At 66.8% G+C, this 115,343-nt stretch carries 98 protein-coding genes, 1 tRNA gene and 1 pseudogene (2 of these 100 only partly in view); 44 read left to right on the top strand and 56 right to left on the bottom strand.

Features of this window, described 5'->3' with window-relative positions; all coding sequences use genetic code 11:
• From rpe to UAJ10_RS28965, 8 genes and pseudogenes are all read right to left on the bottom strand, one after another.
• Positions 1 to 318, bottom strand: partial view of a ribulose-phosphate 3-epimerase gene (rpe, locus tag UAJ10_RS29000; protein WP_322918852.1) — the 5' end (the start) only. 333 nt of this gene lie to the left of the window's left edge; 318 of the gene's 651 nt are visible here — the first part of the coding sequence; its start codon is at positions 316 to 318; its stop codon lies off the left edge, out of view.
• Complete coding sequence (gene cbbX / locus UAJ10_RS28995; protein WP_322918851.1) at positions 315 to 1,274, bottom strand: CbbX protein; 960 nt, start codon at positions 1,272 to 1,274, stop codon at positions 315 to 317. Before cbbX ends, rpe begins: the two co-directional genes overlap by 4 nt.
• Positions 1,274 to 1,693, bottom strand: a complete 420-nt coding sequence (locus tag UAJ10_RS28990) for a ribulose bisphosphate carboxylase small subunit (RefSeq protein WP_145608921.1) — start codon at positions 1,691 to 1,693, stop codon at positions 1,274 to 1,276. Before UAJ10_RS28990 ends, cbbX begins: the two co-directional genes overlap by 1 nt.
• 17 nt (positions 1,694 to 1,710) lie before the next feature.
• Positions 1,711 to 3,168, bottom strand: coding sequence for a form I ribulose bisphosphate carboxylase large subunit (locus UAJ10_RS28985; protein ID WP_322918850.1), 1,458 nt, complete (start codon positions 3,166 to 3,168; stop codon positions 1,711 to 1,713).
• 126 nt (positions 3,169 to 3,294) lie between these two features.
• Complete coding sequence (fba, locus tag UAJ10_RS28980) at positions 3,295 to 4,380, bottom strand: class II fructose-bisphosphate aldolase (protein WP_322918849.1); 1,086 nt, start codon at positions 4,378 to 4,380, stop codon at positions 3,295 to 3,297.
• Between the two features lie 122 nt (positions 4,381 to 4,502).
• Positions 4,503 to 6,521, bottom strand: a complete 2,019-nt coding sequence (gene tkt / locus UAJ10_RS28975) for a transketolase (RefSeq protein ID WP_416235414.1) — start codon at positions 6,519 to 6,521, stop codon at positions 4,503 to 4,505.
• Positions 6,522 to 6,532: 11 nt separating this feature from the next.
• A pseudogene (locus UAJ10_RS28970) lies at positions 6,533 to 7,407 on the bottom strand (phosphoribulokinase).
• Positions 7,408 to 7,424: 17 nt separating this feature from the next.
• Positions 7,425 to 8,570 (bottom strand): class 1 fructose-bisphosphatase, encoded by a 1,146-nt coding sequence (locus UAJ10_RS28965; protein ID WP_322918848.1) that lies wholly within the window; start codon positions 8,568 to 8,570, stop codon positions 7,425 to 7,427.
• A gap of 140 nt (positions 8,571 to 8,710) precedes the next feature.
• Here UAJ10_RS28965 and UAJ10_RS28960 point away from each other — a divergent pair, with 140 nt between their 5' ends.
• The 5 genes from UAJ10_RS28960 (at position 8,711) to UAJ10_RS28940 (ending at position 12,090) form a co-directional block, all read left to right on the top strand.
• The gene (locus UAJ10_RS28960) at positions 8,711 to 9,631 is read left to right on the top strand and encodes a LysR family transcriptional regulator (protein WP_322918847.1); all 921 of its coding nucleotides are present in this window, start codon (positions 8,711 to 8,713) and stop codon (positions 9,629 to 9,631) included.
• Between the two features lie 79 nt (positions 9,632 to 9,710).
• A complete protein-coding gene (locus UAJ10_RS28955) occupies positions 9,711 to 10,217 on the top strand; it encodes a hypothetical protein (RefSeq protein WP_322918846.1) in 507 nt (168 codons plus the stop codon).
• A gap of 109 nt (positions 10,218 to 10,326) precedes the next feature.
• Positions 10,327 to 10,803 (top strand): hypothetical protein, encoded by a 477-nt coding sequence (locus tag UAJ10_RS28950; protein WP_322918845.1) that lies wholly within the window; start codon positions 10,327 to 10,329, stop codon positions 10,801 to 10,803.
• A gap of 99 nt (positions 10,804 to 10,902) precedes the next feature.
• Positions 10,903 to 11,130 (top strand): hypothetical protein, encoded by a 228-nt coding sequence (locus UAJ10_RS28945; protein WP_145753155.1) that lies wholly within the window; start codon positions 10,903 to 10,905, stop codon positions 11,128 to 11,130.
• A gap of 39 nt (positions 11,131 to 11,169) precedes the next feature.
• Entirely contained in the window at positions 11,170 to 12,090 is a 921-nt protein-coding gene (locus UAJ10_RS28940; protein WP_322918844.1) for an aldo/keto reductase, read from the top strand.
• Positions 12,091 to 12,378: 288 nt separating this feature from the next.
• Here the strand turns inward: UAJ10_RS28940 and UAJ10_RS28935 are convergent, their stop codons facing one another.
• The 5 genes from UAJ10_RS28935 to UAJ10_RS28915 form a co-directional block, all read right to left on the bottom strand.
• Positions 12,379 to 13,926: a TniQ family protein gene (locus UAJ10_RS28935; RefSeq protein WP_322918843.1), complete on the bottom strand. Its 1,548-nt coding sequence runs from the start codon at positions 13,924 to 13,926 to the stop codon at positions 12,379 to 12,381.
• Between the two features lie 11 nt (positions 13,927 to 13,937).
• Complete coding sequence (locus tag UAJ10_RS28930; RefSeq protein WP_322918842.1) at positions 13,938 to 14,975, bottom strand: ATP-binding protein; 1,038 nt, start codon at positions 14,973 to 14,975, stop codon at positions 13,938 to 13,940.
• Positions 14,976 to 14,987: 12 nt separating this feature from the next.
• Entirely contained in the window at positions 14,988 to 17,138 is a 2,151-nt protein-coding gene (locus UAJ10_RS28925; protein WP_322918841.1) for a Mu transposase C-terminal domain-containing protein, read from the bottom strand.
• Complete coding sequence (locus UAJ10_RS28920; protein WP_322918840.1) at positions 17,131 to 17,712, bottom strand: TnsA endonuclease N-terminal domain-containing protein; 582 nt, start codon at positions 17,710 to 17,712, stop codon at positions 17,131 to 17,133. Before UAJ10_RS28920 ends, UAJ10_RS28925 begins: the two co-directional genes overlap by 8 nt.
• Positions 17,713 to 19,256: 1,544 nt before the next feature.
• Entirely contained in the window at positions 19,257 to 19,820 is a 564-nt protein-coding gene (locus UAJ10_RS28915) for a hypothetical protein (RefSeq protein WP_322918839.1), read from the bottom strand.
• Positions 19,821 to 20,050: 230 nt separating this feature from the next.
• Here UAJ10_RS28915 and UAJ10_RS29990 point away from each other — a divergent pair, with 230 nt between their 5' ends.
• Positions 20,051 to 20,431: a helix-turn-helix domain-containing protein gene (locus tag UAJ10_RS29990; protein WP_416235413.1), complete on the top strand. Its 381-nt coding sequence runs from the start codon at positions 20,051 to 20,053 to the stop codon at positions 20,429 to 20,431.
• Between the two features lie 202 nt (positions 20,432 to 20,633).
• Here UAJ10_RS29990 and UAJ10_RS28910 read toward each other — a convergent pair whose 3' ends face one another.
• Genes UAJ10_RS28910 through UAJ10_RS28900 form a run of 4 tightly spaced genes read right to left on the bottom strand, consistent with a single transcriptional unit; the run spans position 20,634 to position 24,227 of the window.
• A complete protein-coding gene (locus tag UAJ10_RS28910) occupies positions 20,634 to 21,506 on the bottom strand; it encodes a hypothetical protein (RefSeq protein ID WP_322918838.1) in 873 nt (290 codons plus the stop codon).
• A 44-nt stretch (positions 21,507 to 21,550) separates the two neighbouring features.
• Positions 21,551 to 21,895, bottom strand: coding sequence for a ubiquitination-like system serine protease family protein (locus UAJ10_RS29985; RefSeq protein ID WP_416235422.1), 345 nt, complete (start codon positions 21,893 to 21,895; stop codon positions 21,551 to 21,553).
• Positions 21,896 to 21,900: 5 nt separating this feature from the next.
• Entirely contained in the window at positions 21,901 to 23,316 is a 1,416-nt protein-coding gene (locus tag UAJ10_RS28905; protein ID WP_322918836.1) for a ThiF family adenylyltransferase, read from the bottom strand.
• Positions 23,313 to 24,227, bottom strand: coding sequence for a multiubiquitin domain-containing protein (locus UAJ10_RS28900; RefSeq protein ID WP_322918835.1), 915 nt, complete (start codon positions 24,225 to 24,227; stop codon positions 23,313 to 23,315). Before UAJ10_RS28900 ends, UAJ10_RS28905 begins: the two co-directional genes overlap by 4 nt.
• Before the next feature lie 116 nt (positions 24,228 to 24,343).
• On the opposite strand from UAJ10_RS28900, the gene UAJ10_RS28895 reads away from it, so the two are divergent.
• The 3 genes from UAJ10_RS28895 (at position 24,344) to UAJ10_RS28885 (ending at position 29,348) form a co-directional block, all read left to right on the top strand.
• Entirely contained in the window at positions 24,344 to 24,697 is a 354-nt protein-coding gene (locus UAJ10_RS28895) for a helix-turn-helix domain-containing protein (RefSeq protein WP_322918834.1), read from the top strand.
• A gap of 3 nt (positions 24,698 to 24,700) precedes the next feature.
• Positions 24,701 to 25,276, top strand: coding sequence for an ImmA/IrrE family metallo-endopeptidase (locus UAJ10_RS28890; protein ID WP_322918833.1), 576 nt, complete (start codon positions 24,701 to 24,703; stop codon positions 25,274 to 25,276).
• Between the two features lie 490 nt (positions 25,277 to 25,766).
• Positions 25,767 to 29,348, top strand: a complete 3,582-nt coding sequence (locus UAJ10_RS28885) for an AAA domain-containing protein (RefSeq protein WP_322918832.1) — start codon at positions 25,767 to 25,769, stop codon at positions 29,346 to 29,348.
• Positions 29,349 to 29,470: 122 nt separating this feature from the next.
• Here the strand turns inward: UAJ10_RS28885 and UAJ10_RS28880 are convergent, their stop codons facing one another.
• Positions 29,471 to 29,770, bottom strand: coding sequence for a plasmid mobilization protein (locus tag UAJ10_RS28880; RefSeq protein WP_322918831.1), 300 nt, complete (start codon positions 29,768 to 29,770; stop codon positions 29,471 to 29,473).
• A gap of 242 nt (positions 29,771 to 30,012) precedes the next feature.
• On the opposite strand from UAJ10_RS28880, the gene UAJ10_RS28875 reads away from it, so the two are divergent.
• The 3 genes from UAJ10_RS28875 (at position 30,013) to UAJ10_RS28865 (ending at position 31,189) form a co-directional block, all read left to right on the top strand.
• On the top strand, positions 30,013 to 30,288 hold the full coding sequence (locus UAJ10_RS28875; protein ID WP_322918830.1) for a hypothetical protein: 276 nt from the start codon (positions 30,013 to 30,015) through the stop codon (positions 30,286 to 30,288).
• Between the two features lie 351 nt (positions 30,289 to 30,639).
• On the top strand, positions 30,640 to 30,855 hold the full coding sequence (locus tag UAJ10_RS28870) for an AbrB/MazE/SpoVT family DNA-binding domain-containing protein (RefSeq protein ID WP_322918829.1): 216 nt from the start codon (positions 30,640 to 30,642) through the stop codon (positions 30,853 to 30,855).
• Positions 30,842 to 31,189, top strand: a complete 348-nt coding sequence (locus tag UAJ10_RS28865) for a type II toxin-antitoxin system PemK/MazF family toxin (protein ID WP_322918828.1) — start codon at positions 30,842 to 30,844, stop codon at positions 31,187 to 31,189. The genes UAJ10_RS28870 and UAJ10_RS28865 overlap by 14 nt, the downstream gene beginning before the upstream one ends.
• 819 nt (positions 31,190 to 32,008) lie before the next feature.
• Here UAJ10_RS28865 and tcmP read toward each other — a convergent pair.
• Both tcmP and UAJ10_RS28855 read right to left on the bottom strand, forming a co-directional pair.
• Positions 32,009 to 33,172 carry a three-Cys-motif partner protein TcmP gene (gene tcmP, locus UAJ10_RS28860; protein ID WP_322918827.1) on the bottom strand — a complete coding sequence of 388 codons (1,164 nt, stop codon included), beginning with the start codon at positions 33,170 to 33,172 and terminating at the stop codon, positions 32,009 to 32,011.
• Entirely contained in the window at positions 33,172 to 33,912 is a 741-nt protein-coding gene (locus UAJ10_RS28855; RefSeq protein WP_322918826.1) for a DUF5131 family protein, read from the bottom strand. The genes tcmP and UAJ10_RS28855 overlap by 1 nt, the downstream gene beginning before the upstream one ends.
• Positions 33,913 to 34,142: 230 nt before the next feature.
• On the opposite strand from UAJ10_RS28855, the gene UAJ10_RS28850 reads away from it, so the two are divergent.
• On the top strand, positions 34,143 to 35,366 hold the full coding sequence (locus UAJ10_RS28850; protein WP_322918825.1) for a three-Cys-motif partner protein TcmP: 1,224 nt from the start codon (positions 34,143 to 34,145) through the stop codon (positions 35,364 to 35,366).
• A gap of 76 nt (positions 35,367 to 35,442) precedes the next feature.
• Here UAJ10_RS28850 and UAJ10_RS28845 read toward each other — a convergent pair whose 3' ends face one another.
• The 4 genes from UAJ10_RS28845 to UAJ10_RS28830 form a co-directional block, all read right to left on the bottom strand.
• Positions 35,443 to 37,785: a hypothetical protein gene (locus UAJ10_RS28845; RefSeq protein WP_322918824.1), complete on the bottom strand. Its 2,343-nt coding sequence runs from the start codon at positions 37,783 to 37,785 to the stop codon at positions 35,443 to 35,445.
• 92 nt (positions 37,786 to 37,877) lie between these two features.
• Entirely contained in the window at positions 37,878 to 38,522 is a 645-nt protein-coding gene (locus tag UAJ10_RS28840) for a sacsin N-terminal ATP-binding-like domain-containing protein (RefSeq protein WP_322918823.1), read from the bottom strand.
• A 1-nt stretch (position 38,523) separates the two neighbouring features.
• Entirely contained in the window at positions 38,524 to 41,733 is a 3,210-nt protein-coding gene (locus tag UAJ10_RS28835; RefSeq protein ID WP_322918822.1) for a helicase-related protein, read from the bottom strand.
• A complete protein-coding gene (locus tag UAJ10_RS28830) occupies positions 41,730 to 42,263 on the bottom strand; it encodes an RNA polymerase sigma factor (protein ID WP_322918821.1) in 534 nt (177 codons plus the stop codon). The genes UAJ10_RS28835 and UAJ10_RS28830 overlap by 4 nt, the downstream gene beginning before the upstream one ends.
• Before the next feature lie 237 nt (positions 42,264 to 42,500).
• Here UAJ10_RS28830 and UAJ10_RS28825 point away from each other — a divergent pair.
• Positions 42,501 to 43,452, top strand: a protein-coding gene (locus UAJ10_RS28825) for an IS630 family transposase (protein WP_322918820.1) whose coding sequence is annotated in 2 segments (ribosomal slippage) — positions 42,501 to 42,841 and positions 42,840 to 43,452 — 954 coding nt in all. Because the reading frame shifts where the segments join, the coding sequence is not laid out codon by codon here.
• A 218-nt stretch (positions 43,453 to 43,670) separates the two neighbouring features.
• On the opposite strand, the gene UAJ10_RS28820 is transcribed toward UAJ10_RS28825, so the two are convergent.
• A complete protein-coding gene (locus tag UAJ10_RS28820) occupies positions 43,671 to 47,435 on the bottom strand; it encodes a vitamin B12-dependent ribonucleotide reductase (protein WP_322918819.1) in 3,765 nt (1,254 codons plus the stop codon).
• A gap of 610 nt (positions 47,436 to 48,045) precedes the next feature.
• On the opposite strand from UAJ10_RS28820, the gene UAJ10_RS28815 reads away from it, so the two are divergent.
• From UAJ10_RS28815 to UAJ10_RS28800, 4 genes are all read left to right on the top strand, one after another.
• Complete coding sequence (locus UAJ10_RS28815) at positions 48,046 to 49,062, top strand: putative bifunctional lysylphosphatidylglycerol flippase/synthetase (protein WP_322918817.1); 1,017 nt, start codon at positions 48,046 to 48,048, stop codon at positions 49,060 to 49,062.
• Between the two features lie 144 nt (positions 49,063 to 49,206).
• On the top strand, positions 49,207 to 49,596 hold the full coding sequence (locus tag UAJ10_RS28810; RefSeq protein ID WP_004272057.1) for an NADH:ubiquinone oxidoreductase subunit NDUFA12: 390 nt from the start codon (positions 49,207 to 49,209) through the stop codon (positions 49,594 to 49,596).
• A gap of 211 nt (positions 49,597 to 49,807) precedes the next feature.
• Positions 49,808 to 50,398 carry an outer membrane lipid asymmetry maintenance protein MlaD gene (gene mlaD / locus UAJ10_RS28805; protein WP_322918816.1) on the top strand — a complete coding sequence of 197 codons (591 nt, stop codon included), beginning with the start codon at positions 49,808 to 49,810 and terminating at the stop codon, positions 50,396 to 50,398.
• Positions 50,395 to 51,075 (top strand): DUF2155 domain-containing protein, encoded by a 681-nt coding sequence (locus UAJ10_RS28800; RefSeq protein ID WP_322918815.1) that lies wholly within the window; start codon positions 50,395 to 50,397, stop codon positions 51,073 to 51,075. Before mlaD ends, UAJ10_RS28800 begins: the two co-directional genes overlap by 4 nt.
• Here the strand turns inward: UAJ10_RS28800 and aat are convergent.
• The 6 genes from aat to UAJ10_RS28770 form a co-directional block, all read right to left on the bottom strand.
• Complete coding sequence (gene aat / locus UAJ10_RS28795; protein ID WP_322919073.1) at positions 51,009 to 51,662, bottom strand: leucyl/phenylalanyl-tRNA--protein transferase; 654 nt, start codon at positions 51,660 to 51,662, stop codon at positions 51,009 to 51,011. The genes UAJ10_RS28800 and aat overlap by 67 nt on opposite strands.
• Positions 51,659 to 54,292, bottom strand: a complete 2,634-nt coding sequence (locus UAJ10_RS28790; RefSeq protein ID WP_322918814.1) for a DUF2339 domain-containing protein — start codon at positions 54,290 to 54,292, stop codon at positions 51,659 to 51,661. The genes aat and UAJ10_RS28790 overlap by 4 nt, the downstream gene beginning before the upstream one ends.
• A 139-nt stretch (positions 54,293 to 54,431) precedes the next feature.
• Complete coding sequence (gene accC, locus UAJ10_RS28785; protein ID WP_322919072.1) at positions 54,432 to 55,781, bottom strand: acetyl-CoA carboxylase biotin carboxylase subunit; 1,350 nt, start codon at positions 55,779 to 55,781, stop codon at positions 54,432 to 54,434.
• Positions 55,782 to 55,800: 19 nt separating this feature from the next.
• Positions 55,801 to 56,256, bottom strand: a complete 456-nt coding sequence (gene accB, locus UAJ10_RS28780) for an acetyl-CoA carboxylase biotin carboxyl carrier protein (protein ID WP_322918813.1) — start codon at positions 56,254 to 56,256, stop codon at positions 55,801 to 55,803.
• A 120-nt stretch (positions 56,257 to 56,376) separates the two neighbouring features.
• A complete protein-coding gene (gene aroQ / locus UAJ10_RS28775; RefSeq protein WP_322918812.1) occupies positions 56,377 to 56,835 on the bottom strand; it encodes a type II 3-dehydroquinate dehydratase in 459 nt (152 codons plus the stop codon).
• Positions 56,836 to 57,063: 228 nt separating this feature from the next.
• Positions 57,064 to 57,846, bottom strand: a complete 783-nt coding sequence (locus tag UAJ10_RS28770) for a DsbA family protein (protein WP_322918811.1) — start codon at positions 57,844 to 57,846, stop codon at positions 57,064 to 57,066.
• A gap of 271 nt (positions 57,847 to 58,117) precedes the next feature.
• Here UAJ10_RS28770 and UAJ10_RS28765 point away from each other — a divergent pair, with 271 nt between their 5' ends.
• Positions 58,118 to 59,122, top strand: a complete 1,005-nt coding sequence (locus UAJ10_RS28765) for a DUF3369 domain-containing protein (RefSeq protein WP_322918810.1) — start codon at positions 58,118 to 58,120, stop codon at positions 59,120 to 59,122.
• Positions 59,123 to 59,196: 74 nt separating this feature from the next.
• Here the strand turns inward: UAJ10_RS28765 and UAJ10_RS28760 are convergent, their stop codons facing one another.
• Positions 59,197 to 60,810, bottom strand: a complete 1,614-nt coding sequence (locus tag UAJ10_RS28760; protein WP_322918809.1) for a M48 family metalloprotease — start codon at positions 60,808 to 60,810, stop codon at positions 59,197 to 59,199.
• A 94-nt stretch (positions 60,811 to 60,904) separates the two neighbouring features.
• Between UAJ10_RS28760 and UAJ10_RS28755 the strand changes: the two genes are divergently transcribed.
• Entirely contained in the window at positions 60,905 to 62,077 is a 1,173-nt protein-coding gene (locus UAJ10_RS28755; RefSeq protein ID WP_322918808.1) for a pyridoxal phosphate-dependent aminotransferase, read from the top strand.
• A gap of 143 nt (positions 62,078 to 62,220) precedes the next feature.
• Here the strand turns inward: UAJ10_RS28755 and UAJ10_RS28750 are convergent, their stop codons facing one another.
• Positions 62,221 to 62,532, bottom strand: a complete 312-nt coding sequence (locus UAJ10_RS28750) for a hypothetical protein (protein WP_322918807.1) — start codon at positions 62,530 to 62,532, stop codon at positions 62,221 to 62,223.
• Between the two features lie 291 nt (positions 62,533 to 62,823).
• Between UAJ10_RS28750 and UAJ10_RS28745 the strand changes: the two genes are divergently transcribed.
• Together UAJ10_RS28745 and ltrA are read left to right on the top strand one after the other, a co-directional pair.
• Positions 62,824 to 62,900 (top strand) — tRNA-Pro (locus UAJ10_RS28745).
• Between the two features lie 441 nt (positions 62,901 to 63,341).
• Complete coding sequence (gene ltrA, locus UAJ10_RS28740; RefSeq protein WP_322919071.1) at positions 63,342 to 64,703, top strand: group II intron reverse transcriptase/maturase; 1,362 nt, start codon at positions 63,342 to 63,344, stop codon at positions 64,701 to 64,703.
• 336 nt (positions 64,704 to 65,039) lie between these two features.
• Here the strand turns inward: ltrA and UAJ10_RS28735 are convergent, their stop codons facing one another.
• On the bottom strand, positions 65,040 to 65,267 hold the full coding sequence (locus UAJ10_RS28735) for a hypothetical protein (RefSeq protein ID WP_322918806.1): 228 nt from the start codon (positions 65,265 to 65,267) through the stop codon (positions 65,040 to 65,042).
• A gap of 173 nt (positions 65,268 to 65,440) precedes the next feature.
• Positions 65,441 to 66,463, bottom strand: coding sequence for a polyprenyl synthetase family protein (locus UAJ10_RS28730; RefSeq protein WP_322918805.1), 1,023 nt, complete (start codon positions 66,461 to 66,463; stop codon positions 65,441 to 65,443).
• 194 nt (positions 66,464 to 66,657) lie between these two features.
• Between UAJ10_RS28730 and UAJ10_RS28725 the strand changes: the two genes are divergently transcribed.
• Genes UAJ10_RS28725 through rfbC form a run of 4 tightly spaced genes read left to right on the top strand, consistent with a single transcriptional unit; the run spans position 66,658 to position 68,297 of the window.
• Complete coding sequence (locus tag UAJ10_RS28725) at positions 66,658 to 66,879, top strand: putative signal transducing protein (RefSeq protein ID WP_322918804.1); 222 nt, start codon at positions 66,658 to 66,660, stop codon at positions 66,877 to 66,879.
• A complete protein-coding gene (locus tag UAJ10_RS28720; RefSeq protein WP_322918803.1) occupies positions 66,876 to 67,436 on the top strand; it encodes a methyltransferase in 561 nt (186 codons plus the stop codon). The genes UAJ10_RS28725 and UAJ10_RS28720 overlap by 4 nt, the downstream gene beginning before the upstream one ends.
• On the top strand, positions 67,394 to 67,684 hold the full coding sequence (locus UAJ10_RS28715) for a hypothetical protein (protein ID WP_322918802.1): 291 nt from the start codon (positions 67,394 to 67,396) through the stop codon (positions 67,682 to 67,684). The genes UAJ10_RS28720 and UAJ10_RS28715 overlap by 43 nt, the downstream gene beginning before the upstream one ends.
• 58 nt (positions 67,685 to 67,742) lie before the next feature.
• Complete coding sequence (gene rfbC / locus UAJ10_RS28710) at positions 67,743 to 68,297, top strand: dTDP-4-dehydrorhamnose 3,5-epimerase (protein ID WP_322918801.1); 555 nt, start codon at positions 67,743 to 67,745, stop codon at positions 68,295 to 68,297.
• A 34-nt stretch (positions 68,298 to 68,331) separates the two neighbouring features.
• Here the strand turns inward: rfbC and UAJ10_RS28705 are convergent, their stop codons facing one another.
• The 12 genes from UAJ10_RS28705 to UAJ10_RS28650 all read right to left on the bottom strand — a co-directional run bounded on the left by UAJ10_RS28705 (position 68,332) and on the right by UAJ10_RS28650 (position 82,548).
• Positions 68,332 to 69,432: a glycosyltransferase gene (locus UAJ10_RS28705; protein ID WP_322918800.1), complete on the bottom strand. Its 1,101-nt coding sequence runs from the start codon at positions 69,430 to 69,432 to the stop codon at positions 68,332 to 68,334.
• A gap of 24 nt (positions 69,433 to 69,456) precedes the next feature.
• A complete protein-coding gene (locus UAJ10_RS28700; protein ID WP_322918799.1) occupies positions 69,457 to 70,998 on the bottom strand; it encodes a tetratricopeptide repeat protein in 1,542 nt (513 codons plus the stop codon).
• A gap of 138 nt (positions 70,999 to 71,136) precedes the next feature.
• Positions 71,137 to 72,084, bottom strand: coding sequence for a hypothetical protein (locus tag UAJ10_RS28695; RefSeq protein WP_322918798.1), 948 nt, complete (start codon positions 72,082 to 72,084; stop codon positions 71,137 to 71,139).
• Positions 72,081 to 73,703 carry a tetratricopeptide repeat protein gene (locus tag UAJ10_RS28690; protein ID WP_322918797.1) on the bottom strand — a complete coding sequence of 541 codons (1,623 nt, stop codon included), beginning with the start codon at positions 73,701 to 73,703 and terminating at the stop codon, positions 72,081 to 72,083. Before UAJ10_RS28690 ends, UAJ10_RS28695 begins: the two co-directional genes overlap by 4 nt.
• 6 nt (positions 73,704 to 73,709) lie before the next feature.
• Positions 73,710 to 73,901, bottom strand: a complete 192-nt coding sequence (locus UAJ10_RS28685; protein WP_322918796.1) for a hypothetical protein — start codon at positions 73,899 to 73,901, stop codon at positions 73,710 to 73,712.
• A gap of 111 nt (positions 73,902 to 74,012) precedes the next feature.
• Entirely contained in the window at positions 74,013 to 74,336 is a 324-nt protein-coding gene (locus UAJ10_RS28680) for a hypothetical protein (protein ID WP_322918795.1), read from the bottom strand.
• 17 nt (positions 74,337 to 74,353) lie between these two features.
• Positions 74,354 to 75,994 (bottom strand): sigma-54 dependent transcriptional regulator, encoded by a 1,641-nt coding sequence (locus tag UAJ10_RS28675; protein WP_322918794.1) that lies wholly within the window; start codon positions 75,992 to 75,994, stop codon positions 74,354 to 74,356.
• A 196-nt stretch (positions 75,995 to 76,190) separates the two neighbouring features.
• On the bottom strand, positions 76,191 to 77,123 hold the full coding sequence (locus UAJ10_RS28670) for a peptidylprolyl isomerase (protein ID WP_322918793.1): 933 nt from the start codon (positions 77,121 to 77,123) through the stop codon (positions 76,191 to 76,193).
• Between the two features lie 108 nt (positions 77,124 to 77,231).
• Positions 77,232 to 77,732, bottom strand: a complete 501-nt coding sequence (locus UAJ10_RS28665; RefSeq protein ID WP_322918792.1) for a spore coat protein U domain-containing protein — start codon at positions 77,730 to 77,732, stop codon at positions 77,232 to 77,234.
• 121 nt (positions 77,733 to 77,853) lie between these two features.
• Positions 77,854 to 78,825, bottom strand: coding sequence for a spore coat protein U domain-containing protein (locus UAJ10_RS28660; RefSeq protein ID WP_322918791.1), 972 nt, complete (start codon positions 78,823 to 78,825; stop codon positions 77,854 to 77,856).
• A 170-nt stretch (positions 78,826 to 78,995) separates the two neighbouring features.
• Positions 78,996 to 81,746, bottom strand: a complete 2,751-nt coding sequence (locus tag UAJ10_RS28655; RefSeq protein WP_322918790.1) for a fimbria/pilus outer membrane usher protein — start codon at positions 81,744 to 81,746, stop codon at positions 78,996 to 78,998.
• 34 nt (positions 81,747 to 81,780) lie between these two features.
• Positions 81,781 to 82,548, bottom strand: a complete 768-nt coding sequence (locus UAJ10_RS28650) for a fimbrial biogenesis chaperone (RefSeq protein ID WP_322918789.1) — start codon at positions 82,546 to 82,548, stop codon at positions 81,781 to 81,783.
• Between the two features lie 270 nt (positions 82,549 to 82,818).
• Here UAJ10_RS28650 and UAJ10_RS28645 point away from each other — a divergent pair, with 270 nt between their 5' ends.
• On the top strand, positions 82,819 to 83,247 hold the full coding sequence (locus UAJ10_RS28645; protein WP_322918788.1) for a hypothetical protein: 429 nt from the start codon (positions 82,819 to 82,821) through the stop codon (positions 83,245 to 83,247).
• 118 nt (positions 83,248 to 83,365) lie between these two features.
• On the top strand, positions 83,366 to 84,262 hold the full coding sequence (locus UAJ10_RS28640; protein ID WP_322918787.1) for a bifunctional helix-turn-helix transcriptional regulator/GNAT family N-acetyltransferase: 897 nt from the start codon (positions 83,366 to 83,368) through the stop codon (positions 84,260 to 84,262).
• 24 nt (positions 84,263 to 84,286) lie between these two features.
• Here UAJ10_RS28640 and UAJ10_RS28635 read toward each other — a convergent pair whose 3' ends face one another.
• On the bottom strand, positions 84,287 to 84,949 hold the full coding sequence (locus UAJ10_RS28635; RefSeq protein WP_322918786.1) for a DsbA family oxidoreductase: 663 nt from the start codon (positions 84,947 to 84,949) through the stop codon (positions 84,287 to 84,289).
• A gap of 86 nt (positions 84,950 to 85,035) precedes the next feature.
• Positions 85,036 to 86,058 (bottom strand): flagellar motor switch protein FliG, encoded by a 1,023-nt coding sequence (gene fliG / locus UAJ10_RS28630; RefSeq protein ID WP_004271656.1) that lies wholly within the window; start codon positions 86,056 to 86,058, stop codon positions 85,036 to 85,038.
• 222 nt (positions 86,059 to 86,280) lie between these two features.
• Here fliG and UAJ10_RS28625 point away from each other — a divergent pair, with 222 nt between their 5' ends.
• Positions 86,281 to 86,808 (top strand): DUF6491 family protein, encoded by a 528-nt coding sequence (locus UAJ10_RS28625; RefSeq protein ID WP_322918785.1) that lies wholly within the window; start codon positions 86,281 to 86,283, stop codon positions 86,806 to 86,808.
• Positions 86,809 to 86,883: 75 nt separating this feature from the next.
• Here UAJ10_RS28625 and UAJ10_RS28620 read toward each other — a convergent pair whose 3' ends face one another.
• From UAJ10_RS28620 to UAJ10_RS28605, 4 genes are all read right to left on the bottom strand, one after another.
• On the bottom strand, positions 86,884 to 87,246 hold the full coding sequence (locus UAJ10_RS28620) for a hypothetical protein (protein ID WP_322918784.1): 363 nt from the start codon (positions 87,244 to 87,246) through the stop codon (positions 86,884 to 86,886).
• 169 nt (positions 87,247 to 87,415) lie between these two features.
• The gene (locus UAJ10_RS28615; protein WP_322918783.1) at positions 87,416 to 89,716 is read right to left on the bottom strand and encodes a hybrid sensor histidine kinase/response regulator; all 2,301 of its coding nucleotides are present in this window, start codon (positions 89,714 to 89,716) and stop codon (positions 87,416 to 87,418) included.
• Positions 89,717 to 89,812: 96 nt separating this feature from the next.
• Positions 89,813 to 90,517: a 2OG-Fe(II) oxygenase gene (locus UAJ10_RS28610; protein ID WP_322918782.1), complete on the bottom strand. Its 705-nt coding sequence runs from the start codon at positions 90,515 to 90,517 to the stop codon at positions 89,813 to 89,815.
• A complete protein-coding gene (locus UAJ10_RS28605; RefSeq protein WP_322918781.1) occupies positions 90,517 to 91,203 on the bottom strand; it encodes a 2OG-Fe(II) oxygenase in 687 nt (228 codons plus the stop codon). The genes UAJ10_RS28610 and UAJ10_RS28605 overlap by 1 nt, the downstream gene beginning before the upstream one ends.
• A gap of 260 nt (positions 91,204 to 91,463) precedes the next feature.
• On the opposite strand from UAJ10_RS28605, the gene UAJ10_RS28600 reads away from it, so the two are divergent.
• The 10 genes from UAJ10_RS28600 to UAJ10_RS28555 all read left to right on the top strand — a co-directional run bounded on the left by UAJ10_RS28600 (position 91,464) and on the right by UAJ10_RS28555 (position 107,221).
• Positions 91,464 to 93,155, top strand: coding sequence for a methyl-accepting chemotaxis protein (locus UAJ10_RS28600; RefSeq protein WP_322918780.1), 1,692 nt, complete (start codon positions 91,464 to 91,466; stop codon positions 93,153 to 93,155).
• Between the two features lie 231 nt (positions 93,156 to 93,386).
• Entirely contained in the window at positions 93,387 to 93,545 is a 159-nt protein-coding gene (locus tag UAJ10_RS28595) for a hypothetical protein (RefSeq protein WP_322918779.1), read from the top strand.
• A complete protein-coding gene (locus UAJ10_RS28590) occupies positions 93,545 to 94,921 on the top strand; it encodes an efflux RND transporter periplasmic adaptor subunit (protein ID WP_322918778.1) in 1,377 nt (458 codons plus the stop codon). Before UAJ10_RS28595 ends, UAJ10_RS28590 begins: the two co-directional genes overlap by 1 nt.
• A 53-nt stretch (positions 94,922 to 94,974) precedes the next feature.
• A complete protein-coding gene (locus UAJ10_RS28585) occupies positions 94,975 to 95,655 on the top strand; it encodes an ABC transporter ATP-binding protein (RefSeq protein ID WP_322918777.1) in 681 nt (226 codons plus the stop codon).
• Positions 95,656 to 95,725: 70 nt separating this feature from the next.
• The gene (locus UAJ10_RS28580) at positions 95,726 to 98,191 is read left to right on the top strand and encodes an ABC transporter permease (RefSeq protein ID WP_322918775.1); all 2,466 of its coding nucleotides are present in this window, start codon (positions 95,726 to 95,728) and stop codon (positions 98,189 to 98,191) included.
• A gap of 157 nt (positions 98,192 to 98,348) precedes the next feature.
• The gene (locus tag UAJ10_RS28575) at positions 98,349 to 100,820 is read left to right on the top strand and encodes an ABC transporter permease (protein WP_322918774.1); all 2,472 of its coding nucleotides are present in this window, start codon (positions 98,349 to 98,351) and stop codon (positions 100,818 to 100,820) included.
• 48 nt (positions 100,821 to 100,868) lie between these two features.
• The gene (locus tag UAJ10_RS28570) at positions 100,869 to 103,316 is read left to right on the top strand and encodes an ABC transporter permease (protein ID WP_322918773.1); all 2,448 of its coding nucleotides are present in this window, start codon (positions 100,869 to 100,871) and stop codon (positions 103,314 to 103,316) included.
• Positions 103,317 to 103,372: 56 nt separating this feature from the next.
• Positions 103,373 to 105,826, top strand: coding sequence for an ABC transporter permease (locus tag UAJ10_RS28565; protein WP_322918772.1), 2,454 nt, complete (start codon positions 103,373 to 103,375; stop codon positions 105,824 to 105,826).
• Between the two features lie 123 nt (positions 105,827 to 105,949).
• Positions 105,950 to 106,933, top strand: a complete 984-nt coding sequence (locus tag UAJ10_RS28560) for a threonine ammonia-lyase (RefSeq protein ID WP_322918771.1) — start codon at positions 105,950 to 105,952, stop codon at positions 106,931 to 106,933.
• An 84-nt stretch (positions 106,934 to 107,017) separates the two neighbouring features.
• On the top strand, positions 107,018 to 107,221 hold the full coding sequence (locus UAJ10_RS28555; RefSeq protein ID WP_322918770.1) for a hypothetical protein: 204 nt from the start codon (positions 107,018 to 107,020) through the stop codon (positions 107,219 to 107,221).
• Here the strand turns inward: UAJ10_RS28555 and UAJ10_RS28550 are convergent.
• Positions 107,203 to 107,520 (bottom strand): hypothetical protein, encoded by a 318-nt coding sequence (locus tag UAJ10_RS28550; protein WP_322918769.1) that lies wholly within the window; start codon positions 107,518 to 107,520, stop codon positions 107,203 to 107,205. The two genes, UAJ10_RS28555 and UAJ10_RS28550, sit on opposite strands and share 19 nt — an antisense overlap.
• A gap of 793 nt (positions 107,521 to 108,313) precedes the next feature.
• On the opposite strand from UAJ10_RS28550, the gene UAJ10_RS28545 reads away from it, so the two are divergent.
• The 4 genes from UAJ10_RS28545 (at position 108,314) to UAJ10_RS28530 (ending at position 112,173) form a co-directional block, all read left to right on the top strand.
• Positions 108,314 to 109,333: an ABC transporter substrate-binding protein gene (locus UAJ10_RS28545; RefSeq protein WP_322918768.1), complete on the top strand. Its 1,020-nt coding sequence runs from the start codon at positions 108,314 to 108,316 to the stop codon at positions 109,331 to 109,333.
• A 10-nt stretch (positions 109,334 to 109,343) separates the two neighbouring features.
• Positions 109,344 to 110,183 (top strand): ABC transporter permease, encoded by an 840-nt coding sequence (locus tag UAJ10_RS28540; RefSeq protein WP_416235412.1) that lies wholly within the window; start codon positions 109,344 to 109,346, stop codon positions 110,181 to 110,183.
• A gap of 1 nt (position 110,184) precedes the next feature.
• A complete protein-coding gene (locus UAJ10_RS28535; RefSeq protein ID WP_416235411.1) occupies positions 110,185 to 110,970 on the top strand; it encodes an ABC transporter ATP-binding protein in 786 nt (261 codons plus the stop codon).
• Positions 110,971 to 111,078: 108 nt separating this feature from the next.
• Positions 111,079 to 112,173, top strand: a complete 1,095-nt coding sequence (locus UAJ10_RS28530) for an L-dopachrome tautomerase-related protein (RefSeq protein ID WP_322918767.1) — start codon at positions 111,079 to 111,081, stop codon at positions 112,171 to 112,173.
• Positions 112,174 to 112,232: 59 nt separating this feature from the next.
• Here UAJ10_RS28530 and UAJ10_RS28525 read toward each other — a convergent pair whose 3' ends face one another.
• Positions 112,233 to 114,020: an acyl-CoA dehydrogenase gene (locus UAJ10_RS28525; RefSeq protein ID WP_322918766.1), complete on the bottom strand. Its 1,788-nt coding sequence runs from the start codon at positions 114,018 to 114,020 to the stop codon at positions 112,233 to 112,235.
• A gap of 317 nt (positions 114,021 to 114,337) precedes the next feature.
• On the opposite strand from UAJ10_RS28525, the gene UAJ10_RS28520 reads away from it, so the two are divergent.
• Positions 114,338 to 115,255, top strand: coding sequence for a transglycosylase SLT domain-containing protein (locus UAJ10_RS28520; RefSeq protein ID WP_322918765.1), 918 nt, complete (start codon positions 114,338 to 114,340; stop codon positions 115,253 to 115,255).
• Here the strand turns inward: UAJ10_RS28520 and UAJ10_RS28515 are convergent.
• A protein-coding gene (locus tag UAJ10_RS28515; RefSeq protein ID WP_322918764.1) for a sensor histidine kinase crosses the window boundary here: on the bottom strand, positions 115,252 to 115,343 show its 3' end. The gene runs 1,012 nt beyond the window's last position; only the last 92 of its 1,104 coding nucleotides appear in the window; its start codon lies off the right edge, out of view — the gene reads right to left on this strand; it ends in the stop codon at positions 115,252 to 115,254. The two genes, UAJ10_RS28520 and UAJ10_RS28515, sit on opposite strands and share 4 nt — an antisense overlap.

Genomic DNA, 115,343 nt, shown 5'->3' with positions numbered 1-115,343 from the left:
GCGGATGCGTTCCAGCGTGCGGTCCAGGTGGGTGGTGGCCTCCGCCTGCACGGTGATGATGTCGGCGCCGGCGGCGGCGAAGGCCTCCAGGTAGGGATCGACCGGGCTGATCATCAGGTGCACGTCGAAGGTGCGACTGGTATGGGGGCGCAGGGCCTTCACCACGGCGGGGCCGATGGTCAGGTTGGGCACGAAATGGCCGTCCATGACGTCGACGTGGATGTAGTCCGCCCCCGCCGCCGTGATGGCCCGGACCTCGCTTCCCAAGTTGGCGAAGTCGGCCGACAGGATGCTGGGGGCGATCAGGGGCTGGCTCATGACGCGGCCTCCCTTCCAACCACTTGGCTACCCGCCTGGCCGTCCGGGCTGCCGGCGAACACGCGGCTGGCCAGGATGTCCTCCGCCTCGATCACCGTCAGGTCGTCCACCGACAGGGGGCCGTCATTGCGCTGGAACAGGCGGCTGGCCTGGCGCAGGCGGGCACGGTCCAGGGCGTTGCGGATGGACCGGCCGTTGGCGAAATGCGGCTGGTCCCGGCGCAGGGCGATGTATTGGGCGAACACCGCCCGGGCCCGGGGACTGAGGCGGTAGTTCATGGTCTCCAGCTGTCGCTCCCCGATTTCCAGCAACTCCTCCTCGCCATAGTCGGGGAAGTCGATGTGGTGGGCCACGCGCGAGCGGAAGCCGGGGTTGGCCTGGAAGAAGCGCTCCATGCGGTCGGCGTAGCCGGCCAGGATGACCACCAGGTCGTCGCGCTGGTTCTCCATGACCTGCAGCAGGATCTCGATGGCCTCCTGCCCATAGTCGCGCTCATTCTCCGGCCGGTAGAGATAATAGGCCTCATCGATGAACAGCACGCCGCCGGCGGCGCGCTTCAGCACCTCCTTGGTCTTGGGCGCGGTGTGGCCGATATACTGGCCCACCAGGTCGTCGCGGGTGACGGTCACCAAATGCCCGCGCCGGACATAGCCCAGGCGGTGCAGGATGGCCGCCATCTTCAGCGCCAGGGTGGTCTTGCCCGTGCCGGGGTTGCCGGTGAAGCTCATGTGCAGGGTGGGGGCGCCCACCGCCAGGCCGAAGCGCTGGCGCGCCCTGTCCACCAGCAGCAGGGCCGCGATCTCGCGCAGCCGCCCCTTGATGGGCGCCAGGCCCACCATCTCCCGGTCCAGCTGGTCGAAGATTTCCGGCAGGCCGGAGGCTTCGAAGTCGGCCTTCAGGTCGACGGCCTCCGGTGGGACGGCTTTCAGGGCCGTGGCCATTGGGGGCGCGGCCATCACGAGTACCGCTCCCCTTCCGGCAGCTGGGCGGCATAGGCGCGGGTGCTGTAGAGGATGCGCCGGCCGTCGCTTTCCTGACGTTCCAGGGCGAAGCCGGGCTCGTTGGCCGGCCGGTTGACGATGAAGGACAGCCGCACGCTCTCCCATCCATGACTGGCGTCGAAGCCGGAGATGCGGATGTAGCGGTCGCCGTAGATCTTGCGGCAGGACGCCAGTTCGCCCATGACGCCCGCGGCGTCGCGGATGTCGAACATGGGCAGGCCCCACATGTCCCAATAGGTGTTGCGGGGGTGCGGGTCGTCGGTGAACTCGATATTCACCGCCCAGCCCTGATCGATGCAGTACTGCACCTGGGCCGTGATCTGCTCGTCCGTCAGGTCGGGCAGGAAGGAGAAGGTTCCTTGGGTGAGGCGCATGATGAGGTCTCCTTCCTTTAACCGGCGACGCTGGCGGTGGGCACGAAGTCGGGTGAGTCGGTCGAGGTGTAGTTGAAGGTCACGTCCTTCCAGACGTCCAAGGCCTGGCGCAGGGGCGTGCAGTGGCGGCTGGCGGCGGCCAGGATGTCCGGCCCCTCGGCCAATATGTCGCGGCCCTCGTTGCGGGCCAGCACCATGGCCTCCAGCGCCACCCGGTTGGCGGTGGCGCCGGCCTGGATGCCCATGGGGTGGCCGATGGTGCCGCCGCCGAACTGCAGCACCACGTCGTCACCGAACAAATCCAACAGTTGGTGCATCTGCCCGGCATGGATGCCGCCCGAGGCCACCGGCATGGTCTTGCGCAGCGAGGCGAAGGACTGGTCGAAGAAGATGCCGTTCTCCAGCCGCTGGGGCAGGAAGTCCTCGCGGCAGACGTCGTAATAGCCCTTGGTGGTGGCGGGGTCGCCCTCCAGCTTGCCCACCACGGTGCCGGCGTGGATGTGGTCCACCCCGGCCAGGCGCATCCATTTGGCGATGACGCGGAAGGACACGCCGTGGCTCTTCTGCCGGGTGTAGGTGGAATGCCCGGCGCGGTGCAGGTGCAGCACCATGTCGTTGCGCCGCGCCCATTTGGACATGGACTGGATGGCGGTGTAGCCGATGACCAGGTCGATCATGACGATGCATGAACCGATGGACTTGGCGAACTCCGCCCGCTCGTACATGTCCTCCATGGTGGCGGCGGTCACGTTGAGGTAGGTGCCCTTGACCTCGCCCGTCACCGCCTGGGCGCGGTTCACCGCCTCCATGCAATAGAGGAAGCGGTCGCGCCAGTGCATGAAGGGCTGGGAGTTGATGTTCTCGTCATCCTTGGTGAAGTCCAGGCCGCCCTTCAGCGCCTCATAGACCACGCGGCCGTAGTTGCGGCCCGACAGGCCCAGCTTGGGCTTCACCGTGGCGCCCAGCAGGGGCCGGCCGAACTTGTCCAGCCGTTCCCGTTCCACAACGATGCCGGTGGGCGGCCCGTCGAAGGTCTTCACATAGGCCACCGGCAGCCGCATGTCCTCCAGCCGCAGGGCCTTCAGCGGCTTGAAGCCGAAGACGTTGCCGATGATGGACGCCGTCAGGTTGGCGATCGATCCGGGTTCGAAAAGATCGATGTCATAGGCGATGTAGGCGAACCAGCTGTCGGGCGACCCGGGCACCGGTTCCACGCGGTGGGCCTTGGCCCGGTACTTGTCGCAGGCGGTCAGCCGGTCGGTCCACACCACCGTCCAGGTGGCGGTGGAGGACTCGCCCGCCACGGCGGCGGCGGCCTCGATGGGGTCCACCCCGTCCTGCGGCGTGATGCGGAAGACGGCGATGACGTCCGTGTCCTTGGGCACGTAGTCCGGCTGCCAGTAGCCCATGTCCTGATACTTCATGACCCCGGCGGCATAGCGGTCGCGGCGGTCCCTTTTATCGATCGCGTTCATGGTTGCTCTCCTCAAGCGCCGGCGGCGCATCCGCGCCTTGGCTATCCTCGATTTCCAGTCCGCTGACGCTCCCCAGAAATCTCCGGCGGCCCCGGCCGGGGCCTGGATTTTGGGTGTTGCGGGTTGCTATTCGGCCGCGACGGGCGCGCGGCCCAACTGAGGGTCCAGGGATCCTGTGGCGTAGCGCTTGGCCATGGCGGCCATGGGCAGGGGCGTGATGCGGCTGGCGTTGCCGGCGGCGCCGAACTGCTCGAACCGGTCGCGGCACAGCGCCTTCATGGCGTCCATGGCCGGCTTCAGGAACTTGCGCGGGTCGAATTCCGCCGGGTGCTCGGTCGCCGTCTTGCGGAACTGCACCGCCATGGCCAGGCGGCAGTCGGTGTCGATGTTGATCTTGCGCACGCCGAAGCGGATGCCGCGCACGATCTCCTCCACCGGCACGCCCCAGGTGCGGGGCATGCGGCCGCCATAGGCGTTGAACAAATCCTGCAGTTCCTGCGGAACGGAGGAGCTGCCGTGCATCACCAGGTGGGTGTTGGGCAGCCGCGCGTGGATGGCCTCCACCACATCCATGGCCAGGATGTCGCCGTCGGGCTGGCGCGAGAATTTATAGGCGCCGTGCGAGGTGCCCATGGCGATGGCCAGCGCGTCCACGCGGGTGGCGGCGACGAAGTCCAGCGCCTGGTCGGGGTCGGTGCACAGCTGGTCCAGCGACAGCACGCCCTCGGCGCCGTGGCCGTCCTCCGCCTCGCCCTGGCCGGTCTCCAGGCTGCCCAGCACGCCCAGCTCCCCCTCGACCGAGGCGCCCACCCAGTGCGCGGCCTCCGCCACGCGGCGGGTGATGTCGACGTTGTACGCGTAGGACGCCGGCGTCTTGGCGTCGGCCAGCAGCGACCCGTCCATCATGACGGAGGTGAAGCCGTGCTGCAGGGCGGTCAGGCAGGTGGCCTCGCTGTTGCCGTGGTCCTGGTGCAGGCACAGCGGGATGGTGGGGTAGAGGGCTTCCAGCGCGTCGATCATATGGGCCAGCATCAGGTCGCCGGCGTACGACCGGGCGCCCCGGCTGGCCTGCAGGATGACGGGTGCGTCCACCTGCGCCGCCGCCTCCATGACGGCAAGGCCCTGTTCCATGTTGTTGATATTGAAGGCCGGGACGCCGTAGTCGCGTTCCGCCGCGTGGTCCAACAGCTGTCGCAGGGTGATGCGGGGCATAAGTGTTCTCCCTTTAGTGTTCCTCAGGCGCCGGCGGGGCATCCGCCCCTTGGCTGTCCTCGCATTTCGGTCCGCTGACGCTGCCCGGAATGCTCCGGCGGACGCGGTCGCGTCCTAGGGTTTCATGGTGCGGCGACGCGGGCGCGGACGGCGGCCATGATGGCGTCGACGGTGATGCCGAAATGGCGGTAGAGGTCGGGCGCGGGGGCGGAGGCGCCGAAGCCCGCCATCCCGATGAAGGCGCCCTGGTCACCCAGCCAGCGGTCCCAGCCGAAGCGCACCGCCGCCTCCACCCCGATGCGGGGGGCGTTGCCCAGGACGATGGCGCGGTTAGCCGGCGGCTGGCGCTCGAACAGCTCCCAGCAGGGCATGGACACGACGGCGGCGGCGATGCCCTCGTCGGCCAGGCGCTCCGCCGCCTCCACCGCCAGGGCCACCTCCGACCCGGTGGCCAGCAGGGTGGCGTCGCGCGGGCCTGGCGTCTCGCGCAGGATATAGGCGCCGGCGGCGCTGCGGTTCCAGGAGGCGTCACGGCGCAGGGTGGGCAGGTCCTGGCGCGACAGGCACAGGGCCGACGGCGTGCCCCGGCTGTTCAGCGCCAATTCCCAGCATTCCGCCGTCTCCACCGCGTCCGCTGGGCGGAAGACATTCAGGTTGGGCGTGGCGCGCAGCGTGGCCAGGTGCTCCACCGGCTGGTGGGTGGGGCCGTCCTCGCCCAGGCCGATGCTGTCATGGGTCAGCACATGGATGACCCGCACGCCCATCAGCGCCGACAGGCGGATGGCGCCCCGGGCGTAGTCGGAAAACACCAGGAAGGTGCCGCCATAGGGAATGATGCCGCCGTGCAGGGCCAGGCCGTTCATGACGGCGGCCATGGCATGTTCCCGGATGCCATAGTGGATGTAGCGTCCGGCGTAGGCGCCGGCGTCCATCACGTCCATCCCCTTGGTCTGGGTCAGGTTGGAATGGGTGAGGTCGGCCGATCCGCCCACGGTTAGGTCGGTGACGGCGTTCACCACGCCCAACACCAGTTGCGAGGCCTTGCGCGTGGCCATCTTGGGTGCCGTCTCCACCAACTCCTGACGATAGGCGGCCAGGGCGTCGGTCAGGGCCGATCCCGGCTCCGCCGCCATGACGCGCCAGAAGTCGGCGCGGGCGGGATGGGCGGCCAGCCGCCGTTCCCAGGCCTCGCGTGCCTGACCGCCCGCCTGGCCCACGGCGCGCCAGGCGTCGCGGATGTCATCCGGCACGGCGAAGGGCGGGCTGTCCCAGCCCAGGGCCCGGGCGGCGGCTTGCGCCTCCTCCGCGCCCAGGGGCGCGCCGTGCACGCCGCAGGTGCCGGCCTTGGTGGGGGCGCCATAGCCGATGACGCTGCGGCAGGCGATCAGGGTGGGGCGGTCGCTGGTCCGCGCCCGGTTCAGGGCCGCCTCGATGGCCTCATGGTCGTAGGCGTCCACCCGCTCCACCGCCCAACCCGAGGCTTTGAGGCGCGCCAACTGGTCGGTGCCGGTGGACAGCCGCGTGGGGCCGTCGATGGAAATGCCGTTGTCGTCCCACAGAACCACCAGGCGGGACAGGGCCAGATGGCCAGCCAGGTCGATGGCCTCCTGGCTGATGCCTTCCATCAAGCAGCCGTCGCCGGCGATGACATAGGTGCGGTGGTCGACCAGGGCGTCGCCTAAGCGGGCGTTCAGATGCCGCTCCGCCAGCGCCATGCCCACGGCGGTGGTGATGCCCTGGCCCAGCGGGCCGGTGGTGGTCTCGATGCCCGCTGCGTGGCCGTATTCCGGATGGCCCGCGGCCTTGGATCCCAGCTGGCGGAAGCGTTTCAGCTCCTCCACGGGCATGTCGGCATAGCCCAGCAGATGGTGCAGGGCGTATTGCAGCATGCTGCCGTGGCCGGCCGACAGGACGAAGCGGTCGCGGTCCGGCCAGTCGGGCCGCGTCGGGTCCAGGCGCATCACCCGGGTGAACAGCACGGTGGCGACATCGGCCATGCCCATGGGCATGCCGGGGTGGCCGGACTTCGCCGCCTCCACCCCCGCCACCGCCAGCATGCGCACGGCGTTGGCCATGCCGGCCAGGTCAGGGGTGTCAGGCTCGGCGCTTTCAACCTGACGCAGGGATAGGGTGGGGGTCATGCCTGCCTCCTTCAGCCGGCGCGGCGCTTGCGTTCGACCAACTGCAGGATCAGCGGCGTCAGGATCAGCTGCATGGCCAGGTCGAGCTTGCCGCCCGGGATGACGATGGAATTGGCGCGCGACATGAAGCTGCCGGCGATCATGGACAGCAGGTAGGGGAAGTCGATGCCGCGCGGGTTGCGGAAGCGGATGACGACGATGGATTCGTCCGGGGTCGGTATCCACCGCGCGATGAAGGGGTTGGAGGTGTCGACCGTGGGCACCCGCTGGAAATTGATGTCCGTCTGGGTGAACTGCGGGCAGATGTAGCGGACATAGTCCGGCATGCGCCGCAGGATGGTGGTCATGACGTCGTCGGTGCTGTAGCCGCGGCTGGTGCGGTCACGGTGGATCTTCTGGATCCATTCCAGGTTGATCACCGGCACCACGCCGATCTTCAGGTCCGCGTGGCCGGCGATGTCATAGCCGTCGGCCACCACCGCGCCGTGCAGGCCCTCATAGAACAGCAGGTCGCTGGGGCCGGGCAGATCCTCCCAGGGGGTGAAGGTGCCGGGGGGCAGCCATAGTGGTCCGCCTCGCCGGAGTCGTGGACGTAGTGGCGGGTGCGGCCCGTGCCGTCGTCGCCATAACGGCGGAACAGCTCCTGCAACTCGCCCAGCAGGTTGGCGTGCGGACCGAAATGGCTGAAATGGTGATCGCCGTCCTTGTCCGCCTGGGCGATGGCCTGCTTCATCTGGGCGCGGTCATAACGGTGATAGGCGTCGCCGTCGATGCAAACGGCGTTCACCCCCTCACGCCGGAAGACGTGCTCAAAAATCTGCCGGACCGAGGTGGTGCCGGCCCCGGACGAGCCGGTGACGGAAATGATGGGATGGCGGATGGACATGGGGCTGGGTCCTTCCGTCAGGCGCGCAGCAGGCCGCGCTGCCCGAACAGGGGCGCGCGATCGGCCAGGAGGGGCGGGGCGGCATGGTGGTTCGCCACCCGCTCCACCTCGGCGCGTGACCCGAAGACCAGGGCCGTGCGCTCATGCAGATGGCCGGGCGTCAGGTCCAGGATGCGGGTTTGCCCGTCGGTGGCGGCCCCGCCGGCCTGCTCGATGATCAGGGCGATGGGGTTGGCCTCATAGACCAGACGCAGGCGGCCGGTGCGATAGCCGGGGCGCTCGTCCGTGGGGTAGAGATAGACCCCGCCCCGGCGCAGGATGCGGAAGGCGTCGGCCACCAGGGACGCGATCCAGCGCATGTTGTAGTTCTTGGCCCGGGGCCCGTCGCAGCCGGCCAGGCAATCGTCGATATAGCCCCGGATGCTGGGCGCCCAGTGCCGCTGGTTCGACGCGTTGATGGCGAATTCCTTCGTCTCCGCCGCCACCGCGACGGGGCCGGCCATGCGGACGAATTCCGCCGGGGGCGTGGGCGGCGGCGGGGCGGCCCAGCCGTTGCCCGCCTGCACCGCCACCACGGGCGCCACCGGCCGCTTGTCCAGGAAGAAGATTTCGGTGCCGGCGCCCAGGGTCAGGACCAGGGCGGTTTGCGGTCCGTAGACCAGGAAGCCCGCCGCCAGCTGGCGGTGACCGGGCTGCAGCAGGGCCGCCGCCGGGTCGGCCGCGTCCTCCACGCCCAGGATGGAAAAGATGGTGCCGACCGAGACGTTGGTTTCGATGTTGCTGGACCCGTCCAGCGGGTCGATGGCCACCGCCAGCGTACCCGCGGGGTTCAGCAGGACGGGGGCATCCGACTCCTCCGACCCCACCACCGCCACCGGGGCGCCGGCCAGGCGGTCGATGACGATGTCGTGGGCGCGCAGGTCCAGTTCCTTCTGGGTGTCGCCGTTGCTTTCGCCGCGCACCGCCGCCATCTCGCCCGCCAGGGGGCCCATGGCCACCAGGTCGGCGATGGCCAGGCCGGCGTCGGCCAGGGCCAGGATGGTGCGGACCACGTCCGCCCGCCGATGGGCCGCGCCGTTGCGGGCCATACCGTTAGGAGCCGCACCGTTGAGGGATGCGCTCCAGTCGACCAAATGCCGTGCCAGTGTCGTGGCGTCCGCCATGATGTCCTCCCGCTGTGGGCCGGGTTCTCTCGTGCCCCCGTATCGTTCTTGAGGGGAAGTGTGCGGACGATTGCGCCGTTAGAAAATTCGAATAAACTTAGCGTCTCATTCAATTTTCCTGAAATAGGGGCTCGGGGGACATGCGCAACGTGACGCTGAAGCAGCTGCGCGCCCTGGCGGCGGTGGCGGAAGCCGGTTCGGTGACGGCGGCGGCCAAGCGCCTGCACGTGACCCCGCCGGCCGTCACCATGCAGGTGCAGGCGCTGGAGGATCTGCTGGGCGTGCCGCTGCTGGATCGGCTGGGCGAGCGCTTCAAGCCCACCGACGCGGGGCGCGAGGTCATCGAGACGGTGACCCGTATCGAGGCGGAGCTGCACAACTGCGCCGCCGCCATGGAGGCGCTGCGCAACCTTTCGGGCGGCCGCGTGGCGGTGGGGGTGGTCAGCACCGCCAAATACTTCGCGCCCTACGCCCTGGGCGCCTTCCGCGCCGAATACCCGCAGATCGAACTGTCGCTGATGGTGGGCAACCGCGAGGACATCATTGCGGCGCTGAAGGCCGACAGCATCGACATCGCCATCATGGGCCGCCCGCCCCGGGATCTGCAGGTGGACATGCATGCCATCGGCGACCATCCGCACATCATGATCGCCCCGCCGCACCACCCGCTGGTGGGTCGCCGCCACCTGAAGCTGGCGGAATTCGCGCATGAGACCTTCCTGGTGCGCGAGGTCGGGTCCGGCACCCGCATGCTGATGGAATGGTTCTTCGCCCAGGCCGACCTGCACCCCCCCATCAGCATGGAGGTGGGCAGCAATGAGACGGTGAAGCAGGCGGTGATGGCCGGCCTGGGCCTGTCCTTCATCTCCGCTCACACCATCGCCGCCGAACTGGAAAGCGGCCGGCTGGCGCCCCTGGATGTGGAAGGCCTGCCCATCGTGCGTCAATGGTTCTTGGCCAAGCGATCGGACAAGCGCCTGGCGCCGGCGGCGGCGGCCGTTAAAGCATTTCTGGTGGAGCGGGGCCGGGAGTTCCTGCCCAACGTGAAGCCCATCGCGTGATGGATACTCTTTCGGTCCGCTTGCGCGGGACGGGGAACACGTCCAGATCTGGACGGGGGCGGGCAGGAGCCGCCCAGCCATGCCGATCCGCCGCCTTCCCATCCTCGTCCTGTGCCTGTCCACCCTGTGCCTGTCGACCCCGTACCTTCTGGCCGCCCGTCCGGCGGCGGCGGGGGCGCCGGCCGAGGGCGTGCCGGCCTGCAACTACCAGCCGTTCGAGCCCGGCCCCGGCCGGTTGCGCATGGGCTGGGTCACCCTGGACCTGGGCCCCAGCGACAATCCCAAAACGCCGGAAACCTGGCGCGGCCCCATCATCCTGAGCCGGCCGGACCGCAGCTATTGCATCACCGACCTTCACACCGGCGTGCTGCAGCGGCCGTTCTTCACCGATGGCCAGAGCTTCGTGATGACGACCTATGCGGCCGAACAGCAGACGGTGTTCTTCATCGACGCCGCCTCCTGCCGCGTGCTGTGGAAAAGCCCGGCCTTCTCCGGCGACGTCGCCTTGACGGCGACGGTTCTGCACACCGGCCGCAAGGCCTGGAAACTGGGCCCGCACTGCCTGCCGGAGGCTGACGTCCCCTAATCCCGTTAATGGCACCCTCTAACGGGGTAAGCCGGCGGAACGGGGTGGCAGGGGCCGGTCGAAGGCGGATCTTATTGGGCAGACAGGCTATTCCAAGGATCGCCCGCCCATGATCAAGCCCGCCAAAACCCTGGTTCCCTTGGTCGCCCTGCTGGCCGCCCCCGTTTCCGTCGCCGCTCAGGCCGCCCCCCAGCGCCACTTGCCCGTGGTCTGCCCCTATCAGCCGGTGGAGCCCGCGTCGGGCAAGGTCCGCGCCGATGTCCTGACCCTGGACCTGGGTCCCGCCACCGGCGGGGAGGCGAAGTCGTGGAAGGGGCCGCTGACCATCAGCCAGCAGGACGGCACCACCTGCACCGCCGACGCCGCCGTGGCCCCCATCGAGGGCACGCTGTACAGCGACGGCCAGCACCTGCTGGTGACCACCTCGGCCGGCGGCAGCCGCAAGGTGGTCGTGCTCAGCACCACCAGCTGCCAGCCCTTGTGGAAAAGCGGCAGCTTCACCGGCGCCGTCTACCTGAAGGACGGCCAGCTTTACACCGGCAAGACCGCCAACAAGCTGAACCCGGATTGCCTGCCGCTGCCGTGACGGCGCCGGGGCGCTTCCTTTTCGTGAAATGCCGCTGGCGGCGCGCGCTCCCTTTGGGCGATGATCCCGCGACAATCCGTGAGGGAGCGCGCACCGCCGATGATCGACCAGAACGGCCAGCCCGTCCGCAAGGCGGCGCTGAAGACCTACCTCGACACCTATAACGCCGGCGTGCGCGGCTCCAAGGAGTTCGGCGCCCTGCCCCGGGCGCTGGTGATCATTTGCGATGGCCTGACGCCGGGCAAGACGACCTATGTGAAGTGCGTGGACGGCCAGGTGCAGCTATCCCGCCGCAAGGACGGCTCGGTGGTGGGCGGCGGGCTTTAGGCGGGTGCCGACTCCAGAACAAGTAAAAGGGATTTGATCATGTTGGGACGTCGTACCGTGCTCGCGGGCGGTGCCGCCGCCGCGACCGCGCTGGCCTTCGGTGGCGCCCGCCGGGCCCTGGCCGCCGCGGCGCCGGCCATTCCTACCGTGTCCATAGGGCCCAACGTGTCCATAGGGAACGGCGTGGCCATGCCGGCCCTGGGTTTCGGCACCTATGGTCTGCGCGGCGACGTTTGCCGCAAAAGCGTGGCCGACGCCATCGCCGCCGGTTATCGCCTGATCGACACCGCCAAGGTCTACGTCAATGAGGAAGAGGTGGGCGCCGGCATCCGGGATAGCGGCATCGATCGCAAGGCCCTGTTCGTGACCTCCAAGATCTGGGTGGACGACGCCGGCTATGAGTCCGGCAAGCGCGCCTTCCAGACCACCCTGGACAAGCTGGGCCTGGATTACCTCGACCTTTATCTCATCCACCGGCCACGCGGCGACCTCGCGGGCGCCTGGCGGGCGATGGAGGAACTGCATCGCGCGGGCAGGATCAGGGCCATCGGCGTCAGCAATTTCGATGACGCTCAACTGGCCAGCCTGGCGACCCACGCCACGGTGAAGCCCGCCATCAACCAGGTGGAAACCCACCCCTTCTTCCAGGAGATGGCGGCGCTGGGCGCCCTGACGGGGGCCGGCATCGTCATGGAGGCCTGGGCCCCCTTCGCCGAGGGCCGCAACGGCCTGTTCACCAACCCAACCCTGCAGGCCATCGGTCGCGCGCACGGCAAGACCGCCGCCCAGGTCACCTTGCGCTGGCACCATCAGCGCGGCGTGATCGCCATCCCCCGCTCCTCCAACCCCGCCCACCGGCGCGAGAACCTGGCCATCTTCGACTTCCAACTGAGCGCTGACGAGATGGAGCGGATCGCCAAGCTGGACCTGAACCGGTCGCAGTTTCCGGAATGGACGTGAGGAGCCTGAAATGATTCAAGGGCCCGCCCCAGCACGTCTGGGGCGGGCCCTTGAGTTTTAGGCCTGGCATATCCCGGGCGGTGGTTATGAAGCGACAGATAGATTGCCGCACACCATCAAGCAACCCATTGATAAATAAACGGCATATTTGGTCACCGGCAAGAGGTTTGGCCGATTCGGCAGCAAAGTCTGTCCCGCTCTGGCGCGTGTGCAAAAAAAGGCCCGCCGAATGGCGGGCGGGGAAACCGGTATGAGAGGGAAGGGCAGATTAAGGAGCCGTCATTGCTCCTATCCGGTCGGTCCGGAAAAAGACTCAGCCAAGGAGAAGGTGGCGTCTCTAAGCCTGTCTCGTACCTCGGCCGGATCGACTAGGATGGAAAAATAGCCTTGGAGATCGGGGTCGCGACTTACGTGGATTAGCCGCCGCCTCAGCAGCAGATCCACGACGGCTGCCGCGCTTGTACGTGCAGCTTTGGCTGCTTTTGGAATATTTACCGAGCGACTGGGAGGGATGGCAGTCGAAATAGCGTCGATCGTCAATCGCCTGAGGAAGTCATCGAGGTGCCGTTTGAGAAACAGAGGTCTTATGGCGACGCTGCCTTCCTCCGTAGCGTAGGGGACGAGAGTGTCCGCCCGGATCAAGACCGCCATCTGTGACCGAGACGTTTTCAAGTAGGCCCGGGCCGCTTTTTGCGACATCAACTCACCAATCTCCTCAAGGAAATCGGAAACGGAGTTGTCGGCGGGAAATGTTACTCGGTGATCGCTTAGCTCTGCGCTCTCCCGTCCAATGATACCTCTCGTAATCAGCAGCTTTCGCAACCGCTTGGGGTGCTGCTTGGTTTCCTTGGCCAGCGTATGAATGGACCAGATGCGCCGTCTGCCGACGGGGGTGCCAAAAACCCTATTTTTGACTCCAAAAGGTATCGTACGAAGGAGAAATGCGCTGATCACCTCCCGGGCCAAATGATAGGCCGGGTCGGTATCATTCTCAGCCAGCCACTCATACATTGGGCCAAGAAGGGACTTCGGGCCGGCATCGTGCCTGCTGGACCAGAACGCTTTGACTGGTCCTTCCAGAAAACGCTCAAAGCCCGCAGGGCCATCCTTGAGGATATCCCAACCCGCACTGCCAGCTCGTTGGAGTTGGTCGTCTGTCAGCAGCCCGCGCCGAGTTGCCAGCCCGTATAGCTTTGTACAGCCTACCACCTCGGTTAACCTGGCTGCGGCGTAAAGCGGAAAATGATCCAACCAGTCCCTTTGTTTGTTGTGACGTCCGGAAAGGCGGGCGAGGAGATATCGTTCCAGTTGAGAGGGCGATCGTAGAACCGCATGGGTAGACGGAGTGTCGAGTTCCCGCAGCGCCTCCCCTATGGCCTGTGAAAAATCACCCCGGTTAGTCCGCGGGCTCAACTGGCTGAAGCTGACCAGAGCGCGACCGTGCTCAGTGCATGTTCGGATTGTTGTTAGATGCCACTCCGGCCGCTGGTACGGAGCCGCCGCTCCCAGATGAGGCCAAGCTGCGAGATCGCTGCTCACGCAATCTGGGCAGAACCGGATGCCCGATCGGAAAAGCTCCGTTCGAGTGATGATCTCCTGGCCGATCTCCACAATTCTAAGGTTGGGGCGCCGGAACGTGTGGCAGGCCAGCTTTTCGGCATCCACGCCGCCCAACCGGGCTATCTCGGCGATTGCGGTCGGGTCTCCCTTTAGGATGAGGGAATACTTCAACCCCATGTCCTCGCAGAATTCCCATGCGTTGATGCAGCCGTTCCGCCTAGCGAGGCGGGAGGCGAAACTTGTGGCGGGTTCCCGGTCGCCCAGCGGTACGGTCAAGCGGAGGCGACTCATCTCGCGCCTCGCTTCCGCCGTCGGATGCTCTCGCTAGCTTGGATTTCGGCAATGGGGGACTGCCGGTTGTCTCTCGGGTCAATGAGGTCCCATTCGGCCGCCAGGAAAATGTTCTGTTCAGGTGAACAGCCGCGCTGTCGCATGAATTCGCGGGCGAAATCCTCTATCCCTACGCTGCTTCCCGGCCCGGCACGGTCGAAAGCAGCCATTATGGCCTGCCGAACCAAGGCGATGATGGTTCCGAATTCGCCCTCTCCCGCCCGGCAGAGCCGATGCAGGAACTCGTCGGTCTGGAGACCATCCATACCAACGCCAGCATGAACCCGAATGATATCGGTCAGCAGCGTTCGAAGCATCTCCGCGTGCTTGGGGAAGGATAACGGGTCGAAGCGTAGGGTTCGGCTCCGCCGCTCCACCTGCCGATCCCGGCCGACGAACGCCGACACAGTTGGCAAGCCGGAAAGGATCAAGCTCACCGGCCAGTCGCGCTGTTGCATTACGCTCTTCAGGACATCGCACAGCCGCGTCAGTTCGCTATCACCGCCTCGCCCCATCGCGTGGTGCATCTCGTCAATCCAAATGAATCGGGTCCCTGTGAGAGCAAGGTGTTGGCGAACCTTTTCCCACAGAATGTGCTCGGGCATCTCTTTGGCGAGCGGATAGCCCAGGCCCCGCAGCGTGGCCCTACCCAGTTGTTTCAATGTGGATGGCGAGGGGGCGGTCACCGCCAGCAGAGTGCCTGAGTCAGCAAGGCCAGGCAGGCGCGCCAGGGCTCGTTCAATGGACCAGGTTTTGCCGGCTCCAGGTTGGCCAACCACCGCCAGCATCCGACCTTCAGGATGCCCTCCCTCGATGGACACGAGAGTGGTATCGACCAACCCTTGCAGTTCGGCCAGAAGCGCATCGTCACGCCGGGTGTGGATGTATTCTTCGGATATTCGGCCCCAAAGCTGAGACCGTAAGGTGCGCCGCTCGTCCATACCGGTGACGAGCGGCGCGAGGGAGCCATGCTCCCTGGTCGCGCCGCTGCTCATATAGATGAACCTCTAGGCAAAAAAGTCGTCAGCGACGTCACTGGCGTTCAGCGGAACCGTCGGATGTTCTTCGCTGTACCCATCTTCGGCTGGGGTGACGGGCGGTTCCTCCAGGAAATCTTCGTCGGCCACGCCCTCGCTGCCATCGCCGAAGCTGAAGGTCCGGAACAGGGTTTGATCGAGACGTTCGAAATCGTCCGTGCCCAGGATCGGTGAACCCAACTCCGCCCGTGCCATCGCCATGTCCGCTGTACCCCTGATTTCGGCTAAAGCCTGCCGGACCACTGGGATTGAGAGTTTGGCCGTGTCGGCGTGTTGGCGCTGTAGGTCCTTGGCCGCCGCAATCCATTCCCAGTAGGACACCCCCGCGAGGTCAAGGCCATCGACGGCCGGTGGCACTGATAGCCACCCTTCCTTGGTTTTGACGGAGACTGAGCTAAGGTCGAAGCGATCGACCCGGACGATCACCGGTTTCTGGCCAACCACGCGGCGGAGTTGCTGCAACTGCTGGCTCTGATAGTGAATCCCGAAGACTCTGATGCCGCGGTTCTGAATTCGCCGCTCGCAGGGGATGCCAAATATATGGCGTTGCCGGTGCCGGTCTGGGGGTGGAAGGACGCCATATTTGCTGGTCAGTCGTAGCCAGGCATTCCGTGGCGTTTCTCCGAATAGGCCGCCATGCGGAAGATTGTGGTACGCATCGACCACCCAGCAAATGAGGGTTCGGTTGAGTTCCTCGAGATCGATACAGGCGTTCCCCTCGGAGTCGTACTCGCCCCTCCTGACGATATTTTCAAAGGTCTGGCCCGGAAAGTGACTAGTGAAGCCTGTCTGCAGTGTTCGGAAAGATCGCTCGATGCGTGCCCTCATCTCCGCCAGCCCAGATGGCGGATAGAAGGCTGTGGCTCCGAGATCGGAAATTGCAGCTTGGGTCCAAATCGCGATGTTGGCCGCCCCTGAGTCCATGGCGATCGTTTCCATCGTGCCGGCCATATCCCAGGGTGTCCGAGCGCCCGCAGCTTGAGATAGCTCCGTCTTGTCGCTGACAGCCATTTCCAGCGTGGCAATAGCGGTGGCGGAGGAAGGGCTCTCAGAAAAGAGGCGTAGTCCGAGGAAACATCGGGTGGCGGTGTCGATCACCGCCCCTAACCATGTTCTACTGCGCACCACCATCGATTTTTGCTCGGGTGTTAATGTCGCCCAGATGCCGGCCTTGGTGAGTAGTGTCATGAGTGAAACGTTCCACTCGTCCATCTCCACGCGCTCCAAGGGTCGGAGGATGTGGAGACCATTTCGCACAATTCCGAACCGTTTCTTGGCCGCTTTCCAGCCCTCGCGGGCCACGCACAAGTGGAAAGGGTCGGTGACTTTGTTGATGAGGCGCTCGAATGTCCGCCGGCTCAGGCTTTCGATTACCGGCTCACCTTGTGAACGCCGCGCATCGTTGATGTCGGTGAGCGCCGTTTCATAGGCCAGGAAAAGCATGCACTTGGTAGGCCGGCGGCTATCCGCATATTGTGCGGCAAATCTTTCGGCGATCTCTGTCGCATCAACGCTCTTGCGATCGATGCTGCCACTGCGCTGATAGGCTGTGCGCAGGGACATAGGGTCATACCCGGAGGCTGCATAGACCTTAAGCCAACGGCGCAGCGTTCTGGGAGAGGGCGGTGTTCGGCTTTCCTCACCGCTTGAACCGCATCGCCTTTTCTTTCCGCCTTTCCGTTCCAGGGCGTCCGCCACCAAGTCGGCCGTGATCTGACGAATGCTTCTACCCATGCATACGTCGGATCTCGAGATGCTTTGGTCACGCGCCTCCAGGGTGAGGAAGCGATCGCAATAGCTCTGTCGCCACAGGACGATTGCCTGCTCCTTGTCATCCAGCTCCGAAAGCAGAGTCGAATTGGTCCACGTGCGCAGGCTCGCCCGTGTGGTGCTGAACCAATTTGGATCGACCCTGATTTGCTCTGTCCTGAAAAGCGTTTGGATTTCCGCGTGAGAGAAGCCCTCGGATACGTCGGGGGCTGCGAGCCGTTTGAACACGTGCCCTTGATCGTCAGTCGAGAATGGGACGTACTCGATTCCGCCGATCGTGATTCGGTCCTGCTTCCGGAAACGATAACGCACCGTCTCGTAAGCATCAGCGTTGGTGGGAGAGTCAGGCATTGGCTGCTTCCTGAATACGCTTCGTCGGGTGGTGTCGCACCAGAGCGGTATCGCTGAAGCGAACCAGGCGAACGAGTTCCACCGTGCCTTCATCAATGAGGTGAACCAGCGCATCCCATCCCCGGGCGCCGAGTCCGGAGAATCTGACCAAGTCGCCCATAGAGATGCTGCCCCGAATGCCACTTACCGTGTGCCGCATCCGGTGAACGTCGGCGGCGTTTCGGCTGCGGCGGGCACGCAAGAGCCACGACGCGTTAAACGCCCGATCACGGGTCAGATGCTGTTCCGTCCTGACGATGAAGCGATCAGCAAGAGCGCCCTTGGACTGCTGTTCTATGAGCGCCACGGTTTTTTGGATGCCGCTGCTTTCGATCTTCGCGGCGGGCTTTACGGCGATGGCGACCCTCTGGCCATCGGTGAGCGTGGCCAGGAAGTCGAACGTGTGGCGATGGTGGGTGCCGTCGGGTCGAACGTAGGTGACCGATGGGGGCTGGTCCTGGACATGCTTCACCCGTGGGTCGGTCAGGAGGATCTTCGCGCACTCTAGTTCCAGGGCGCTCTCGCAGACGATCACCCTATGGCTGGTTTGGTCGACTATGGCCGCACGGGAGATACCCCGTGATCGCGCCGGAGGGAGCCGGCTTGCTGTGCTCGGCGCCGGTGGCGACCAAAGGCTGCAAAGATCGCCAGCGGCTTGGTCCGGAACCAAATAGCTGGGGGATACAGGTAGTGGCTCAGTTGATGTCGGGGCTCCTCGCCGGCGGGCATGGAGGTGCTGGGCGATGATGCGTTCAGACATAAGTCCGCTCCTTCCGGGCGCTATTGCGGCCTGGATTGACTGAAGTTGGGCGTGAGAAGGCGTTCGCTGCGACTGGGTCGAGCGGTATCCAATCTCTTATGAGTGCAAAATTATGGAGTTGTCAGCCTTGCGGCGTTGTTGGAGCGCTACCTTGTGCTGGCAGAACCCCTGACTTCAAAAGAAAAGCGTGCCGGCTTGATGCCCGCATTAGTCAGGCAGAGTAAATGGCGGGTCGCGACATGCCGGCCGGCCATCATATCAAGCAAAAATCTGACCATGAGAAAGCGTCCGCTCCTTTTATGTTAAGGGAGCGACGGACAGAGACACGGCAATAAATCGCCATCGCACAAAACACTGGATCTTTGCCCAGTATTGCGTTAGCTTGACTTTGCGTGTGGTTCTGAGATGCCCGCCGCGACGAAACGTAGGGGAGTCAGCCCTGACGTCTCACAGAGTGCCTCGCCGCTTGCGGCGGGGCACTTGCATTTTGGGCTTTAGCCTATGAAGTCATGTTCATTGTCTATCTGATTGGATTTTACGATGTGAGCCGTAAACGGCTCACGGTCGAGTGACGACTCGCTTTGGCAATATATATGGTATGGCGAAAGCCTGTCCACGCATAATCTGGATAAATGCCGGAGCAAACTACCAATTTGTAAGTAGAAAATCCTATCTCTGTGTAATTCTCAAACCGATTTTTGTGGCTTAGATTGTTCTCTCGCTCGGGTGTGTTGTGTGCGACAGTTATTGTATTGAAATATAGTGAGTTTCTGGCCATCCCAGCCTGGATCTCAAACTTCGCTCCGAAAACAGCCCGGGCATTGGGGTAAAGGTAAGGCACTGATAATAAACAGAAAAATATCATCCGATGGATATCGATCGTTAGGCCTCAGTCTCGCCGCAGAGCATTTTTTTAGAGGAGGAAGTTCAAAGCGATATCCACCCTCCCGGCGGATTCGAGTGCTCAGGAGCATTCGCCTCAATCCGATTATTATCGATGCCACGGGAGCCGGAAAATATGTGGCCTTTATCCTAGAATAGCGCCGCAAAGGTTCCTGCCGCTGTCGCGCGCCCCCCGCCGCCGGGTCCCAGTCGCCCAATCGGGGGGCAGGTAGCTCTCACTGTCCTGTTGCCCCGGCGTTGCCCAGCCAACCTCAATGGCGTAGCTGCCCTGATTGAGACTGGACGCCTCGAAATCAAGAAAGGCGATCATGACCGGCGCCATTGGCTGAGAGGTTCACCGCAATCCCAAAATCCCTGGCCCTGTCCGCCCCACGGCGCCGGCCGGCAAGACAGAACCTTGCGAGGTGTCGAGGGTGTTATGCCTGCCTGTGATGCGGAACAATGGTGGCTTCGACGCCGCCGATGCAGTTGGCCAGCCTATGGGCCACCTGCGCCACGTCGGCCCGCGGAATGCGCAGCACACGGACTGGGCTCGTGCCGCTGCTCCGGACGATCGAGACTTCTCCGTCCGATGGGGCACCGGACCCGACGAACGAGGTGTAGGTGACCTGTTTGATATCAGCGAATCCGAACGTGTCGCCCCCCAGGTGAACGCGCTGGCCAGGCTCATCCACCATGAGAATGCCGCCGCCGGCGCACATGAACGATCGATAGATCCAGGTGGGGGTGAACTGACCCGTCGCGACCAGTTGGTGGGCGACCTTGTAGAATTGGGTGCCGAACATCGCGCGGAGACCGCACCAGAGCGATGCCGCCGCCATGAACAGCCCACCGAGGAAGAGGAGGCCGCCGAAGCCTCCAAGCGAAGGTCCGGCCAGCATGGCGAGGATCGACCCGCCCAACATCCAACCGCAGGTCGTGAGCGGGTTGCTGCCCAAGGTGGTCAGCCGGTCTTCAGGGGGAGGAGAGGTGAAGGACATGCCCGGCTCCAACGGAGAGGCCCCGGGGTGCTCCCGGTGCGCTTAGAGGTTCTTCGCCCGGCGTCGGAGGATACCGGCACGCGGTGTCCCAGAGACCGCCAGGCAGCTAAGGACAGCCACATCAATAACTGCTGCGTTCTCCGGGCGGCCCCCAGCGGGCGGCGTGATTTCACGGCAGTTTGCCGATTCAGTTATCAACGTGGCTGTCCTAAGTGCAAAATAGACACAACATGCATATTCTGACAACCGGCCGCACCGATAGAAGGCATATTGTGTCTATGTACATCATGCATTTTCAAGGGAGTAGGCTACGCCCTGTCCAGGCCCAGGGGGAGTTTGGCTTGGCGAACAAGGACCGTTTTGACCCGGACTACGCAGCTGTCGTTAAAGCGCTGGTCGCTGAGCGGAAGCGCCGGGGACTCACCCAGGTTGACGTCGCCGACCGCATGGGCACAACGCAATCGCTGATCTCCCGATACGAGCGCCTGGATGTCCTCTTGGATGTCCTGGATTTCGTTCGATATTGCGTCGCCCTACGGTGTGAGCCGGGGGCGTTCCTGAGTCAGTTCAACTGGTTAAAGTCCGTCGGGGGTGGGCCTCCGCGCCAGTAACTCAGAAGTGTCCACGAACGGGATAATGGACACGATAGTTGGCAAGTGCCGACGTCGGACGTGGAGTGAGGCGCTGAAGCGGGAGATCGTGACGGCGTCAATCGTCGGTGATCCCCAGCCGCACACTGGCCGGCAGCTCAACCTCGCAAGCGATGGGACCGAGGCCAATTCTGGCGCTATCCGATCTGCGCGCGACTTCCGGTTATGCTGTGGTATTTTGGAGCTCTTGCTGGAGATCGGCGGTAATGGCAAAGCCAAACCGATCAATGATCCGGGCCACGACGGGGGCGGTCTCCTGCGTATAGCGGACGCACCAAATTTGATCGTCCGGATCGTAGGTCCGGTCAGTAGCCTGGATCAGGCGCTTCAATTCGCTGATAAACGCCTTCACAGGACCGTCAGTATCGAAGACGACGCACATCGTTGGCTGTCGAGCAAATTCAGATATGGAGACTTCAGCCAGGAACGCAGCGCGAGCATGCTGTAGAAGCGCGTCGAGTTCAGCGTCCAGGGGGCAGTCGATTTCCCGGTCCCAAATATAATCGTGCTCCCGCAAGATGGCCAAGATGACGGGTCTCGTGGTTCCGTTGTAGGGGATCTCCCAACGGCTGCGCTTCTTATTGTAGAAGGGATTCGAGACGCGGCGCTCTCCATGCGCCAGGCTCCGCAGCTTCAGCTTAATGGCATCACTGAGCTTTTGGTCGTATTCACTGACGTTAATAAGGACGTTGGAGCGTTCAGTTGACAACGACGCATACCTAAATGGCCGTGCCGTGACGACCGGGGAAACCTTCAGGTCGATAGCACGGGAGTCCCGGAATAGGCGTTCGAGATTCAGCAGCTTTGCCTGGTCGCGTGTATAGTAGCGTGACAATTGGACTGCATACCGTCTCACGAACTCACGGCCTTTCGCGATCTCTACGTCACCCCACGCTATGCCGGCCTGGTTCATCGCGTCGAGGCGGTGACCCTCCATAGTGTCACTTTTGTTGAAACCTTTTCGATCTCGTCTGCGCGCCCCATCGCAAAGGCCCGCCAATACGCTGACGAGGTCCTCGACCGTGAAGCGACCCATTTGAGGCTCCGACTAGGTTGTTTGTAGAATTGAAATAAACGGTTCTAGGCCCGACACCACTCTATCCGGCCGCGCCGGACCCAGAAGTGCGACCGGCAGCCATCAAGGCGATTTATGGATGGGGACAGAGTCGGGCGTCCCAACCAGTCGACGCTCACAGACCACCGAGGCCTCCGGTTTTCCGCAAGGGACAACAACACCCGTTCGCCGCAGCCGCACGGGCACCGGAAGCAGGCCCATTTCTGTAAGGCGCCGTTGGTGACTACGAGCAACCGTCCGTCCACAAACTCTGCTGGACCGGGATGTTGCGGCACCGTGGCCGCGACGAGGGCCGGGCGTTCGATAAAGCCGAGTGCGACCAGGAAAAGCCGAATAAAGTCCACGATCATCGCCATCACCCCACCCTGTCGAGGAAGGGTTCGACATCGCCGCGACCCCAGTAAGTCTTGGAGATGCAAACCGGGCAGTGCTCATTCACCTTTGCCCCCGGCCGTCTGTCTTCGCAAAGGTGGAACTTGCGGACGCGGTTGGCGGTAGCGCCGTTCGGCCCGCGGAAGCCCTGCATGCGGTGAACAAGCTCATTAACCGCCATCAGGGCGACCTCGGTGGTGAAGGTGACCACGGCGGGTGCAGGATTGCCCTCTCCGGCCACGTAAGCCTCGCGCTTCTGGCGTTCGTACTCTGCCGGATTCATACGGCGAAGGGCTTCTGCCCGGGCAACGGAAGGGTCAATGACGCTCCGGCACAGCAGGCACGTATGACCGGGCAGTAAGACCGTTACCCTCCCGTCCAGAGCAAGGATACGGGGCGGTTCCTCCTTCCCCACCTCAATTGCCAGTCCCATGTCGATGACGGGTACCAGATAGAAGTAGGCAAAGCGGTTTAGGAGGGTGCGACCGTCGTGATCGTCGGTGCATCCGAAGACAACGTCGCAGGACTTGAGCGCATCACGGCAGGATGGATCGCCAATCCATGCCTTGAACGGAAGCGCCCGGATACCGAGTCCAAGGGCCGCAATCTCCCGGGCAACCACCTCTACCTTGGCCCTCATAGCGTCCGCGTCCGACTGCCGCGCACCATGCAGGCGGTTGAGATTGGTGCGTTCGACGATATCATCGTCGAACAGGGCAATTTGGCCGACGCCAAGCCGTGCTAGCAACATGGCCGTGGCGCTCCCTGTGCCGCCGCAGCCGACAATGCCGACACGCAACTGAGAGAGGTCCTGGCCGAGCGCTGCTCCAAAGGCGAGCACCTGACGCTGGAATACCTCGGATACGCTTCCATAGCCGCGGTCAGGATAGAGTAGGGAAACTCGATTGCCGACGGTACGGATCATCCGGAAAGGTTCCCATGCCGTGCGATCCAGCCACACCCTCCCGGCCATTCCGCCCCGGCCATCGGTAACGATACTGATCAGGGCAGTGTCGTCGCCGTTCCGGTTCCGTGCGAGTTGCCACAGGTCGGCCTCGTTAGCGTCATCTTGCTCGGAGAACTGAGCCTTACCGCCGGGGTGGGAATGGATGACGGCGAGGACGAGACCCTCCTGCTGGGCGCGTCGGAGGGCACGCACGAAGGACGCCGTGCTCCAGGTGATGTGCACCCTCGACGTCGAGACGACTTCTTCATCCGAGATGCGGATGATCTCATGGGACAGGAACTTTCGGTGGGCACGGCGATCCCACGGATCGGTTGTAATGGCGACTTCCCCGCACAACAGGTAGGCCGCCCGCTCGACGCCGTCGGGCGAGTCGAGAAGGGCGGTCAGTTCTTCGTGGTGGCTCTCCTGCAAAATGAAGCTGAAGGTGGTCACGCTGCCACCTCCAGGGCGCACTCGACCCGCTTCAGCATCGTCCAGATGCCGTCAATGCCGGGGCGCCATTCGTAATTGTGCCGGGACCAGCGCTGCCAGTCCTGGCCGAGGAAGATGTGCGACACGTCCGCCCTCGTCGGGTACCGGTTAACACCGACCAATCGGACCCAGGGGAGCAGATAGAACATGTCGGGCGCGAGATCGGGATAGCCGGGAGGGAGCATGACCAGCACGTCGGCCTTGTCAGCGTCGAAGCGGTCCTGCGGCATCCGCATGTCCCGGAAGATCACGCCCCGCTCGCTGCCCTGCGTCACCTCCTCAAAGACATATTTCTTCGATTCGAGGTACTTGCGGTCAGCGAGTGGGAGGAAGGTCGGGCCACTGCCTTCCGTCGTAGTCTTCTTGCCCGTGAAGAAGCGCTCGACGCCCGCCGTAGTGAGATCCGCTTCGTCCTCGTCGCCGACCAGGCGATCCTCGGCATCGTGCAATTCCTGCCAGACGTCGAAGGTCGTCGGGTCAACGCCCGCGAGTTCCTTCAACTTCTGTCCCGTGATGAAGGGCGCACCCCACTCGAAGCGGCGGCCATCCAGCATGAAGAAGAAGGCGCGGTCGGTCCTGAAGGTGTGGAAGCGTTCGAGGCCGGGCGCCCGTAGGTCCACTTGCTCATCGAGCCGGATCTCCTTCAGCATACCGTTGGCGAGCCGCTGCAGGAGGAGGAACTCCTCGGGCGGAAACTTGGCCGCCAGTTCGAGGAGCTGGCGCCCGGTGACGAGCGGATCGTCGATCACGAATCGCTCGTCGTCGATGCGGACCTTATAGTGCTTCACAGACGGTTTGTGCCGGGTCCGGTCACCTTTGGCCCAGATCTCAACGTCAATTTCATCGATGGTAGTCGAATCGGCATAGGCCATGGGCTTATCCTCTGATTGCTAGTCAGGCTGCCAATTGCTAGAGTGCAATTGCATCTGCCTCGATGTTGCAGATGTGACGCTCAATTGCAAGATAGAAATTTCAACGGGGGACAACCGTGGCGAAGGGACAGTTTGATGCAGACGCGTTCTATGCAGCGCTCGACGGTCAACGACAGTCGCGCCGGATCACATGGAAGAAGGTGGCCGAGGAATCAGGGGTGAGCGCATCCACGCTGACGCGCATGGCGCAGGGGAAGCGACCGGACGTTGACAGCCTTGCAGCGCTCACGGCCTGGTCTGGGCTGAAGGCGGACGACTTCGTCAGAGCGGAAGGCGTGGGCCGGGTACCTGCAGATACATTAGCTCAGATCACGACCTACCTGCGCGCCGACCCCAATCTGAGTCCAGAAGGCGTGGAGGCGTTTGAAGCATTGGTCAAAACGGCATATGAAAGGTTGCGGAAGGAGTAATAAATGTCCTTAAGACGTGGATTCAAGGCCGAGGCCAACGACTATGCCGTCGAGTTTCGCAAGGAACTTCGCCTTGATGCGCATGAGCCGCTGTGTCCCAGGAAGCTGGCGAAGCATCTAGAGATTCCGGTTTCCCGCCTGTCAGAATTCGCGTCCGATATACCGGAGCATTATTCCTATTTCACAGGCGTCGAGGGACGGAGTTTTTCGGCGGTTACCGTCTTTTTCGGAAGGATGCGGTTGATCATCCACAACGACTCGCATGCCCTTCCTCGCCAAGCGGCCAATATCGCCCATGAGCTCGCGCATGGAATATTGCACCATCCCCCGTCGCCGCCTCTCAACGAACATGGTTGCCGACACTTTGACCAAGGAATTGAGGAAGAGGCGAATTGGCTGGGCCCGGCATTGCTGGTGTCGGAGGAAGCAGCTATCCACGTCGCCAGGACCGGGCTGTCGGCTGAAGAAGCCGCGAAAGTCTACGGTGTAAGTGAAGAGCTGATGCGTATGAGGCTAAACGTCACTGGCGCATATAAACGAGTCCTACGCATCCAGAACTACTACGCCCGGCGCAAATAGAATACGATGAAATAGAGAAGTTAATATTCTGATTTTTTTCTGTATTATGGGAAATGGAGCTGGTATTGGTATTTCTCAGTATCAAGACTCCGGAATGGCCCTAATGTGGATCTGTGTACTTGAGGGTTCTAGCCAGACTATGTGGTGCGTCCTATAAGTGAATTTCCTGCCGGATCTGCAATTACATTGATTTTCTTTACCGATGGCCGACGATATTGTCCTGCTTTATATAAATTCAGACCTCGGATCCTTGCGCCGTGTCAGCGCTGTCTTCCAGAGAAACTCAGTGACGGTTACCTCCCGATGCTGTTGGTCGGGTGGTAGGCGATTATTGGCACTTTGTGCCACCCGTCACGGACCGAAATGGACGCGCAGCGGGCGAGTTTTTTTGCAAAACGCCAGCGGGAGGTTGCAATAGCCGACGCCTCAAAATAAGAAATACCTGATTATATTGCCTATCGGGTGATCTATGCCTTTGGACCAGGACGCCATGCCGACCGCCGATACCCTCTCGGTGTCGATTCTTCGCTATTGGCGTCAGTGCCTCAAGGAAGGCCTTCTCCGGTCCCCGGATATGGCGGGGGCGCAATCGATCGACGCCGAGGCCGTCACCCAGGGTCAATTGCCATCGGCCGTTGTCGAGGCGCTCTACAACCTACTGCGTGATGCGCGGGCTCCGTCGACCACAGGGCCAGGACGAAAGCGGTCAACTAAGGGCGATGCCCCCAACGCTGCGCTGGAAGATGGCGAGCGCTATCCCATTCCCGTCATCGTGGCGCCGTACAGCATTTCCCCTGTTAGTGGGCGATCCCGCGAAGCCGATGGCGATGGCCTTCCCCTGTACTGGGTTCCCGCCACGCTAAATCCGGATGGACGCCTGGTTGCCGACGCCGCGCACCTACCCTTCATCCCCCGTCCCCTCTTGGACCCACCCGTGGGTGATCGAGCGGGCGCTTGGCCGCCGCCCGTGGCCGTCTATGACGAGTACGACGCCATAATTCGTGACCAGGTGGTCAACCGGGAGGACAGCTGGTCCGCTCGGCTGACTTACGCCGAGGAAATGTTCACTGATGTGGCCGGCGAATCCGCCAGCCATTGGATGCCCGATGGCTGGCAGCGGGAGCGCCCTCTGGTGCTGGCCTGGGATCGCAACACGGCTTTCATCAAGCAATTGCTACCCTTATACGATGCCTGGCTTAAGACCGATCCGCCACCGGGCGCGCTGGCTCGCATCGTCGCGGGACATCCGAACCCGGCGCCCCTCCCGGTTCCGGCTGACACCCCAAGGCTGGGACATAGCGGCGGGCGACCGCTGAACGCCAAGCAGCGTGATACCGTCGCCGCGGCCGCCCTGTTGCAGGAGGGCCAGGTCCTTGCGGTTAACGGCCCGCCAGGCACGGGCAAGACTAGCCTGCTGAAGAGCTTGATTGCCGACACTGTCGTCCGCGCCGCCGTATCGGGTGCGGAACCCCCGCGCATCGCCATCACCTCCACCAACAACCAGGCGGTGCTGAATGCTGCAACGGACATCGGTAAATCCGGCCCGGCCTCCTCTACGGAAGGGCGGCGATGGCTGCCGCAGATCGATGAGTGGGTGGCATACGTCCCGTCTGAGAACGCCAAGTCGAAAGCCAAGGACACCCTGATCCTCGACGATCTGCGTGTCCGGATGTTTGCCAAGCCTTATCAGGAGGAGGCACGCACCTACTTCCTGGCTCGGTTCGCTGACTGGCGCCGCGAGTCTAATGACCATTCCGCGGCGCCCGGGCCGGAGCAGGATGAGGTCGAGACGGCCTGTGCCCTGCTGATCAAGGCGCTGAAGGAGGTGGTCAGCACGATTGAACAACAAACTCGCCGCAAGGAAGCGGTGGACCGATGGCTGGCCGCCCGGCCGGAGCATGCGCAGCGCGTGGCCGCGCTCATGACTGACGAAACGGCGGCCATGGCCGAGTTGGCACAGCTTACCACCCAGAGACAAGCAGACGTGGCGCGCCTGCAGGAGGTCATGCGGGAACACGATAACGCCATCAACACGCTGCGTTATCGGGCGAGCCTACATCCTTGGTGGATGAAGCTGTTTTCCTTCGTGCCGAGTATTGACGCCGCGCGTGCCGGTCTGCTCCGCCAGAGCGCCATCTCCCTGGCCATCCTGCCGCCGGAAACGTCGGCGCTGCCGACCCAGATGTCTGTCTTCATCAAGGTCGATGCCCATTTTCAGACTCGGCGCCAGGGCACGCTCCCCGCTGATGCCGAGGCGGTGGTCAAGGCCCGTATTGACGCCCTGCGTCTGGAGCGATCCGGACTGGAACGCGGCTACGCGGAAGACCAGCAGTTGGCCGAAGACCTGGGGATCTGGGTGGGCGTGCCGGCCGACGGCGCCGGGTTTGAGACGGCTTTCCAGTCTCGGATGGATACTGTGCTGCGGTCGCGTGCCTTCGACCTGGCCCTTCGTCTGCGCGAGGGGCAGTTCCTACAACGGGCCCAGGAGTGGGACGAGGCCTGGACTGGGGATAGGGGGTATAAAGGCCGCGCCACCCGCCCGCTGTTCCTGACGGCCTGCGCCTATGTCATCCCCTGCATCGTCGGCACCGTCTACAAGGTGGCGCAGCATAATTGCTACTACGGGGGCGATCGCGACGGCACCCAGCCCCTGACCCTGCCCATCGATCTACTGATCTATGATGAGGCCGGCCAAGTTGCGCCCGACCTGGGGTTGGGCCTGCTGGGTCTCGCCCGCCGGGCCGTGGCCGTTGGCGACGTGCATCAGCTGCAGCCAGTGGAAAGCTTCTCCGAGGCGTCGGACAGCCAGTTGATGGACGCTGCCGGTATCACGGACGCACAGCAGATCTCCTGCCGGCGCCAAGGCCTGAACCATGCCGGCGGCTCCGTCATGGCGGCCGTGCAGGCGGCGACGGCCTTTGGCGATATCGATACCCAGGTGCCCGGCATCCTGCTGCGGGAACATTTCCGGTGCGTGCCCAAGATCATCGGTTACTGTAACGATTTGGTCTACAAGCGTCTTGTGTGCATGAAGCCTGAGGAGGCCGATCCGTGGATCGCGCCGATGTCTTGGGCCCACGTCAGGGGCCAAGCGCGGCGGATGGGCAAGTCGTGGACCAATCCGGTGGAGGCGGAAGCCATCGCCGATTGGCTGGCCCGGCACTGGAGCACCTTGGAAGCTCGCTATGGCGGCGCCCCTGAAGAACGCGTGGCCGTTCTCACGCCCTTCGGTTCACAGAGCCGGGTGCTGCGTCAGGCGTTGGAGAAACACCTCGGGGCCGACGCCGCAGCTGTGACCGTGGGAACGGTACACACCCTGCAGGGGATGGAGCGCCATCTCGTCGTATTCTCGCCGACGGTTACCCTGGCGTCCTCCAATGGAAACCGGCCTTTCTTCGACCGGGGTGTCCATATGCTCAACGTGGCGGTCAGCCGTGCCAAGAACGCCTTCGCCGTCATTGGTGACATGGCCCTGTTCGACGCCACTGCCGGCCACGCCCCCAGTTCCGTCCTCGCTCGTCATTTGTATCGGGACCCTGAGAACGAGCTGACCGACGTGCGCCCAGCCCTGGCCTATACGAGCCCCGCCGGCGAAACAGAACGGGTCGACGGAATCGAGCAGCACCGTGCCCTTCTGGTCGAAGCTTTCCGGGCCGCACAGGAACGACTGCTGGTCTCCTCGCCCTTCCTGACCCAGGCGGCCATCACAGCCGACCAAGTGCTCGATCTCGTCAAATCGGCGACCAACGGGGGTGTTGAGGTAACGATCTACACCGGCCTGCCGACCTCCCAGGAAACTAGCGGGGCCATAGACACTGCACCCTTGCGTACCGCTCTGGCTGAGGCCGGCGCGACTGTCATGGTCACGACCAAGGTGCACGCCAAGACCCTGGCTGCTGACGACGCTTTGCTGGTCGAGGGCTCGTTCAATTGGCTGTCCGCCAGCCGCAACCCGAACTATAGCCGCAAGGAAACTTCACTGGCGCTGCGCGGCGCCCTGGTCCGCCGCCACACTGAGACGCTTTGGGAAGAGTTTGAGGCGTTGAAGGCCAAGCAATGGTCTCCTGCTTGAACCCCGCTTATTCGATCAAGGCCATTCTTCATAGGTGATTAAGGCGCCCTTAGCCCGCCCGCCTGCGGATCCAAGCGCTGACCTGAAGGGCTAGCGGCCAGGGCGGCGAAACAATCAGTCGGTCATGCAGGGCCCGCGTGCGACGTTTCGGCGAGGTCGAGGCGGCGCAGCGTGGCATCCAGGGCGGCCGTGGCGGTGTCGAGAGCTGCCTCCATACCGGTGATGAGCAGATCGACCTGGGCGAGGGTCTGGGGATCGGCGCTGGGCGCATCAGCGAGGGCGCAGAGGCGCAGGTAGGCGCTGATGGAGAGGCCGGCGGCATCCGCCTTGGCGGTGATGGCGGCATATTCCTCAGCGCTGACGCGCACCGGGATTGCCCGAGTCCGGGAGCGAAGCGCGGCGTCCTTGGCGCGGCGGGGCATGGGAGGCCTCCTTAGCATGATCACTCCATACTGACATATGTTGCGATTTTTTCCGCCTACGAAGGTGAGGAGCGCCGCTGGGGATGCCAGTTCCCTCGTGCCGGATGACGATCCGGAACTCTGCCAAGGGATTGCGTCACCCAGTTTCTGGATCGTGAGGACCGGTGGGGAAAGCGCCTCAACCTCTTCGTCCGACGTCCCCCCCGAAAGGCGACGTCGCGTATCAGCAACTCTGGCAGGTAGTGGATATCGCCGTCCACGATGCTTTTGACCGGCACCTTGAATACCTGATGGCTGCTGGTCGTCACGCGGCCGTGACCAGCGTGACGAAGCGCGTCGTCGTCGGTGTCCTCGCGCACCTCGTTCAGGGCAAGCTGCTGGCCAACAACCTACGCGGCGAGGATGCCACGCGAACGGTAATGATGGCGGCCGTTGATATGCTGCTGGAGGTCATGGAACCGGCAGAGTTTGTAGAGGCGCTGAAACGTGCATTCCCAGCTGATATTGCGACCGGGTGACCTCGGCGACGATCGTTATCCGATATTTACAAGCAATATAGTGTAGAAACGGGCGATGGTACCGCCAGTTGTGGGGTCTATAAAGGAGCCGATGAGCTTTCCATCCCGCCTTCGCAATCGCGTGCGACCGTTGACGGTCATGCTGCGCGTCCTGGCTATTGTCGGTCGGCGGGTCCACCTGGTGTGTGACATCTGTGGGTATGACGGAGGGTGGGTCGACAACTTGATCTCGGCAGGACGTCGGCGGCAGCCCTGTCCGACTTGCGGCCGCGGGACCACAAGGTGAAGCCTTGATGAAGGCAAGGAAAGTCCTTACTTTGGCAGAAAGGAAAATCCTTACCGGGAACGACCATGATTACCAGCAAGTTGACCAGCAAGGCACAGACAACAATTCCCCAGGCAGTTCGAGCGGCATTGCATCTGAAAGAGGGTGACGAGATCGTCTATGTGATCGACGGAGACCGGGTTGTATTGACCCGCGCCGCGAAGGATCAGCTGGATGATCCTTTTGCCACCTTTAGTGAATGGGCCAGTGAGGCCGATCGGCGGGCCTATGCCGGACTTTGAAGCCTGGGACGTCATCAAGGTTCCCTTCCCTTATACCGATCGGCCGGTGCGGGAGCGCCGACCGGCAGTGGTGGTCGCCGCCAACGGCATCCAGCAGGAGCATGGGTTGCTGTGGGTACTGATGATCACAAGCGCCGCGAACCGTGGATGGCCAGGCGACGTGGCTGTGTCTGATCTGGTTCATGCCGGCCTTCCGGCTGAATCTGTGGTGCGCACGGCTAAGATCGCCACGATTGAGGCCAAGGAAGCCGAACGAATCGGCAGTTTGCCTGCACCGGATCGCGCCGAGGTGGCACGCCACCTTAAGCTGGAACTGGCATGCGCAACGAACTGACACATCTGAAGATGTGCCCTGTTAATCCGGACTGCCAAGTGAAGGCCTGTTACCTCGTAGTCAAGCCGGGGCTGCCGGTCCCACCCAGATCCAGTAGACGGTGGGAGTGCATCGAGGCCCACGATGCTGAGTCTTACCCCGCCGTTGGACGGTTCCTTTGCGTGCAGCCTCAGCGAGAATGCCGTGGACCTTTCGGAGGATCCGGCCCCTACGCTCGGGCGTAAGGTTCGATGCGCCCCGCTCCCGCAGAACATCTCCAGGATTTCAACCGTGGTGAGCCGGCGGCGGCTTTCCTGAAGCACCCGAAGTACATCGGCCCCCGGCCTCGCCGGGCGTCAGAATCTCGTGGCCCGGAACAAAGGTCCGGCGGGGGTATAACGCGGCACGATCGGTGCCCGGAGCGATGACTTGGAGAGCGCGCTTAACCGACTCAATTTTCGCCTCCTTTTGGCGGACAATCAGGATTGTAGCTTCGAGGTCGCGTAGCAGCTTCTGGTGGAGGGCGGCTAGAACGTCGACTTGAGGCGTGCGAGTCTCGGCGCCATCAGCCGGTGGGGGATATTCAGAAAGAGCGACTGTCGCCCCATCGACCATGGCCAAAGAAATCCCTCCACAGCGCTCCGGTTTGTACAGGTGGGCCCACAGGTACCTCCCACGCCTGACGCTGCGTCGGCTTGTGGGGAGCCCGCCGCGCCAAGCGTGGGTCCCTCCCGTGGACTACCTGGGCAAACCTACGTCAGGGAGTCAGAAAAAGTTGGGTGCATCTGCGCCACCATACCGGGAAACTGCGTCATTAGATGCGGGGCCATTTTTAGGTCGTCAGCGCGTAACGCGATAGTTGTCGTCAGGCACCTGCTTCCTGGGGGCCCAGTCCAAGAAGCGGATGACGCCCTCGTCCTTCAGTTCAGCTGCAATCCTTCCAAGCCGCGTCCGACGAACTCCGTATTCCGCGAGCACTTTCGGCCAGATATTTTTATATAAGATGTAGTTGGGTTGAGTTGGCACCGCCTCGATCAACGCCCGCCGTGCGGATGCTTCCTGTTCCGCGACCCATTGCGCAGTGGGCTCGTTGCTGGGGACCACGCCGGCGAGCAAGTCACGCATGCCATCGGCCGCTTCGCGTTTCCTAACTGCCAGTTCCTCCCGCATCCTGTCTTGGGCTACGAGCGCTTTATGCTGAGCGTCCCGGAATACTTCTACGCCTTTTGCGCTGCGGGTTCCGTAAATCAAGGAATAGAAGGTGCGGTTTTTCGCCGGAAATAGGACAGGAGTTTCCATTACATAGGGATATCTCCCTAGACGTTTGATGACGTCGACGATCGAAGAAACCAATATATGTTTCCTGTCTGTGGGGCCATTTTCGTTGTCTTCCTGAATAGCATCAAGACGCTGCCGCCACGCCGTTCCAGGGAGCAGTGCATTTAACCCCGTCTGAATTGCTGGCTTCTTCAACCGTGAAAATCGGTTGATGAAGTCGAACATAAAATTGAGGACGACCTCGCAATTGGGTCGGCTCATTAACGGGGCCACCCTTTGCATGTCAATCGACCAGCCCTTCGGATCCATCAGGATGAACGTGAAGGCTTCTGCGGGAATTACACGGATGATCTCCGGCACAAGGTCGACAAAATCACCGTTGAATGTGCAGATGTGAATATCTGGATAAAGACCAATGACTTTCTGCAGTCTCGCGTAGGCAATCGGGTCTCTCTCAACCAGGATTGCCGTCATTCTCACATCGTGGTTACGGATGCGCTTCCACTCATCCTTTGCTCGTTTAAGTGCTTCGAGCGCAATTCCGAATGACGTGTCACCAAACTCCTCGTCCTGATTCTGCCACGGGCCGGAAAATCCATCGACGTAGACGAAATCCTGCCAGGCGCTCGCTACCTTGAAGACGAGGCCTTCAACGTAGTCGGCGAGGAAATGATGTTTTACATACGCCGGCCCTCGATCCTCATAACCGGTGAGGTCAGGGCGCATCACGCAGCCCTCGAAGCGACCCTCGCGGGCAACTCATTCCATTCCCGACCATCGAGATCGCGGCCGCCCGTCTTAGGACGAATGCCGCCCCACTGTTTGAAAAAGAACGCCACGCCTTGCAGGGCGCATAGGTCACGGACCTGCCTCGCCCAATCAATATGCATGGGCCGCGCGCCCGGCCCGCTTTCACCGCCGGCGATCACCCAATGAATACCCGACAGGTCGACCTCGCCGATTGGTCCGATCAAAGGCTCGGCTGATAAGAACCGTACCGCCGCGGGCGCCTGGCGGAGATGCTCAATGCGCGCTTTGGAACGCCCATCCTCCACTGACACGCCGAGCCAAATGTGGGCGGGTGGCACCTTGTCACGGTAGCGACGCTTGAGGTAGTCGCGCATTAACGAACTGCGTTTCGTCAGCACCTGGAACACATGCCAGTTGGCCTGCTCCATCGTATCGAACACCTGGTCGATAAACTCGCGGGGCACCTCTTTATGGAAGAGGTCGCTCATTGAGTTCACGAAGATCATTCGGGGGCGCCGCCAAGCCAGTGGCTGGCCAATTCTTTCCGGTCGTAGCTTTAAATCAAAGCCGCTCTCAAATGGATGGCCTGGCACGCCCCTGAAACGCTCAGAGAAGCGCTCCGCGTAGCAATTATCGCACCCGGCTGTAATCTTGGTGCAGCCAGTTACCGGATTCCAAGTCGCATCGGTCCACTCGATTGCACTGCCATCGGCCATAACGCACCCCTGAGACCATAAGAGATCTGCCTTGCGGCAGTTCCTTCTGCAATTAACCACGCCACCTGAGGTCGAAAGACGAGATATCGACAAACGTTTATCGCTAGACATCATGCCCGGCGATTCATCATAAATGCAACTTCGACGATAGGGCGTCGGTGGGATTTATGACTATAGCAGAAAACCTTGGATACGACTGGAGGCTCGGGGGCAAGCTCCCTGAGCTAGGCTTGCATAGCGCAGCCAAGCATCAGATTTTCGACAACTACATCGAAGCTTACATCCGGACGCTCACCCGCAGCCTTCGCCAACGCGAACTGAGGCTGACGATCGTCGATGGCTTCTGCGGCGGCGGCCGATACACGTTTGATGGCGCGGAGGTCGACGGCTCGCCGCTGCGCATGCTGGCGTCTGTCGAGCGTATCGAGACAGAAATCGCTGGTCAGCGCTTGCATGGCTTTGACGTGAAGGCTGACTTTGTTTTCGTGGACGCCAACGATCGTCACATCGAGTTCCTACGTGAGGTGTTACGCGACCGCGGTCACTACAGCCGCATCGGCCATGATATCCACATTGTGCCGGCGAAGTTTGAGGATGCTGCTGGCACTATAATTGATCGCATCCGTGGCAAGGGGACGGCCCATCGGTCCCTATTCTTCCTTGATCAGTATGGCTGGAGCTCGGTCACGTTCGCCACCATCCGCCGGATCATGGGCTCGCTTAAGCATCCAGAGGTGGTGCTCACCTTCATGGTCGATCATCTGGTCAACCTGCTCAATGAGCGGATGATAGACACGGCGGGCTTGGCCGCCATCGACCTCGAGCGGGAAGATGTCCGGGATATGCTGCAGATGAGGCAGATGCGGGGTTGGAAGCGCTTAATCCAGAATACGCTCTACGAGCACATCCAGCGCAATACCGGCGCCGACTACTACACTCCGTTCTTCATTCACCCCGACAGTGGCTCAAACCGCGACTATTGGCTTTTGCATCTCTCCAAGCACCACCAGGCCCGTGAGGAGATGGGAAAGATCCACTGGATGATGGAGAACACGTTCGAGCACTTTGGGCGCGCAGGCTTCAACGCACTGGGCTTCTCGCCCGGTCAGGATGTACGGACCGAGATGTTCGAGTTCGCCTTTAATGACAACGCGTGGACCCGTTCCGAAAAGGCGGTCATTGACCAACTCGCCCGCATGGTGCACGAGCGGCACCTTGCTGGGCTACCGCCACTCACGAAGCAGCGGCTTTTCGCGGCACACTGTAACGAGAGCCCGGTCATCGCGGACATCGTCGATGTTTGCCTTGTGAAACTCCGCGAAGCTAAGGATATCGTTATTCGTGCCCCGGGTGGTGCATTGCGTCGTTCGGTGACCCATTTCGGATGGGATGATGAGATTACGCTCTCCAGGACGCCCGGCCTCTTTACTATCCTCGGCCAACGTGCGGCTTGAATGCCCCAAGACAGAACCCGACCGTTGGCGACAACGTCCTTCCCCTCAACGATACCAACTAAGTCAAAACTAGACTCTAGCGCGCCGTGAGGCCGGCGACCGTGCGGAGATCGTCAAGGTGAACCTGCGTGAAGCGCACCCGCGTGGGCTCTCCCGCGAGTTCCACGCTAATCTCCGGTGACGCCGCTTCGGCGAGTTTCGCGCGGAGTTCGATATCAGTGATCGGATTGGCGTGACGCCACTTCGCCGCGCATGTCGGGCACATTGCGAGATGGTTCTCGGCTTGCTCCTTTTCGAGCGAGTCCAGGCATTCCACGGATTCGAAATAGGGCGAGCCGTCAGGTCGATTGAAGGGCATTTTATCGTGGCAGCCCTGACACACCATTTCCTCGAGCGGGTTGGTGTAATGGTCCTCGAGGTAGGTTCTTGCGAGCGTTCGAGTCTCAGTATTGCTCGTTCGAACGCTGCGCTCACGTGCTTCATAGGTTTTCAGAGGGGACGCCTGGGCCCGCGCTGCTAGCCGCTCGGCCCGCCGGCCCGCGTTCCCCGCTTCACGCTCCGGAAATTCCACTGGCTCGTAGGACCGGCTGTTGATGCTGCGGATCATGTCCGCGCTCAACGCTGCCAATTCTTCGGGGGAGAGTCCGCCAAGCTGATCGACCAGCTCCGGAGAAAGCCCAATCAACTCGCCAGCTTGTCGGCGCGCCTTGGTGTGCTCGCTGCGCTGGCGAGCTTGCTCTCCGAAGCCGATCGCCCTCAGCCAATCTTCATTCCCACCTACGGCGTATCCCTTGGCCAAGTCGGCTGGCGTTATTTCGCTTGGCCTCCGCAGGCTCCCATCCTTCGTAGGAATCCAGGCGTTGTCGCGCAAGGTGATCGCCATCGAAGACGGCCGCTTGTGCGCCTCATACTGCTGGTTCGGTGAGAAGCGCGCGACCATCGCCGTCGCACCCGCCGTCCGAGCCGCATCCCAAACCAGCTTCGAGATCGCCGGGTCACGACGTTTGAGCAACTCCGCCAATTGATCGATGCGATAATCGATGTCGATGCCCGTTCCCGTGTGACGCGCTGATCCCCAACCATGCTTCAAATCAGCCCAATGCGGATGAGTGTATGGAATCGTCGACGACAAGACCGCCAGACTTTCCTCCACGCCGCATTTTTCCAGGAAAGCCAGGAGGTCTTTGCGGGGGAGGTTTTTGTATCCCTCCCACAGCGGCTCAAGATCTCGGCCTGCGGTGCCGCCATCGTAAATGCATGTAAGCCCTGACTCGAGGAAAGGGGCCCCCAGATAGACCCGGTCGGCGCGGAAATACGCTGCTTCCGCGCCAGCGCGGATGAACTCGACCCCGGCGAATGGGCCCACATCCGCCGTTTCCTTCCACCAGCGCAAAAAGCGACGCATATGTTGAAGGTGTTGCTCGCGGTTGGGCCGCGACGCTTCTCCCTTGTACTCCGTCCGGATAATAGCGGTGAGATAGGCGCGTTCATCAAGATCGCGAACGCCCACGCGGCGAAGGAATTGCTCGACGTCCTTTCCACGACCGCGACCAATCCTGATCAGGCTGCGCTTGACTAGGAATAGCTCGCCTTGATCGGCTTCAGATTCGAGGTCGGCTTCAACGGGGGCGAACACTGCATGCCGTGGCGAGTGTCGACGGCCATCCTCAAGCCTCACAAACTCAATGTCTGAGATCGACACCGATGGCTTCTGGACCTTCTGCGCTCCTTCCAAAGCCAGGTAACAGTGTTGAAGCTGTTCGTCCGTCAGGGCGTCAAACCACGTCAGCCCGCGCTTGCGCCATTGCTTGTCGCTCTCAAGGTAGAGGCCCTGCCCACCCAGGACGTGCCGAAACGAAGAAAAGAAATTAGAAAGACCGAATTCCTCTACCTTGAGCGTGTTGATGAAAGCGTCGGCACGACCGGCTTTCTGAGCGGCGATGATCCATCGACGACTCGGCTTGTTGCAGAACTCGGCGAGCCCAGCTTCACCGAGGAGATCTCTGAGGTCCGCCGGCCCCCTGATTCCACTCACCGAAGTCGCGAACCCGCTGCTCTGGCAGGGGAGCAGTTCCTCTTCGGCGAACTTGGCAACAATCCGCGCCAGGATCGGAGCGAACGCCGCAGGGAGTTCGTCCGAACCGTTGGGCAGCAGGTCGAGCACGCTGCGCTTCATCATCCCATGGTCGCGCAGCCGTGGCAGCGCATCCGCGACCATCCCCGCAATGGCATCAATCAGTTCGGCGTTCCACGGGTCGTCGCGCTTGATGTTACCGCGATTATCCGTGAGCCGGAACGGGCCATGGATCGTGAAGTGCAGACCCGTCAGTTCCTCAGTCTCGAAGAACACCATTAGCTTCGTCGGGACGTCCTCGGCGATCAGGTCGCCGGCAGGATTGAGCCGAAGAGCGGCCTTCACCTCGTATTGTTTGCGATCTTGGCGATGCTCGACCGCTCGCGCTAGGACGTAATAGCGATTAAGGCGCTCCGTGCCATCCGGAAGCAGCGACCTTATTGATCGAATGGACCCGGCTCCGTCACTGGCTTCTGCCTCCCCCTGAGGTCTCCGTCGATCCATTCGAGCCGCTTGATATTCCGAAGAAAGAGCAACGAGCGCGGTCCGGACGCCGCCAGGCCCTCTCGCGCACGCGTCAGCGCGAGCTTGGCCCGATCAGCCCGCAGCGGCAGGACGATCTGCGTCGTCGCGTCCAAGTGCGTCGTTTCGATGAGCTTTGGAACGACGAGATTCTCGATCGCGAACGCCAGTGATTCGTCTTCAATTAGCGAGTGGACCTCAGGCCGCTCGGTGACGACGTAGACAGATTTGAAACCGATCCCGAAGCAGCCGATCTTGTGACCATCATCGAGCTTCGTCGTGTTTCCGATTCCGGTAATGCCCTCGATATCGTCGCGATTAAACGGTCGGCCATCATGTTCAAACACGATGCGGGTCGGTTCGAGGCGAAAGCAAACACAACTTGCCTCGGCGTCCTCGGCATTCTGGAGCAATTCGAAGATGAAGTGGCTGGGATCGGCATATTTGTCGACGGTCGCATTCCAGATACCGCGATCAAAGTTGTTCTCGTGACTCGCCGATACCCAGCGTTGGCGCTTGGCGCACAGGTTGTCGAGCCAATCATGAAACGGCGTGCCCATGTCAGTGCTCCACCCGAAGCGTTCCTGAAGCGACGCGCCGAGGAAGGATATCGGCACGCCGCTCCGCTGCGGCCAAATCCTCAAGCGCTTCCTGGCGATCGGCGTTCGCGCGCGCGAGCTGGCCCGTCCGCATGCGCCGGATACGATCTTCTGAGGCTGCGGCTAGCTGCTCCTCGAGGATTGCAACCCGCGCCCGGTGACTGGCCTCAAGGCTGTCGCGCCTGAAACGTGCAATCTCAGCGGCCTCGGCTACATGCGCCGCGCGTCGGCGCGCCCAGAGTTCGTGGTGCCAGCTTTCGAGCCCCTCGATTGTTGCGCTGTCCGGGGGCGCGACGTCCGATGCATCGGCCGCCGCAGTAAAGATATCCATGAAGGCCGCGGCGACAGCCGGATCCTCGACAACGGGAACGAGCATTGCGTCCTCCCGAAGGCCGCGCATTTGCCATTGGTAGATCGCAAATGAATGGTCGCCGACCGGGAGCGTCGGATCGTTCACACGCAATGTGACCATGACTTCCTCATCGCGGGCGAACGAGCGGGCTGCAGCCTGGGTGAGAGGGTGGACGGGCGTGATGAACGCCAGCGAGCGATCGTCGTTTGCGGCTTCGCGATCGAAGGTCAATGCGAGGGTTTGCTGATCGCCCCGGAGCCAGGTCTCCCACTCCCGGTCTGCAAGGCTAAGTCGGGTGCTGCGGGCGCGAGGCGGAACAAGCCTGCGACGGGCATCGGCAGCGAGCCGAAGGCTCTTGACCGGGCCCTGACCACTGATCGGGTTGCGGCCAACGTCCAGCGCACGTTCAAGATGGAGGCCGACCAAACGCTCAATCGCGGCCGGCTCTAGCCAGCGGCTCGACGCCTCGGCAATTTCATCGTTCATGCGCGAGCGTTCAATGCGAACGCCAAACAGCTCTGCCTCGCGTTCCTCCAATGCATCGGTTTCGATGACCTGGCGAATTTCATTGTCCGCAAGCTGTTGAAGACGTGCCTGCCGCTCCTCATCGGTGAGGAGAAAGTCGTCGGCCACTGCCTGAAGCCGGCCGGCGATCTCACCTAAGATCGCCTCACTGCCTCCGATCGCGCGCTCGAACACCCCAATGCGCAACAGGCAGCGCTGGAAGATGTCGAAGTCCACCGTGCCGGGCGTCACGAAGTTATAGATCGCGACTGTCTGGCTGGATTGCCCGTAGCGATCGATACGCCCGATGCGCTGCTCGATCCGCATTGGGTTCCAAGGGATGTCGAAATTCACCAACGCGTCGCAGAACTGAAAATCGAGACCCTCAGAGCCCACTTCCGACGACAGGAGGATATCGATCGCGCCAGCGTGATCGGGCGGAAGAGCGAACGCCTTGCGGAAAGCGCGTCGGTCGTCGTCGGCGATCCCGCCATGAATGAGACCCACGCGAACGCCGCGCTGGCGCAGCGCCTGATCCAGATAGAACAACGTGTGTCGGAAAGAGCTGAACACGAGTAACCGGCGGTTCGGCATGCCACCCTTTTGAGTGACGATATCGAGAAGCGCCGCCAGCTTGGGATCGTCGTTGGGCAGCGCGCGTGCACGTTCCACGATAGCCGCGATCTCTCCACGGATCGCATCGACCCCGTCGTCACCATGCTCCAGCGCATCGTCGTCGATCTCAACGAGTTCGAGGTCGCTGAGACGTCGCGTCAGGATATCTTCGAGGAACGGGACAAGGCCGTGCAGTGAACTGGCCGCCTGTCGACGGATCGTCGTCATGAGGAAGCCGAGAGGGCCGGCGCCGTGCTTCCTCAGATAAATGGCTCGCTGGAGCGCCAGCAGATCGTCGTGAACGGCCTTCTGTTCGATCGTGAACGGCACCTCGACCGTGCGCGCCTTGCGGCTCGTGAAGTTACCGATATCGCGACGGCGCGTGCGACTGATCATCGACGAAAAGCTGTGCATGGCCTCGGCCGGACGGATCAGGCGAACACGATCTTCGTCATTGGATGCGCGGCGCGTCGCAGCAACGAGATTGCGATATTCCGGCGAAGGCGCGAGCATCACGCGGCCCCAGTCGGTGCTGGCAGCGTCGTTGAGCTGCTGGATCGCAACATCCTGCCAGCCCGGCGCCGCGCCTCGGATTGCGGCGATCGCCGCGTTAATGGCTTCGTTTGGCTCCGCCATCCGTTCGAACGTCGGCCGGTCAATGACCAAGTCCGGCCGCAGAAGGTTGAGCAGCGAGAACAAGTCGCCGGTGCCGAGTTGAACCGGCGTCGCCGTGATCAGCACTACCGCCTCAGCGTTGTCGGCAAGGATGCGTAACCCTTGATGGAGGCTCGTGTCGGTATTGCGCGCATTATGAGCCTCGTCGACGATCAGGAGATCGAAGCGGGGCGGTGTGTCGAGCGTGCTCAGGCCCGGGCCACGGGCGCCGCCGCGACCAGGATAACCCTGCAGGAGCCTTTCGTTGACCAGCGAGAACGGCAGGATTGCCCGCGAGTAGCGATCCGGCCACTCGCCTTCGAGATCACTTTGGTTAAGGCAGTAGTGCAGTTCATCACTACCGAGCGTGACAAATTCCTCATCAAAACGCCGCATCTCACGATGCCATTTCTCCTCCACGACCAGTGCCTTCGAACACACGATGAGCACCGAGCGCAGCGGACGGCGCGCTTGCAACTCGCGAAGCAGGAGACCCGCTTCGATTGTCTTGCCTACGCCCACTTCATCAGCGACCAGCATCCGCGGCCGATCGGCGCGGATAAACTTAAGCACCGGCCGGAACTGATACGGAATGAAGTCGATGCGGCCTGCCTGAAGCGAGTACAGATTTGCAATGCTTGGCTCGGTCAGTTGCAGAGCCGTCAAGCGCGCATTGAACTCGCTTAACGTTGCTCGAACCGCACCAGGCGCAAGGTCGGCGCGCGTGACTTGGCTCATGTAGAGCGTCTCGAGACGCCCATCGATAAACACGCTGAGGCGTGTCTCACGGTTACTCGGTGTGATGCCGGTAATCACACCGATGCGTGCTGGATCAGACCGCAACGCGACGGTCTCACCGATATTCAACGGCAGCGACGGTCGGACAGCATCAACGCGGGTCGCAATGATGTCGCGCACCTTGCGCTCCAGAGCGTCAACGTCGACGCCATGCGCGCGAGCAGTTTCGACGATCTCTTCGTCGCTGGCGTCGAGAATGCCCTCGGCAATCAGCGCGAGGACCTGATCAGAGTCTGGTGACGTCGTCATATGATCCATCCGGGTTTGAATTGGCGTCTGAGCGTTCGGGTCATCCGGCGGCGGGCCGTGTCGTAGCCCGTCGCATCGAGACCAAGCTGTTCGCACGCCTGCTTGCGGCTCGTCTGGGTCAGGATGTGGTCGAAAATCCCGAGGGCTCGGGTGTCGCCTAGAAGCGCTTCACGCATGCGCTGGGTCAGATTGATAAAATCGTGATCGGCTTCGTCTGCGGCGATGTTGTCGAGATCCGCTATATGATCCGCTGCTAGCGGTTCACGGGCGTCCTCGTGACGCCATTGGCTGGCGATGCTCCGCATGACCTGCGACAGGAAGGCATGGAGCGTTACGTCCGCAGGCCAGGGCCTATCCCCAGACAGCACCCGGACCAATGCCTCGTTCAGCAGGTCTGCGGCGTCGCGGCGGGGGATGCCACGGACCCATGTTTCGGCGAGACCCGCAAGTCGCAACAAATCCGCTTGCCGCTGGCGACTGAGGAGCCGCCCGACTTCTTCAAGGGAGAGATGATGGGATTCGTCAGCCATGATCCTTGCAGCACATCCGTTCATCTACATTGCGAGGGACCGGAGCAAAACGGGAAGGCCGGCCGAAAATTTTTTTGGCCTGCACGTCGATTATTGCCGCGACCTTGACGGATGGGCGGACAATACCCACCCCGCCGAGCCCCTAGAGCATTTTCTCCTCTATCAGAATCGAGAGGGATTCCCTTGGGGGGTACAAATCTGATTCAACATCAGGGCTGGAAGTGGAGGCCAGCCCTGATGACAGCACCTCTTTCCAATGATCTTCGCACGCGGCTGATTGCAGCGGTGGATGGCGGTCAGTCCTGCCGATCCGCGGCCAAGCGTTTTGGGGTTGCGGCGTCGACGGCGATCAAATGGGTGAACCGTTGGCGGGAAGAGGGGCACGCAAAGCCCCGGGCAATGGGCGGTGATCGGCACTCGCACCGGATGGAAGCCCATGCCGAGGAGGTCCTGGCGCTGGTGAGCAAGACGCCGGACATCACCTTGGCGGAGATCGCCGCCCATCTTGAGCGGACGCACGGCCTCCAGGTGGCGCCCAGTACGGTCTGGCGCTTGCTGGATCGCCACGACATGACCGTCAAAAAAAACGGCGCACGCGAGCGAGCAGCAACGGCCCGACGTTCTGCGGCGGCGACACGCTTGGTTCGATCTTCAGCCGGACCTTGATCCCCAGCGCCTGGTCTTCATTGATGAGACCGGGGCCTCAACCAAGATGGCCCGCCTGCGCGGGCGGGCTCCCCGTGGCCAACGATGCCGGGCGCCGGTTCCGCACGGCCACTGGAAAACCACCACGTTCGTCGGCGCGCTGAGGCTGGAAGGCGTGACCGCCCCCATGGTCCTGGATGGTCCGATGACCGGGCCCGCCTTCCTGGCCTACGTCCAGCAGGTGTTGGCGCCAAGCTTGGTGCCGGGGGACGTCGTCATCATGGACAATCTGCCCGCTCACAAACTGGCCGCCGTGCAGGCCGCTGTCGAAAGCACCGGTGCCAAGCTTCGCTTCCTACCGCCCTATTGCCCCGACTTCAATCCCATTGAGATGGCCTTTTCAAAGCTTAAGGCATTCCTCAAAAAGACCGCCGCCCGCACCAAGGAAGACCTCTGGGCCGCAATCGGCCAGGGGATCGACACCTTCTCACATGACGAATGCATCAATTACTTCGCCGCTGCCGGATACGGCCTCAATCGATAGGAAAATGCTCTATGCTGCGAATCCGTTTAGGGGGGGCAAAAACTCGAGACTGCGCCAGTGTCTTAATGGTCCCTCGCAGGGTGAAAGATTCTATCTTGGAAAGGAGAATGGCCGCACCCGGGCGGGTGCGGCCATTCTTTCTGACGTTTGCGGCCAAACTAGCTGACGTTTGGCCAAACTCTATGACGCTTCATAGTGGTTCACCGCCTGGGGGCAGTTCAGCTGCACCCCGTCGTGCTGCCGCAGGTGTCGCACTTGAGGCACGTACCGTTCCTGACCAGCGTCATGTTCTGGCACTCGGGGCAGGGGTCGCCTTCGTAGCCTTTGGCACGGGCTTCCTTGACGCGTTCCCAGCGGGCGTCGCCGCCGCCGGAGACGGCGCCGCCGTAGCTGGTGCCGGTCACCACCTTCTCGGCGCGGCTCAGGGCCGAGAAGGCCTGGGCGGCGCCGTGGGTGCCGGTGGCCACGTGGGTCTCGACACTGGCGGTGGCGGTGGCGGTCGCGGTGGCCGTCTGGAAGGCGGCGACGGCACGGCCGGCCTGGCCGCCGGGCAGGACCCGCAGGTTGGGCAGGTTGTTGCGGACATAGCCGGTGGAGGTGATGCGCGCCACGGCGTTCAGCGTCTCCTCCGCCACCTCGGCCGCGTGCGGCGGCAGGTCGCTCTGCTTCACACCACCGCCCATGGTGTCGGGCAGGATGTCCTCCGGCGTGGCGTGGGCCAGGTCCGTGCGGGACAGATAGCTGATGGCCAGTTCCCGGAACACATAGTCCAGGATAGACGTCGCCATCTTGATGGCGTCGTTGCCCTGCACCATGCCGGCCGGCTCGAAGCGGGTGAAGGTGAAGGCCTCCACATACTCCTCCAGGGGCACGCCGTACTGCAGGCCCAGGCTGATGGCGATGGCGAAGTTGTTCATCAGCGAGCGGAAGGCGGCGCCCTCCTTGTGCATGTCGATGAAGATTTCGCCCAGCTTGCCGTCCTCGTACTCGCCGGTGCGCAGATAGACCTTGTGGCCGCCCACCATGGCCTTCTGGGTGTAGCCCTTGCGGCGGTGGGGCAGGCGCTCGCGCTGGGCGCGCACCACCTTCTCCACCACCTTTTCCACGATGCGCTCGGTCACCACCTCGACGCGGGTGGCGACCGGGGCCTCCAGCACGCGCTCCAGCGTGGTCTCGGCGACGTCTTCCTCCTCATCCTCCTCCAGCACCTGGGCGTTCAGCGGCTGGGACAGCTTGCTGCCGTCGCGGTAGAGCGCGTTGGCCTTCAGGCCCAGGCTCCACGACAGCATGTAGGCGTCCTTGCACGCCTCCACCGTGGCGTGGTTGGGCATGTTGATGGTCTTGGAGATGGCGCCGGAGATGAAGGGCTGCGAGGCCGCCATCATGCGGATGTGGCTTTCCGCCGACAGGTAGCGCGTGCCGATCTTGCCGCACGGGGTGGCGCAATCGAACACCGGCAGGTGTTCGGCCTTCAGGCCCGGCGCGCCCTCCAGGGTCATGGCGCCGCAGCAATAGACGTTGGCCGCCTCGATCTCCGCCTTGCTGAAACCCAGGTGGGACAGCAGGTCGAAGCCGAACTCCTCCAGCTTGTGCGCCGGCACGCCCAGGGCCCCGGTGCAGAAGTCGACGCCCAGCGACCATTTGTTGAAGGCGAACTTGATGTCAAAGGCGTTGGCCAGGCCGGCTTCCAGCTTCTCCAGCTGTTCCGGGCCGAAGCCCTTGGCGGCCAGCGTCTCATGGTTCACGCCCGGCGCGCCCTTCAGCGTGCCGTGGCCCACGGCGTAGCGCTCGATGCGGGCCACGTCCGTGGCGGAATAGCCCAGGCGCGCCAGCGCCTCCGGCACCACGCGGTTGATGATCTTGAAATAGCCGCCGCCGGCCAGCTTCTTGAACTTCACCAGGGCGAAGTCCGGCTCGATGCCGGTGGTGTCGCAGTCCATGACCAGGCCGATGGTGCCGGTGGGGGCGACCACGGTGGCCTGGGCGTTGCGGTAGCCGTGCTTCTGGCCCAGCTCCAGCGCCTCGTCCCAGGCGCGGCGGGCGGCGGCGATCAGCCGCTGGTCGGGGCAATCCTCGGCGTCCAGCGGCACCGGGGTGACCGACAGGCCTTCATACCCCTCGCCGGCGCCATAGGCGGCGCGGCGGTGGTTGCGGATGACGCGCAGCATGGCCGTGGCGTTGGGGGCGTAGCCGGGGAAGGCCCCCAGCTCGCCCGCCATCTCGGCGGAGGTGGCGTAGGCGACACCGGTCATGATGGCGCTGATGGCGCCGCAAATGGCCCGGCCCTCGGCGCTGTCATAGGGGATGCCTTCGGCCATCAGCAGGCCGCCGATGTTGGCGAAGCCCAGGCCCAGGGTGCGGTACTCGTACGACAGGCGCGCGATCTCCTTGGAGGGGAACTGCGCCATGAGCACGGAGATTTCCAGCGCCACCGTCCACAGCCGGCAGGCGTGGCGGAAGGACTCGGTGTCGAACGAGCCGTCGGCCCGGCGGAACTCCATGAGGTTCAGGGACGCCAGGTTGCAGGCCGTGTCGTCCAGGAACATGTATTCCGAGCAGGGGTTGGACGCGTTGATGCGGCCGGACTCGGGGCAGGTGTGCCAGTCGTTGATGGTGGTGTCGTACTGCACGCCCGGGTCGGCCGACTGCCAGGCGGCGTGGCCGATCTTGTCCCACAGGTCGCGGGCCTTCAGCGTCTTGGCCACCTTGCCGTCGGTGCGGCGGATCAGGTTCCAGTCGCCATCCTCCTTCACCGCGCGGATGAAGGCGTCGGACACGCGGACGGAGTTGTTGGAGTTCTGGCCCGAAACGGTCAAATAGGCGCTGGAATCCCAGTCCGTGTCATAGGTCTGAAACTCCATCTCCGTATAGCCCTGGCCGGCGAACTGGATGACCCGCTGGATGTAGTTTTCCGGGATCATGGACTTGCGGGCCTCGATGATGGCCCGCTTCAGCGCCTTGTTCTTCGTCGGGTCCAGGCGGTCGGCATCGGGCCCCAAGCCCTCCGTCGCCGCCGCCATGATGGCGTTCAGGTGCTTGTTGGCCAGCTTGGACCCGGCCACCAGGGCGCAGACCTTCTGCTCCTCCACCACCTTCCAGTCGATGTAGGCCTCGATGTCCGGGTGGTCCAGGTCCACCGTCACCATCTTGGCGGCGCGGCGGGTGGTGCCGCCGGACTTGATGGCGCCGGCGGCGCGGTCGCCGATCTTCAGGAAGCTCATCAGGCCGGAGGATTTGCCGCCGCCGGCCAGCCGCTCCCCATCGCCGCGCAGGCGGGAGAAGTTGGAGCCGGTGCCGGAGCCGTACTTGAACAGGCGCGCTTCGCGCACCCACAGGTCCATGATGCCGCCCTCGTTCACCAGGTCGTCGGCGACGGACTGGATGAAGCAGGCGTGCGGCTGCGGATGCTCATAGGCCGACTTGCTGGCCACCAGCTCCCCGGTCTTGAAGTCGACGTAGTGATGGCCCTGGGCGGGGCCGTCGATGCCATAGGCCCAATGCAGGCCGGTGTTGAACCACTGCGGGCTGTTGGGGGCCGCCATCTGGCGGGCCAACATGTGGCGCATCTCATCGAAATAGGCGCTGGCGTCGGCCTCGCTGTCGAAATAGCCACCCTTCCAGCCCCAATAGGCCCAGGTGCCAGCCAGGCGGTCGAACACCTGGCGGGCGGAGGTCTCGCCGCCCACCCGCTCCTTGGCGGGCAGGCCGGTCAGCGCGTCCTCGTCGGCCACCTGGCGCCACAGGAAGGACGGGACGTCGTTCTCCTCCACCTTCCTCAGGCGGGCGGGCACGCCGGCGCGGCGGAAATACTTCTGGGCCAGGATGTCACAGGCCACCTGGCTCCAGTCCGCCGGCACCTGGATGTCCTTGGCCTGGAAAACCACCGAGCCGTCGGGGTTGCGGATCTCGCTGGTCGCCGTGCGGAAGGCGATCCCCTCGTAAGCGTCCCGACCGTCGACCGTGAACCGTCTCTCGATGCGCATGGTGCCCCGACCCCCGAATGAAATGCCGCGATGGTGGGGTGGGTGTCGCGGCGGCGCCGATTCCGGAGATCGTTGTCCGGACCTGGGGTCCTGGAAACAGGCAAAACCACCCCAAAACCTGGGCTGGTCCCCGGTGCTCTACGCCGCGACAGCACCCCTAGATGCTGTATGTCGGGGAAGCGTATGCCACCAAGTTTCGACCATCAACGACATTTTGTGGTCTCTAAAGGGGAGGTGCATACGGGTTGTGGTTGACTCTTCGGGTAGGGGGCGATTCTTCAACGAAACCGAGCCTTTCATGGTTTTGGCTCACCCTGGTTCGCAAGCTGAAGAATGCGTCCGGGCGTCCACTTCTCAGGCAGTGCGCCCGGCGGCCCCGGAACAGTCGGGGGGCGCCGCGCTTTTGGGTTTCCAACCCCCCAGGAAGATGGCAGGGTGCCCGTCCGGCACCGACCGTGGTGCGGCGTCTTGGCCCTTGTCTTTGAGAATCCCTGTCCCGAATGCCCCCTGAGCGCAGCCCAGACCAGCGCCCCAACCGACCGACTTATCATCACCCGGTGGTCATCGATCCGGTGGCGCGCGCCCCGGCGGGGAAAAAGCGGAAGGAAGCGTGGTGGATGACAAGGTGGTGGGCGGTGATGTGGCCAAGCCCAACTGGATGAAGCGCCTGACCACCCTGGTCACGGCCCTGGTGCTGGTGGGCCTGGTGGTGCTGGCCATCCGCCATGTGGCGCGCGACTTCCGCCCGGCGGAGGTCTGGGCCTATGTCCAGCTGCTGCCCTGGGCGCGGGTGGCGCAGGCCGCGGGCCTGGTGGCCGCCGCCTATCTGGTGATGACGCTCTACGACGTCTCCGCCCTCAAATACCTGGGCATCAAGCTGCCCTATCGCACGGTGGGCTTCGGCAGCTTCGCCGGCTACGCCATCTCCAACAATGTCGGCTTCGCCGTCATCAGCGGCGGGTCGGTGCGCTATCGCGTCTATTCGGTGGCCGGCCTGTCGGCGGCCGACATCGCCAAGATCGTCGTCTTCTCCACCACCACCTTCACCCTGGGCATCACCTTCACCGGGGCGCTGGGTGTCGCCATCGGGCCCGAGGTGGGGGCCGGCCTGCTGAACGTGCCGGCCTGGCTGCTGCAGGGTGTCGCCGGCCTGGTGCTGGTGGGCCTGGGCGCCATGACGGTGGCGGCGGCCGTGACGCACAAGCCCGTGCGCCTGTGGCGCTGGTCCTTCGCCCTGCCGTCGTCGGGCGTGATGCTGTCGCAGATCGTCATCGCCTCGCTGGAGATCCTGCTGTCGGCGGCGGCGTTGTGGACCCTGCTGCCGCCGGAAACCGGGGTGGGCTTCATGGAATTCACCGCCCTGTTCTGTGCCGGCCTGGCCATCGCCATCGTCAGCCACGTGCCCGGCGGCCTGGGCGTGTTCGAGACCATCCTGCTGCTGGGCCTGCGCGACCATGGGCCGGCGGGCGGCGCCATCGGCGCCTTGCTGGCGTATCGATTCCTTTATTATGTGCTGCCCCTGGTCCTGGCCGGCATCCTGTTGCTGACCTGGGAAATCCGCGCCGACCATGGCCCCGTCGCCGCCTGGCGGCGCTGGCGGGCGCGCAAGGCCGGCCGGTCCCGATAGACGTCACGCGGGGGAGCTACCCGCTGGCTGCGGCTCCTCAGCGTATGGACGCGGGGGGCCGAAACTGCCATAGTCCGGCCGGTCCGTTTCGGGGGGCCCGCTGCCAGGCGCTTGGCCCTGTTCACACTTTTCTGGTTTTGGCCCATGACCCAACGCATCTCCATCCTGACCTGGCTGTCCCAACTGTCGATCCGCCTGCTGATTTCCCGGCGGGGTGAGCTGGTGGGCACCGACCGGTTCGGCAACCGCTATTTCCGGGAAAAGAAGGCGCGTCCGGGCATGAAGGTGCGCCGCTGGGTGCTGTTCGCGGGTGAGCCCGAGGCGTCGGCCGTCCCGGCCGAGTGGCACGGCTGGCTGCACTATTCCATGGAACAGCCCCTGCCGGAGAACAGCGCCTACCACAAGCCGTGGGTGAAGCCGCACGAGGCCAACCAGACCGGCACCGTGGACGCGTACCGTCCGCCCGGTCATACCTATGAAGGTGGCCACCGCGCCGCCGCCACCGGCGATTACGAGCCCTGGACTCCCGCGTAAGGGACCCCCGCGTAAAGGGGGTGCCGGCCCGCAGGGTGTGGGGCGCGTCGCCGACGGTGGCGCTGCCCCGGCATCGTGACAGGGTGGATGACAGGGCTGGGGACCGGACCATGGCACCGGCGTCCCCCCGACAGGCGTCGGCCAAGGCCCCCCGTGGGGCCTTGCGTCTTTCCGGACCTGTCCTATTTCTAGGGTTTTCCAGAGGAAGCGAATGCGCAGCAATGTGATCGAGACCGTGCTGGGGGCCGTCGTCCTGGTGGTGGCGGCGTTCTTCCTCTATTTCGCCTACACCACGGCGAACGTGCGTGCCGTGTCGGGCTATGCCCTGCAGGCCCGCTTCGCCAGCACCGGCGGCCTGACGGCCGGCAGCGACGTGCGCATCAGCGGCGTTAAGGTTGGGTCGGTCACCAAGGCCTACCTGGATCCCAAGACCTACCAGGCCGTCATCGAGATGCAGATCGACAGCCAGGTGAAGCTGCCCGAGGACACCAGCGCCGGCATCGCGTCCGAAAGCTTGCTGGGCGGCAAGTTCCTGAACCTGCAGCCGGGTGGCGAGGAAGAGATGCTGAAGCCCGGCGGCCGCATCCAGTACACTCAGTCGGCGGTGAACCTGGAAGACCTGCTTGGCCGCTTCATCTTCAGCGCCGGCGGCAACAACGCCGGCAAGGGTGGCGACGCCGGCCAGGGTCAGCAGAACGGCGGCCAGCCCGCGCAGCCGGCCCCGCAGGGGCAGCAGCCCGCCCAGACCCAGCAGCCCAAGGCCGACCCGTCCAAGGGGCTGCTGAACGGCGGCGGCAAATGAGCCAGCGCCGCCTGCTGCTGGCGGCGGCCTCGTGCCTGGTGCTGGCCGCCGCGGCCGGTGCCTGGGCCCAGAACGTGCCCCAGCCCGCACCCACGGGCAGCGCCCCCACCATACCCGGTACGCCGCCGGCCCCGCCGGCCGCGACTCCGGACCAGAAGAAGTCCGGCGACCAGGCCCCGGAAGAGCAGCCGCCCACCAGCCAGCCCGTGACCGGCCCCGGCGCCGCCGGCCAGCCGCCGCAGCAAGCCCCGGCGGAGGGTGCCGCCGCCCCGGCCGAGGGTGCCGCCTCACCCGTCACGCCGCTGCCGCCCCTGCCACCGCAGCCGGCCGTGGCGCGCACGTTCGAGGACATGAAGATCGCCGTGCTGGGCGGCCTGGACAAGGTGACGGGTCGCGTCTCCACCGTGGAGATCGCGGTGGGCCAGAGCGGCCGCTTCGGGCAGCTGACGGTGGCCGCCCGCGCCTGCCGCAAAACCACCCCCATCGAGGAACCGGAATCGGCCGCTTTCCTGGATATCGTGGAGGCCAAGCCGGACGATCCGGCGGCCAAGGTCTTCACCGGCTGGATGTTCGCCTCCAGCCCGGCCCTGTCGGCGATGGAAGACCCCGTCTATGACGTCTGGGTGGTGGACTGTAAGAACCCGGCGACCAAGGCGCCTTCGTCCAAGCCGCAGTGAAACCGCGCCGGCCGGGGAAGCGCCCTGGCCAGCCGCGCCTGATACTCGGCGCGGGGGATCTCCCTCGCCCCGAACTGCGACAGGTGGCTGGTGACGAACTGCGTGTCCAGCAGGCTGTAGCCACCGGCGCGCAGCCGGGCCACCAGGTGGACCAGGGCCACCTTGCTGGCGTCCGTCTCGCGCGAGAACATGCTCTCCCCGAAGAACGCCCCGCCGATGGACACGCCGTAGAGGCCGCCCACCAGCCGGCCCTCGCGCCGGCATTCCACGGAATGGGCCCGGCCCTGGCGGTGCAGGCCGACGTAGGCCTCCAGAATCTGGGCGTTGATCCAGGTGTCCGGCCGGTCGGTGGTGGATTCGCCGCAGGCCCGCATCACCCCTTCGAAGTCGGTGTCGACGCTGACCTGGAAGCGCCCCTGGCGCACGGTGCGCAGCAGGCGGCGCGGCGCGTGGAAGCCGTCCAGGGGCAGGATCCCCCGCTCCGGCGGGTCGAACCAGAAGATCTCGTCGTCATCGGCCAATTCCGCCATGGGGAAGACCCCCATGGCGTAGGCGCGCAGCAGCAGGTCCGGTGTCAGGCGCATCAGGGGATTCCCTCTGGCGCCCGTGCCGGCGCGAACACCACCCGCTGGTAGACATAACCGATGCCCATGAGGCACAGGCCCAGCCCCAGGAAGGACAGGATGCGCAGCAGGCCGGTCAGGTCGGCCATGTCGGACAGGAAGACCTTCAGCACCGTCACCAGCAGCACGGCCAGCGAGGCGTAGCGCAGATCGGCCCGGCGCGTGCGCACCCCCAGCGCCAGCAGCGCCAGGGCGAAGGCCAGCCAGGCGGCGGAATAGCTGTACCACTCCGCGTCCGTCCGCTCCCCGCCATGGGCCCACAGGGTCAGGGTGCTGCCGTGGAAGGCCTGGCGCACCTCCAGCGACACCCAGGTGAAGGCCAGGACCAGTACCAGGATGATCAGGGCGCGGCGCGCCAGCCCGGCCTCCCGCCGCCAGGCCGCCAGGCCGAACAGCAGGGCGGGCAGGGCGTAGACCAGCAGCAGCAGGTTGAACACCGGCCAGGGCCCCACCGGCTCCACCGCCCACAGGGGGTTCAACATGCCCAGCTGCACCAGCACCACCTGGGCCGCCGCCACCCGCACCAGGATGCGCGCCCCCCAAGGGGCGACCGGCCCGGCTAAGGCGCTCCGCCGGCCGGTCAGGACCAAGGCCACCGCCAGGAACAGCACGCTGCGCAGGCTGGTGGGCAGCAGGGCGAAGGGGTCGCTGGCCAGGCGCCCGGTCTGCATCACCTGGATTTCCAGGCAGGCGAACAGCAGGCCCAGCACCAGGGCGGCGGCGGCCAGCCCTTGCCTGGGCCGGTCGTCCCGCCGCCGTCCCAGCAGCCAAGCGCCGGCGGCGCAGGCCAGGGCCGGCGCGCCATAGCCCCACAGCAGCCAGTTGAGGGGGGAGGTGCCGTTCAGCGGATAGTCCAGCAGCCAAGGGTTCAGGGTCAGGCGCGCCACCACCACGACCGCCATGGCCACCGCGCCGCGCCGCAGGGCGTCGGCCAGCGGCGGGGCCGTCGTGCGGCTCTCGATCAGCGCCGCCGCCGGCACCAGCAGCGACAGCGCCGCCGTCAGCCAGGAGGCGCGCAGCAGGGCGGCGAGCGCCAACCCGGCCAGGGCCAGGGTCGCCAGGACGAAGGCGCCGGGCATGGGCTGCGGGCGGTCAGCACCTCCCGCCCAGGCGGCGGCCCAGGCCATGCCGCCGGCCAACGCCACGGTCCCGCCCGCCCAGGCGAGGTCCGGCAGGACGCCGGCATGATCAAAGGTCCAGCCAGCCCAGGCCAGTCCCACCAGGGGCAGGGCGGCACTCCATGCCCAGGCCCGGGGCAGGCGATGCGTGCCGGCCAGAGCCCGCAGGCCCGCCGCCGCGAAGCCCAGGCCGAAGGCGGCGGCCACGCCCAGCTGGGTGGGATAGGACAGGTCGGCGGCGCGCACGGTGTACCCTTGCGCCAGCGCCAGCGTGACCAGCAGGGCGGCGATGGGCGCCAGCGCCTCCGTCACCTCCGGCCGATGGGATGGCGCGCGCGCGGCGGTGGCGGCCAGCAGGGCCAGTGCCGCCAGCCCAGCCACGCCGATGGCGTCATAATCGGTGGCCACCAGCAGCAGCCAATCCAGCACCATCGGCAGGCCGCCCAACGCGGCGACGATCCAGGCGTCGGTGACGACCGGCCGTTCCCGCCGCAGGTCCAGCAGGCCGAAGCCCAGCCCGGCGGCGGACAAGGCCACCAGGAACAGGGCGATTGGGGCGGCCGCCGCGTCATGCGAGGCGGCGGAGACCACCCACAAGGCCGCCCCGGCCAGCACGGGCAGGCCCAGCCATGCCGCCGGCAGGCGCCAGCTGACAGCCAGGGTGGCGGTGTTCAGCAGGGCCAGATAGCCAAACAGCGCCCAGGCGGAAGGGTGGTCGCTGGGCACCAGGGCGGGCACGGCCAGGCCGCCGCCCAGACCCAGCAGGGCGATGAAGGCGCCGGGGGACAGCCCGTCGCCGCCGCCGTGGCGCAGGGCCAGCAGGAAGGCCACGGCCGATAGGGCGCCCAGGCCGGCGAAGGTGGCGCCGGGGCCGATCAGCCCGTGCAGGGCGTGCGCGGCGTAGACGCAGGCGAAGGCGATGGCAAGGCCCGCCGCGGTCAGGGCCGCGGGGATGGAGGCGGCGGACAAGGGCGCCTTGGTCGTCGTCGCCTCCCCGGTGCGGCCGCGCATCACGTCGCCAACGACGGCGAGGGCCGCGCCGAACAGGCCGCCCAGGGTCAGGCGCACGGCGGGGCCCAGCAGGCCGTGGTCCACGGCGTACTTGGCCAGGAACACGCCGGCCAGCGCCACGGCCAGGGCACCCAGCCATACCAGCCAGCGCGTGCCCAGCGCCTGTTCCAGCGACGGGGCGGCGGGCCGAGCGGCGGGTTGGGGGATGGCTTCGGGAATGGGCGCCGGCGGCAGTGGGGGGGCCTGGACAGGCGGCGGGCTGTGGGCTGGGGATTCTTCCGGGGCAGGGGATTCCGGGGCCGGTGGCGGCGCCATCTCCGGCTGGGCGCCCCCTTCCAGGTGGCTCAACCGGCGGGTCAGCGCCTCCAGCCGGGCATTCATCTCCGCCAGACGGCGTTCCGACTTTTCACTGCGGATCAGGGCCCACAGGGCCACCATCAGGGCGATGAAGACAAGAAAGGCCATGCCGGTCCCAGGGTCGCGCTCAGTGACAGGAAGGGTAGTGCATTTCCCCGGTCCGCGCAGGCCCGGAAAAGCGACGGGCCCGGGCCGACCGTCACGGTCGATCCCGGGCCCGCGCTCAAGCGGTGCCGAAGGATGGGAATTAGCCGGCGGGCTGGTTCTTCATCCATTCCTCCAGCCAGCGGATGTCATAGTCGCCGTTGATGAAGTCCGGCTGGGCGATGATGCGCTGGTGCAGGGGCAGGGTGGTGTCGATGCCGCCGATGACGAATTCCTCGATGGCGCGACGCAGGCGCATCAGGCACTCGTTGCGGCTGTTCCCGTGAACGATCAGCTTGGCGATCATGCTGTCGTAGTGCGGCGGCACGCGATAGCCGTCGTACAGGGCGCTGTCGACGCGCACGCCCAGGCCGCCCGGGGCGTGGTAGCCGTCGATCCTGCCCGGGCTGGGGGCGAAGGTCACCGGGTTCTCGGCGTTCACGCGGCACTCGATGGAATGGCCGTTGAACTTGATGTCGTCCTGGCCATAGCCCAGCGGCGCGCCGGTGGCGACGCGGATCTGCTCGCGCACCAGGTCCACGCCGGTGACCATCTCGCTGATGGTGTGTTCGATCTGCAGGCGGGTGTTCATCTCGATGAAGTAGAACTGCCCGTTCTCGTACAGGAACTCCATCGTGCCGACGCCGCGGTAGCCGAAGGCCGCCGCCGTCTTGGCCGCCAGGTTGCCGATGAAGGCGCGCTCTTCCGCGTTCAGCGCCGGCGACGGCGCCTCTTCCACCACCTTCTGGTGGCGGCGCTGGATGGAGCAGTCACGCTCGCCGAAATGCACCACGGTGCCGTGGTGGTCGCCCAGCAGCTGGATTTCGATGTGGCGCGGCTTGGCCAGGTACTTTTCCATGTAGACCTGGTCGTTGCCGAAGGCGGCGCGCGCCTCGCCCCGGGCCAGCTGATAGGCCTCCCGCAGCTCGGATTCGCTCCAGGCCACCTTCATGCCCTTGCCGCCGCCGCCGGCCGCCGCCTTGATCAGGACGGGGTAGCCGATGCGGGCGGCGTTCACCAGGGCCGCCTCCACCGTCTCCACCGGGCCGTCGGAGCCGGGGACGACCGGCAGGCCCAGGTCCAGCACCGTGCGCTTGGCCGTGACCTTGTCGCCCATGATGCGGATGTGTTCCGGCGACGGGCCGATCCAGGCGAACCCGTGCTCCTCCACCATCTGCGCGAACTGCGCGTTCTCGGACATGAAGCCGATGCCGGGGTGGATGGCGTCCGCCCCGGTGATGGCCGCCGCCGACAGGATGGCCGGAATGTTCAGGTAGCTTTCCTTGGCCGAGGGCGGGCCGATGCACACGCTCTCGTCCGCCAGGCGGACGTGCATGGCGTCGGCGTCGGCGGTGGAATGCACCGCCACGGTTTTAATGCCCATCTCGCGGCAGGCGCGGTGGATGCGAAGCGCGATCTCGCCGCGATTGGCGATCAGGACCTTTTCGAACAGGCCGCCCATGGTCAAACCCTCACTCGATGATCAGCAGGACTTCGCCGTATTCGACGGGCTGGGCGTCGCCAACCTGGATCTGGGTCACGGTGCCGGCCTTGGTCGCCTTGATCGGGTTCATGACCTTCATGGCCTCGATGATCAGCAGGGTCTGGCCCACCTTCACCGCGTCGCCCACTTTCACGAAGGTGCCGGCACCGGGTTCCGGCGCCAGGTAGGCGGTGCCCACCATGGGGGACTTCACCGCGCCCGGGTGTTGGGCCGGGGGCACGGCGGCCACCGGGGCGGCGGCGGGGGCCGCGGCGGCCACCGGGGCGGCGGCCACGGCGACCGGTGCCATGGCGGCTGCCGGCGCCGCGCGGGACAGGCGGATGCGCTTTTCGCCTTCCGCGTATTCGATCTCGGTGAGACCGGTCTCGCCGAGAAGCTCGGCCAACTTGCGGACGAATTCGCTGTCGAGTTCGAAGGTCGCCATTGTCATGATCCTGGGTACTGGGCTGCGGTTAAGCCGCCGATGGGTCGATCGATTTGTTGGGTAGGCCGGTTGCCCGTGGGTGTTGCGCCGGTGCCGGCGTTACGATTGCCCTGTCACGGGTCACGCTGGGGATGGGCTGTCGATCAGGCGGGCCGCCGCCTGCAGCGCCAGCAGGTAACCCTGCGAGCCGAAGCCGCAGATGACGCCCTTCGCGACCGGCGACACATAGGAATGGTGCCGGAACGGCTCGCGCCGGAAGATGTTGCTCAAATGCACCTCGACCACCGGCAGGCCCACGGCGCTCAGCGCGTCGTGGATGGCGATGGATGTATGTGTGTACGCGCCGGCGTTCAGGATGATGGCGTCGTGTTCGCCACGGGAATCCTGAATCCAGGTGACCAGTTCGCCCTCATGGTTGGACTGGCGGAAATCCACCTCCAGGCCCAGGCGCGCGGCCGTCTCCTGGCAAGCGTTCTCGATATCCTCCAGCGTCTCCGCGCCATAGATGTGCGGCTCGCGAATCCCCAGCATGTTGAGGTTCGGACCGTTCAGGACCAGGACGGAGGGCGCGATGGCCAAGGGTGTATCGCCTTTGCGTACGTACGTCTCAAAAACCGAACGTGCGGGGGTATGCGTCCCCCGCGCGGCGTTCGTCGAAGGCCGCTTTATAACACGGGCAGCAGCGGGGGCAAGAATCCACGCACACATGAGGCGGGGCCCGTCCATGCGCCCCGCTGTCCGCCCGTCGCCCCGAAAACCGGCCTGACGCCTGCTGGCATGACCGATCGGGGACCAGCCGTCCGGGGATCAGCTCTTGGCGCTGCGGGCCTTGGCGAACAGATCCTTGAAGGCGTCGGCGCCGATGGCGCCCGGCACCAGGGTGTTGCCGATGACGAAGCCGGGCGTGCCGTGGATGTTCAGCGCGTCGGCCAGCGCCAGGTTGGCGTCGATCTCCTTCTGCACCGCCGGGGACTCCATGTCCTTGGCCAGGCGGTCGGTGTCGGCGCCGGCGTCCTTGGCGATGGACAGGATGCGGTCCTTGTCCAGCTTGCCGGTGGCGGCCATAAGCGCCGCGTGCACGGTGTCGTACTTGCCCTGCATGTTGGCGGCCAGGGCGGCCTTGGCGGCGATGACCGACGCCGGGCCCAGGATGGGGAATTCCTTGTAGACGATGCGGACCTTGCCGTCCTTCTTGATGGCGGCGTCCATCTCCGGCTGGGTGTGCTTGCAATAGCCGCACTGGTAGTCGAAGAACTCCACCATCGTCACGTCGCCCTTCAGGTTGCCGCCCGCAGGAGAGGTCTTGGAGGCGAACAGCTCATCCTTGTGCTTCACCAGCGCATCGGCGGCGGCCTTGGCCTCCTCCGCCTCGCTCTTGTCCTGCAGGGCCTGCACCGCCTCGGCGATCACCTCGGGATGGGCCAGAAGGTAGTCATGGACGATCTGTTCCACCTGCGCCTTGTCGTAGGGGCCCTTGTCCGCCACCGGCTTGTCGCTCATCGGCTTGTCGGCGGCGAAGACGGGGCTGACGACCGCCAGGCCGGCGAGCGCCACGGTGGCGTAGAGGGTGGCGGCGATGGTACGCGACATCGAGACGAACTCCGGTTTGCGGCCCGAACCTTCGGGGAACGGCGAAGGCCGGCAGCATGGACCAGCCGGCGGCGGGGCGCAATGCCGCAAGCCTTGGCGGAGGCCGGGTGCGGCGTCGTGCGCGAAGGGGTCGCCGCCTACGTTCGTAGGCTACCTATCGTCGCGCTTGCCAGGGCGGCGGCGCTGTGCGGTCATGGACGGGTCCGGGGTCACGAGGGATCACGCCGGCGGGGATGCGTTTCCACGCCCGGGCACGACGGTGGGGTTGGCCATGACCATGGCGGATGATGACGACGATTTCCTGTTCCAGGATGAGGAAGAGGACGAGGCCGACGAGGTTTCGGAACTGGTTCCGGGCATGCCGCCCTGGCAGGTGCTGATCGTCGACGATGATCCCGAGGTCCATGCCATGACCCGCCTGGTCATGCGCAAGTTCGCCTTCCAGGGCCGCGGCCTGGCCTTCATCTCCGCCTATTCCGCCGCCGAGGCGCTGGACGTCATGAAGGGGGAGCACGACATCGCCATGATCCTGCTGGACGTGGTGATGGAAAGTGATGACGCGGGCCTGAAGCTGGTGCCCCGCATCCGTGACGAGCTGGGCAACCGGGCGGTGCGCATCATCCTGCGCACGGGCCAACCGGGCCAGGCGCCGGAGGACGCGGTGATCGCCGGCTATGACGTGAACGACTACAAGGCCAAGACGGAACTGACCGCGCGCAAGCTGGTCACCGCGACCATCACGGCGCTGCGCGCCTATCACCACATCCGCACGCTGGAACGCTCCTGCCTGGGCATGGAGCGCGTGGCGGGCCTGGGCCTGTGCCAGATGGCCCTTTCCGGCCCGTCCTCGGCCGCGGGCGCCGCCTTGGACCAGATGGCCGAGGTGCTGGAACAGCCGGCGGACGGCTTGTTCTGCGTCATCTACGGCAGCGACCGGCTGTCGGCGCGCATCCTGGCGGGACGCGGGCGCTATCAGGACGCGGCCGGCCATCCCCTGGCCACCGTGGCGGACACCGGGGCCTTGGCCACCGCCCTGCGCAGCCCCGGCGACTTGCGGCACCAGTTCACCGACGACGCCATGACGCTGGCCTGGCCGCTGACGCCCCAGGCCTCCAGCGGCGGTGGCGCCCACGCCGGGGCGGTCGCCATGCTGCACCTGCATCTGGCACGCCCCCTGGATGAGATCGCGCGCCGGCTGGCCCTGCTGATGATGATGCGCATCGCCGACGCGCTGGTGACCGCCTGGGCCCTGGAACAGGCACGCGACCCGGCCTGATAGGCCTCCAGTGGACTGGGGCGGCGCGGTAGATCAGCGCCCGCCAGGCTGCGGAGCGCCACGGCCCGCACCGCCTATCGACGGCCCCCCGATGGCGTTCCCCCCAGCGGGGTTCCCGTTCCCAACGTGCCCAGGCCCGTGGGGCCGCTGCCGATGGTGGTGGCGTTGGGCAGGTCGGCGACGCTGGGGAAGCCGGCCCCGATGGCGGAGATGCCGCCGGTGGACAGCGCGTCCTCCGGCATGCGCCCGGTGGAGATGATGGGCGTGTCGGGCGAGGCCAGGCCGCTGCTGGGCGCCAGTTGCGGGCGCATGTTGTGCGGCAGGCGGCTTTCCACCAGCACGCGGATGTCCTGGGCCCGCACCCAGTCGGGCGACCCGGCGGGCAGCATCTGCTCCGCCCGGTCGGCGTGATAGCGGGCGGCGCGGATATCGCCCCGGGCCAGGGCCTCTTCCGCGCGGGCATAGGCCAGCTGCGGCGCCATGTCGGCGCGGGCGTAGGCGCTGGCCAGCAACAGCCAGGTCAGTTCCACCAGCGGCTCGTCCCGGGCGGAGGAGCGCAGGACGTCGATGGCCTCGCGCACCAGCCTGTCGTCGCCGGCCTCCAGCAGGGCGTGGCCCAGGGCCATGCGCAATTGGGCGCTGTCGGGGGCGTACTTGACGGCGTTGCGGTAGGGGTCGACCGCTTCCTTGGCGCGGCCGTTCTCGAACAGGATCTGGCCCTTCAGTTCATAGAAGTAGGGGTTCTTCGGTTCCTGCTCGATCAGGCCGTCGACGATCTTCAGGCCCTTGTTGATGTCGCCCACCTGGTAATAGGCGATGGACCGGGCGTAGCGGGCCGGGACGCTGGTGTCGCTCTCCGGATACTTGCGCAGCGCCAGGTCGGGGTGGATGAAGCCGTACAGTTTGGCCCGCATGCGCTGGTGCATGTCGTAATAGGCCGAGGGCATCTTGGCGTTGGTGAACTTCGAGATGTGGTCGACGAAGTTTTCGATGTATTCGACGCGGTTCTTGGTCAGCGGGTGGGTCATCAGGAACTCCACCTGCTTGGTCTGCGGCAGGCCGGCGTCCTGGCGGCGCAGCTTCTCCATGAACTCCAGCATGCCCTTCGACGAATAGCCGTTGGCCTCCATGTAGGACAGGCCGGCCTCATCCGCCGACGCCTCCTGCGCCCGGCTGAAGGCGAAGAAGGAACGGGCGCCCAGTTCCTGCGCGCCGGCGATGCCGCCCATGGCCGCGCCGCCGCCGTCGCCCCGGCGCGTGCCGCCGATGGCCGCCGCCACGCTCAGCAGCGTGGCCAGGGTCGACAGGATGACCGCGTTCTCGATGGCGTCGCGGGACCGCACCTGGTGGCCGCCGGCCATGTGGCCGGTTTCGTGGGCCATGACGCCGATCAGCTGCTCCGGCGTGTCGGCGGCCATGATCAGGCCGGTGTTGACGAACATGTTCTGGCCGCCCGCCACGAAGGCGTTCAGCTCATCATCGTTGACCAACACCAGGGTGACCGCGTCGGGAACGATACCGGCCGCGCGGAAGATGGGGGTGGCGAAGACGCGCAGCGTGTGTTCGATTTCCGCGTCACGCACGAAGTTGATGCCGCGGTCCTGGGCCAGCACCGGCTCCACGGCCAAGGCCGAGGACAGCAGGCTGACCAGGATCAGGCGGGCAAGGCGGCGCGGTCGCAAGAACATAGTCAATTCCATCGGCGGTGCCGTCGATACCCGAACAGGCGAGCGGTAAGGTATGACCCCTACATACTCCAAGGATGAATTTCCACGCGCGGCGATGCGCCCGGCTGTCGCTATACGCGCCAGCACCATCTCTCCCTTCATGGTGATGGAGGTGCTGCGCGCCGCCAACGCACGGCAGGCCGCCGGCGGCGACGTCCTGCATCTGGAAATAGGCCAGCCGTCCACCCCGGCACCGAAGGGGGTGATCGCCGCGGCCGCCCACGCCCTGGCCGCCGATCGCCTAGCCTACACCGATGCCCTGGGCCTGCCAGCCTTGAGAGAGGGCATAGCACGTTGGTACCAAGATCGCCATGGGGTGGTGATCTCGCCGCGTCGGGTGGTGGTGACCACCGGATCGTCGGGCGCCTTCCTTCTGGCCTTCCTGGCGGCGTTCGACCCCGGCGACCGCGTGGCCCTGGCGGCCCCGGGCTATCCCGCCTACCGCAACATCCTGAAGACGGCCGGCCTGGTGCCGGTGGAGCTGCCCACCGGGCCCGAGACGCGCTTCCAGCCTACGCCCGCCTTGCTGGACGACCTGCTGGCGCAGGGCGGGGGGCCGATCCGGGGGCTGATCGTGGCCAGCCCCTCCAACCCCACCGGCACCATGCTGGATCCCGCCGCCATGGCGGCGCTGGGCGACTGGTGCCGGCGCCATGGGGTGTGGCTCATCTCGGATGAGATTTACCACGGCATCGAATATGGCACGGTGCCGGCGGCCACGGCGCTGGCGGTGGACGGGGGCGAGGGCGCCATCACCGTCAACAGCTTCTCCAAATACTTTTCCATGACCGGCTGGCGTCTGGGCTGGGCCGTGGTGCCGGAACGGCTGGTGCGCGCGGTGGAATGCCTGGCGCAGAACCTCTATATCTCCCCGCCCACCCTGTCGCAGCACGCCGCGGCGGCGGCCTTCGACTGCGTGGAGGAGCTGGAGGGTCATGTCGCGCGCTATCGCCGCAACCGCGACATCCTGCTGGACCTGTTGCCCGCCGCCGGATTCGGCAAGTTGGCCCCGGCCGACGGCGCCTTCTTCATCTATGCCGACATTTCCGATCGCACCGACGACGCCCAGGCCTTCTGCACCCACCTGCTGAACGAGACGGGCGTGGCCCTGACCCCGGGCGTGGATTTCGATCCCCTGCGGGGCCATCACACGGTGCGCATCAGCTTCGCCGGCGCCGAGGCCGAGATGGTGGAGGCCGCCCGACGGCTGAAGGCCTGGCGGGGATGACACGAAAGGGCCGACCAGCATCGCCGCTGGCCGGCCCTTCGCGCTTCAACCTTCATGAGGGTCCCGGCATGAGGGTACCGGGGGGTGGGATGTCCGGTCGTTGGGCGCCGGCGCCTGTCCCAGAGAGTGCGCGGGGGGGCTGATCAGTTCAGGGCGATCAGCTGGTGCGGCCCGCTGCGGCCCGCGTGGGCCTTGATGATGGTGGTGGTGGCGGCGCACGGCACGGCGCCGCCCCCCGCCTTGCCGCCGCCGTCCATACGGGTGGGCAGGTGGGTGGGGATGACCTTCAGCGTGCCCGAGGGCGAGGCCGCCAGCGTCGCGGTCGGCGCGGGCATCACGGGCGCCGCCTGCGCCACGGTGGTATCGGGGCGCGGCGCCGCGACCAGGATGGCGGGGGCGACCAGGAAGGGCAGGCCCAGGAACAGGCCGGTGAGCAGGCTGCGAACGGTCGTCATAATACCACCTCCATAAAACGATCGGCCCCGAGCGGCATGTTCTGCTAGGCCGAACGACTGATGGGCGTGAATGTGAAGCTCGCGGCCAACCGTGGCGGAACCATGGCGAGAACCGGAACTTCCCGGGGCAGGCGCAGACTCCCGGGCCCATGTGGCCGATGGGCAACAGGTCGCCCCTGGCCGCTCCCCCTGGCCCCTGCGGGACACCCATGCGGCAACGATGTGCAATCGGATGAAAGAGAAGGCTTGCGGCGGCCGGCGGATGTCGATATATACCCGCCCACCCCGAGACGGAGAGTAGCTCAGCCTGGTAGAGCACTGCTTTCGGGAGGCAGGGGCCGGAGGTTCGAATCCTCTCTCTCCGACCATCTCAGGGACGCACAAGCGGCCGGCTTCTCCCGAAGCCGGCCGTTTTGCTGTGCGCCCAGCATGGGCGCGTTCTTGAGGGTGTAAGTCCCTCCGTAAGCTGGTCACAGTGAACGAAGCGAAGCGCAACTGCGGAAGGGCGACCGACCGTGGGGAGGAAGCGTGGAGCGAAGCTGCGTGCCGATGGACAAGAACTGGATAGAAGGCGGTGCTGATCAGGGCGAGCGGGCAGCAAGTCGTGAAGCTCTTGTGACCAAGGATCGGTGGCGTAAATCCGGCGGTGGTGCAGTGAAGGAGCGCGTTCTTACCTGGGGAGGTCCCGCCTTGCGCCTGAAAGGGCGACGGTGTTGAGCCGGAGCGGGAAGTCAGCCGAGGTCGTAGTGGGGACTGTGGAGAGCAGGCCTGAAGGACCGAACGAGGAGGAGTGTTGATCCACCGTGGCGATGCGGAAGGCAGAGCGTCAGATGCCCGCGCGAGCGGGGCGGCTGGGAGGGAGGCAAGGTGAAGCCTTGCCTGGGTCCGGCAGCGACGAAGCCTTGCGCCCGCGCCCGGGAATGGAAAGCACGGGGTCAGGGCTGCTGCTGGCGGCCCTGACGCGAGAGAACCTGCAACGGGCTTGGCGGCGGGTGCGGTCCAACAAGGGCGCGGCGGGGGTAGACGGACTGGACATTGACCAGACGGCGGCCCACCTGCGCACGGCATGGCCTGTGATCCGGAGCCAGGTACTGTCAGGGACGTACCGGCCTCAGCCGGTACGACGGGTGGCGATCCCGAAACCGGACGGGGGCGAGCGCGAGCTTGGCATCCCGACGGTGACGGATCGTCTGATCCAGCAGGCGCTGCTGCAGGTGCTGCAGCCTATTCTTGATCCGAGCTTCAGCGAGTACAGCTACGGCTTCCGTCCGGGTCGAGGGGCGCATGACGCGGTGCTTCAAGCACAGTCGTACGTCCAGTCGGGGCGGCGGGTGGTGGTTGACGTGGACCTGGAGAAGTTCTTCGACCGGGTGAACCACGACATCCTGATCGACCGTATCGGGAAGCGCATCGGGGATGCCGGCGTCGTCCGGCTGATCCGGGCGTACCTGGACAGCGGGATCATGGTGGGGGGCGTGGTCCAGGCACGGGAGAGGGGGACGCCGCAGGGCGGCCCGCTGTCGCCTCTGCTGGCCAACGTCCTGCTCGACGGGGTGGACAAGGAACTGGAACGTCGGGGCCATTGCTTCGTGCGCTACGCCGATGACGCGAACGTCTACGTTCGCTCACGGAAGGCGGGGGCACGGGTGATAGCGCTGTTACGGCGGCTTTATGGCCGGCTGTGCCTCTCGGTCAACGAGACCAAGAGCGCCGTGGCCAGCGTGTTCGGCCGCAAGTTCCTGGGCTATGGCTTCTGGGTGGCGCCGGGCGGCATCATCAAGCGGCGGGTCGCCGACAAGCCGTTGGCGACCTTCAAGCAGCGCGTCCGGCACCTGACCTGCCGATCCGGCGGGAACAGCGTGCAGGAGGTGGTGACGCGCCTGCGCTCCTATGTCCTGGGATGGAAGGCCTACTTCCGTCTGGCGCAGACACCCCGGGTCTGGAACGACCTGGACCAGTGGATGCGTCACCGGCTGAGGGCCGTCCAGCTCAAGCAGTGGAGGCACGGCGCAACCATTTACAGGGAGTTGAAGGCCTTGGGTGCCAAACAGCACGTTGCCCGTCGAGTGGCGGATAACAGCCGCTGCTGGTGGCGCAACAGTGCAATGGCCCTCAACGCCGGTCTCACCCTGAAGTGGGCCGACGCCCTGGGACTACCCCGTCTCTCCTGACCTCAACTCCTCGAACCGCCCGGTGCGGACCCGCATGCCGGGTGGTGTGGGAGGGGAGCGATCAACTAGGATCGCCCCCTATCCCGATTTTGAGCGCCAATGCGGGGCACCCCTGTCAACAGGGCCTTGATACGCGATGGATAGAGCTACGGCGCAGACGCGCAGATAGGCGTTCAAATGCAGCAACGCCATCAGGCGGAGGTGCGCATTTCGGGGGCGAGGACATCCGACGTTGGCGCGGCGGAGGTCTTCTCATCCAACTCCGCGGCCATCGGCACAACTCCTCGGTCCGTTCTTCATGGCCCTCACGAATCAGGTCAGCGCTGTCGACTTCTGTCAAGGAGTGGGCGATTCTGGTCCGGAAGGCTCTTCGGGATCGCCTTCTGCTTCTAGTCTGATCACGCTTGAGACGGCATGGGCAAGCATGGCTTCAGCATCTGCTGCCGAAGACGCTTGCTTAAACGCCATGAGCGCGTGTCCCTTAAAGATCGCCGCCACGAATGGCAACCCTTCCGACGGAGGAGAGTAGATGGCGCCGTAAATCGGTAGATCATCCATGCTCATTCCCGTGCTTCCCGCCAATTTGGGGCAACTGTAGGACGCGACCGCGTTCGCCGGACCTTTTCGGGGAGCCGAAGGCGGACTGAAAAGGGAGGAAGCCAAGCGGGCGGATGCCCGCGCCCGGCGATTGAGGGGGCCTTTGGTCGGTTACGAACGAAGGCGGCCCTTTAAGAATCTCAGAAATCCCGGTCGACGACGAAGTCGATGACATCCAGCAGGGCGCGCTTGATGGGGCTGGCGGGGAACAGGCCCAGGGCGTCGCGGGCCATGGCGCCGTAGTGGCGGGCGCGTTCCACGCTGTCGCGCAGGGTGTTGTGGCGCTGCATGAGGGCCAGCGCATGCTCCAGGTCGCCGTCCCGCTGGTCGATATCCTCCAGCGTGCGGCGCCAGAAGGCGCGTTCCTCGTCATCACCCCGGCGAAAGGCCAGGACGACGGGCAAGGTGATCTTGCCCTCGCGGAAGTCGTCGCCGATGGATTTGCCCAGGCGGGCCTGCACGGCGGAATAGTCCAGCACGTCGTCCACCACCTGGAAGGCGATGCCCAGGTTCAGGCCGTAGCTGCGCAGCGCCTCCTCCTCCGCCGCCGGGCGGCCGGCCACCACCGCGCCGATGCGGCAGGCGGCGGCGAACAGCTCCGCCGTCTTGGCGCGGATGACCTCCAGATAGGCCTCCTCGCTGGTGGTGGTGTCGTTGGCGGTGATGAGCTGCAGCACCTCGCCCTCGGAAATGACGGCGGAGGCGCTGGACAGGATGCGCAGCACGTCCAGCGACCCGTCCTCCGTCATCACCTGGAAGGCGCGGGAGAACAGGAAGTCGCCCACCAGCACGCTGGCCTTGTTGCCGAAGACGGCGTTGGCCGAGGGCTGGCCGCGGCGCAGGTCGCTTTCGTCGACCACGTCGTCGTGCAGCAGGGTGGCGGTGTGGATGAATTCGACGCAGGCCGCCAGCGGCTGGTGGCGTTCACCCTGATAGCCGCACAGGCGCGCGGCGGCCAGGGTCAGCACCGGGCGCAGGCGCTTGCCGCCGCTGGCCACGATGTAGCCCGCCAGCTGGGGGATCATCTCCACGTCGGAATGCATGCGGCGGATGATGAGGTCGTTGACCGCCGCCAGGTCGGCCGCCACCAATTCCACCAGCGCCTCCAGGGCATCGGTGCCGGCCTTCCGGCGCTTGGGATCGAGGGGGGTGACGACAGCCACGAAACGAACTCCTGCCAGTGGGGGCCAACGGTGGCGGAACGCAGACCTGTTGACGGCCCTGGATAGGACAGCGAGCATACCGGCGCAACCCCCGTGGTCAAGCCGGCAGACCGCATCGCCGCCCCCCATCTATGCCGCGTGCGTCAATCAGCGCCCGATGCATCGCCAACCGGCGCACTCCCTATGAGGCCTTCATGCAACCCATCCTGACCAGCAACAACGCGGTGGAGATATCGTGGGCGCGGGCCGTGCTGGCCGACGCCGGCATCGAGACCGTGCTGCTGGATGACTACACCGCCGGGGTGGAAGGCAGCATCAGCGCCATCCCGCGCCGCCTGATGGTGGCGGATGGCGCCGTCACGGCCGCCACCGCCGCGCTGGCCGTCGCCCGGGCGCAGCTGGAGTCCGCCCCGTGAGTCTCGCGTCCGCCGCCCCGGAACCCCCGGCGGAGAATCGCGCGGACGGCGGCGTCACCGAGGACCGCCTGCTGAACGGGCGCGTGCGTTTGTTGCAGCCGGCGCAAGGCTACAGGGCCGCCATCGATCCCGTGCTGCTGGCGGCCGCCACGCCGGCCGGCGATGGTGACCGCGTGCTGGACCTGGGTTGCGGCGCCGGGGCCGCCGCCTTCTGCCTCGCCGCGCGGCTGCCCGGTGTCCGTGTCGCGGGACTGGAGCTGCAGCCCCAGGCGGCGGACCTCGCCCGGCGCAATGCCGAACTGAACGGCGTCACCGCCCGGGTGCGCATCACCTTGGGCGACGCCGCCCTGGCGCCAGCCCATCTGCCGCCGGGAGCCGACCCCGACCTGGTGGCCGGCCGCTTCGACCATGTCATGACCAACCCGCCCTTTCATCCCGGCGGCCGCCATACCCGTTCCCCCGGCCGGGCAAGGCGGTATCGCATGGCGAGGGCACGGCCGATCTCGCCACCTGGGTGGCGGCGGCGGCCCGCCTGCTGGCGCCGCGCGGCACCCTGACCATGATCCATCGCGCCGACCGGGTGGATGAGATCCTGGCCCGCCTGGCCGGGCGGTTCGGTGCCGTGGTGCTCTATCCCCTGTGGCCCCGCGCCGGGACGGAGGCCAAGCGCGTCATCGTCCGCGCCCGCCTGGGCGCCCGCACCCCCGCCCGCCTGCTGTCGGGTCTGGTGCTGCACGACGAGGGCGGGCGCTACACGCCGGCGGCGGACGCCGCGCTGCGGGGCGGCGCGGCCCTGGACTTCTGACGGTCCGCGGCGTATCCCGGGCGGCACGGCACAACCGGCAACAAAGTAGGACCCCAGCATGGACGTGAAGCGCCTGGACATCGATGGCCTGGTCATGGTGAAGCCCCGTCGCTTCGGTGACGAGCGGGGATGGTTCGCGGAGACCTGGAACGACGAGAAGCATACGGCCGCGGGCATCACGGGCCCCTTCGTCCAGGACAACCAGTCGCTGTCGCGAATTCAGGGCACGGTGCGCGGCCTGCACTTCCAGGTGGCGCCGGCGGCCCAGGGCAAGCTGATACGCGTCATCCGCGGCCGCATCCTGGACGTGGCGGTCGACCTGCGCCAAGGCTCCCCCACCTATGGCCGCCACGTCGCCGTGGAACTGGATGCCGAGGAAGGCTGGCAGCTGTGGGTGCCGGTGGGCTTCGCCCACGGCTTCTGCACCCTCGTTCCCGATACCGAGATCGCCTACAAGGTGACGGCGCCCTACAGCCCCGCCCATGACCGTGGCCTGCTGTGGAACGACCCGACGCTGGGCATCCCGTGGCCGGAATTCGCCGGCGCCGTGCTGTCGGACAAGGACGGCAAGCAACCCACCCTGGCGGACATCGGCACCCCGTTCCCGGCTTGATTAGGGGCAGGGGCCGCGGCGCGGCCTCGCGCGCTTATCCGGCGACCTGGGCCAGGGCCGCCGCCAGCCGGGGGGCCAGCACCGCCAGGTCATAGTCGCGGGCCACCAGGTCCCGGCCCGCCGCCGCCAGGCGCCGCCGCAGGTCCAGGTCGCCGCGCAGGGCGGCCAGGGCGTGCACCCAGCCTTCGGGACTGTCGGCCCAGAGGCCGGTGACGCCATCGGCCACGATGCGGCGGTTCTCCCCCACGGGGCTGGCCACCACGGCCTTGCCGGCGGCCATGTACTGCAGCAGCTTGAAGCCCGACTTGCCCTGCGCGAACGGCGTGTGGGGCAGGGGCATGATACCGGCGTCGAGGCCGGCCAGGGCGGCGGCCTCGCCCGCTTCGCTCCAGGGGATGAACTCCTCCGGCACCCCCGGCAGGTTGACGGGGTGACGGGCGACGGTCACCAGGGTCAGCGGACCGCTGGCCGCCACGGCCGCCAGCGGCTCCGCCAGGGCGGCCAGGTAGCGGGCGGACGATGGGGTGCCGATCCAGCCCACGCGAAAGTCCCCGGTCGGGCGGTCCGGTGCCGGCGCCGCTTGGTAGCGGGTCAGGTCCACGGGTGTGGGCAGACGCAGCAGGCGGCGCGCGCCGGCGGCTTCCGCCCACGCGGCCAGGGCCTCGTTGGCCACGACCGTCAGGGCGGCGCCCGCCACCAGCCGTTCCAGCTTGTCCCCCAGCAGCCCGCGCACCGGCGCCAGGCGATGGCCGGCATAGCGCAGGTGCCAAGCGTCGTCGAAATCCAGCACGTAAGGGCGCCCCCCGAATAGAAGACGTTCCGCCCGCGCGGGCAGCCAGGGCAGCGCCTCCTTCTCGATCCACAACAGGTCTGTTCGCCCGGCGGCCTTCAGGGCGGCCATGCGCCGGCGGTAGCGGCCGGCCAGGGCCCAACCCTTCACCGGCTGGCCGGCGTACAGCCGCCGCAGGTAGCCGTCGTCGAAAAAGGGCGCCGTGTCGACGTCCAGGCCCGCCGCCGCCAGATAGGGCAGCGGGTCGAAGAAACGCAGCCGGCTGCTGGCGCCCAGCCGGTCATAGCGGGGCAGGGCCAGGACCCGCCCCGAAGGGTGGGGGGCGGGGGAGGGACGGGGCGGCATGGCTGTCGGATGCAAGGGGCCGGTTCAGCCCTTGCGGGCCACGACCAGCAGACGCTCGACACCGGCGGCGGTGGCGGGCGGCAGGGGCATCGCCTCCACGACCGCCAGGCCCGCTTGGCGCAAGGCCGTCTCCACGGCGTCGCGGCGGTGCAGATAGCGCCCGTTTTCCTTCAGCGTCACGGCGGGGGCCCAGGGCTCCGCCGCGTCCATCACCAGGGCCAGGACGCCGCCCGGCAGCAGCGCGTCGGCGGCGGCGGCGGCCAGGGGCGCCAGATCGCCCAGGTGGTTGGCGATGTCCGTCGATACGATCAGGTTGGCGCTGTCGGCCGATTGTTCCAGCACTTGGGCGTGGTCGCCATGCACCAGCTGGTCATACAAGCCGCTGCGGGCGGCCATCCGCAGGCCGGGGTCGGACGGGTGCACGCCCACCAGATGGGTGGCGTACGGCTTCAGCAGCGGCGCCAGGGCGCCAACGCCGCAGTCGATCTCCAGCACCTGCAAGGTGCCGGCCGCCGGCCCCAGGTGACGCGCCAGGGCGCTGGCCAGGGCCGGCGACAGCGTGGCGGCGGCGCTGGCCATCGTCTGCTCCGTCAACATCGCCGCCTGGGCGTCGTACATCTGTCGCAGATAGGCGGGATCGGCCCTGGGGGGCGTGGGGGCCACACCCAGGGCGGCCTCGGTATGGCGCAGGATGGGGGTGACGCCGCAGGCCCGCCACGCGCTCACCAGGGCCTGGGCGGCGGCCCCGTTGCCGCCGGCCTGCAGGGCGGCCGCGATCTGCGCCGCTTCCAGTTCCGCGGAAATGGTCGGTTCCGGCCGGCTCAGCGCCTGGCGGATGGCGGTGGCCGCCTCGGTCAAGTGTCCCAGGCCGCGCAGGGCGTGGGCGCGTCCGACGTGGGGGGCGGCCTCGAAGGGGCGCAACACCGCCAGCCGGTCGAAGGCGGCCAGGGCCTCCTGGTACTGGCCGGCCTCGTTCAGGACCAGACCCAGGTTGGAAAAGGTCTGCGCCACGTCGGGCTGGGCCTGGGCGGTGGCGCGCAGGTAATCCAGCGCTTCGCCCAGGCGACCCAGGCGACGCAGAACCAGGCCCAGGTTGGCGGCGGCCTCGACATAGGCCGGCCGCGCTTCCAGCGCGTTGCGGTAGTGCTGCTCAGCGATGTCCAGGTGGCCGGCATCCTGGAACAGGGTCGCCAGGTTGAAATAGGCCTCCGCCAGCATGGGTTCGCGCTCCAGCGCGTCCAGGTAATGGGTGGCGGCCTCATGGCCATGGCCCAGGCGCTGGCAGGCGGCCCCCAGGTTGAAGCGATAGATCGGATTGTCCGGATCCAGCGCCACGGCCATGGCATAGGCGCCCTTGGCGCCCTCGTTGTCCTGCTGGCGTTCCAGGGCCATGCCCAGATCGGCGCGCAGGAGGGCATCGTCGGGGCGCAGGCCCACGGCCTGGCTCAGCAGCGATACCGCCTGGGCGCCGTCGCCGCTTTCCAGTGCCGCCAGGCCCTCCGCCTGCAGGGTCAGGGCGGCCGCGTCTTCCGGCGTGGCGGGTGTGCTGTCGGTCGTGTCGGTCATGCTTCCTCCGCCGGCCGGCCCCATTCCGGGATTGCCCTTGGGGCCCGCCTCGCTTCTCTCATCGCGAGAGGATAGGGGGCGCCGCCGCTGGTGAACAGAGGCAAGATATGCCCACTTGGCGCCGATTCACCGGCTATTTCAGGGATTTCGCCCGGCGGACGCGTCCCCCAGCAGGCCGTGGCGGGCCAGTGCGTCACCATGGCGCGTCACATGGTCGTGCAAAAGGTCCGTCTGCAGGGTGCGCAGCGCCGGATTGTGCAGGATGCGGAAATACCCGGCCAAGGCCCGTCCGTTCACTTCGACATGGCTTTTATAGACGTCCATGAACCAGTAGCCGCAGGAAGTGCAGTGCACCAGCCGTACGGTTCGGCCCCGCACCCCATAGCCGTCGCCCGACGGGCGAATCAGTGGCAGCAGATGGTTTTGCGGCTGCCATTCCACCGGGTCCAGCAACAGCGCCCGGCCGGCGTAGCCCCAGCGGGGCCCGTGGATCAGCAGGGCCATGACGTTCTGTTCGAACAGCGAATGCGGCCGCATCCCCCGGCTGCGCCGGTCCCACTCGACCAACAGGTCCCGTGACCGGCACAGCCAAAAGCCGACGCTGATATAGGGCGCGGCGGGATCGGCGCCGCTGTCGGCCAGCAGGGCGCGGAAGGGCGCCATGCCGGTGCCGCCCTTGTCCATGGCGGCCACGTCGGACAGCGCCAGGCTGTTGATGTCGGTGGTCAGCGCGATGTCGGCGCCGCTCGCCTCCAGGCGTCGGAACAGCAGGGCCATGACGGTGTCGTCCAGACCGACCGCCAGCATGTCGGCATCGATCCAGCACAGCGCCCGCCACGGCAGCCCACCGACATAGTCCAGGATGGCGGCCTTCATGGCATAGGGATGCAGCGTGTCCGGCAAGCCCGGGGGCCGGGGCAGAAGCTGCCCGCGTTCCGCCAGATAGGCCTGCTGACCGGGTGCCAGCCCATAGTCGCAGACCATCAGCCGCGCGTCCGGCAGCCGCCGGGCGAAGCTTTCCAGCAGCAGCAGGGTGGTGGCGAAATAGCGCTCATCGGCGCCGGTGACATAGAGGATGCCGCTCATGACGGCGCATCCAGGTTCAGGCTGGCGGGCCAGCCGGCGCCATGGACCAGCCGCAGGGACGGGTACCAGGAGGTCCGTTCGCCCCCAGCCGGCCAGCGCCAGTCGGCGTTCACCGGCACCAGCACCACGCCGGGACGGCCCATGGCACCGGCCAGGTGGGCCAGCGGCCCGGCCGGCAGCGCCACGGCGTCCAATGCCGCCAGGGTCGCCGCCAATCGGCCCCAGGCTTCGGGCTGGTCTGCGGCGGGGACGGCCAGGGGCACGGCCGTCACGCCGGGCGGCAAGGGTGGCGCCAGGGATAGTGGCGCGTCGGCGGCCACGCCCACGGCCGGTCCCGCGAACGGCCGCGGCGGTATGCCGGCCGGCGCAGCCAGATAGGGACCGCGCCAGAAGTCCCCGGCATCCCATAGCGACAGCCGGTCGGGCAGTTCCTGAAGAGGCACCTGCAAATCGGCGCGCACCGCATCCGTTCCCCGCGTGGCGACGGTGATGCCGGCCAGCGGCTGGCCGGGCCCCGTGGGCAGCAGGGCGGCCCAGCCGGGCGACACCTCCACGATCACCTCCGCCCCCCGCTCCCGCAGGCGGGGCAGAAGGCGGGCCAGGTGGGGCAGGACGTCCAACTCCACCTCGTCCCAGACCAGCAGACGCCGTCCGGAAATGTCCTGGTCGGCCCGTTCCCACAGGGGGATGGATCCATAGAGGCGGGCGGCAGTGGGACGCATCCAGCGCCAGGACAGGTCGGCAAAGCCGTCCCGCCACGCGCCCAGGCGCAGGCAGGCTTCGGCATGGGCCAACCGGGCCTCGGCGTGACCTGGCTCCAGCGCCAGGGCCTGGGCGTACAGGGCACGGGCGCCTGCGATATCCCCTTGAACCTGAAGGAGCTTGCCCGACAGGTGGCGCAGTTCCGCGCTGGCACCTCCGATTCTTTCCATATGGACCAAGGCGGCGGCGGCGTCCTCCGGCCTTGAAGTCATCAGCAACTGTGCGCGCAGGCCCTGGGCCACGGCTTGGGCGCTCGGACTGGGTGTGGCCTGGGGCGCATCCGGCGGCGGCAAGCCGTCCAGCAGGGACAAGGCCTCGGCCCGACGTTGCCGCGCGATCAACAGCTGGGCAAGACCCACTCGAGCCGGCAGATTCTGAGCGCTTGCGACTGGGCCGGCCGATAGCAGGGCGCGGTAATGCTCCTCCGCCTCCGTTCCCGCCTGCACCAACGACAGGTTGTCGGCCAGGGTCAAACGGTCGGCCGGCGTCAGGGGCAGGCCCAGCTCCTCCGCCTCCAGCAGGGTTTCCAGCGCCCTGGTCCGGGCGTCCGTCCTGGCATATGCGCGGGCTAGGGCGCTCAATGCGCCCCCCAGATTGGTGGCGATGTCGGGAATGGCGGCGGCGCCCGGCTGGGCATGGGCGCGGCGGATCAGCTTCACGCCGGCGGCCATCCGAACGGGGTCGGCGGGAACGGCGCTCACCGCCCGCTGCAGGATCAAGACACCCATCAGGTGCAGGGCGTCGATCTGGTCCGGCACCTGCTCCAGAATGGCCGCGTACAGGGCTTCCGCGTCGTCCAGCCGACCGGCCTCATGATGGGCGACGGCGGTGGACAGGACTTCGGACAGGGACGCCAAGGGGGATCAGGCGCTGATGTCGACCAGCTGGCCGCGACCGTCGGTGGGGGCGGGACCGGCGCTCTGCCCGGTCAACAGTTCGGTCGCGACGGAGGCCTGGGCGTCCGTGGTCTGCTTCAGGGCCTGCACCTGGAATTGCAGGCTGGCCTGCAGCACGTTGGCGGCGGTGGCCGCGGCGGCCTGGCTGTCGATCTGCATCTCAACTACTCCGGCGGCCGCGCCCATGTGGGCAGGCCAATCATGCTTAGTATCGCGCCGATCGACCCGCCGCTCAAGGCATAGAGTCGGGCGCGCGCCATGAAGATTTGGCTAGCTGAGCGAGCTCATGATGCTGAAGCACAGCTGGTCGCCCTGGGCGTGCAGGGTCTTCAGCGCGTCCTTGGGCAGCGGGATGCGCTTTTCGCGGCAGTAGGCGACGATCAGTCGGGCCAGCTGGTAGGATTCCACCTGGATCTCGTCGCGCCCGCCGCCGGTGGGCAGGTCGCTGGCCAGCTTCACCGTGGGCGGCGGCCCCTCCACCACCTGGATGCTCAGGATGCGGCGGCCGGCGTCGAAGCCCTCCAGCGGCACCGTCTGGAAGACCAGCTTCAGCTCGTCATTGGAAAAAATGATGTGCCGGATTTCCGTGATCATGACCGTTTCCTTGGACTTCAGGCCGTGGCGCGCTTCTTCTGGCGGCGGCGGTAGATGGTGCAGGGGTTGATCTCCAGCAGCGCGGCGGCGCGGGTGATGTTGCCCTGGCAGAGGCGGATGGCTTCCTCGATCGTCTCCTCCTCCACCATCCACAGCGGCCGGATGCGGCGCTCGGGATTGGGGTCGGAGTCGAGGGCGGCGGCGGGCGCGTCGTCCAGCGGAATGGGGGTGGCCCAGCTGGTGGCGCCGGCGGGAACGCCGGGGATGCGGGCACCCCCCACCGACACGCCCCCCGGCGCCGGCGCGGCCGGTGCCATGGGCGGCATGCCGAACCCGGTGGGCGCCACGCCGCCCAGGGTTCCCCCGGGGGTGGGGCCGGCCAGGTTGGCGGCCGGCGGCGGCGTGAAGGGGAAGGGCATGGGCCCCGCCATGGCCGCCCAGCGCGGGTCGTTCAGCATGGGCGGGACGATCATGGTGGGCTTGTTCAGCGGCGGCGGCAGCATGAAGGGCTGGATGACGGCGCCGTCGTTCAGCACCACCACGTTGCGCACCACGTTCAGCAACTGGCGGACGTTGCCCGGCCAGTTGTAGGTGCGCATGATCTCTTCCGCCTCATCGCTGAAGCCGGTGAAGGACTTGCGTTCCTCCTGCGTGTACTTGGCCAGGAATTCCCGCGCGATCAGCAGGATGTCGTCGCCACGGTCGCGCAGGGGCGGCAGCTCGATGGAAATGACCTGCAGGCGATAGAACAGGTCTTCGCGGAAGCGGCCGGCCTGCACCTCGGCGAAGGGGTCGCGGTTGGTAGCGCAGACGATACGCACGTCCACGGCCTCCGCCTTCTCGCTGCCCACCTTCTTGACCATGCCGGTCTGCAGGAAACGCAACAGCTTGGCCTGCAGCGACAGGTCCATCTCACCGATTTCGTCCAGGAACAGCGTGCCGCCGTCGGCCTGCAACGCCGCGCCGGCGTGATCCGTCGTCGCCCCCGTGAAGGCGCCCTTCACGTGGCCGAAGATCTCGCTCTCCATCAAGTCCTTCGGAATGGCGGCGCAGTTCACCGGGATGAAGGGGCGGCCGGCACGCGGGCTGCGGCGGTGGATGGCCTCCGCGCAAACCTCCTTGCCCGTGCCGCTCTCGCCGGTGATGAACACGGTGGCCTTGGACGGGGCCGCCGCCTCGATCATGCGGTAGACGCCGCGCATGGCGGGCGAGGTGCCGACGAAGCCCAGATAGCCCAGCGGATCCTCCACGGGGGCGGCGGGCGGCGCCGCTTCAAGCACCTTCGCCCGCTCGGCCAGGGCGGCGGCCATGGCCTGGCGCAGGCGCTCCGTCCCCGCCGGCAGCAGCAGCACGTCGACGGCGCCGGCGCGCATGACGTCCACCGCCATCTGCACCGATCCCTGGGCCGTCAGCGCCACCACCTGCGGCGCCTTGGCGTCGGTCTTCAGCTCCTTCAGCAGGTCCAGGCCGTTGCCGCCCGGCAGTTGCAGGTTCAGCAGCACCACGTCGGCCGGCGCCTCCGCCAGGGCGCGGCGGGCGGCCGGGGCCGTATCCACCACCTGCAGGGCGTGGCCGTCCTTGCGCAGCGCCTGGCTGTAGGCGGCCGCCAGGGACGGCGTGGGTTCGACGATCAGGACGCGGCGCGGGCGGGTTTCCATGGGGCGGAGGCTTTCACCGGAACTTAACTGCCAGCGCCTATCCTCATCGGAAATGCGTCGGGCATTGCAGCTTGCAGTTTCTCAAGCAAACGTCCAGCGCTGTCAACGACGGACCTTGCAGGATGCAACGGCGCAGACGTGTTCTTTGGGTTAGGGTGCGGCGGGAGTTGGCGCCCCCGCTTCTACCCTATGGGCCTTATTTGGACGCATCCGCCATACGGACGGGTAGGGGGATATTACAAACGTCCACATGCCCCGCCGGCACGGGGAAGAAATCCTCCCGCCGGTTGCGCCGCGCCTCGACATAGGCGGCCCAGGTGGGGGTGTCGGTGCGCAGCACCGTCAGCTTCTCGCGTTGGTCGGGGGCCAAGTCCGCCGCCAGCCGCACCTTGGCGATGGGGATGCGCTGTTCCGGCTTGTCGTAAAAGCCCAGGGCGGCGGTGCCGCGCGGCAGGCTGCTCAGGATGTCCATGCCGCGCAGGACGCGGCCCACCACGGTGATGTTGCGGTCCAGATGGCGCGGCGCCTGGCCGATGACGGCGTACAGCTCCGCCCCGCTGCCGGTGTCCAGCGCCATGTCGCGGCCCACGCCCACCATGCCGTAGCAATGGATCAGCCAGGCTTGCTGGCCCTTAGTGTCACGGGCCGCTGGGAAACCGTCGCTATAGCCCGCCTCGGGGGCGTAGGTGTCGCGATCGGGCAGGGGGGTGAAGGGCAGCTTGGCCACAGCGGCGCCACGCACCACGAATTCGGGCGCCAGCTTGGTCTGCGCCGTCTTGGGCGTGCGGGTGTTGTCGGCGTCACCCCACTGGGTGACGTAGTTGTCCTGCACCCGGTCCACGGCCAGGCCGTCGAACCAGCCCTCGCGCACCAGCTTGCGGATGTTGTCGACATGCGCCGGGGCGAAGGCGGGCGCCAGCTCGATGATCACCCGGCCCTGGGCCAGGTCCATGTACAGCAGGTTTTCCGGGTCGGGGGACCGCCAGTCGGCGGGGGTGGAAGCGGCCAGCACCTCGGCCGCGACCGGGCCGGTCTTGGTCGCCGGCTTGGGCGCATCGGCGGCATGGGCGGTGACGGACAGGCAAACCAGGGCTGCCGCCACGCGGGCGGCTACCATCGAACGACGCATCGCTTCCCCTTCATTCCTCGTGGCGGCCATCTCACCCGGACAAGGGGGGCCGCCTTCCAGGCCGCAGGATCGGTCCTGGGCCCGACCAAGGGCAAGTGGTTTGAGGGGTTATTTCGCGGCGATCGAGATGGTGACCGTGTCCTGGTACTGCCCGGCCACGGCCTGGTTGTTGCCCGGCAGGCTGACGGCCAGGGTGCCCTGGCGGGCCTGCCCGGACCCGGACCGGTCCGTGGTCAGCGACCCGTTCTTGGCGGCGGCCGTGTTGTCGTAGCTCAGGTTGTAGGCCACGGCGCCGGACCCGGTGGCGCTGCTTTTCAGCGTGCCGCTGTTGGCCGAGGCGACCGAGACGGTGTAGCCGCTGCCGGCGTTGCACTGTTCGGTCACCGATCCCACGGTCACGGCGTTCTGGCCGTTGACCAGGTCCAGCGTGGCGTTGCTGTCGGTGACCGCGACGGTGCAGACGGTGGGAACGGTGGCGCCGATGCGGATGGTGCCGGTGGTACCGGCCGCCCAGGCGGCGGAGGCCAGGGCCAGGGTGGCGGCAACGCTCAGGGCCAAACAAACACCATGCGCGGGGGCATGGGGCGTATCGGGCAGATGCTGGGACATTTTAGTCTCCAAGGACGCCAGCCGGGCCGGCGCCATCTGTCGTTCATGATGGGTCGCCGCCTTCTGCGGCACCCCGCCTCGGATCAAATGGATGATCCTGGACGCTGATCCAGAGCTTATGTCAGTTCGCCGTCACCGTCATCAACAGATAGTCGGTATAGGTGCCGGCGATGACCTTGGTGACGTCGCCGATGACGACGATGAAGGTGTGCCGGTCCAGGCTGGAGTAGCTATAATAGGTCAGGGTGGTGCCGCTGGACGGCACGCCCCGGCCATCCACGGTCATGCTGTAGGGAATCGAGGTGCCGGCGCCGCTGTTCACCAGCCGGCCGCCGTTCTGCGACTGGATGGAGACGCTGTAGCCGGTGTTGCCCGACACTTCCAGGTCGAAGCTGCGGCTGGCGCCGGTGGTCAGTTCCCCGAAGTCGACGTTGGCGGCCGACACTCCCAGGTTGGTGCGCACGCCGCCGACGTTGACGGTGGCCGAGACGGAGGTGCGGACGGTCGCCCGCACCTGGACGATGGCGCTGTCCATGACGGCGACGACCCCGCCTGAGCTGTTCAGCTGATACAGCGTCACCGTCACCTGGTCGAAGTAGTAGTTGGATCCCACCAGCTGGCCGGCGGGGACGGAGGCGTAGAAGCCGGTGGTGACCGTCTGGGTGCCCCGGCCGTTGTTGACCGAGCCGGTGATCAGGTTGCTGACGTTGCCGGTGCCAGAGTCGCCCACCCGCTGGGTCAGCGCCGCGTCCTTGTACAGGTCATAGCTCAGCCAGTTGCCGCTGAGGCCCAGCATGCGCCGCGTGCTGCCCCACAGGCCGCTGTCGATGCCGATGCCGAAGGTGCAGTTGCTGCCGGCGATGTACTGCACCGTCACCGTGTTGTAGGTCGGGGGCTGCAAGGCCGCGAAGGGGTCGTAGCTGGTGACCGGCGTCACCTGCGACAGGCCGCTCAGCTGGGCGAAGCAGGTCTGCAGCGCGCGGGCCGGGGTCGCCGGCAGGGCCATCAGCAGGGCCAGCGCCAGCAGGGCCCAGAGATGGACGCCCCTGAATCGGGCGGCACGGGGCGGGCGAAGGCGGGTCGGCTGGTCCATGGCATCCAAAATAGCGGCGTCCCGGCCCGGGCGCACCCGGTCAAGGGGATGGTCCCGGCGGCGCGGGCCGTCGGGCGATGCCGCGTCATCAAGCAAGAAACGTTCCGGCCGGCCGTCTTGGGCGGCCCGGTGCCCGGAACCTATCCCCATGATCTTCAAGGTCCGGTTCCTCATGAGGGGCCGCCCCCCGTCGTCGACGCCGGCTTGGTGGGCGACAGGTTGATGGTCTGCCCGGGCAGCGCCTCCAGTTTCAGTGTGCCCAGCGGGAACGTGCCTTCGGCCTCGGGCGGCACCGTCACGGGGATGGGCTTGTGTGGCACGCCCGTCAGCTGCATCTGCCATTCGCCGGGGCGCACGCCCTCCACGCGGAAGCGGCCTTTGCGGTTGGTGAAGAACTGCACCTCCTGCCCGGCCTTGGGGTCTTTGGCGTTGACGGTCTTCACGCCCTTGCCGTCGGTGCGGTGCAGGACGCCGGCCGCCAGCGGCACGGGTTTGCCTTCGGGATCCAGCAGGACGCCATCCAGCGACACGGTGGCGTCGGTGCCGATGGGCACCAGGGTGCCGGTGTGGTTGCCGGGCACGATGGCCGGGCGGTCGTTGCCGATGTCATAGCCCATGGGCGCGTCCGGCACGTCCAGCAGCAGCGGCCGCACCAAGTAGGCCGAGATGTTGGGCACCACCGGCGGGCCCAGCCAGTCGCTGGACGACAGGTAGTGGCCGGTGACGGGATCGACGCCGATCTCCTCATCCGCGATGCGGGGGTGGGGGACCACCATGGCGAAACTGTTGGTCACCGGCCGCGTGACGCCGACATGGCCGTCGGCGAAGACCAGGCCGGTGGCGAAGTTCAGGGTGGTGCGCTCGTCATTCTGCAGCGGCCCGTCCAGGGTGGACAGGCGCTGGCTGTAGTCGTGGCGGATGGACGCCTCGAACCGGTCCATGGTGTAGCCGGCCGAGCCGCTGGCCTGGTAGGTGCCGGTGGTGTTGGTGGCGTCCACCGACAGGTTCCAGGAGTTGGTGGGCCACGGGTCCTGGTAACGCCAGTCCAGCTCGCGCTGGCGGCTGAGCGTGTCCGTGGTGAAGCCGGCGGACTGCACGCCGTCGCCGAAGGTGTAGCGGAAGGCCAGGTAGGCGCTGTTGTCCGCCTCGCGCGTCACGGTGTTGCGCGCCCGGCTCAGCGTCAGCTCCAGCGTGGCGTGGCGGCCGAAGCGGCGGCGGAAGCCCAGATCGACCGAATAGCCGTCGATCTGGCTGTCGTCGCGCACCAGCTGGTAACGGCCGCTGAGCGTCGCGGTCAGATCCTCGTCCAGCGGCTGGCCATAGCGGGCGGACAGGTCGTAGGACACGGTGTTGCGCGGGTCCAGGGTGCCCAGGCTGGCATAGCCGCCGGACCGCCAGCTGCCCTGCGCCGTCAGGGTGCGCTGCTGGTAGAACTGCTCATCGTTCGTATAGTCGCGGTAGGTCAGGTCCACCGACGCCCCACGCGACGCGCCCAGGCTGGCCCCTGGGTTGATGCCGATGGTGCCCAGGCCGGTGACGAACAGCACCTCCGTGCCGATGACCTGCTGGCTCTTGTCCGCCTGCAGGCTGGCGCCCAGGGTCAGGTCGTCGGTGATGCCCTGGCGATGATAGGCGGAAAAGGTGGGGCGGCTGCGGTCGTAGATCAGGCGGTCTGTACCGGTGGTGTAGGGGATGCCCACCGTGTAGTTGAACTCCGACACCCCCTCCGCCAGCAGCTCCGAATCGAAGAAGAAGGGGAAGTCGATGGTCCGCGTCTGGCCATAGGCGTCGGTGATGCGCACCTGCACGTCGTTGGTGCCGGACGTGCCGGGGAAGTCGGACAGGTTCACGGGCCCCGCCTCCTCGCGGAAGACGCGGGTGGGGCGTCCGTTCACCAGCACCTCCACTTGCGACGGCGAATCCAGGATGAAGTCGCGGCTGCCCGTGGGCTGGATGGCGCGGTAGGGTTGCAGGGTGTAGTTGCGGGCGATGGACAGGCCGGTCAGGGGCCGGTTGGTCTGGATGCCGGTGATGGAATAGTCCAGGTCGCCGGCCTGCAGGCGCACCGCGTCGTCGGTGAAATCGCGGATCAGCCGGGCGGTGCCGCGCATGAAATGGTGGCTGTACTGTTCCTGGTACTGCCCCTCCCACTCGAAGGACCAGCCGTCGATGTTGCCGCCGCCATCCAGGCCCACGTTCAGGGGCTGGCGGTAGTTGCCGCTGTCGGTGGCGGGCTGGGCCAGAAAGACCTGGGCGGTGCGCAGGTTGATGTAGGCGGCGGCGTCCGCCGGCTCCAGCACCTGGTAGCCGCTGGCGGCGTTGGCGCGGTTCACCACCGTCAGGTTGCGGATGGCGCGCAGCTGTGGCGGCACCTTGACCGACAGGGTCAGCTCCTTGGGGTCCACCGTGATGGAGATGGCGGCGGCCCCGGGGCCGCTCCTGGGGCCGCCGGCTGGCCCGCCCAGGCTCAGCGCGCTCAGCTTGGCATAGCCGTCTGGCCCGGCCTGGGCCACCAGGTCGCTCAGCACCTTGGCCTGGACGAAATCGTGCAGCAGCAGGGCCAGGCGGTTCAGGTCCACCTGGGTTTCGGCGGGGTCGGGCGCCACCTTGGCCGGCACCTGGCCAACCTCGCGCCCCTCCACCTTCACCGGCAGGTCCAGGGTGGTGGGCTTCTCCGCCTTCTTCTTCTTGCCGAAGGTCTTCTCGAACAAGGCCTCGGTGTTCTGGGCGGTGGGGGGCGTGTTGGCGGGGGCCGTCTGCGCGCGCGCCGACCCAACCAGCGCCGGCCCTGCCAGGGTCGATCCGACCACGGCCGCCATCAGGGCGCAAATAAGCGCGCCCCGGCGCGGGCGGCCGGGGCGGTCAAGGGAAAAGGCGCCGCCGAACAGGCGGTTACCGATATTCAGGCGCGACAGGCGCAACGCCGTCCTCGTCTCAGGGCACTCGGGGGGAGGGTCAGGGCACCGACAGGGTCACCGTGGCGGGGCCCTGGGGCAGATCCGCCGGCCAGGGGATATGGAAACGGCGGGTGACCCCGGCAAGGACGTTTTCACCGACCATGCCCGTCAGCTGCTCCTTGCGCAGGGTGACGGTCTTGCCATTCACCTGGGCGGTCACCTCAAGGTCGCGCATGACCTGGCGCGAGGTGCCGTCGTTGCGCACCACCACCTCCATGACGGTGCCGGTGGCCGGCGCCGTGGCGGCCTTGGGCCCGGCTGACACCACGGTCAGCTTGGGCTTCGCCCCTTCCGGCACGACGTAGAGGGAGGCGACGTACTTCACCAGCAGCTTCACCTGCCCGCCTTGCACGGGCGTGCCGCCCAGGTCGATGGGCAGCTGTTCCGCCACCAGGCGGAAGGGCAGTTCCTTGGCCGGTTTGGGGTCGCCCGACCATTGCACGCGGATGGACTGGTTCTCGCCAGGTTGCAGGATGATCTGCTCGGGCACGATGGCGAAGCTGTCCTCCGCGTCGGTCAGGACGTCCTGGCCGTCCTGGTCCATGCCGCGCGCCATGACCTTGACGTCGATGGCCACGGGGTCCTTGCCGTCATTCTCCACCCGGAAGATCTGGGTGGCGCCGCGCCCGCTGGGCTCCATGTCCATCTCGATGGGGATCAGACGGAACGAGGCCAGCGCGCCGGTGGACAGCAGCACAGCGCCCGCCAAGGTCGTGGCCAGGACCCGCGTGAAGCGGAAGAAACGGAACCGGTGAAATGCCGACATGGATGATCGCCCGACTCTTGTAGCGTTTTAGTACAGCGCGTGTGAATGCGGCCGCAGGTGTTAAATAACGGTGTATGGGTCTATTTGAATGCCGCCCCCCGGCGTTTGCGGCCCCACCATACCCACATGCGGCCAGCGTTGCATCCGCTTCCGTGACACGTTCGCGCGAATTCCGAAAGTGTCCCGATGGGCGCGCGGCTAAATCTGGTCTCCACCGGCGCCCTGGGGTAGACCAGGGGACCGCTTTTCAACAACAGACCGGTTCCCATCATGGCCACCCTGTTCGTCGCGCGCAGCGCCAACCTGTCGAAATGGGCCTCCGACGTCGGCCTGCCCAAGAACATCTTCAAGGTGGGCGTGGTCGAGGGCGGCGCCGATGCCGTGGCCGCGGCGCTGGCCGCCGGCTGGGCGGCGGAAAAGGACTGGACCCTCGTGAAGAAGATCGAGGTCGGCGACTGGACGGAGGAAGAGGCGCTGGAACGCCTGTCCGCCAAGGAAAAGCCCGTCGACCCCAACTATTATCCCCGCCTGAAGGGGGCGGCCGGCGTCTACAAGCTGACGCCCACCACCGTGGGCAACCACCTGATCGTGGCCCGTGCCATGGCCGGCAACGAAAGCCTGGATTTCAAGCTGAAGGTCGCCGACTACGCCAATTACCTAATACAGTTTGCCCAACCGCCGAAGGCGGCGGGCGAATAAGGAGGCCGAAGGCGGCGGGTGAATAAGCTGCGCCCGGCAAGAGGGCTCAGGCTGTCGTGGGGCAACGGCCCGGCGAGGATGATTGACGCCTGAATATTGCCTGACTAAAGTCAGAGATATGGACGACGATCAACTCTCCCGCGTGCGCCGCTTCAACCGGGCGGTCACCCACCGCATCGGCGTGCTGGACGGCAATTACCTGGGCAGCGGCCGCCCGCTGGGGGAGGCCCGCCTGCTGTTCGAGATCGGCCGGGACGGCACGACGGTGCGCGAGCTGCGCGCCCGCCTGGGCCTGGACTCGGGCTATCTCAGCCGGATGCTGCGGGTCTTCGAGGCGGAGAAGCTGACGACCACCCAGCCCGACGCGCGGGACGCCCGGGTGCGGCGGGTGACCCTGACGCCTCAGGGTCAGCGGGAATGGGACATGCTGGACCAGCGCTCACGGGACCGGGCGGCCTCGCTGCTGGAGCCGCTGGGCCCGTCGCAGCGCCAACGCCTGCTGGACGCGATGGCGGAGGTGGAGCGTTTCCTGCGGGCGTCGGCGGTGGTGATCGAGCCCGCCGACCCCTTCAGCGACGAGGCGCAGGCCTGCCTCCAGGACTATTTCCAGGAACTGGCGGCGCGGTTCGACTCCGGTTTCGATCCCGCGCGCAGCGCGCCGGCGGAGCCTGGGGACCTGGTGCCGCCGTCGGGCTGGTTCCTCCTCGCGCGGCTGGATGGGGTGGCCGTGGGCTGCGGCGCGCTCAAAATCCAAAGCGATGGTTACGGGGAGATCAAGCGCATGTGGGTGGCGCCGACCGTTCGCGGCCTGGGCGTCGCCCAGCGCCTGCTGCGGGCGCTGGAGGATCACGCGGCCGCCGCCGGCGTGGACATCCTGCAACTGGACACCAACGGCACCCTTACCGAGGCGCGCAGGCTCTATGCCCGCAACGGCTATGCCGAGATCCCGCCGTACAACGACAATCCCTACGCCCAGCACTGGTTCGAGAAGCGGGGCCTGCAGCCCGCCCGCTGACCTGGCCCATCAGGACGTGGCCCATCAGGACGCGGCGATCTTCTTCAGGGCGTTCTCGTACGCTTCCGGCGGCTGGCCGCCGGAGATGAGGTAGCGGCCGTTGACGATCACGGCGGGCACCGACTGGATGCCGCGCGACAGCCACAACTGTTCCGCCTCGCGCACCTCGGCGGCGTAGCGGTCCCCGGCCAGGATGGCGCGGGCCTCCGCCGTGTCCAGCCCGGCCTGGGCCACGGCCGCCAGCAGCACCCCGGTGTCGGACGGATCTTCCCCCTGGGTGAAGTAGGCCTGGAACAGGGCCAGCTTCAGGGCCAGTTGGCGCTCGACCCCTTGCGTCTCGGCCCAGTGCAGCAGGCGGTGGGCGTCGAAGGTGTTGTAGATGCGGCGCTTCGCGCCATTGGCGCCGGTGGCCGACATGGTGAAGCCGACAGCCGCCGCGCGGGCGCGGATCATCTCCCGCGTCTGGGCCATCTGGTCGGGGGTGGAGCCGTACTTCTGGCTGATGTGCTCATCCAGGTCCTGGCCCGCCGGCCCCATCTGCGGGTTCAGCTCAAAGGGCTGGAAGTGGATGTCGGCCTCGACCTCACCCTCCAGCCGCGCCAGCGCCGCTTGCAGGCCCTTCAGCCCGATGACGCACCACGGACAGGAAACGTCGGAGACGAAGTCGATGTGCAGGCGCGTGGGCATGGGGCAAGTCTTCCGGCGGGCGGGAACTGGGGCGGGAACCATGGGCCGGCTGCGTGGGGTGTGCCGTGCCGCCCGTCACAGCCGTCTTAATAGACGAGTTCGTCGTCGCCCTTGCCGGAGGCGATGACGATCTCGCCCCGGGCGGCCATGTCCTTGGCCAGCTGCACCATGTACATCTGCGCCTCGTCCACGTCGCGCAGGCGCACCGGGCCCATGGCGGCCATGTCCTCGCGCATGATCTTGGCGGCGCGCTCGGACATGTTGGTGAAGAACAGGTCCTTCAGGGTTTCCGAGGCGCCCTTCAAGGCGGTCGCCAGCTTGGCCTTGTCGACGGAACGCAGCAGCGACTGCACGCCCGATGGGTCCAGCTTGCCCAGATCCTCGAAGGTGAACATCAGGGCGCGGATGCGCTCCGCGCTGTCGCGGTTACGTTCTTCCAGCGCGGCGATGAAGCGGCTTTCCGTGCTGCGGTCCAGGCTGTTGAAGATTTCCGCCATCATCTCGTGCGCGTCGCGGCGGTTGGTGCGCGCCAGGTTGGACATGAACTCGGTGCGCAGCGTGCGCTCGATGTCGTCCACCACCTCCTTCTGCACCGATTCCATGCGCAGCATGCGCATGATGACTTCCATGGCGAAGCTTTCGGGCAGCAGCTGCAGCACGCGGCCGGCGTGGTCGGCCTTGATCTTGGTCAGGATGACGGCGACGGTCTGCGGGTATTCGTTCTTCAGGTAGTTGGCCAGCACCTGCTCGTTCACGTTGGCCAGCTTGTCCCACATGGTGCGACCCGCGGGACCGCGGATCTCTTCCATGATGGTGTCGACCTTCTCCTTGGGCAGCACCTTCATCAGCAGGCGTTCGGTGCTGTCGAAGGTACCGACCAGGGAGCCGGTGGAACTGATCTGCTCCGCGAACTCGACGAACAGGCGCTCCACGATGTTGGAACTGACCGAGCCCAGGTTGGCCATGGTCTGGGACAGTTCCTTGATCTCGTCTTCCGCCATCAGGGCGAACAGGCGGCTGGCATGTTCCTCGCCCAGCGCCAGCATCAGCACGGCGGCCTTCTCCGGCCCCGTTAGACCCCGGTAATCTTCACGTACCCGGATCGCCATGTATCGTCGTCTCCTGTCCGGCGCGATGATGCCGCCGGATTGTTCCGGAAGGGACGGGCTTTAGTCATGCCACGGTCCCTGAACCACTAGGGAAAGTACACCCGGCCCCGGCGGCAGGATAGAATTTTTGTCGCAAGCGGGTCCGGCCGGGCCTGCCCCGTATAAGGGGTGTGGAACCAGCGCCTTCCAGGCCCGTTTCCACGGCAATTCGGGAGTAGGACGATGACCCAGCGGTACGTGCAGATATGGGCGGTGATGGCCTTGGCCCTGGCGGGCTGCCAATCCGCCCCGCCGGACGCGGCCACCAAGGACGGTCCGGCCAATGGTGCCGTGGCCTCGGCGACCGAGGCGCCCGGCGCCAAGCCCATGGCGGCGCAGCCGGCCTGTTTCTTCACCCGTGACATCGATGGCTGGAACAGCATCGATCCCTATACGGTGCGCATCCGCGTGGGCGTCAACAAGCGCTATGACCTGAAGCTGTTCATGCCCCAGCCCGATCTGTCCACCCGCCTGCAACTGGCCATCGTGACCAAGCCCGGCGGGTCGGATTGGGTCTGTTCCCCCATGGACATCGAGATCATCGGCGAGCCCCTGCACCTGCGCGTGCCGGTGCGGGAGATCATCGCCGTGCCGCCGGACCCGAAGGGGAAGGGCGGGGACCATGACCGGGATGGGGACGGCGCGGCCAAGGACCCCGGCCCGGCGGCCACCCCGAAGCCGGGCCCGCAGCCCGGCGCGACGGGCGCCTGAGGCGGGCAGGGGAATCCGGCTGGATGGAACGGCGGGGGCCCCGGCATGACGCCGGGCCCCGCAGAACCTCGACTTTTACTCTTCGCTATCGCCGTCGGCGGCCTGGCCCGGCGCCGCGCGGCGGCGCGGTGGGAAGCGGTCGCCCCCCGCCGGGCCGCCATGGCTGCGGGGCGGCCCCTCGGCCCGCTGGGCGGCGGCGCCGTCGATCGAACCGGTCCAGCCGGACGACCGCGGACGCGCGCTGCGCTCCTCGGCGGCGGCGATGGTGCCTTCCAGTTCGCGGATACGCTCCTTCAGCGGGGCGATCATCGGGCTGCTGCGATTGCGGGCCAGATATTGTTCCAGGTCGCCCTTCAGGCGCTGCAACTGATTGCGCAAGGTCGCCAGGTCCGTTTTCGGCTTGGCGGAGCGGAAAACCCGTTCCTCGTGTCTGGTCACACCCGTCCTCCATTCGCGCCGGCGTCAACTGCCGACGGCTGGTCTGCCCCCCAGATATAGCAGCGACGGGCGTTTCATGAAACCCGGCGCGATGGGGGAGGGGTGACGCCGTTCTTATCGGGGTAGTCCCGGCTCCGCTCACCCGCCCCTTCCCCGGGGGCGGCGTTCGCTACGGGGCGCCCAGGCAGTGGGCCATCGCCTGCCGCAGGTGGTTGCTGTCCAGGGGCTTGGGCACGATGGCGAAGCCCAGGCTCTCCGCTTCCGCCACGCGGTCGCCATAGCCGCTGACCAGCAGGATGGGCAGGCCCGGGTGCAGGTGGCGCACGGTCTGGGCCAATTCCAGGCCGTTGCGGCCCCCGGGCAGCACGATGTCGCTCACCATCAGCGAGATGTCCGGCCGCTCGGCCAGCAGCGACTGGGCGGCGTCGGCCGTCGTCGCGGCCAGGACGCGGAAGCCCAGCGCCTCCACCATGTCCCGCATGACCTTGGCCACCGTTGGATTGTCCTCCACCAGCAGGACCTGGCGCCCGTTGCCGGCGACCTCGGGAATCCCGTTGGCTGGGGCCTCATTGGCTGGAATGAGGCCCGCGCCGTCCTCTTCGGCCCGGGGCAGGTAGAGGGTGATGGTGGTGCCGGCCGCGGCGCTGTTCGGGGCGGCCGCGTTCAGGCTGTCGGCCAGGGCCGCGCCGCCGGACTGGCGGGCCAGGCCGTGCACCTGGGCCAGGCCCAGGCCGGTGGATTTGCCGTCCTGCTTGGTGGTGAAGAAGGGATCGAAGACCCGGTCCAGGATGTCGGCCGGAATGCCGGACCCCGTGTCGCAGACCGTCAGACGCACGAAATCGCCCATCAGGCCGCCGGTGCGCTCGCTTTCATGGCTGGCGGGGTCGATGTGGACGTTGGCGGCCGCCAGGCGCAGCACGCCGCCCCGGGGCATGGCGTCGCGGGCGTTGACCGCCATGTTCAGCAGCGCCAGGTCGAACTCCGTCCTGTCCACGCGCAGGGACCACAGGCTGGGCGGCAGCGCCGTTTCCAGGCGGATGTCACCGCGCAGCGCCGGGCGCAGCAGATCGGCGATGTCGTCGCCCATGTCCGACAGCCGCACCAGATCCAGGTGCAGGCGGGGCCGGCGGCTGAAGGTGCGCAGATTGTGGGTCAGCCGTTCCCCCCAGGCGATCGCCTGCAGCATGGCGTCCAGCACCTCGCGCTGGGGTTCGGTGTGCGGGCGGCGGCACAGCACCTCCGCCCCGCTGCGCACGGTCATCAACAGGTTGGCGAAGTCGTGGATGATGCCACCGGTGATCTGGTCCAGCGCCTGCAGCCGCTGGGTGCGCAGCAGCGCGCCCTCCGCCTGCTCCCGCCGGGTTTCCGCCGCGCGCAGGGCCTGGGCCGCCAGCCTTTCCCGCCGGGCGCGGCGCAGGGCCAGCAGCGTGGTGGCGCACAGCGCCCCCATGACCGGCAGGGCCAGCAGGGCCAGCCACCCCAGGCGCCGATGCCATTGGCGGTCCAGCTGAGCCCGGTCCACGCCCACCATCACCGTCAGCGACGCGTTGGCGATCAGCCGGCAGGCCGTCAGCCGCTGCCGCCCCTCGTTCGCGGCGCCCGCATCCGGTGAACTCGCGTCCTTGCTGCCATCGGGGGCGGCGTCGCGCCAGGCGGCGCGGGCGCTGGGACAGGCGGGGTCGATCCGCGCCCCATCGGTCGCGATGGGGCGGCCGGCCATCACGATACCTTCGCGGTTGACCAGCAGGACGGTCGTGGCCGGATCGTCTTGCGTCACCCGCCGATAGAAATCGTCGAAATAGGCCAGCGACATGGAAACGGCGGCGATGCCGGCCAAGCCGCCGTCGGGGTGGCTCAGGCGGCGGGCCAGGCTGAAGGCGCGCTGGCCCCCCGGTTTCCCGGCATTGGCCGCCAGGCTGTCGGACGGGGGGACCAGCATCTCCGTCTGGCCGGCGCGCAACTGGCCGTAGGCGGGGCTGTCGGTGATGTCGGGCCTGCCGGTGGCGGGGCCGGTGGTGGGGCCGTTGGTGGGGCCGGTGGCGGGGCCAATGGCGGGGATGTGACGGCTGGCGGCCAGGGGCCGGCCCTGCGCATCCCACAGCCACAGCGTCTGGATTTGGGGAATGCCGGCCACCATACCGGCCAGGGCGGCACCCACCTGATCCGTGTCCCGGGGATGGGCCACATCGAGATGGGCGGGATCGAGGTCGCGCACCCGGTCCAGGATCAGCCGGTCGCTCTCGATCACCTTTTGGGCGTGTTCGTCCACCGCCGCCGCGATGCGCTCCACCCGGTCGCCGGCTTGGGCGACGATGTCCCGGCGGCTTTCAAGCCCCGCCGCGGCCAGCAGGACCAGGGGAACCAGCACGGCGGCCAGCAACTGCAGGCGCAGGGCCGCGATGGTGGTGGGCGCGCGCGCCAGCTCCGCCCCCGCCACCCGCGCCGCCCCGATGTCGGAATTGACCGTCACGACCGCCCTTGCGTCCCTCAGCCCACGCCAGGCCCGATCATATGGTCCGGTTTACGCAATCTCCAATGGCGTTGCGGCCTATCCTTTTAGTTGAACTCAGGGTAGGCCGACAGGCTCGGTGGGGAAGGCCAGCTCATGCCGCGCCCGCCACTCCGGCTTCACATAATTGATGATGATGGTGCGGCGGATACCCTGGAAGGGGCGTCGGGCGAAGCCGTGCCAGGTGTCACTGCCGGGAATGAACACCAGCCCGGTGTTGAAACGGCCCGACGCCCGGCCGGCGTGGCCGCCCTCGGGCCCGTCCATGATGTCGGTGCCGAGGTTTTCCGCGTCCGGCCCGGTGCTGAGGTAGACCAGCATGGTGAACAGCTTGGCGCCGATGTCGGTGTGCGGTTCCAGCCAGAACCCTTCGCGGTCCAGGCAATATTCGATGCGCAGGGAGGAGCCGCCGAGGTCCACGCCGAACTGGCGCGCCAGGGTGGACACCGTCTCCGGCGCCTGGAAGGCGGCCGCCACGGCGCCGCACACCGGGTACAGCAGCTGGTTGTCCGTCGACAGGAAGGTACGGGTGGAGTTGTGCGTCTCCCGCCGGCCCATGGTGTCGTCGATCTCCGGCGCCGCGAAGGGCAGGGTGGCCAGCGCCTCCGCCACGGCGGCGGGGAAAACGCTATTGAGATACCAGTGACGATAGGGATGATCGTCCCGGTCCGCCGCGTTCAGGCAGGCGCGCACATGGCGGCCGGTGGCGGCGTCGAAGCCCTGCGGGTCGAAGGCGGGCGTGTGGAGGGCGGGAAGGCTCATCACATCTCCCCCTTGCCGGAGAAGGCGTCGCCCAGGCGCTTCAACCCGGCGGTGACGCCGTGACGCAGGGTTTCGCGCCGCTTGGTGCCGGCGTCCACCATCCAATTCAACATGATGTAGCGTCTCACGCCGTCGTGCGGCTTGTGGCCGTGGAAGGAGTTGTCGGTGCGGCGGAACGCCACCAGCGTGCCGTCCAGGGGCAGCACCTCGGCCAGCATGTCCTCCATGTCGTCGGCGCTGCGCAGCAGGCGCAGGCGGCCGCCGGGCGCCGTCCATGTGTCGTTCAGGTACAGCAGCGCCGTCAGGCGCTTGGTCACGCTGTCGGTGTGGATGCGCCCGTCCTTGGGCACGCAGCGGCTGCGCACCGTCACCATCAGGGCGTCGGGGTCCAGGTCCAGGCCGAAGGTCTCGGCGAAGGCCTGCGTCGTCTCCGGCGCCGTCAGGGCGGCCAGCAGGCGGGTGAAGCCGTCAAGGTCGCCCCGCTCCAGCTCCGCGCGCGACGGGGCGGGCACCAGGCCGCCATGAGGGCTGTCGGGGAAGTCGTGGCGGGCGGTGACGGCCACGACCGGGGCGATGAAGCCGGTCATCACCAGGTGGGGAAACGGTTCCGTGGCCGGGCGCAGGGCGCGCAGGCCATCCAGGTTCAGGACGCCGTCCGTCCGGTTGGCGGGCGGCACCGGGACCACGGACGGGGCGGTGGTCCCGGGCGGGGGGAGGAAAGGGCGGGCATGGAGCGGGGACCTTGAGCGGAGCCAGCCGGGGCGGACCCCCTGGCGATGCACTCTTTTCCACCTGTCCCGCGGCCGGGGCGTTGATCCAGGTCAAGGCCATATCCCTACGCATATGTCGTCCGCGTTAACGGAATCCACCAGACTCGTCATGGAGAATGCCGGCAGCGAGGGTGCGCCTATACCAGGCCAGCCTGCAGGTTTCGGGAGTGGTGGCGATGCGTTGGATTTCCGATCTGGCCTTGACCCGCAAGATGGCCATACCGCTGGGCATGCTGTTGATCGTGGTCTGCGGCCTCATCCTCTACGCCGGGGCGGCGATGACCACCCTGAACCGCCAGGCGGACCAGCTGGTAGACGTGCTGGCCCTGCGCCGGCAGACGGTGATGCAGTTGGCCAACGCCATGAACGAGGGCACGATCGCCGAGAAGAACCTGCTGCTGGAACGCAACGCCGAGGCCCGGGCCGGCTTCGACAAGCAGCGGCACGACTACTTCGCCCAGGCCGTGGACCTCGCCAACCTGCGCCTGGCCCAGGTGGACACCGCCGCCGACCGCCCGCTGACGGAGGATATGGTCAAGGCGGTGAAGCGCCGGGCCGAGGTGTCGGACATCGTGGCGCCCATGGGCCTGCGCCAGGAACTGGACCAGGCCTACGACTTCTCCGCCAAGGAAGGCCGCACGGCCCGCAAGGCCGCCGCCGCCGCCATCGCCCAGCAGGTCAAGATGACGGATGGCGAGCTGGTGGCCGGCAAGGCGGCGGCGGCGGAACAGGGCCGTCGCGCCATCATGCTGCTGGTGGTGGCCAGCGCCATCGGCCTGGGCGCCGCCGTCACCGTGCTGTGGCTGATCGTGCAGCGCCTGGTGGCGCGTCCGCTGGTGCGCATGGCGCACACCATGGAACGCCTGGCCGGCGGCGACCAGGACATCACCGTGGACGGCACGGACCGCAAGGACGAGGTGGGCTCGCTGGCCCGTTCGCTGGAGGTGTTCAAGCAGAACGCCCAGCGGGCGGAGATGCTGGCCCTGGAACAGGTGGCCGCGCAGGAACAGCGCATGCGCCGCACCCAGGTGGTGGAGCGGCTGATCGTGGATTTCGACCGCGCCGTCTCCATCGTGTTGGATAACGTCTCGACGTCCGCCGACCGGCTGCACGGCGCCGCCGGTACCATGAACAGCATGGCCAACGAGACGCGGGAGCAGGCGACCGTGTCGTCCGCCGCGGCGGAGCAGACCTCGGCCAACGTGCAGACCGTGGCCGCGGCCACGGAGGAGATGACCAGCTCCATCGCCGAGATCGGCCGGCAGGTGGTGCGCTCGTCCCAGGTGGCGTCGCGCGCCGTGGAGGACGCCCGCGCCACCAACCAGACCATGCAGGGCCTGGCCGAGGCCGCCACCCGCATCGGCGCCGTGGTGCAGATGATCCAGGACATCGCCGGGCAGACCAACCTGCTGGCGCTGAACGCCACCATTGAGGCGGCTCGCGCGGGTGAGGCCGGCAAGGGCTTCGCCGTCGTGGCGGGCGAGGTGAAAAGCCTGGCCAACCAGACGGCCAAGGCCACCGAGGAGATCTCCGGCCAGATCGCCGCCATCCAGACGGCAACGGGTGGCGCGGTGGATGCCATCCAGGCCATCGCCACCACCATCGGCGACATCTCGGAAATCACCACCACCATCGCCTCGGCCGTGGAACAGCAGAACGCCACCACCAACGAGATCAGCCGCAGCGTCGCCCAGGCGGCGGTGGGCACGCAGGAGGTGACCAGCAGCGTGGTGCACGTCACCCGCGCCGCCGGCCAGGCGGGCGCCGCCGCTGGCGAGGTGCTGTCCGCCGCCGGATCCCTCTCCGGCCAGGCCGCCACCCTGAAGGGGGAGATCGAGGCCTTCCTCAAGGGCATCCGCGCGGCGTGACGGCCGCGCGGCTTTCGTCCAAAGAGTCCGGATTCAAGTGGTGGCCGGTGTCCGCATCCGGACAGTGTTCGCAAACGGACGCGACGCGTTCTCAGATAACTTACTGATAAATAAATAAATCTGGATCTGGCATACCCCTTGCCATTGGAAAGCCCGCAGCGTCCGCTCATGAAAGGACGCTGGCGGGGCGCCCTTCCCGACGCCCTGTCCGACTGAAAAGGAAGTGGGGTCATGATGGTCCGGAACGACGTCCTGATGGACATGCAAGAAGTCGCCGACACGCGGTCGCTGATCGAGCGGGTCGAGGATGCGCTGCTGTCGGTCAACCCGGACCTGTGGCTGGTCAGCGCCCTGCTGGTGGTGGCCATCCGTTGCCTGGGGGCGCTGTGATGGGCGCGCCGGGCTCGCCCAGCGTGGAGGGGCCCGTTGGCGGCGTCCACATCGTCAAGGCGACGGGCATGGGTGGCGCCGGCAACATGGGCGCCGGCATGGATCGCCGTGTGGAGAGGCCCAGGGGCTGGAAGGGCTGGGTCCACCGCGCCCGCACCGACAAGCGTGCCTGGGCGGCCGGCGTGGCGCTGCTGGCCCTGGCCGGCGGGGCCGCGGTCCTGACCCAGACCCAGGGCGGCCAGACGGTGCGGGTGGCGGAATCGCGCCTGACCGTGGCCACGGTGTCCCAGGGCACGTTCGAGGATTTCATCCCCGTTCGCGGCGCGGTGGAGCCGCTGAACAGCGTCTACCTCGACAGCATCGAGGGCGGCCGGGTGGAGAAGAAACTGGTGGAGGTGGGCCAGAAGGTGAAGGCCGGCCAGCCGCTGGTGGAGCTGTCCAACACCCAACTGCAGCTGGACATCATCTCGCGCGAGGCGCAGGTGATGGAACAGATCAACCGCCTGCACGATACCGAGCTGCAGTTGGAAACCAACCGCATCAGCAACCAGCGTGAACTGGCGGAGTGCGACTACAACGTCTCCTGGCTGTCCAAGGACCTGGAGCGCAAGACGGCGCTGATCAAGACGGGCGCCTCCTCCCAGCGCGACATCGACATCATCCGCGACCAGATCAAATGGTATGAGCGCCGGCGCGAGCTGACGCTGGAGACCATGCGCACCACCGACCAGATGCGCGCCAGCCAATACACCGAGATGCAGGACAGCACCCGCCGCCTGGAGGAAAACCTGGCCATGGCGCGCAAGAACCTGGACAGCCTGGTGGTGCGGGCGCCGGTCGACGGGCAGATCACCGTCCTGGACGTGGAAATCGGCCAGACCAAGCAGAAGGGCGAGCGCCTGGGCCGCATCGACCGCGATGACGGCTTCAAGGTGCAGGCCCAGATGGACGAGTTCTACCTGTCGCGCCTGGAACTGGGCCAGACGGCGGAGGCAGCCATCGGCGCCGGGGAGTACAAGCTGAAGGTCGCCAAGATTTACCCGCAGGTCCGCGACGGCCAATTCCAGGTGGATCTGGAATTCCTCGGCAATGCGCCGCAGGATATCCGCAGCGGCCAGACCCTGCAGATGCGCCTGAAGCTGGGCGCGGCCACCACCGCGCTGTTGATCCCTAACGGCGGCTTCTACCAGGACACGGGCGGCGACTGGATCTTCGTGGTACAGCCGGGTGGCGCCTATGCCGAGAAGCGGCGCGTGCACCTGGGCCGGCGCAACGCCCAGATGATCGAGGTGCGCGACGGCCTGGCGGCGGGCGACCGGGTCATCGTCTCCTCCTACGGCGACCTGGCCCGCATGGACCGTATCGAACTGAATTGATACGCCTACGAAACGATTATTGAATTTGTTGTCATAAGACGGGGATGGCAAGGATGCTGAAGCTAGTCGACCTGACCAAGGTCTACCGCACGGAAGAGGTGGAGACGACGGCGCTGAACCAGGTGAACATCCACATCAAGCAGGGCGAGTTCGTGGCCATCATGGGCCCGTCGGGCTGCGGCAAGTCCTCGCTGCTGAACATCGTGGGCATGCTGGACAACCCCAGCAGCGGTCAATACTGGTTCGGGGACGAGGATGTGGCCGGCTACGGCGAGCGCCGCCTGGCCGACATCCGCAAGAAGAACATCGGCTTCATCTTCCAGAGCTTCAACCTGATCGACGAACTGACGGTGTTCGAGAACGTGGAACTGGCGCTGCTCTACCACGACATCCCCGCGCGCGAGCGGAAGGAGCGGGTGAAGGAGGCGCTGGCCAAGGTCAACATCGCCCACCGTGAAAGCCACCTGCCGCAGCAGCTGTCCGGCGGCCAGCAGCAGCGCGTGGCCATCGCCCGCGCCGTCGTCTCGCGCCCCCGCATGCTGCTGGCGGACGAGCCGACCGGCAACCTGGACAGCGCCAACGGCGAAGAGGTCATGAACATGCTGACCGAGCTGAACGGCGAGGGCACGACCATCGTCATGGTCACCCACTCCATGCCCCACGCCCAATACGCCCGGCGCATCATCAACCTGTTCGACGGCCAGGTGGTGGCGGAAAACCTGCGCGCCGCCTGACGCCCCGCTCCCGTCCGTCCCACCCAGTCTCTGCCGCCGCCCTTCGCCGCAAAAGGGGGAATGCCGCCCCATGTTCGCCAATTATCTGACCGTGGCGCTGCGCACGCTGATCAAGCACAAGCTCTATTCCGCCATCACGGTGGCGGGGTTGGCGCTGGGCCTGGCGGCGGCCATCCTCATCGGCTTGTTCGTCCATAACGAACTGACCTACGACCGCGACGTCACCGACGCCGACCGCATCCAGCAGGTGCTGGTCACCGCCACCCTGCCCGGCCGCGCCCCGGAAGACGGCGCGTCGCTGCCCATGCCCGTGGGCCCGGCGCTGAAGCAGGACTTCCCCCAGGTGGTGGAGGTGGCCCGCGTCGCGGCCCAGACGTCCACCCTGAAGCGCGACGAGACGCTGTTCAGCGAACAGGTGGCCGTGGCCGACGCCAGTTTCTTCCGACTGTTCGACTGGCCCTTCCTGGCGGGCGATCGCGCCAGCGCGCTGGACGACCCCAATTCCCTGGTGCTGACGCGCAAGACCGCCACCAAGTATTTCGGCGACGCCGATCCCCTGGGCCGGACGCTGCTGGTGGACGGCCACCTGCTGCGGGTGACGGGCGTCGTGCGCGACCTGCCGCCCAACACTCAGTTCACCTTCGCCCTGCTGCTGCCCATGGACAGCCCGGCCAACCAGATTCCGGATTATCTGCGGGAACAATGGGGCGGCCTGATCGCCATGACCTTCCTGAAGCTGAAGCCGGGGGCCGACCCCGACGCCATCCAGGCCGGCCTTCCCGCCTTCGCCACCGCCATCCCGCCCATCCGCACCAACGCGGGCGAGGTCCATCTGGGCGACATGTTCAAGTTCTTCCTGGTGCCGCTGACGCGGGCCCACCTGCATCCCGTGCGCAACGCCATGGTGGAGGGCACCAGCCCCCTTGAGATCGGCATCTTCACGGCCGTCGCCGTGCTGGTCCTGGCCATCGCCTGCATCAACTTCATGAACCTGGCGACGGCGCGGGCGTCCTTGCGGGCGCGCGAGGTGGCGTTGCGCAAAGTGGTGGGCGCCAGCCGCGCCCAGATCATGGTGCAGTTCCTGGGCGAGTCCATCCTGCTGACCACCTTGTCCCTGATCCTGGCGGTGGCGCTGGTGGAGGTGCTGCTGCCGTCCTTCACCACCTTCCTGGGCAAGCCGCCGCTGGCCTTCGATTATCTGCGCGACGGGCGCGTGCTGGGCTGCCTGGCGGCCTTGGTCCTGGTGGTGGGCGGGATGGGCGGGCTTTACCCGGCCGTCTTCCTCTCCGCGTTCCAGCCGGGTCCGGTGCTGAAGGGCAACAGCGGCGGCAGCGGGGCGGGCGGGCGTCTGCGCGTGGTCCTGGTCGTGTTGCAGTTCGCCATTTCCATCAGCCTGATGGTGGCGACGGGCGTGGTTTACGGCCAGCTGGCCTACGCCCAAGGGCGGGCGCTGGGCTTCAACAAGGAAAACGTCGTGGTGCTCACCGACCTGTACGGTCCGGACCTGCAGCAGAAGGCGGAAACCCTGCGCGACACCCTGCGGCAGGATCCACGCATCGCCACGGCGGCCCTGGCCGAGTCCTATCCCGGCAGCGGTACGGAGAACAACACGGGCGTGAACAACCCCGCCGCGCCAGCCGATGACGGGGCGGTCGTGCTGCGCCGCGACGCCGTGGACGCGGATTATTTCGCCACCCTCGATGTTCGGCTGGTGGCTGGGCGCGTCTTCGATCGCGAACACATGGCCGATGTCATCCCCCCGGCCGACACGTCAAGTCCGCAGAAGCCGCGCCATGGCGGCGTGGTCCTGAACCAGTCGGCCGTCCGGCGACTGGGCTACCCCTCGCCCGAGGCGGCGCTCGGCCAACCGCTGATGCTGCCCGGCAAGGAGGGCGAGGCGGGGGTGAAGGTCACGGTGGTGGGCGTGGTGGAGGACTTCCATCAGGGCAGCGTCCACACCGCGGTGGCGCCGCAGATGTTCCTGATGATGCCCAAGAACTACAGCCAGCTGTTGATCCGGGTGAAGGCGGGGGAGATGGCGGGCGCCCTGGACATGATCGACCGCAGTTGGCGCCAGCTGGTGCCGGACCGACCGGTGCCGCGCGTCTTCCTGGACGCTCAGCTGCAGAGCGTTTACGAGCGCGAGACCAAGACCGGCCAGTTGTTCGCCGTCTTCTCCGGCCTCGCCATCGTCATCGCCGCCCTGGGCCTGTTCGGCCTCGCCTCCTTCACCGCCGAGCGTCGGACCAAGGAGATCGGGCTGCGCAAGGTGTTGGGCGCGGGCGTCACCGACATCGTCCGCCTGCTGGTCTGGCAGTTCTCCAAGCCCGTGCTGGTGGCCAACCTGATCGCCTGGCCTGTCGCCTGGGTCGCCATGCGTCACTGGCTGGATGGCTTCGCCGACCGCGTTTCCCTCAATCCCCTGCTGTTCGTGGCGTCCGGCCTGTCGGCCCTGATGGTCGCCTGGGCCACGGTGGGGCTGCACGCCGCCCGGGTGGCGGCGACCAAACCCGTCGTCGCCTTGCGGTACGAGTGACGGGAGAACCCAGCGGCATGGGACGTTTTCATGCCGCTATAGGCCCCGACCGGGGCCGCCGGAAGTTTCCGGGGAGCGAAGCGGACTGGAAACTGAGGATAAGCCGAGGGCGCGGACGCGCCCGCCCGGCGATTGAGGGAAGGTGGAAGAGATGAAGATGCTGGGCAATTTCCTGCGGGTGGCGGTGCGCATCCTGGTGCGCGACCGCCTGTACACGCTGCTGAACGTGGCCGGCCTCGCCATCGGCATCGCCGCCGCCAGCATGCTGGGCCTCTATGTCTGGCATGAGACGCACTACGACGGCTTCTTCAGCAAGGCGGGGCAAATCTACCGCGTCGACAAGACGGAATTCGTGCCCGGCCGCATGCCCATCACCTACGATTCCACGGCCAAACCCCTGGGGCCGGTGCTGAAACAGGATTTCCCCGAGGTCGAGGCCATGGTGCGCATCCACAGCGAGTCCGTGGTGGTGTCGCGCGACGGGAACGCCTTCCGCGAGCGGATACAGGTGGTGGACGGCGATTTCTTCCGGCTGTTCGACCTGCCCTTCATCGCCGGCGACCCCGGCACGGCGTTGGCCGCCCCAGGCACCGTCGTGCTGCCGGAAAGCGTGGCGCGCAAGTATTTCAATGGGGTGGACGTCCTGGGCCGGACGCTAACGCTGACCAACGGCATCAGCCTGACGGTCAGCGGCGTCATCCGCGACCTGCCGACCAACACCCACCTCCGGCGCGACGCCATGCTGACCAACATGGGGACCCGGCTGGGCGAGAACTTCGACGGCTGGTTCGCCCGCATGGACACGACGTGGAACACCAACTTCATCCGGACCTATATCCTGGTGAAGCCCGGCACCGACCCGGCGGCGCTGACGGCGCGTTTCCCGGCTTTCCTGGCGGCGCGCGACCCCAACTATCTGTCGACCGGCACCAACAAGCCGGCCAAGGCCCTGGTGCTGACCGGCCTGACCCACATCCACACTGATCCCACCGGGGTCAGCGCCAACCTGCTGGGCGTGCTGCATGGCCTGCTGGCCGTGGCCGCCGTGGTGCTGGGCATCGCCATCGTCAACTTCGTCAACCTGTCGACCGCGCGTTCCTCCCTCAGGGTGCGCGAGGTGGCGGTGCGCAAGGCGCTGGGTGCGCCGCGCGGCATGCTGATCGGGCAGTTCATCGTGGAATTGGTGCTGCTGACCCTGGTGGCGGCGGTGCTGGGGTACGTCCTGCTGGAAGTGCTGATGCCCACCTTCGTGTCCGCGCTGGGCATCCGGTTCGACCGGGGCTACCTCTACAGCCCCTGGCTGCTGGTGGCGGAACTGGCGGGCGTGCTGGCGGTGGGCGGCCTGGCCGGCCTTTACCCGGCGCTGGTCCTGTCACGGCCCACCGCCTCGGTCCTGCTGAAAGGCGGGACGGTGGCGTCGGGCGGGTCGGCGGTGCGCACCCTGCTGGTGGTGGCGCAGTTCAGCGCCGCCATCCTGCTGGCCATTTCCACCGTCGTCATCTTCCAGCAGACACGCTACGTCAGCAGCCAGCAGCTGGGCTTCAACGCCGAGGGCGTGCTGCTGGTGCGCGAACTGCACCAGCCGGAGGCGCGCGCCCACATCGAAAGCTTCCGCCAGGCGCTGCTGCGCATCCCGGGCGTGGCCCAGGCGGGTGCCAGTTTCCACGCGCCCAGCGACGGGTCGGACAGCACCGACAACTATCACGTGCCCGGCACGGTGGACGACGGCACCATCGTCTTCCGCAGCGAATTCATTGGGCACGACTACCTGCAGGCCATGGGCGTGCGGCTGCTGGCCGGCCGCCTGTTCGACCGCGCCGCCACGGCGGATGCCCTGCGCGATCCGGCGGCGGCGGCACCGGCCGAGGGCATCAACAGCGTGCGCCCCACCGACCCCCTGGGCCGCACGGTGGTGCTGTCCTGGCGGGCCGTCCAGCGCCTGGGCTTCCACACGGCGGAAGAGGCGGTGGGCCGGCAGGTGATCTATGACGTCGACTATCCGCTGACCATCATCGGCGTTGTGGATGATTGGCAGTTCAACAGCGCCCGGACGGAACTGCAGCCCACCGCCTTCCTGCTGGACGAACGGGGCCTGGACGTCATGGCCGTGCGTCTTACGCCCGCCGCCGGGGCCGCCACGCTGGCCGCCATCGACCAGCTGTGGAAGGACACCTTCCCCACCATCCCCGAGAACCGGCAGTTCCTGGACGACCATATCCGCGACGCCTACACGGGCGAGACGCGCCAGGGGACCCTGCTGGCGGGCTTCACCGGCCTCGCCATCCTGATCGCCTGCTTGGGCCTGTTCGGCCTCGCCGCCTTCACCGCGCAGCGCCGGACCAAGGAGATCGGACTGCGCAAGGTGCTGGGCGCCGGCGTCACCGACATTGTGCGCCTGCTGGTCTGGCAGTTCAGCAAGCCGGTCATGGTGGCCAACCTCATCGCCTGGCCGCTGGCTTGGCTGGGGCTCAGCCGCTGGCTGCAGGGCTACGCCTACCGTATCGCGCTGAACCCGCTGGTTTTCGCCGTGGCCGGGCTGGCGGCCTTGGTCATCGCCTGGGTGACCGTGGCCGGCCACGCCGCCCGCGTGGCGGCGGCCAAGCCGGTGGACGCCCTGCGTTACGAATAGGCGCCAACGGGATTGGCCAGCGGGAATGCAAAGGGGGGACGGGGCATCATGTTCGGCAATTTCCTGAAGGTCGCCGTGCGGGTCCTGGTGCGCCAGCGCCTCTACACCGCCCTGAACATCGCCGGCCTGGCGCTGGGCATGGCCACGGCGGCCATGATCGGCCTCTTCGTCTGGCATGAGATGCACTATGACGGCTTCTTCTCCCACGCCGACCGCATCCATCGCCTGATCCGCACCTTCCACACGCCCAGCGGGGCGGCGGTGACCGTGGCCGCGCAGGCCAAGCCCATGGGCCCCGCCCTGGCGCGCGACTTCCCGGAGGTGGAGGCCGTGGTGCGGGTGGTGAACCACGCCGTGGCCGTGCGCCGCGACAGCGCCGTGTTCGAGGTGCACCTGACCCTGGCCGACGCCGACTATTTCCGCCTGTTCGACTGGCCCTTCGTGGCGGGCGATCCCGCCACCGCGATCGGCCAGCCCGGCACCGTGGTCCTGACGGAAACGACGGCGCGCAAGCTGTTTTCCAGCGTCGACATCCTGGGTCGCGCCGTCACCTTGACCTCGGGCGTGACGCTGACGGTGGCGGGCGTCATCCGCGACCTGCCGTCCAACACCGTCTTCCACATGGAAATGCTGGCCAATATCGCCACCCGTCTCAACGACGGCTGGGATGAGCCCTTCGCCGCGGCCGACACCCAGTGGCACCACAGCTTCCTGCGCACCTACCTGCTGCTGAAGCCGGGGGTGGAGCCCGCGTCCCTGGTGGCGCGCTTCCCCGGCTTCCTGGCGGCCCGCATGACCGAGTACCTGGACACGGCCACAGGCAAGCCCAGCGCGACCCTGGACCTGCAGCCGCTGACCCGTGTGCATATCGAGGGCATCAGTGACGATGGCGTGCCCCTCAGCCTGCTGGTCACCTTCCTCGCCGTGGGGGCGCTGGTGCTGGGGATCGCCGTCATCAACTTCATCAACCTGTCCACCGCCCGCTCCTCCCTGCGCGCGCGGGAGGTGGCCATCCGCAAGACCCTGGGCGGGCGGCGCGGCATGCTGGTGACGCAGTTCCTGACGGAATCGGTGCTGCTGGCCTTCATTTCCGGGGCGCTGGCCCTTGTGCTGGTGGAATTGGCCATGCCGCGTTTCCTGGCGCTGCTGGACCTGCGCATGGACCAGCATTTCATGTCCGGCCTGTGGATCGCTGCCGTGTCGCTGCCCCTGGTGGCGGTGGTGGGCCTGCTCGGCGGCCTCTACCCGGCGCTGGTCCTGTCGCGGCCCCGGCCGGGCGACCTGCTGAAGGGCGGTCCGGCCGCGACCGGTGGCGGGCGGCTGCGCGCCATCCTGGTGGTGGCCCAGTTCGCCGCCGCCATCGTGCTGGGCATCTCCACCGTCGTCATGCTGCAGCAGACGCGCTACGCCAGCACCCAGCGCCTGGGCTTCATGCCGGAAAACGTCGTGTTGCTGCGCGGGCTGGACACCCCGGTGGGGCATGCCCATCAGCAGGCCCTGCGCGAGGCGCTGCTGCGCATTCCGGGCGTGATCACGGCGGGCGGCAGCCTGTGGATGCCGGGCGATGGCGCCGACCGCTTCTCCTCCTACCGTCTGCCCGACACGCCCAAGGAGAAGGAATTGGCGCTGCGCACCGAGGGGGTGGACTTCGGCTACATGGAAACCGTGGGTATGAAGGTCCTGGCCGGCCGGCTGTTCGACCAGGCCCACCCCCAGGACGGCCAGGTCTCCCGGCCGGACGCGCCGGAGGATGAGGAGGCACCCCAGGGGGACAGCATCGTGCTGTCCGCCCTGGCGGTGACGCGCCTGGGCCTGGGCACCCCGGAGCAGGCGCTGGGCCGTACGGTCATCTATGGCGACCACACGGCCATGACCGTCATCGGCGTGGTGGACGACGTGCAGTTCGACAGCGCCAAGTCGGTGATGGAACCCACCCTCTATCTGATCGAGCCGCGCTTCATGGATGTCATGGCGGTGCGCGTCGCCGGCGGCGGCGGCGCGGCCACCCTGGCGGCCATCGACGACACCTGGCGCCGCCTCTATCCCGACCTGCCGCTGAAGCGGGAATTCCTGGACGACCACATCCGCGACACCTACGCCGCCACGGCGCACCAGGGCCAGTTGCTGGGCCTGTTCTCGGGCCTGGCCATCCTGATCGCCTGCCTGGGCTTGTTCGGCCTGGCCGCCTTCACGGCGGAGCGGCGGACCAAGGAGATCGGCCTGCGCAAGGTGCTGGGCGCCACCGTGCCCGATATCGTGCGCCTGCTGGTGTGGCAGTTCAGCAAGCCGGTGGTGGTGGCGACGCTGGTCGCCTGGCCCGTGGCCTGGGTGCTGGCCGGCCGCTGGCTGGGGGAATTCGTCTATCGTGTCGACCGCGACCCCCTGGTCTTCGTCATCGCCGGCCTGGCGGCGCTGCTGATCGCCTGGGTGACGGTGGCGGGCCATGCCGCCCGGGTGGCCGCCGCCAAGCCGGTGCGCGCCCTGCGGTACGAATGAAATCCCACGGCTTCCGCCACCGGCCGCGCCTGGCGTTTGAGGAAAACGGATAAACCATGCTGCTGAATTACCTGCGTATCGCCAGTCGGGTACTGCTGCGTCAGCGGCTCTACACCGCCTTGAACATGATGGGTCTGGCGCTGGGCATCGCCACGGCGGCCATGACGGGGCTGTACGTCTGGCATGAGACGCATTTCGACGGCTTCCACAGCCAGGGCGGGCGCATCTACCGCATCGTCCAGGCCCAGTACGCGCCGGCCCAGGCCCCGATCCGCCGGATCGAGACGCCCAAGCCCCTAGGCCCCGCGCTGGCGCAGGACCTGCCTGCGGAGGTGGAGACCATGGTGCGGATGGTGCGCCATGCCATTGTGCTGCGCGACGGCGGCACGCCGGTGGAGGACACCATCTACCTGGCGGACGCGCCCTTCTTCCGCCTGTTCGACTTTCCCTTCCTGGCGGGCGACCCCGCGACGGCCCTGGCGCAACCGGGCACCGTGGTGCTGACCGAAAGCCGGGCACGGCGCTACTTCGGCTCGTCCGATGCCCTGGGCCGCACCCTGGAGCTGACCTCGGGCGTCCGCCTGGTGGTGACGGGCGTGGTGCGCGACCTGCCGTCCAACACCATATTCTCCCGCGAATTTCCCGCGACGCTGTGGACCAACGTCGCCACCCGGTTCCAGGATGGCTGGGACGCGGAGTTCGCCGCCAAGGACACGCTGTGGCGGGATGAGTTTCTGCAGACCTTCGTGATGCTGAGGCCGGGTGTGGACGCGGGCGCCCTGCCGGCGCGCTTCCCCGCCCTGCTGCTGGCCCACCGCGAAGGCCGGCAGGACATCGCGCCGGGGCTGGTGGAAACGCTGGAACTGCAACCCCTGACGGCCATGCACACCGACCCGATGGCGGGCCTGGGCATCGCGCCCGGCACCTTGGCGGCCTTCACGGGCATCGCCTGTCTGGTGCTGGGCATCGCCGTGGTCAATTTCGTCAACCTGTCCACCGCCCGCGCCTCCCTCCGGGCGCGGGAGGTGGCCATCCGCAAGACGCTGGGCGGTCGCCGTAGCCAGCTGGTGACGCAGTTCCTGCTGGAATCGGTGCTGCTGGCCCTGGCGGCGGGCCTTCTGGGCCTGGCGCTGGTGGAATTGGTGATGCCCCGCTTCCTCGCCCTGCTGGCCGTCCGGTTGGACGCGCGCTTCCTGGGTGGCGCGGGCCTGGCGGCGGCGGTGCTGCTGCCAACCCTGCTGGTGGGCATGCTGGGGGGATTGTATCCGGCGGTCGTGCTGTCGCGGCCCCGACCCACCGACCTGCTGCGCGGCGTGCAGGCAGCGGGGGGCGGGCGCCTGCGCGCGGCCCTGGTCATGCTGCAGTTCACCGCCGCCATCGTGCTGGTCATCGCCACCATCGTGATGGGACAGCAGACCCGCTACGCCAGCACCCAGCAACTGGGCTTTCGGGCGGAGGGGGCGGTGGTGCTGCGCGGCTTGGCCCGGCCGGCGGGGCGGGCGGGTTTGGCCGGCCTGCACGACGCCTTGGCGCGCATTCCGGGCGTCGCCGCCGTGGGGGCCGCCGCCAACGTGCCCAACGACCGCAGCGAATGGACCAACAATTACCGCCTGCCCGAGGCGCCGGACGGGACCCGTGACCTGCTGTTCCGCACCGAACCGGTGGACGTGGACTATCTGCAGGCCCTGGGCGTGCCCGTGCTGGCCGGCCGCGTGTTCGACCCGGCCCGGCCGGGCGACGTCACCAGCCACGCGGCCATCCGGGCGGGGACGGCCGGCACCACCATTCCCGTGGTCCTGTCGGTCACGGCGGCGGCGCGCTTGGGCCTGGGCGCGCCGGACGGGGCGGTGGGGCGCACCGTGGTTTACGGCGACAGCCTGCCCCTGACCGTGGTCGGCGTGGTGGCGGACGTGCAGTTCGGCACCGCACGCCAGACTTTGGAGGGCACCGTCTACCTAGCCATGCGGGATGAGCTGTCTGTCATGCTGGTGCGTCTTGCGCCCAACGCCGACGCTGCGACCCTGGCCGCCATCGATGACACCTGGCGCCGCCTGTTTCCCGACCTGCCCCTTAAGCGTGAGTTCCTGGATGAGCATGTCCGCCAGGTCTACGCCGACGAGGCGTTGCAGGGTCAGTTGCTGGCCCTGTTCTCCGGCCTGGCCATCCTGATCGCCTGCCTGGGTTTGTTCGGCCTGGCGGCCTTCACGGCGGAACGGCGGACCAAGGAGATCGGCTTGCGCAAGGTGCTGGGCGCCACGGTGGCCGATATCGTCCAACTGCTGGTCTGGCAGTTCAGCAAGCCCGTTCTGGTGGCCAACCTGATCGCCTGGCCCGTGGCATGGGTGGTGATGGGCCGCTGGCTGGGGGGCTTCGCCTACCGTATCCAGATGGACCCCTTGGTCTTCGCCTTGGCCGGCCTGGCGGCGCTGCTGATCGCCTGGATAACGGTGGCGGGCCATGCCGCCCGGGTGGCCGCCGCCAAGCCGGTCAACGCCCTGCGCTATGAATGACGCCGACGCATGCCTTCCAAAGGGAAGAAAAGGTGAATAGGCGCCATGTCTGGCGGGGCGCTTGCGCATGCGCCCCCGGCGGTGCCAGCCTGGGGCCGGACAAGCTCTTCAGGGAAACGGATCATGGCGATGGCGGTGACGGGCGCGGACGTCGAGGCGGCGGCGGAGCTTCTGGCGGGCAAGGCGGTGGTGACGCCGCTGATCACCAACGCGGCGCTGGACACGGCGGTGGGTGCCCGCGTGCTGTTGAAGCCCGAGGTCTTGCAACGTACCGGTTCCTTCAAGTTTCGCGGCGCCTACAACCGCCTGGGCCGCTTGACGGCGGAGGAACGGGCGCGGGGCGTGGTCGCCTGGTCGTCCGGCAACCATGCCCAGGGCGTGGCGGAAGCCGCCCGCCTGGTGGGTACTAGGGCCACCATCGTCATGCCGGCCGACGCCCCCGCCATCAAGGTGGCGGGCACGCGCGCCCTGGGCGCGGAGATCGTGTTCTATGACCGCTTCACTGAGGATCGCGAGGCCATCGGGCGGGAACTGTGCGCCCGCACCGGTGCCGTGCTGGTGCCCTCCTACGACGATGCTCACATCATCGCCGGCCAGGGCACCGTGGGGCTGGAGATCGGGCGCCAGGCGGCGGCCGTGGGCCTGACCGTCGATGCCTGCCTGGTGAATTGCAGCGGTGGGGGTCTGGCCACCGGCACCGCCCTGGGCCTGAAGCAGACCTTCCCCCAGGCCAGCGTGCACACGGCTGAGCCGGCGGGTTTTGACGACATGGCGCGGTCGCTGGCGGCTGGGGAACGTTTGGCCAACGCGCCCGGCGCCAAATCCTCCTGCGACGCGCTGCTGGCGCCCATTCCCGGCACCATCACCTTTCCCCTGGCCCAGGCGCTGCTGGGTCCTGGCCTGGTGGTGACGGAGGCGGAGGTGCGCGCCGCCATGCGCTTCGCGGCCGCCAACCTGAAACTGGTGGTGGAGCCTGGCGGGGCGGCCGCCCTGGCGGCGCTGCTGGCCGGCAAGGTGGAAACGGCCGGCCGCACCATCGCCGTGGTGCTGTCCGGCGGAAATGTCGACCCGGCCCTTTATGCCGAGGTCTTGGCCGAGGCGGCCTGAGGCGGACGTGCGCGGGAAATGACCCGACGCCGTCCGGCGCCAGGGTCACAGGGAAAAGGGTCCCACGGGGAAAAGGATCAAGGCATGGAACTTGAGGATCGTCTGGCGGTGAAGCTGCTGGCCCAGGCGCAAGCCCTGTTGGGCAAGGCCGTCAACGAGACGCTGTGCACCCATCCCGACCGTCGCCTGGTCCGCGCCCTGGTGGACGAGGCCCAGGCGATGATCGCCGAGTTTGGGGACACGTATTTCGAGGACAGGGCCGCTAAGGATCAGGCCGCCTCGGGCTGACCGGCCCCGTTGCCATCCAACTGGGGGCCTTCCCAGCTGCGCCAGATCTGGCCGCGGCTGTCGCGGGTGCGGCGCTGGTCGGCGATGGCCGCCTCAAGACTGCTCACGGCCCGCTCCAGCGCCCGCACGCTGCGAAAACGCTGCCCGTCCAGAGCCTGGAACAGGCTGTGCGAGGCGAAGAACTGGACGTCCCGGCCATCCTGCACGGCCAGTCCCGCCGTGTGGCGGGCGGTCTCGATGATGACCGCGGCGGGCGCGGGCGCCCGGACGATGTCCTGGTTTTGAAGTCGCTGGCTCATGGTGAGCTCCCTCTACACCCCCGCCATTACGGGGGTGTGAAAACAACACGATGGTTTTGTGGCTCGGGGCCCAGGGGGTGGGGCGGGCCCGGAACACTGCGGCTGGGGCCGGCGGGACGCGGGTCACCGCGCCCGGCGGGGCATCAACAGCGGCAGCCCATGCGCATGAGGGAACAGCGGCAGGCCAGGGCGTGGGCCTGGCGGCACGGTGGGCGTCGGGTCGGGAAAGTGCGGGTCATGGCTGGTCCTTCGCGTTCCGGGGCATGTTCCGGAGGAACCACGAAGTGGCTTCGTGGCGCTTTAGCGGTTGGTGACGCGGCGCAAGCTGCTCCGTCAAATGGCCGCGGGCCGGTCGGCCGGGCCCCCACCAGGAATGAAACGAACGGGCGGTTGTTCCTGGACGGTGGGGGCCCGGCGCTGGCCGGGAAGGGGGGCTGGGAAGCCGCCTTCCTTGACGCCAAGGCTGTCATCCGCCGATTTCGCTGTCAATAAGGATAATAATGACGAATCTTTAACGTTGAATTGAGGATTCGATATTTTTGGCTGTTTTCCCAGCCTTTTCCCCTCATGCGATGGTGGGCGCAGGATGCGGATTGGCGGAATGCCTGTCGGTGACGGGCGTCACCCCGCCGCTATCCGTTTGGCCATGCGTCAATTCAACATATTGCCGTGTTGAATTTACGGTACATCACGCACGCAGGCGGGGGCATTGACAGTTTGCCGCACATGCCGATCCTATGCCGGCCGGCTTAATCCCCGCATTTCCGGTTACACCTCGAAAGGGAGCTGCCCCATGCGTCGTGCCTATTCGTCCCTGCTGACGGCCCTGCCGCTGATCGGCGCGCTGCTGGCGGCCCCAGCCACCCAAGCGGCCGACCCGGTGGTCCACATCGGCTACATCCCCGTGCTGGGCGCGGCGCCGGCCTACATCATCAGCCAGGAGGGGTGGGACAAGCAGGCGGGGTTCGAGCTGAAGCTGACGCAGTTCGACAGCGGCCCCAACATGATCCTGGGCCTGGCCTCCGGCACGCTGGAGGCCTACATGGGCGGCATCGGCCCCTTGATGGTCGCGGGCTCGCAGGGCATCACGGTGAAGGTGGTCGCCTCCACCGCGGTGGAGGAGCTGGTGGTGGCCGGCGGGCCGGAGCTGTCGGCCGAGGCGGCCAAGGGCGACACCAAGGCGGAGGCCATCGCGCGCCTGGCGGCCAAGCTGGGCCGGCCGGTGAAGATCGCCACCCAGCCGGTGGGCTCCATCCCCGACACGGTGCTGAAGTACTGGCTGCAGGAGGATGAGCACATCGACCCGGCCAAGGTGCAGATCGTGCCCATGGGCATCGACGCCACCCAGCAGGCGCTGCTGGCCGGCGCCGTGGACGCCGCCACCGTGCGCGAGCCGGCCCTGACCATCATCCAGGACCGTCAGCCGGCGGTGAAGGTGCTGGCCTATGGCAAGGACATGATCAAGGACCAGCCAGGCACCGTGCTGGGCGTCACCGGCGCCCTGGCCAAGGATCACCCGGAACTGGTGCAGAAGCTGGTGGAGCTGGTGGACAAGGCCGTCACCCTCATCGCCCAGGATCCGGCCCGTGCCGCCGCCGACGTGGAAAAGGTGCTGGGCCGCGGCATCGTGGACGTGAAGACCATGCAGCGCGCCTTGACCTCCCCCGCTTCCCAGTTCGTGGTCGACCCCCGCCGCATCGTGGAAAAGACCAAGACCCTGCAGGATTTCCAGCTGAAGACCGGCGTCTTGAAGAAGGCGGAGCCGCTGGATACCCTGTTCGACGCCAGCTATTACGAAAAACTCCATAAGTGAGCGTCGTCGTTTGACCTCCCCGACATCGCCGGATCAGCCCGGGGCCGCCCTGCCGACCCCGGGCAAGCGCATACCCCCGTCCGCCTTCCTGGCCAAGCCGTCCCGGCGCTATCGCGGCCTGTGGGCGTTGCTGGGTGTCATCACCTTCCTGGCGGTGTGGGAGGCGGTGCCGCGCCTGGGCCTGGTGCGCCCCGTGCTGCTGCCGCCGCCCAGCGCCATCCCCCAGGCCTTCGCGGCGGAGGTGCGCAGCGGGGCCTGGACGGACGCCATCCTGCAAAGCCTGGGGCATTATCTCTGGGGCCTGGTCATCGGCTCGGTCGGCGGTATCGCCGCCGGCGTGCTGACCGGCATGTCCCGGCGGCTTGAGGATTTCACCAGCTGGGTGGTGCGCCTGTTGCGCCCCATCCCCGGCCTGGCGTGGGTGCCCTTCGCCATCATCTGGTTCGGCGTCACGCCCACGGCCGCCATCTTCATCATCGTGCTGGGCGTCTTCTGGATCAATTATTTCGCGGCATTGGGCGCGGTGCAGGCCGTGGACCGCGACCTCCTGGAACTGGCCGACGCGTTCGGCCACCGCTCCACCCCGGCCAAGCTGGTCAAGATCGTGCTGCCCGCCGCGTCCGGCGCCATCCTGGCGGGCCTGCGCACCGGCCTGGGGCAGGCCTGGATGTCGGTGGTGGCGGCGGAGCTGTTCGGCGTGCCGGGCCTGGGACAGCGCATGATGCAGGCCAGCTCCCTGCTGGCGACCGATATCGTCATCGTCTACATGGCCACCATGGCCCTGTTCTACGGCCTGGTCGACATGGGCTTCGTCGCGGTGCGCGACCGTATGATGCGCTGGAAGGCTTAAGATGGCGGAGACCGTCCCCATGATCGAGATCCGCGATCTCAGCTTGGCCTTCCCCAACCCGGCGTCGCCGGACGGCCGCACCGTGGTGCTGCGCGACTTCAACCTGTCGGTCGCGCCGGGGGAGTTCATCGCCATCGTCGGCGCGTCGGGGGTGGGCAAGTCCACCCTGTTGCGCGTGGTGGCGGGCCTGGTGCCGCCCAACAGCGGCGCCGTGGCCCATGCCCGCAATGGCGTGTCGAAGGGCCGCCGCCCCTATGGCCTAGTGTTCCAGGACGCCCGCCTGCTGCCCTGGCGCACCGTGCGCGCCAATGTGGCCTTCGGGCTGGAGGGGTTGGGCCTGTCGCGGGCCGAACGGAGCCGGCGGGCGGAAGAGGCGCTGGCCCTGGTGGGCCTGGCCGACAAGGCCGGCCGCTGGCCGCACCAGCTGTCGGGCGGCCAGCGCCAGCGCGTGGCCATAGCCCGGGCGCTGGCGGTGGACCCCGACCTGCTGATGATGGACGAACCTTTCGGCGCCCTGGACGCCATCACCCGGCAGACCCTGCAGGATGAACTGCTGGACCTGTGGCGGCGCACGTCCAAGACCATCCTGTTCGTCACCCATGACATCGACGAGGCCGTCTATCTTGCGGACCGGGTCATCCTGCTGGCGGGATCGCCCGCCACCGTTCGGTCGGAGGACAGGATCGTCACCGTCCGCCCGCGCGCCCGCGACGACAGTGCCGCCCGGGCGCTGGCCACCCGTATCCGCGACCGCCTGTCGGACCTGATGGATGGCGGCGGCATCTAATGTTGCCATTCACGGATGAATAGTTTGTCTAAGGATTTGGGGAATTCCGGGGCATGACTGAATAGGTCAGGGTGGGCATCGATCATTTCGGCCTAAGGACCTGACATCATGCCCATTCCCGCCCTGTCCCGCCTGCGCATCGCCGCCGCCGTGATGGCGCCGCTCATCCTGGGCCAGCCCGCGGCGGCCGCGCCGCCATCCCTGGCCGCCGCCGTGCAGAACCCCGATGCCGTGTGGAACGCGGTGGCGGTGGACGGCGCGCGGGTCTTCCTGGCCGGCCCGCGCTGGACGGGCACCAAGCTGCCGCCGCTGGTGGTGGTGGACGCTGCCGGCACGCCCCGTCCCTATCCGGATGCCGCCTGGAACGCCTGGGCGTCCGGGGCTGATCCGTCCCACGCCTTCGTGAACATCAACGCCATCCACCGCGACGACGCCGGCGGCCTGTGGGTGGTGGATACCGGCGCGCCCGACTTCGGCGGCAACCCGCTGCCGGGCGGGGCCAAGGTGGTGCGCATCGACCTCAAGACCGCGCGGGTTGATCGCATCATTCCCCTGGGGCCTGAAATCGCCCGCCCCGGCAGCTACGTCGACGACATCCGCTTTCACGGCGATCACGCCTACCTGACCGACGCCGGACAGCCCGGCCTGATCGTGCTGGACCTGGTCACCAGCGGCGCCCGCCGCGTGTTGGACCGCCACCCTTCCACCGTGGCGCCGCCTGACCGGCCCATCGTGGTGGACGGGGAAACGGTGATGGCGCCGGATGGGAGGCCTCTGGCCGTGCATTCCGACCCTCTGGAGGTCAGCCCGGACGGCGAATGGCTGTACTATGGGCCCCTGGAAGGGCCGTGGTCGCGAGTGCCCACCCGCCTGCTGGACGATCCCGCCACGCCCGCCGCCACCCTGGCGGCGGCGGTCCAGCCCTGGGTCGACCTGCCGCCGGTGGGTGGCACCGCCATGGGCCCCGACGGCAGCCTGTACTACACCGACCTGGCGGCCAACGCCGTGCGCCGCCGCGCCCCTGACGGCCGCGTGACCACCCTGGCCCAGGACAAGCGCCTGCATTGGGTGGACGCGCCCTATCTGGCGGCGGACGGCACCCTGTGGCTGCCGGCGGCGCAGATGGACCGGGTGGCCTTGTTCCACCATGGGGTCAGCCGCGTGCGGCCGCCCATGACCGTCTTCACGCTCAACACACGCTGAACGCAAAAAAAAGGCCGGGGACACCCCCGGCCTTTTCCGTCACGACAGCGCGCGTCCGCTCAAAACTGGTCTTCCGACAACGCCATCAGGGTGCGGTGACCGGTGCGGATCAGGTCGGCCAGGCCCAGGGACGGGGCCACCACCTGTTCCACGAAGAAGCGGGCGGTGACCAGCTTGCCCTCATGAAAGGCCACGTCCTGGCCCTGGGCCAGCGCCTGGTTGGCGGCGATGGCGCCGCGGGCCAGCAGGAAGGCGCCGGTGACGTTGCCGAACAGGGTCAGGTAGGGCACGGCCCCGGCCGCCGCCGCGCGGGCATCGGCCTTCACATGGGCCACCAGGAAGGACGTCGCCTCTTCCAGCGCGGCGACGCCCCGCTTCAGGCCCTGGGCGATGGCGGCCAGGTCGTCGCCCGGCTGGGCGGCGGCGGCCTCGGCCGTCTCCGCCATCTGGACGAACAGGGCGCGGGCGGTGGCGCCGCCGTCGCGGCCCAGCTTGCGGAACACCAGGTCATTGGCCTGGATGCCGTTGGTGCCCTCATAAATCGGGGCGATGCGGGCGTCACGGTAATATTGGGCGGCCCCCGTCTCCTCGATGAAGCCCATGCCGCCGTGCACCTGCACGCCCAGGCTGGCCACTTCGACGCCGATGTCGGTGCTCCACGCCTTGGCCACCGGGGTCATCAGGTCGTTCAGCAGGCCGGCTTGGCTTGCGGCCTCCGCGTCCGGGTGGTGATGGCGGCCGTCCAGGGAGGCGGCGGTGAAATAGACGATGGCGCGCGCGGCCTCCACCTTGGACCGCATGGTCAGCAGCATGCGGCGCACGTCGGGGTGGTGGATGATGGTCACCGGCTGCGGTCCGCCGGCCACGTCCCGGCTCTGCACCCGGGTCTTGGCGTAGGCCAGCGCCTGCTGGTAGGCGCGATCACCGATGGACACACCCTGCAGGCCAACCCCCAGCCGGGCGTTGTTCATCATGGTGAACATGTACTCGATGCCACGGTTCTCCTCGCCCACCAAGTAGCCCACGCAGGCGCCGTTGTCGCCGTAGCTCATCACGGCGGTGGGGCTGGCGTGGATGCCCAGCTTATGCTCCAGGCTGACGCAATAGGCGTCGTTGCGCTCGCCCGGGGTGCCTTCGGCGTTCAGCAGGAACTTGGGCACGATGAACAGCGAGATGCCCTTGGTGCCCGCCGGCGCGTCCGGCGTGCGGGCCAGCACCAGGTGGACGATGTTGTCCGTCCAGTCATGGTCGCCATAGGTGATGAAGATCTTCTGGCCGCTGACGCGATAGGTGCCGTCGGCCTGGCGCACGGCGCGGGTGCGCACGGCCCCCACATCGGAACCCGCCTGCGGCTCCGTCAGGTTCATGGTCCCGGCCCATTCGCCGGAGATCAGCTTTTCCAGATACAGCGTCTTCTGCTCATCCGACCCGTGGGCGGTCAGCAGTTCCACCGCCCCCTGGGTCAGCAGCGGCCCCAGGGCGAAGGACATGTTGGCGCTGGTCCAGGTTTCCAGCAGGGCGATGAACAGGGTCCAGGGCAGGCCCTGGCCGCCGTGATCGGGGTCGAAGGGCACGCTGTTCCATCCGCCCTCCACGAACTGCCGGTAGGCGTCCTTGAAGCCGTCGGGGGTGCGCACGCCCGTGTCCGTCAATTTGGCGCCTTGGCGGTCGCCCACCACGTTCAGGGGCGCCAGCACGTTGTCGGCCAGCTTGGCGCCTTCCTCCAGCACGGCGTCCACCAGGTCGGGGGTGGCGGCCTCGAAGGCGGGGTAGGCGGCAACTTTGTCCAGGCCGACGACGGAATTCAGGACGAAACGGATTTCCTTCAGGGGCGCTTGATAGGTCATGGTCTCTCGGGTCCTCCCGGGGGACCCGCCGGTGGGGCCCGGCGCCCATCGCTTCAGGACTGGGGGCGGGACCCGGCACGGCCGGCGGGGGTGCTCAATGTTATTGGGCGGGCGGGCCCGATCATTGAGCGGAAGGGCCACGTCCCGTCGACGCGGGGCCCATCCTGCCGGGACGGCGGCGGGCGGGCAAGCGTCGCCGAAAGTCCGGCCCGAATCCCGCCGCCGCGACAGGCTGGCACGTCCCTTGCTTTCCCTTTAGGCCAGCATCGGATCGGCCCCCATCGGCCGGTCGTTTTCCAGGTAAGTGAGGTCCGGTCGTGATCAGCGCGCTGTCCACCACGCAGTTGACTGCAGCACAGGGTTTGGCGTCCTCCGCCCCCGCCAAGATCGTGGCGGCGGTGCAGCAGGCCAGCGCCAAGGCCGGGGTAGATTTTTCCTATCTGCTGAAGCAGGCGTCGGTGGAAAGCGGCTACAACACCAACGCCAAGGCCAGCACCAGCAGCGCCACCGGCCTCTACCAGTTCACCGACTCCACGTGGCTGAACATGGTACAGCAGCACGGCGCCGAGGTCGGGCTGGGCCAGTACGCCGCCGCCATCAAGACCCGCGGCGACGGCAGCGCCTACGTCTCCGATCCCGCCACCCGGCAAAAGATTCTCGACCTGCGCAAGGACGCCGACACCTCGGCCATGATGGCGGCGGCGCTGGCCCAGGACAACAAGACCACGCTGCAGCAGCAGGTGGGCGGCACCATCGGCGGGACCGAGCTGTACCTGGCCCATTTCCTGGGCGCCGGCGGCGCTTCCAAGTTCCTGAACGCGCTGAAGAAAAATCCCAACCAGGCGGCGGACGCCGTGGTGCCGGACGCGGCCGACGCCAACGACGCCGTCTTCTACGACACCAACGGCAAGGCCCTGTCCCTGGGCCAGGTCTACGACCGCTTCGCCAAGAAGTTCGACGGCACGGGCGGGGCCAGCGCGGACAAATATGCCGGGTCCACCACCCTGGGCACCGTGCAGACGGCCGACAGCACGTCGCAGCCCTGGGACATGGTGCGGGGCGCCAGTTCGTCCAAGATGCCGCTGTCCACCTACACCATCATGATGCTGAACGCCCTGGCCGCGCCCACCGAGGACGAGGACCAGGACAACAAGGACGGCTACAGCCAGCAGGAACAGCGCATGACCACCAACCGTGCGCCCAACATGGCCGCCGCCTACATGGCCAGCGCCTAAAGGCTGGTACCTTCCGGCGCCGCCGGCACGGCCAGCCAGGCCTTCACGCCGCCGTCGCTGACCTGCCCCAGCTGACCGCCGCACTGCC

The organism is Nitrospirillum guaranorum (assembly GCF_034653275.1).
In the GTDB taxonomy this organism is placed as follows: Bacteria; Pseudomonadota; Alphaproteobacteria; order Azospirillales; family Azospirillaceae; genus Nitrospirillum.
Note: the sequence above shows the minus strand (reverse complement) of the source record. Positions and strands in the feature narration are given on the sequence as shown.

Coding starts and splice junctions, on each gene's coding strand:
- UAJ10_RS28865 (WP_322918828.1), top strand. CDS start 30,842: ATGCCGGACTTTGAAGCCTGGGACGTCATCAAGGTTCCCTTCCCTTAT.
- UAJ10_RS28595 (WP_322918779.1), top strand. CDS start 93,387: ATGATGGTCCGGAACGACGTCCTGATGGACATGCAAGAAGTCGCCGAC.
- UAJ10_RS28915 (WP_322918839.1), bottom strand. CDS start 19,820: ATGTCCTTCACCTCTCCTCCCCCTGAAGACCGGCTGACCACCTTGGGC.
- UAJ10_RS28855 (WP_322918826.1), bottom strand. CDS start 33,912: ATGGCCGATGGCAGTGCAATCGAGTGGACCGATGCGACTTGGAATCCG.
- UAJ10_RS28840 (WP_322918823.1), bottom strand. CDS start 38,522: ATGGGCACGCCGTTTCATGATTGGCTCGACAACCTGTGCGCCAAGCGC.
- UAJ10_RS28830 (WP_322918821.1), bottom strand. CDS start 42,263: ATGGCTGACGAATCCCATCATCTCTCCCTTGAAGAAGTCGGGCGGCTC.
- UAJ10_RS28955 (WP_322918846.1), top strand. CDS start 9,711: ATGCCGATCCGCCGCCTTCCCATCCTCGTCCTGTGCCTGTCCACCCTG.
- UAJ10_RS28735 (WP_322918806.1), bottom strand. CDS start 65,267: ATGAGCATGGATGATCTACCGATTTACGGCGCCATCTACTCTCCTCCG.
- UAJ10_RS28765 (WP_322918810.1), top strand. CDS start 58,118: ATGACCATGGCGGATGATGACGACGATTTCCTGTTCCAGGATGAGGAA.
- UAJ10_RS28580 (WP_322918775.1), top strand. CDS start 95,726: ATGTTCGCCAATTATCTGACCGTGGCGCTGCGCACGCTGATCAAGCAC.
- UAJ10_RS28670 (WP_322918793.1), bottom strand. CDS start 77,123: ATGCGTCGTTCGATGGTAGCCGCCCGCGTGGCGGCAGCCCTGGTTTGC.
- UAJ10_RS28575 (WP_322918774.1), top strand. CDS start 98,349: ATGCTGGGCAATTTCCTGCGGGTGGCGGTGCGCATCCTGGTGCGCGAC.
- UAJ10_RS28910 (WP_322918838.1), bottom strand. CDS start 21,506: ATGGGTCGCTTCACGGTCGAGGACCTCGTCAGCGTATTGGCGGGCCTT.
- UAJ10_RS28890 (WP_322918833.1), top strand. CDS start 24,701: ATGTCCTTAAGACGTGGATTCAAGGCCGAGGCCAACGACTATGCCGTC.
- ltrA (WP_322919071.1), top strand. CDS start 63,342: ATGCGGAAGGCAGAGCGTCAGATGCCCGCGCGAGCGGGGCGGCTGGGA.
- accB (WP_322918813.1), bottom strand. CDS start 56,256: ATGGCGACCTTCGAACTCGACAGCGAATTCGTCCGCAAGTTGGCCGAG.
- UAJ10_RS29990 (WP_416235413.1), top strand. CDS start 20,051: ATGCATATTCTGACAACCGGCCGCACCGATAGAAGGCATATTGTGTCT.
- UAJ10_RS28800 (WP_322918815.1), top strand. CDS start 50,395: ATGAGCCAGCGCCGCCTGCTGCTGGCGGCGGCCTCGTGCCTGGTGCTG.
- UAJ10_RS28705 (WP_322918800.1), bottom strand. CDS start 69,432: ATGCCGCCCCGTCCCTCCCCCGCCCCCCACCCTTCGGGGCGGGTCCTG.
- UAJ10_RS28940 (WP_322918844.1), top strand. CDS start 11,170: ATGTTGGGACGTCGTACCGTGCTCGCGGGCGGTGCCGCCGCCGCGACC.
- fba (WP_322918849.1), bottom strand. CDS start 4,380: ATGCCCCGCATCACCCTGCGACAGCTGTTGGACCACGCGGCGGAACGC.
- UAJ10_RS28545 (WP_322918768.1), top strand. CDS start 108,314: ATGCGTCGTGCCTATTCGTCCCTGCTGACGGCCCTGCCGCTGATCGGC.
- UAJ10_RS28695 (WP_322918798.1), bottom strand. CDS start 72,084: ATGAGCGGCATCCTCTATGTCACCGGCGCCGATGAGCGCTATTTCGCC.
- UAJ10_RS28685 (WP_322918796.1), bottom strand. CDS start 73,901: ATGCAGATCGACAGCCAGGCCGCCGCGGCCACCGCCGCCAACGTGCTG.
- tcmP (WP_322918827.1), bottom strand. CDS start 33,172: ATGCGCCCTGACCTCACCGGTTATGAGGATCGAGGGCCGGCGTATGTA.
- UAJ10_RS28645 (WP_322918788.1), top strand. CDS start 82,819: ATGGCCACCCTGTTCGTCGCGCGCAGCGCCAACCTGTCGAAATGGGCC.
- UAJ10_RS28725 (WP_322918804.1), top strand. CDS start 66,658: ATGCAACCCATCCTGACCAGCAACAACGCGGTGGAGATATCGTGGGCG.
- UAJ10_RS28790 (WP_322918814.1), bottom strand. CDS start 54,292: ATGGCCTTTCTTGTCTTCATCGCCCTGATGGTGGCCCTGTGGGCCCTG.
- mlaD (WP_322918816.1), top strand. CDS start 49,808: ATGCGCAGCAATGTGATCGAGACCGTGCTGGGGGCCGTCGTCCTGGTG.
- UAJ10_RS28600 (WP_322918780.1), top strand. CDS start 91,464: ATGCGTTGGATTTCCGATCTGGCCTTGACCCGCAAGATGGCCATACCG.
- UAJ10_RS28535 (WP_416235411.1), top strand. CDS start 110,185: ATGGCGGAGACCGTCCCCATGATCGAGATCCGCGATCTCAGCTTGGCC.
- UAJ10_RS28680 (WP_322918795.1), bottom strand. CDS start 74,336: ATGATCACGGAAATCCGGCACATCATTTTTTCCAATGACGAGCTGAAG.
- UAJ10_RS28770 (WP_322918811.1), bottom strand. CDS start 57,846: ATGTCGCGTACCATCGCCGCCACCCTCTACGCCACCGTGGCGCTCGCC.
- UAJ10_RS28985 (WP_322918850.1), bottom strand. CDS start 3,168: ATGAACGCGATCGATAAAAGGGACCGCCGCGACCGCTATGCCGCCGGG.
- cbbX (WP_322918851.1), bottom strand. CDS start 1,274: ATGGCCGCGCCCCCAATGGCCACGGCCCTGAAAGCCGTCCCACCGGAG.
- UAJ10_RS28760 (WP_322918809.1), bottom strand. CDS start 60,810: ATGTTCTTGCGACCGCGCCGCCTTGCCCGCCTGATCCTGGTCAGCCTG.
- UAJ10_RS28570 (WP_322918773.1), top strand. CDS start 100,869: ATGTTCGGCAATTTCCTGAAGGTCGCCGTGCGGGTCCTGGTGCGCCAG.
- UAJ10_RS28560 (WP_322918771.1), top strand. CDS start 105,950: ATGGCGATGGCGGTGACGGGCGCGGACGTCGAGGCGGCGGCGGAGCTT.
- UAJ10_RS28565 (WP_322918772.1), top strand. CDS start 103,373: ATGCTGCTGAATTACCTGCGTATCGCCAGTCGGGTACTGCTGCGTCAG.
- UAJ10_RS28810 (WP_004272057.1), top strand. CDS start 49,207: ATGACCCAACGCATCTCCATCCTGACCTGGCTGTCCCAACTGTCGATC.
- UAJ10_RS28530 (WP_322918767.1), top strand. CDS start 111,079: ATGCCCATTCCCGCCCTGTCCCGCCTGCGCATCGCCGCCGCCGTGATG.
- UAJ10_RS28640 (WP_322918787.1), top strand. CDS start 83,366: ATGGACGACGATCAACTCTCCCGCGTGCGCCGCTTCAACCGGGCGGTC.
- UAJ10_RS28665 (WP_322918792.1), bottom strand. CDS start 77,732: ATGTCCCAGCATCTGCCCGATACGCCCCATGCCCCCGCGCATGGTGTT.
- UAJ10_RS28945 (WP_145753155.1), top strand. CDS start 10,903: ATGATCGACCAGAACGGCCAGCCCGTCCGCAAGGCGGCGCTGAAGACC.
- UAJ10_RS28610 (WP_322918782.1), bottom strand. CDS start 90,517: ATGAGCCTTCCCGCCCTCCACACGCCCGCCTTCGACCCGCAGGGCTTC.
- UAJ10_RS28700 (WP_322918799.1), bottom strand. CDS start 70,998: ATGACCGACACGACCGACAGCACACCCGCCACGCCGGAAGACGCGGCC.
- UAJ10_RS28990 (WP_145608921.1), bottom strand. CDS start 1,693: ATGCGCCTCACCCAAGGAACCTTCTCCTTCCTGCCCGACCTGACGGAC.
- UAJ10_RS28925 (WP_322918841.1), bottom strand. CDS start 17,138: ATGCCTGACTCTCCCACCAACGCTGATGCTTACGAGACGGTGCGTTAT.
- UAJ10_RS28880 (WP_322918831.1), bottom strand. CDS start 29,770: ATGCCCCGCCGCGCCAAGGACGCCGCGCTTCGCTCCCGGACTCGGGCA.
- UAJ10_RS28590 (WP_322918778.1), top strand. CDS start 93,545: ATGGGCGCGCCGGGCTCGCCCAGCGTGGAGGGGCCCGTTGGCGGCGTC.
- UAJ10_RS28900 (WP_322918835.1), bottom strand. CDS start 24,227: ATGGCCTATGCCGATTCGACTACCATCGATGAAATTGACGTTGAGATC.
- rfbC (WP_322918801.1), top strand. CDS start 67,743: ATGGACGTGAAGCGCCTGGACATCGATGGCCTGGTCATGGTGAAGCCC.
- UAJ10_RS28750 (WP_322918807.1), bottom strand. CDS start 62,532: ATGACGACCGTTCGCAGCCTGCTCACCGGCCTGTTCCTGGGCCTGCCC.
- UAJ10_RS28755 (WP_322918808.1), top strand. CDS start 60,905: ATGCGCCCGGCTGTCGCTATACGCGCCAGCACCATCTCTCCCTTCATG.
- UAJ10_RS28550 (WP_322918769.1), bottom strand. CDS start 107,520: ATGAGCCAGCGACTTCAAAACCAGGACATCGTCCGGGCGCCCGCGCCC.
- UAJ10_RS28555 (WP_322918770.1), top strand. CDS start 107,018: ATGGAACTTGAGGATCGTCTGGCGGTGAAGCTGCTGGCCCAGGCGCAA.
- UAJ10_RS28965 (WP_322918848.1), bottom strand. CDS start 8,570: ATGGCGGACGCCACGACACTGGCACGGCATTTGGTCGACTGGAGCGCA.
- UAJ10_RS28660 (WP_322918791.1), bottom strand. CDS start 78,825: ATGGACCAGCCGACCCGCCTTCGCCCGCCCCGTGCCGCCCGATTCAGG.
- UAJ10_RS28870 (WP_322918829.1), top strand. CDS start 30,640: ATGATTACCAGCAAGTTGACCAGCAAGGCACAGACAACAATTCCCCAG.
- tkt (WP_416235414.1), bottom strand. CDS start 6,521: ATGACCCCCACCCTATCCCTGCGTCAGGTTGAAAGCGCCGAGCCTGAC.
- UAJ10_RS28625 (WP_322918785.1), top strand. CDS start 86,281: ATGACCCAGCGGTACGTGCAGATATGGGCGGTGATGGCCTTGGCCCTG.
- UAJ10_RS28960 (WP_322918847.1), top strand. CDS start 8,711: ATGCGCAACGTGACGCTGAAGCAGCTGCGCGCCCTGGCGGCGGTGGCG.
- UAJ10_RS28675 (WP_322918794.1), bottom strand. CDS start 75,994: ATGGAAACCCGCCCGCGCCGCGTCCTGATCGTCGAACCCACGCCGTCC.
- UAJ10_RS29985 (WP_416235422.1), bottom strand. CDS start 21,895: ATGATCGTGGACTTTATTCGGCTTTTCCTGGTCGCACTCGGCTTTATC.
- UAJ10_RS28885 (WP_322918832.1), top strand. CDS start 25,767: ATGCCGACCGCCGATACCCTCTCGGTGTCGATTCTTCGCTATTGGCGT.
- UAJ10_RS28635 (WP_322918786.1), bottom strand. CDS start 84,949: ATGCCCACGCGCCTGCACATCGACTTCGTCTCCGACGTTTCCTGTCCG.
- UAJ10_RS28650 (WP_322918789.1), bottom strand. CDS start 82,548: ATGTCGGCATTTCACCGGTTCCGTTTCTTCCGCTTCACGCGGGTCCTG.
- UAJ10_RS28585 (WP_322918777.1), top strand. CDS start 94,975: ATGCTGAAGCTAGTCGACCTGACCAAGGTCTACCGCACGGAAGAGGTG.
- fliG (WP_004271656.1), bottom strand. CDS start 86,058: ATGGCGATCCGGGTACGTGAAGATTACCGGGGTCTAACGGGGCCGGAG.
- UAJ10_RS28835 (WP_322918822.1), bottom strand. CDS start 41,733: ATGACGACGTCACCAGACTCTGATCAGGTCCTCGCGCTGATTGCCGAG.
- UAJ10_RS28930 (WP_322918842.1), bottom strand. CDS start 14,975: ATGAGCAGCGGCGCGACCAGGGAGCATGGCTCCCTCGCGCCGCTCGTC.
- UAJ10_RS28950 (WP_322918845.1), top strand. CDS start 10,327: ATGATCAAGCCCGCCAAAACCCTGGTTCCCTTGGTCGCCCTGCTGGCC.
- UAJ10_RS28525 (WP_322918766.1), bottom strand. CDS start 114,020: ATGACCTATCAAGCGCCCCTGAAGGAAATCCGTTTCGTCCTGAATTCC.
- UAJ10_RS28820 (WP_322918819.1), bottom strand. CDS start 47,435: ATGCGCATCGAGAGACGGTTCACGGTCGACGGTCGGGACGCTTACGAG.